General features: G+C 72.5%; 89 protein-coding genes, 2 tRNA genes and 2 pseudogenes (1 of these 93 running past the window's edge). 44 read left to right on the top strand and 49 right to left on the bottom strand.

From position 1 onward, the window contains the following. The 3 genes from ehuC to ACFVH0_RS18105 form a co-directional block, all read right to left on the bottom strand. Positions 1-481, bottom strand: the 5' portion of a protein-coding gene (gene ehuC / locus ACFVH0_RS18115; RefSeq protein ID WP_385821262.1) for an ectoine/hydroxyectoine ABC transporter permease subunit EhuC. The gene continues 260 nt to the left of window position 1, outside the view; the window shows 481 of its 741 coding nt (coding positions 1-481); the start codon lies at positions 479-481; its stop codon lies off the left edge, out of view. A gap of 19 nt (positions 482-500) precedes the next feature. Further along, a complete protein-coding gene (gene ehuB / locus ACFVH0_RS18110) occupies positions 501-1403 on the bottom strand; it encodes an ectoine/hydroxyectoine ABC transporter substrate-binding protein EhuB (RefSeq protein WP_385821260.1) in 903 nt (300 codons plus the stop codon). A 156-nt stretch (positions 1404-1559) separates the two neighbouring features. After that, the gene (locus tag ACFVH0_RS18105) at positions 1560-2519 is read right to left on the bottom strand and encodes a D-2-hydroxyacid dehydrogenase (RefSeq protein WP_385821259.1); all 960 of its coding nucleotides are present in this window, start codon (positions 2517-2519) and stop codon (positions 1560-1562) included. A gap of 296 nt (positions 2520-2815) precedes the next feature. Between ACFVH0_RS18105 and ACFVH0_RS18100 the strand changes: the two genes are divergently transcribed. Then, the gene (locus ACFVH0_RS18100) at positions 2816-3610 is read left to right on the top strand and encodes a decarboxylase (protein ID WP_385821258.1); all 795 of its coding nucleotides are present in this window, start codon (positions 2816-2818) and stop codon (positions 3608-3610) included. A 171-nt stretch (positions 3611-3781) separates the two neighbouring features. After that, positions 3782-4879, top strand: coding sequence for an LLM class flavin-dependent oxidoreductase (locus ACFVH0_RS18095; protein ID WP_385821256.1), 1098 nt, complete (start codon positions 3782-3784; stop codon positions 4877-4879). A gap of 39 nt (positions 4880-4918) precedes the next feature. Here ACFVH0_RS18095 and ACFVH0_RS18090 read toward each other — a convergent pair whose 3' ends face one another. Continuing rightward, a complete protein-coding gene (locus tag ACFVH0_RS18090) occupies positions 4919-6787 on the bottom strand; it encodes a putative bifunctional diguanylate cyclase/phosphodiesterase (protein WP_385821254.1) in 1869 nt (622 codons plus the stop codon). A 409-nt stretch (positions 6788-7196) separates the two neighbouring features. Here ACFVH0_RS18090 and ACFVH0_RS18085 point away from each other — a divergent pair, with 409 nt between their 5' ends. Further along, positions 7197-8411 carry a M6 family metalloprotease domain-containing protein gene (locus tag ACFVH0_RS18085; RefSeq protein ID WP_385821252.1) on the top strand — a complete coding sequence of 405 codons (1215 nt, stop codon included), beginning with the start codon at positions 7197-7199 and terminating at the stop codon, positions 8409-8411. A 59-nt stretch (positions 8412-8470) separates the two neighbouring features. Here the strand turns inward: ACFVH0_RS18085 and ACFVH0_RS18080 are convergent. From ACFVH0_RS18080 to ACFVH0_RS18050, 7 genes and pseudogenes are all read right to left on the bottom strand, one after another. Further along, a tRNA-Lys gene (locus ACFVH0_RS18080) sits at positions 8471-8544 on the bottom strand. Further along, positions 8535-9251 (bottom strand): hypothetical protein, encoded by a 717-nt coding sequence (locus ACFVH0_RS18075; protein WP_385821250.1) that lies wholly within the window; start codon positions 9249-9251, stop codon positions 8535-8537. The genes ACFVH0_RS18080 and ACFVH0_RS18075 overlap by 10 nt, the downstream gene beginning before the upstream one ends. A gap of 164 nt (positions 9252-9415) precedes the next feature. Further along, complete coding sequence (locus ACFVH0_RS18070; protein ID WP_385821248.1) at positions 9416-9757, bottom strand: hypothetical protein; 342 nt, start codon at positions 9755-9757, stop codon at positions 9416-9418. Between the two features lie 113 nt (positions 9758-9870). Next, the gene (locus tag ACFVH0_RS18065; RefSeq protein WP_385821246.1) at positions 9871-11205 is read right to left on the bottom strand and encodes an AAA domain-containing protein; all 1335 of its coding nucleotides are present in this window, start codon (positions 11203-11205) and stop codon (positions 9871-9873) included. After that, a complete protein-coding gene (locus tag ACFVH0_RS18060) occupies positions 11202-12812 on the bottom strand; it encodes a hypothetical protein (protein WP_385821244.1) in 1611 nt (536 codons plus the stop codon). Before ACFVH0_RS18060 ends, ACFVH0_RS18065 begins: the two co-directional genes overlap by 4 nt. Beyond that, entirely contained in the window at positions 12803-14035 is a 1233-nt protein-coding gene (locus tag ACFVH0_RS18055; RefSeq protein WP_385821242.1) for a hypothetical protein, read from the bottom strand. The genes ACFVH0_RS18060 and ACFVH0_RS18055 overlap by 10 nt, the downstream gene beginning before the upstream one ends. 181 nt (positions 14036-14216) lie before the next feature. After that, positions 14217-14867: pseudogene (locus ACFVH0_RS18050) on the bottom strand (phosphatase PAP2 family protein); the annotation flags it as partial. A 268-nt stretch (positions 14868-15135) separates the two neighbouring features. Between ACFVH0_RS18050 and ACFVH0_RS18045 the strand changes: the two are divergent. Next, on the top strand, positions 15136-15732 hold the full coding sequence (locus tag ACFVH0_RS18045; RefSeq protein ID WP_385821240.1) for a histidine phosphatase family protein: 597 nt from the start codon (positions 15136-15138) through the stop codon (positions 15730-15732). Positions 15733-15743: 11 nt separating this feature from the next. Here ACFVH0_RS18045 and ACFVH0_RS18040 read toward each other — a convergent pair whose 3' ends face one another. Next, positions 15744-17093 (bottom strand): tetratricopeptide repeat protein, encoded by a 1350-nt coding sequence (locus tag ACFVH0_RS18040; RefSeq protein ID WP_385821238.1) that lies wholly within the window; start codon positions 17091-17093, stop codon positions 15744-15746. Positions 17094-17337: 244 nt separating this feature from the next. Between ACFVH0_RS18040 and ACFVH0_RS18035 the strand changes: the two genes are divergently transcribed. From ACFVH0_RS18035 to ACFVH0_RS18020, 4 genes are all read left to right on the top strand, one after another. Further along, entirely contained in the window at positions 17338-17781 is a 444-nt protein-coding gene (locus ACFVH0_RS18035) for a hypothetical protein (RefSeq protein WP_385821236.1), read from the top strand. Positions 17782-17891: 110 nt separating this feature from the next. Beyond that, complete coding sequence (locus ACFVH0_RS18030) at positions 17892-18827, top strand: spermidine synthase (protein ID WP_385821234.1); 936 nt, start codon at positions 17892-17894, stop codon at positions 18825-18827. A gap of 117 nt (positions 18828-18944) precedes the next feature. Beyond that, the gene (locus ACFVH0_RS18025; RefSeq protein WP_385821232.1) at positions 18945-19649 is read left to right on the top strand and encodes a response regulator transcription factor; all 705 of its coding nucleotides are present in this window, start codon (positions 18945-18947) and stop codon (positions 19647-19649) included. Continuing rightward, complete coding sequence (locus ACFVH0_RS18020) at positions 19646-21094, top strand: sensor histidine kinase (RefSeq protein ID WP_385821230.1); 1449 nt, start codon at positions 19646-19648, stop codon at positions 21092-21094. The genes ACFVH0_RS18025 and ACFVH0_RS18020 overlap by 4 nt, the downstream gene beginning before the upstream one ends. 499 nt (positions 21095-21593) lie before the next feature. Here ACFVH0_RS18020 and leuA read toward each other — a convergent pair whose 3' ends face one another. After that, positions 21594-23360 (bottom strand): 2-isopropylmalate synthase, encoded by a 1767-nt coding sequence (leuA, locus tag ACFVH0_RS18015; RefSeq protein ID WP_385821228.1) that lies wholly within the window; start codon positions 23358-23360, stop codon positions 21594-21596. 165 nt (positions 23361-23525) lie between these two features. Between leuA and ACFVH0_RS18010 the strand changes: the two genes are divergently transcribed. From ACFVH0_RS18010 to ACFVH0_RS17985, 6 genes are all read left to right on the top strand, one after another. Next, entirely contained in the window at positions 23526-24227 is a 702-nt protein-coding gene (locus tag ACFVH0_RS18010) for a FadR/GntR family transcriptional regulator (RefSeq protein ID WP_385821226.1), read from the top strand. A gap of 524 nt (positions 24228-24751) precedes the next feature. Next, on the top strand, positions 24752-26080 hold the full coding sequence (locus tag ACFVH0_RS18005) for an extracellular solute-binding protein (protein ID WP_385821224.1): 1329 nt from the start codon (positions 24752-24754) through the stop codon (positions 26078-26080). Between the two features lie 171 nt (positions 26081-26251). Continuing rightward, entirely contained in the window at positions 26252-27250 is a 999-nt protein-coding gene (locus tag ACFVH0_RS18000) for a carbohydrate ABC transporter permease (protein WP_385821223.1), read from the top strand. Positions 27251-27265: 15 nt separating this feature from the next. Then, positions 27266-28189: a carbohydrate ABC transporter permease gene (locus ACFVH0_RS17995; RefSeq protein WP_385821221.1), complete on the top strand. Its 924-nt coding sequence runs from the start codon at positions 27266-27268 to the stop codon at positions 28187-28189. Positions 28190-28320: 131 nt separating this feature from the next. After that, positions 28321-29784: a GH1 family beta-glucosidase gene (locus ACFVH0_RS17990; RefSeq protein WP_385821219.1), complete on the top strand. Its 1464-nt coding sequence runs from the start codon at positions 28321-28323 to the stop codon at positions 29782-29784. A gap of 104 nt (positions 29785-29888) precedes the next feature. Beyond that, on the top strand, positions 29889-30920 hold the full coding sequence (locus ACFVH0_RS17985) for a LacI family DNA-binding transcriptional regulator (RefSeq protein ID WP_385821217.1): 1032 nt from the start codon (positions 29889-29891) through the stop codon (positions 30918-30920). Between the two features lie 35 nt (positions 30921-30955). Here ACFVH0_RS17985 and ACFVH0_RS17980 read toward each other — a convergent pair whose 3' ends face one another. From ACFVH0_RS17980 to ACFVH0_RS17960, 5 genes are all read right to left on the bottom strand, one after another. Further along, entirely contained in the window at positions 30956-31330 is a 375-nt protein-coding gene (locus tag ACFVH0_RS17980; protein WP_385821215.1) for a hypothetical protein, read from the bottom strand. Between the two features lie 112 nt (positions 31331-31442). Further along, complete coding sequence (locus tag ACFVH0_RS17975) at positions 31443-32162, bottom strand: hypothetical protein (RefSeq protein WP_385821213.1); 720 nt, start codon at positions 32160-32162, stop codon at positions 31443-31445. 643 nt (positions 32163-32805) lie between these two features. Then, positions 32806-32878, bottom strand: a tRNA-His gene (locus ACFVH0_RS17970). Between the two features lie 126 nt (positions 32879-33004). Beyond that, the gene (gene orn / locus ACFVH0_RS17965) at positions 33005-33607 is read right to left on the bottom strand and encodes an oligoribonuclease (protein ID WP_124717565.1); all 603 of its coding nucleotides are present in this window, start codon (positions 33605-33607) and stop codon (positions 33005-33007) included. A gap of 9 nt (positions 33608-33616) precedes the next feature. Next, positions 33617-34852, bottom strand: a complete 1236-nt coding sequence (locus ACFVH0_RS17960; protein WP_385821211.1) for a helix-turn-helix domain-containing protein — start codon at positions 34850-34852, stop codon at positions 33617-33619. 951 nt (positions 34853-35803) lie between these two features. Here ACFVH0_RS17960 and ACFVH0_RS17955 point away from each other — a divergent pair. Further along, positions 35804-36325, top strand: a complete 522-nt coding sequence (locus ACFVH0_RS17955; protein ID WP_189547056.1) for a universal stress protein — start codon at positions 35804-35806, stop codon at positions 36323-36325. Positions 36326-36704: 379 nt separating this feature from the next. Here the strand turns inward: ACFVH0_RS17955 and glmS are convergent, their stop codons facing one another. The 3 genes from glmS to ACFVH0_RS17940 all read right to left on the bottom strand — a co-directional run bounded on the left by glmS (position 36705) and on the right by ACFVH0_RS17940 (position 39941). Further along, positions 36705-38534, bottom strand: coding sequence for a glutamine--fructose-6-phosphate transaminase (isomerizing) (gene glmS / locus ACFVH0_RS17950; protein ID WP_385821209.1), 1830 nt, complete (start codon positions 38532-38534; stop codon positions 36705-36707). Positions 38535-38592: 58 nt separating this feature from the next. Next, positions 38593-38868 carry a hypothetical protein gene (locus ACFVH0_RS17945; RefSeq protein WP_072489218.1) on the bottom strand — a complete coding sequence of 92 codons (276 nt, stop codon included), beginning with the start codon at positions 38866-38868 and terminating at the stop codon, positions 38593-38595. A gap of 110 nt (positions 38869-38978) precedes the next feature. Further along, a complete protein-coding gene (locus ACFVH0_RS17940; RefSeq protein ID WP_385821207.1) occupies positions 38979-39941 on the bottom strand; it encodes a DUF4429 domain-containing protein in 963 nt (320 codons plus the stop codon). Between the two features lie 135 nt (positions 39942-40076). Here ACFVH0_RS17940 and ACFVH0_RS17935 point away from each other — a divergent pair, with 135 nt between their 5' ends. Beyond that, entirely contained in the window at positions 40077-41705 is a 1629-nt protein-coding gene (locus ACFVH0_RS17935) for a beta-N-acetylhexosaminidase (RefSeq protein WP_385821205.1), read from the top strand. Between the two features lie 62 nt (positions 41706-41767). On the opposite strand, the gene ACFVH0_RS17930 is transcribed toward ACFVH0_RS17935, so the two are convergent. Continuing rightward, the gene (locus ACFVH0_RS17930; protein ID WP_385821203.1) at positions 41768-42127 is read right to left on the bottom strand and encodes a hypothetical protein; all 360 of its coding nucleotides are present in this window, start codon (positions 42125-42127) and stop codon (positions 41768-41770) included. Positions 42128-42205: 78 nt separating this feature from the next. Further along, positions 42206-42661, bottom strand: a complete 456-nt coding sequence (locus ACFVH0_RS17925; protein WP_385821201.1) for a MarR family winged helix-turn-helix transcriptional regulator — start codon at positions 42659-42661, stop codon at positions 42206-42208. Positions 42662-42819: 158 nt separating this feature from the next. Here ACFVH0_RS17925 and ACFVH0_RS17920 point away from each other — a divergent pair, with 158 nt between their 5' ends. Next, on the top strand, positions 42820-44268 hold the full coding sequence (locus ACFVH0_RS17920) for an MFS transporter (protein ID WP_385821199.1): 1449 nt from the start codon (positions 42820-42822) through the stop codon (positions 44266-44268). 146 nt (positions 44269-44414) lie between these two features. After that, the gene (locus ACFVH0_RS17915; protein WP_385821197.1) at positions 44415-45194 is read left to right on the top strand and encodes a hypothetical protein; all 780 of its coding nucleotides are present in this window, start codon (positions 44415-44417) and stop codon (positions 45192-45194) included. A gap of 10 nt (positions 45195-45204) precedes the next feature. On the opposite strand, the pseudogene ACFVH0_RS17910 reads toward ACFVH0_RS17915, so the two are convergent. From ACFVH0_RS17910 to ACFVH0_RS17890, 5 genes and pseudogenes are all read right to left on the bottom strand, one after another. Next, positions 45205-45537, bottom strand: a pseudogene (locus ACFVH0_RS17910) (YdcF family protein); the annotation flags it as partial. Positions 45538-45652: 115 nt separating this feature from the next. Continuing rightward, the gene (locus ACFVH0_RS17905; protein ID WP_385821195.1) at positions 45653-46822 is read right to left on the bottom strand and encodes an acyl-CoA dehydrogenase family protein; all 1170 of its coding nucleotides are present in this window, start codon (positions 46820-46822) and stop codon (positions 45653-45655) included. Between the two features lie 31 nt (positions 46823-46853). Further along, positions 46854-47771 (bottom strand): hydroxymethylglutaryl-CoA lyase, encoded by a 918-nt coding sequence (locus ACFVH0_RS17900; protein ID WP_385821324.1) that lies wholly within the window; start codon positions 47769-47771, stop codon positions 46854-46856. 20 nt (positions 47772-47791) lie between these two features. Continuing rightward, the gene (locus tag ACFVH0_RS17895) at positions 47792-49867 is read right to left on the bottom strand and encodes an acetyl-CoA carboxylase biotin carboxylase subunit (protein WP_385821193.1); all 2076 of its coding nucleotides are present in this window, start codon (positions 49865-49867) and stop codon (positions 47792-47794) included. Positions 49868-49880: 13 nt separating this feature from the next. After that, positions 49881-51488: a carboxyl transferase domain-containing protein gene (locus tag ACFVH0_RS17890; RefSeq protein WP_385821191.1), complete on the bottom strand. Its 1608-nt coding sequence runs from the start codon at positions 51486-51488 to the stop codon at positions 49881-49883. A 174-nt stretch (positions 51489-51662) separates the two neighbouring features. Between ACFVH0_RS17890 and ACFVH0_RS17885 the strand changes: the two genes are divergently transcribed. The 6 genes from ACFVH0_RS17885 (at position 51663) to ACFVH0_RS17860 (ending at position 59402) form a co-directional block, all read left to right on the top strand. Continuing rightward, a complete protein-coding gene (locus ACFVH0_RS17885; RefSeq protein ID WP_385821189.1) occupies positions 51663-52883 on the top strand; it encodes a DUF418 domain-containing protein in 1221 nt (406 codons plus the stop codon). A gap of 33 nt (positions 52884-52916) precedes the next feature. Further along, positions 52917-53522, top strand: a complete 606-nt coding sequence (locus ACFVH0_RS17880; RefSeq protein WP_385821187.1) for a TetR/AcrR family transcriptional regulator — start codon at positions 52917-52919, stop codon at positions 53520-53522. A gap of 194 nt (positions 53523-53716) precedes the next feature. After that, positions 53717-55186 carry a glycosyltransferase gene (locus tag ACFVH0_RS17875; RefSeq protein WP_385821185.1) on the top strand — a complete coding sequence of 490 codons (1470 nt, stop codon included), beginning with the start codon at positions 53717-53719 and terminating at the stop codon, positions 55184-55186. 68 nt (positions 55187-55254) lie between these two features. After that, positions 55255-56772, top strand: coding sequence for a DUF6056 family protein (locus tag ACFVH0_RS17870; protein ID WP_385821183.1), 1518 nt, complete (start codon positions 55255-55257; stop codon positions 56770-56772). A 75-nt stretch (positions 56773-56847) separates the two neighbouring features. Then, on the top strand, positions 56848-57633 hold the full coding sequence (locus tag ACFVH0_RS17865; protein ID WP_259935167.1) for a phosphatase: 786 nt from the start codon (positions 56848-56850) through the stop codon (positions 57631-57633). Between the two features lie 140 nt (positions 57634-57773). Further along, positions 57774-59402: an NACHT domain-containing protein gene (locus tag ACFVH0_RS17860; protein WP_385821181.1), complete on the top strand. Its 1629-nt coding sequence runs from the start codon at positions 57774-57776 to the stop codon at positions 59400-59402. A gap of 6 nt (positions 59403-59408) precedes the next feature. Here the strand turns inward: ACFVH0_RS17860 and ACFVH0_RS17855 are convergent, their stop codons facing one another. The 4 genes from ACFVH0_RS17855 to ACFVH0_RS17840 form a co-directional block, all read right to left on the bottom strand. After that, positions 59409-60404 (bottom strand): cation diffusion facilitator family transporter, encoded by a 996-nt coding sequence (locus ACFVH0_RS17855; RefSeq protein ID WP_385821179.1) that lies wholly within the window; start codon positions 60402-60404, stop codon positions 59409-59411. Between the two features lie 131 nt (positions 60405-60535). Continuing rightward, positions 60536-61411, bottom strand: a complete 876-nt coding sequence (locus tag ACFVH0_RS17850; RefSeq protein WP_259935169.1) for an acyl-CoA thioesterase II — start codon at positions 61409-61411, stop codon at positions 60536-60538. 19 nt (positions 61412-61430) lie between these two features. Beyond that, entirely contained in the window at positions 61431-62588 is a 1158-nt protein-coding gene (locus tag ACFVH0_RS17845) for an acyl-CoA dehydrogenase family protein (protein WP_342281486.1), read from the bottom strand. A gap of 223 nt (positions 62589-62811) precedes the next feature. After that, positions 62812-63201, bottom strand: a complete 390-nt coding sequence (locus ACFVH0_RS17840; RefSeq protein WP_385821176.1) for a peptidase inhibitor family I36 protein — start codon at positions 63199-63201, stop codon at positions 62812-62814. A gap of 599 nt (positions 63202-63800) precedes the next feature. Here ACFVH0_RS17840 and ACFVH0_RS17835 point away from each other — a divergent pair. The 4 genes from ACFVH0_RS17835 (at position 63801) to ACFVH0_RS17820 (ending at position 69054) form a co-directional block, all read left to right on the top strand. After that, positions 63801-64649 carry a thiopeptide-type bacteriocin biosynthesis protein gene (locus ACFVH0_RS17835; protein WP_385821175.1) on the top strand — a complete coding sequence of 283 codons (849 nt, stop codon included), beginning with the start codon at positions 63801-63803 and terminating at the stop codon, positions 64647-64649. A gap of 1 nt (position 64650) precedes the next feature. After that, positions 64651-67602: a lantibiotic dehydratase gene (locus ACFVH0_RS17830; RefSeq protein WP_385821173.1), complete on the top strand. Its 2952-nt coding sequence runs from the start codon at positions 64651-64653 to the stop codon at positions 67600-67602. A 19-nt stretch (positions 67603-67621) separates the two neighbouring features. Next, positions 67622-67765, top strand: coding sequence for a hypothetical protein (locus tag ACFVH0_RS17825; protein WP_385821171.1), 144 nt, complete (start codon positions 67622-67624; stop codon positions 67763-67765). A gap of 101 nt (positions 67766-67866) precedes the next feature. Further along, entirely contained in the window at positions 67867-69054 is a 1188-nt protein-coding gene (locus ACFVH0_RS17820) for a lanthionine synthetase LanC family protein (protein WP_385821169.1), read from the top strand. A gap of 45 nt (positions 69055-69099) precedes the next feature. Here the strand turns inward: ACFVH0_RS17820 and ACFVH0_RS17815 are convergent, their stop codons facing one another. Continuing rightward, positions 69100-70587: a PucR family transcriptional regulator ligand-binding domain-containing protein gene (locus ACFVH0_RS17815; protein WP_385821167.1), complete on the bottom strand. Its 1488-nt coding sequence runs from the start codon at positions 70585-70587 to the stop codon at positions 69100-69102. Positions 70588-70695: 108 nt separating this feature from the next. Between ACFVH0_RS17815 and ACFVH0_RS17810 the strand changes: the two genes are divergently transcribed. The 5 genes from ACFVH0_RS17810 to ACFVH0_RS17790 all read left to right on the top strand — a co-directional run bounded on the left by ACFVH0_RS17810 (position 70696) and on the right by ACFVH0_RS17790 (position 80113). After that, the gene (locus tag ACFVH0_RS17810) at positions 70696-72174 is read left to right on the top strand and encodes a sodium:solute symporter (RefSeq protein ID WP_385821165.1); all 1479 of its coding nucleotides are present in this window, start codon (positions 70696-70698) and stop codon (positions 72172-72174) included. 65 nt (positions 72175-72239) lie between these two features. Then, positions 72240-73208, top strand: coding sequence for an agmatinase (gene speB, locus ACFVH0_RS17805; protein WP_124717598.1), 969 nt, complete (start codon positions 72240-72242; stop codon positions 73206-73208). Then, entirely contained in the window at positions 73205-74890 is a 1686-nt protein-coding gene (locus ACFVH0_RS17800; RefSeq protein ID WP_385821162.1) for a thiamine pyrophosphate-binding protein, read from the top strand. Before speB ends, ACFVH0_RS17800 begins: the two co-directional genes overlap by 4 nt. 264 nt (positions 74891-75154) lie before the next feature. Beyond that, a complete protein-coding gene (locus ACFVH0_RS17795) occupies positions 75155-76117 on the top strand; it encodes a serine hydrolase (RefSeq protein ID WP_385821160.1) in 963 nt (320 codons plus the stop codon). A gap of 192 nt (positions 76118-76309) precedes the next feature. After that, the gene (locus ACFVH0_RS17790; protein WP_385821158.1) at positions 76310-80113 is read left to right on the top strand and encodes an ABC transporter ATP-binding protein; all 3804 of its coding nucleotides are present in this window, start codon (positions 76310-76312) and stop codon (positions 80111-80113) included. Positions 80114-80146: 33 nt separating this feature from the next. On the opposite strand, the gene ACFVH0_RS17785 is transcribed toward ACFVH0_RS17790, so the two are convergent. Further along, on the bottom strand, positions 80147-80644 hold the full coding sequence (locus tag ACFVH0_RS17785) for a hypothetical protein (protein ID WP_385821156.1): 498 nt from the start codon (positions 80642-80644) through the stop codon (positions 80147-80149). Positions 80645-80908: 264 nt separating this feature from the next. Between ACFVH0_RS17785 and ACFVH0_RS17780 the strand changes: the two genes are divergently transcribed. Then, entirely contained in the window at positions 80909-81280 is a 372-nt protein-coding gene (locus ACFVH0_RS17780; RefSeq protein ID WP_385821154.1) for a hypothetical protein, read from the top strand. 101 nt (positions 81281-81381) lie between these two features. Beyond that, complete coding sequence (locus ACFVH0_RS17775) at positions 81382-82851, top strand: S28 family serine protease (protein ID WP_385821152.1); 1470 nt, start codon at positions 81382-81384, stop codon at positions 82849-82851. 62 nt (positions 82852-82913) lie between these two features. Here ACFVH0_RS17775 and ACFVH0_RS17770 read toward each other — a convergent pair whose 3' ends face one another. Next, positions 82914-84767, bottom strand: a complete 1854-nt coding sequence (locus tag ACFVH0_RS17770; protein WP_385821150.1) for a glycoside hydrolase family 3 protein — start codon at positions 84765-84767, stop codon at positions 82914-82916. A 170-nt stretch (positions 84768-84937) separates the two neighbouring features. Further along, positions 84938-85846 (bottom strand): LysR family transcriptional regulator, encoded by a 909-nt coding sequence (locus ACFVH0_RS17765; protein ID WP_385821322.1) that lies wholly within the window; start codon positions 85844-85846, stop codon positions 84938-84940. Positions 85847-85982: 136 nt separating this feature from the next. On the opposite strand from ACFVH0_RS17765, the gene ACFVH0_RS17760 reads away from it, so the two are divergent. Then, positions 85983-86948 carry an EamA family transporter gene (locus ACFVH0_RS17760; RefSeq protein WP_385821148.1) on the top strand — a complete coding sequence of 322 codons (966 nt, stop codon included), beginning with the start codon at positions 85983-85985 and terminating at the stop codon, positions 86946-86948. A 64-nt stretch (positions 86949-87012) separates the two neighbouring features. Beyond that, positions 87013-87486: a nuclear transport factor 2 family protein gene (locus ACFVH0_RS17755; protein ID WP_385821146.1), complete on the top strand. Its 474-nt coding sequence runs from the start codon at positions 87013-87015 to the stop codon at positions 87484-87486. A 62-nt stretch (positions 87487-87548) separates the two neighbouring features. Here ACFVH0_RS17755 and ACFVH0_RS17750 read toward each other — a convergent pair whose 3' ends face one another. The 7 genes from ACFVH0_RS17750 to ACFVH0_RS17720 all read right to left on the bottom strand — a co-directional run bounded on the left by ACFVH0_RS17750 (position 87549) and on the right by ACFVH0_RS17720 (position 95284). Then, positions 87549-88337 carry a sugar phosphate isomerase/epimerase family protein gene (locus ACFVH0_RS17750; RefSeq protein ID WP_385821144.1) on the bottom strand — a complete coding sequence of 263 codons (789 nt, stop codon included), beginning with the start codon at positions 88335-88337 and terminating at the stop codon, positions 87549-87551. Positions 88338-88383: 46 nt separating this feature from the next. Continuing rightward, positions 88384-88989: a GAF domain-containing protein gene (locus ACFVH0_RS17745; protein ID WP_385821142.1), complete on the bottom strand. Its 606-nt coding sequence runs from the start codon at positions 88987-88989 to the stop codon at positions 88384-88386. Then, positions 88973-89851, bottom strand: a complete 879-nt coding sequence (locus tag ACFVH0_RS17740; protein WP_385821140.1) for a S8 family serine peptidase — start codon at positions 89849-89851, stop codon at positions 88973-88975. Before ACFVH0_RS17740 ends, ACFVH0_RS17745 begins: the two co-directional genes overlap by 17 nt. Before the next feature lie 3 nt (positions 89852-89854). Further along, positions 89855-93103 carry an adenylate/guanylate cyclase domain-containing protein gene (locus ACFVH0_RS17735; RefSeq protein WP_385821138.1) on the bottom strand — a complete coding sequence of 1083 codons (3249 nt, stop codon included), beginning with the start codon at positions 93101-93103 and terminating at the stop codon, positions 89855-89857. Between the two features lie 116 nt (positions 93104-93219). Next, positions 93220-93420 carry an aroma-sacti cluster domain-containing protein gene (locus tag ACFVH0_RS17730; protein ID WP_148836333.1) on the bottom strand — a complete coding sequence of 67 codons (201 nt, stop codon included), beginning with the start codon at positions 93418-93420 and terminating at the stop codon, positions 93220-93222. After that, positions 93417-94181, bottom strand: coding sequence for an iron-containing redox enzyme family protein (locus ACFVH0_RS17725; protein ID WP_385821136.1), 765 nt, complete (start codon positions 94179-94181; stop codon positions 93417-93419). The genes ACFVH0_RS17730 and ACFVH0_RS17725 overlap by 4 nt, the downstream gene beginning before the upstream one ends. Beyond that, entirely contained in the window at positions 94178-95284 is a 1107-nt protein-coding gene (locus tag ACFVH0_RS17720) for a radical SAM protein (protein WP_385821134.1), read from the bottom strand. Before ACFVH0_RS17720 ends, ACFVH0_RS17725 begins: the two co-directional genes overlap by 4 nt. Positions 95285-95633: 349 nt before the next feature. Between ACFVH0_RS17720 and ACFVH0_RS17715 the strand changes: the two genes are divergently transcribed. The 3 genes from ACFVH0_RS17715 (at position 95634) to lanKC (ending at position 100045) form a co-directional block, all read left to right on the top strand. Further along, entirely contained in the window at positions 95634-95789 is a 156-nt protein-coding gene (locus ACFVH0_RS17715; protein ID WP_376629848.1) for a hypothetical protein, read from the top strand. Positions 95790-96008: 219 nt separating this feature from the next. Then, positions 96009-97454: an MFS transporter gene (locus ACFVH0_RS17710; protein ID WP_385821132.1), complete on the top strand. Its 1446-nt coding sequence runs from the start codon at positions 96009-96011 to the stop codon at positions 97452-97454. A 23-nt stretch (positions 97455-97477) separates the two neighbouring features. Next, positions 97478-100045, top strand: a complete 2568-nt coding sequence (gene lanKC, locus ACFVH0_RS17705; protein ID WP_385821130.1) for a class III lanthionine synthetase LanKC — start codon at positions 97478-97480, stop codon at positions 100043-100045. A gap of 62 nt (positions 100046-100107) precedes the next feature. Here the strand turns inward: lanKC and ACFVH0_RS17700 are convergent, their stop codons facing one another. The 5 genes from ACFVH0_RS17700 to ACFVH0_RS17680 form a co-directional block, all read right to left on the bottom strand. Further along, positions 100108-101982, bottom strand: coding sequence for a BTAD domain-containing putative transcriptional regulator (locus ACFVH0_RS17700; protein ID WP_385821127.1), 1875 nt, complete (start codon positions 101980-101982; stop codon positions 100108-100110). A 431-nt stretch (positions 101983-102413) separates the two neighbouring features. After that, positions 102414-105332, bottom strand: coding sequence for an ATP-binding protein (locus ACFVH0_RS17695; RefSeq protein WP_385821125.1), 2919 nt, complete (start codon positions 105330-105332; stop codon positions 102414-102416). A 70-nt stretch (positions 105333-105402) separates the two neighbouring features. Further along, on the bottom strand, positions 105403-105609 hold the full coding sequence (locus ACFVH0_RS17690; protein ID WP_385821124.1) for a hypothetical protein: 207 nt from the start codon (positions 105607-105609) through the stop codon (positions 105403-105405). Positions 105610-105904: 295 nt separating this feature from the next. Beyond that, the gene (locus ACFVH0_RS17685) at positions 105905-108940 is read right to left on the bottom strand and encodes a type 2 lanthipeptide synthetase LanM family protein (RefSeq protein ID WP_385821122.1); all 3036 of its coding nucleotides are present in this window, start codon (positions 108938-108940) and stop codon (positions 105905-105907) included. A 339-nt stretch (positions 108941-109279) separates the two neighbouring features. Beyond that, positions 109280-110386 (bottom strand): LacI family DNA-binding transcriptional regulator, encoded by a 1107-nt coding sequence (locus ACFVH0_RS17680; RefSeq protein WP_385821120.1) that lies wholly within the window; start codon positions 110384-110386, stop codon positions 109280-109282. Positions 110387-110496: 110 nt separating this feature from the next. Between ACFVH0_RS17680 and ACFVH0_RS17675 the strand changes: the two genes are divergently transcribed. From ACFVH0_RS17675 to ACFVH0_RS17665, 3 genes are read left to right on the top strand one after another with little or no spacing between them, the layout of a single operon-like run. Further along, positions 110497-111648, top strand: coding sequence for a Gfo/Idh/MocA family protein (locus ACFVH0_RS17675; RefSeq protein ID WP_385821118.1), 1152 nt, complete (start codon positions 110497-110499; stop codon positions 111646-111648). Positions 111649-111686: 38 nt separating this feature from the next. Beyond that, positions 111687-112829, top strand: coding sequence for a dihydrodipicolinate synthase family protein (locus ACFVH0_RS17670; RefSeq protein WP_385821116.1), 1143 nt, complete (start codon positions 111687-111689; stop codon positions 112827-112829). Then, positions 112826-113653 (top strand): sugar phosphate isomerase/epimerase family protein, encoded by an 828-nt coding sequence (locus tag ACFVH0_RS17665; RefSeq protein ID WP_385821114.1) that lies wholly within the window; start codon positions 112826-112828, stop codon positions 113651-113653. Before ACFVH0_RS17670 ends, ACFVH0_RS17665 begins: the two co-directional genes overlap by 4 nt. A 295-nt stretch (positions 113654-113948) precedes the next feature. Here the strand turns inward: ACFVH0_RS17665 and ACFVH0_RS17660 are convergent, their stop codons facing one another. Then, positions 113949-114323 (bottom strand): winged helix-turn-helix transcriptional regulator, encoded by a 375-nt coding sequence (locus ACFVH0_RS17660; protein WP_385821320.1) that lies wholly within the window; start codon positions 114321-114323, stop codon positions 113949-113951. A gap of 127 nt (positions 114324-114450) precedes the next feature. On the opposite strand from ACFVH0_RS17660, the gene ACFVH0_RS17655 reads away from it, so the two are divergent. Beyond that, a complete protein-coding gene (locus ACFVH0_RS17655) occupies positions 114451-115107 on the top strand; it encodes an NAD(P)-dependent oxidoreductase (protein WP_385821112.1) in 657 nt (218 codons plus the stop codon). Positions 115108-115343: the final 236 nt, after the last annotated feature.

Below are 115343 nucleotides of genomic sequence, written 5' to 3'. Positions count from 1 at the left end.
TGCACTTCAGCAGCTGGATCAGCAGATTGGTGAAGGACGGGATCATCTGCACCCAGGCCTGCGGAAGGATCACCTTCCGCATCCGGTGCAGCGGCGACATGTTCAGCGCGACGGCCGCCTCGTACTGGCCGCGCGGCACGGAGCCGATCGCCCCACGCACCACCTCGGCGCCGTACGCGCCGTAGTTGAGCCCGAAGGCGACGACACCGCAGAGCAGCGGGTCCAGTTGATAGCCCGTCAGCGTCGGCATGGCGTAGTAGAGCCAGAACAGCTGGATGTAGAGCGAGGTGCCGCGGAAGAACTCCACGACCACCCGCGAGGTGCCGCGCACCACCAGCAGCCGGCTGATCGACATCAGGCCGAGGACGAACGACAGCAGCAGCGCGGCCAGCGCGCCGAGCACGGTGGCTTCGAGGGTCACCCACAACCCCGAGCGCACCTGCGGCAGTTCGTCGAGAAAGGCGGAGAAGAAATCACTCATGCGGTGCGGTCCGTCCCCGTCAGCCCTTGCACAGATCGGCCGTCTTCAGCGTGGCCGGCGGGAGCTCGGTGGCGGAGAAGCCGTACTCCTGGAGGAGCGACACATAGCGCGAGCGGTCCGAGACGATCTTCTTCAGCTCGCGGTTGAAGGCGTCCCGCAGATCCTCGTTGCCCTTGCGGAAGACGGCACCGCCGGGGCTGTACTGCTTGGTGCCGTCCAGCTCCGGCACGAACGGCTCGGTGACCTCGGTCTCCGGGTTGGTCTTCGCCAGCCAGCGCAGCGAGATGCCGGTGAGCAGGAACGCGTCGATCCGGCCGCCCTTGACGGCGTCGGCGCCGTCCTGCGGCTTCTGCAGCGTCTTGACCTTGTCGCCGGCTATGCCGGCGCCCTCGGCGTACTTGCCCTCGACGGCGCCCGACATGACGCCGACGGTGATCCCGGCGGCCTTCGCGGACGCCAGGTCGGTGACCTTCCTCGGGTTGCCCTTCTTCACCATCAGCGCGGTCGGCGAGATGAACTCGGGCTCGGAGAACAGGGCGTTGGCGCAGCGCTCGGGTGTGATCGCCATTCCGGCGCTGACCACGTCGTACTTGCCCGCCTGGAGTCCGGGGATCAGACCGTCCCACTCGGAGAGGGTGGGCTTGAGCTCGTCGACGCCGAGCGCCTTGAAGATCTCCCGGTGCAGCGTGGGTGCCTCGCCCTTGAGCTGCTTGCCCTCCAGATAGCCGTACGGGGCCTCGTTGGCGTACGCGACCCGGACGAAGCCCTGCTTGCGGAGCTTTTCGAGCGCACCCGCACCGTCCGCGGAGCCCGCGGCGGTCTTGCTGCACGCGGAGAGCAGGCCGGGGACGACGAGCAGGCCGCCCACGGCCGCCGATCGGTTCAGAAAGCCCCGGCGGGACAGGTTCGGGAAGTCAGCCATGGTTCGCAATCTCCTGGAGGGATCGAACAGTCCGGACAGGTCAGGCGCCTGCCCGATCCCGGACGTCTATGCAGGAAGCGAGAGCATGTAACCGAAAGGTGGCCGGAATGTGACCTTCCCGAGTCCGGTCCGGCCGGAGCGGACGGGCCCGGCCGCCTACTCGCCCGGCTCCCGCACGGGGACGTAACCGCGCTGCTTGTCCACCACATTGGGCAGGGGCTCCCCGGCCGCCCAGTGTTCGTACATCGCCACGAACTGCTCGCTCAGCCGGTCCCGCCAGCCCGCCGTGTCGCCGCTCATGTGCGGCGACACGATCAGATCCGGTACGTCCCACAGCGGGCTCTCCGGCCCCAGGGGCTCCTGCTCGAACACATCGAGCGCCGCGCCCGCGATCCAGCGCCTGCGCAGCGCTTCGGCCAGATCGTCCTCGACGACCAGCGGCCCGCGCCCCACATTGATGAAGCGGGCCGACGGCTGCATCAGCCCGAAGAACCGGGCGTCGAACATGGCGCGGGTCGACCCGGTCAGCGGGGCCGCGCAGATCACCCAGTCGGCCAGGGCGGCCAGCCGGTCCAGGTCCTCGGTGCCGTGGATGGTGCGCCGCGCCGTGCGCCCCACGAGCGCCACCTGGACCCCCAGCGCGATCAGCAGCCTGGTGATCTCCCGCCCGATCGGGCCCGCGCCGACCACCACCGCGCGGCTGCCCGCGAGCCGGACGCTCTCGCGGTGGCGCCACTGCCGTCGCCGCTGGAGCTCCAGCGTGCCGGGGAGGTCCTTCGCGAACGCCAGCACCAGGCCGGTCACATACTCGGCGATGGGCCGCTCGAAGATGCCGCGGGCGTTGGTCAGCACCGTGTCGGAGGCCGTGAGCTCCGGGCACAGCAGCCGGTCCACGCCCGCGCTCGCGGTGTGCACCCAGGCCGGGCGCGGCCCCTCGCCGGGCCATGCCTCCCGTACCGCGTCGGAGGCGAAGTCCCACACCAGCAGCACATCGGCCTCAGGGAGCCGGGCGGCGAGTCCGGCCTCGTCCGTGTAGCGGATCCGGGCCCGGCCGGTCAGCCGGCCGAGGCGCGGCGACGGGCCGGTGTCCAGGACGAGCAGGGTGGGCTCTGACATGAGGGACGGTCGCTCCGCTGCGTCTGGGGGTGCTCGTGCGTACGGGGAGGTGCGCGTGCGCCCGGGAGGCGGGTGCGACCACGCTCGCACCCGCCTCCGCCCCCGTCAACAGGCCACAGCAGAGGTCACGACATATGGGGGAATACTTGGATGGGGCGGGGTGAAAGGTCGCGGCCGTCGGCCGGACAGGAACGGGAGGACCGGACAGGAAGGCCGCAACCGGGACAGGAAGCCCGGACAGGAACGGGAGGGCCGGGCAGCGGCGGGAAGGCCGGACAGCAACAGGAAGGGCGGACATGACGACCGTCGGATTTCTCTACCCGGGCCACTTCGCGGAGGACGACTTCCCGCGGATGGAGATCCTGCTCGACGCCGTCCGGCTGGTGGTGAACCGCACCGAAGTCGACGACGACGCCTACCGGATCGACGCGCTGCTCCGGACCGGCTCGCCCGAGCACCTGGCCGCCGGGGTGGCGGAGCTGCAACGCGCCGGGGTCGAGGCCGTCGTCTGGGCGAGCGGCGCCGGCAGCTTCCTGTACGGCTGGGAGGGCGCCCATGAACAGACCGCCGCCCTGGCCCGCGCCGCCGGTGTGCCCGCCTCCAGCACCTCGTTCGGCTTCGCCCACGCGGTACGGGAGCTGGGCGCCGACCGGATCGCCGTCGCCTCCACCTACCCGGAGCGGATCACCGACCTGTTCGCCGAGTTCCTGCACGCCGCGGGCCTCGATGTGGCCGTCACCCGTGCCACCGCGCTCGGATCGGCCGCCGAGGCCGCCGCCTGGGATCTGGACCGGGTGAAGGAGCTGGCCGTTGCCGCCGACCGGCCGGAGGCGGACGCGGTGCTGCTGCCCGACACCGCACTGCACACCGCCGGGCACGAGGCGGAGCTGGAGGAACTCCTCGGCAAACCGGTCCTCACCGGCAACCAGGTCACGGTCCGCGAGGGCCTCCGCCTGGCCGGCCGCCGCGCGTGGTCCCCGAGGCTGGGCCGGATCTTCGCGGCCCGGGAGGCGCCCCCGGCCCCGGTGGTCGCCTGGGGCGAGGGCCGGGAACGCGCACACGGCGGGAAACGGGGATGGCCCGCAAGGTAAACGCCCCGCCGTGGCCCGTCCCCGCGGTCCGTTCCAGGATCCGTCCTCGCGATCCGTTCCTGCCCGGAGGCGGACGGGGAATAAGCGGAGACAACCTCCTGTTACGCGCTTGAGGACGGACGGGTCGGATGTACGGGCCCGACGCAGGCGCATCACCGGAGAGGCCAGGACGTGGACGAGATTCGAGGCGACGAGATCCGTGGCAAGGCGGAGGGAACGGCCACCGTTCCGCTCTCCGTGCTGGACCTGGTGACCGTGGGACAGGGCCGCACCGCCACCCAGGCGCTGCGCACCTCCGTGGACATCGCGCAGCTCGCCGAGCGCCGCGGATTCCACCGCTACTGGGTCGCCGAACACCACTCCATGCCCGGCGTCGCCTCCTCCTCGCCCGCCGTGATCCTGGCCCACCTCGCCGCGCACACCGAGCGCATCAGGCTCGGCTCCGGCGGCGTGATGCTGCCCAACCACGCACCGCTCGTCATCGCGGAACAGTTCGGCACCCTGGAGGCCATGGCTCCCGGCCGCATCGACCTCGGCCTCGGCCGCGCCCCAGGCACCGATGGCGCGACGGCCGCCGCCCTGCGCCGCACCGACCGGCTGAACGAGGGCGCCGACGACTTCCCGCAGCAGCTCGCCGAGCTGACCCGGTTCCTGGACGACGACTTCCCCGACGGCCACCCCTACGCCCGTATCCACGCGGTCCCCGGCCCGGTCCAGGCCACGGCCGAGGGCGGCGTTCAGTCGCCGGCCCGCCCGCCGGTCTGGCTGCTCGGCTCCTCCGGCTTCAGCGCCCGGCTGGCCGGTGTGCTCGGGCTGCCCTTCGCCTTCGCCCACCACTTCTCGGCCCAGAACACGGTGCCGGCGCTCGACCTGTACCGGGAGTCGTTCCGGCCGTCCGCGGTGCTCGACGCCCCGTACGCCCTGATCGGCGTCTCGGCCCTGGCCGCCGACGACGAGCGCGAGGCCCGCCGCCAGGTGCTCACCGGCGCCCTGTCCATGGTCCGGCTGCGCACCGGCCGCCCCGGCCTGGTCCCGACGCCCGAGGAGGCGGAGGCGTACTCCTTCAGCCCGATGGAGCGCGAGTTCGTCGACAGCTGGCTCACCAACATCGTCCACGGCACGGCGGACGAGGTCCGTACCGGCCTCGACGGCCTGGCCAAGCGCACCGGCGCCGACGAACTCATGATCACCGCCAACGCCCACGGCGGCGAGGCGAGGCTGCGCAGCTACGAACTGATCGCGGACGCGTACGGGCTGCCCACGGCCTGACCCGGCCCGGGGCCGAGGAGCGCGCCGGCTCCGGTGGTGTCAGTGCTTCATCGGGCGGGCGCCGATCAGCTCGGCGATCCGCTCCGGGGCGACCGCGCGCGAGTACAGCCAGCCCTGCCCGGTGTCGCAGCCGATCCTGCGCAGCCGTTCCGCCTGGCCGGCCGTCTCCACGCACTCCGCGGTGACGGTCAGGCCCAGCCGGTGCGCCAGCTGCACCATCGCCTCGACGATCGTCTCGTCGGCCGGGGAGGGGTGGGCGCCGTCGTCGTAGCGGAAGCCGCGCACGAACGAACCGTCCAGCTTCAGCACCGAGACCGGCAGCCGGCTCAGATAGGCGAGGTTGGAGTAGCCGGTGCCGAAGTCGTCGATGGCGATCCGCACTCCCATCTCGCTGAGCGACTGGAGGGCCTGGATCGGCCGGCCCGCCGAGCCCATCACCGCCGACTCGGTCAGCTCCAGCTGGAGCAGCGAGGGATCGAGGCCGGTCTCGGCGAGGATCTCCGCGACATCGGTGACCAGGTCGGAGTCCCAGACCTGGCGCACGGCGACATTGACGCTGATGAACAGCGGCGGATCGGCGGGGTGTTCCAGCTGCCAGCGCCGGGCCTGGCGGCAGGCGGACTGGAGCACCCACCGGCCGAGCTGGACGATCGAGCCGTCCTCCTCGGCGATCGCGACGAACCGATTCGGCGACAGCATGCCGAACTGCGGATGGTTCCAGCGGACCAGGGCCTCCACCCCGCGCACGACCCCGTCGGCCATGCCGACCAGCGGCTGGTACTCGATGGTGAACTCGCCGCGCTCCACGGCGGGGCGCAGCGTGGACGAGAGCGTCTGCCGGGTCATCCGGTGGGCGTTTCGCTCCGGGTCGAAGACCGTCCAGCGGGCCTTGCCGTCCGCCTTCGCCCAGTACAGCGTGGTGTCGGCGGCCTGCATCAGGCCGGTGGCCGAGGTGCCGGTCACGGCCCGCTCCACCACCCCGATCGAGGCGGAGACGGAGAGCCGGTGCCCGGCCAGGTCGAAGGGCTGCTGGAGCGCGGCGAGGACCGTGCGGGCCAGGTCGGTGAGCTGCTGAGTGCCGGTCGAGTCCTCGACCAGGATCGCGAACTCGTCGCCGCCGAGGCGCGCCACGAGATGGGCGCCGTCACGGTGCGGGCCGCCCTGGGCCGCGCAGTCGGTGAGCCGGGCGGCGACGGCGGCGAGCAGCCGGTCGCCGATCCGGTGGCCCATGGTGTCGTTGACCGCCTTGAAGCCGTCCAGATCCAGGTAGCAGAGCCCGACCCGGCCGTGGCCGGAGGTGCCGTCGTCGTACGGCGAGGTCTCCAGGACGGCCGAGAGCCGTTCGAAGAACAGCGTCCGGTTGGGCAGCCGGGTCACCGGGTCGTGCATCTGAAGATGACGCAGCCGTTTCTGCAGCTCGCGCCGGTCGCTGATGTCCGAGACGGAGAGCAGCATCCGGCGGGGCCCGGCACCGTCGGATGCACCGGCCTCCTGCTCCGGCATCGGTACGACGGTGACCTCGGCCCACAGCGCCCGCCCGTCGGGGTGCTTGAGCCGGTGGGTGCGGCGGAACCGTGAGCGCCGCCCGTGCAGCACCTCGCGGTACGCGTGCCAGGTGCGGCCGTCCGCCGCGAGGTCGAGCAGATCCGCCGCGGACTGGCTGGTCAGCGCCGCGGCGGAGCTGCCGAGCAGGACGCCGAGGGCCTCGTTGGCGGTGACGACCAGGCCCTCGTGATCGACGACGGCCATCGGCAGGGTGGCGGCCAGGAACGCGGCCCGGTAGCCGTGCGGCTCGGTTCCACCGGCCCCGGCGGGCGACCACGGAGTGTGACGTTCCGTGGTCGCCGGTCCTGCGGAATGCCTGGGTGTGCCCGCCGTGGGCCCGGGCCCTTCGGAGGTTCCGCTCACCGTTCGCTCCCGCCGTGCAGTTCTGTCCTGAACAGGTGTGGCCGGACTGGCCCGCCGCGTGGAACGCCTGGGTCGGAGGCGGAAACCACGCGGGAAAGCCTGGTGAAGCATAGAGGCTGGTGCGTCGGCCGTTCCAGCGCCCGACCCTTCCACGCCCCGCGTGCGCCCCGCATGGGTCATTCACGCGTGGTTCCGATTTGCCCGTAACCGATCATTTCCGAGTGATTGTGTTCCCCTGCGGTACCTCGATGATCGATTGTGACTTTCCGTGAGGGTGAGGGCCCCGGTCGGCCGCTTACTCGACTGGGGCAGCTCAACAGGACGAAAGCCTCGAACCACCACAGGGTGAGTGGGTGACCGCAGTTCGCTCCCGGAGGTGGATGTGCCGCGCCAGCGCAGGACCGGGGGAGTGGAGAGACCGAGCCTGCGCGGTGTGGCCGCCGCCGCGACCTCCCTCCTGGCGCTCGTCGCCACCTCCCTCGTCGCCGGGCCCGCCGTGGCCGCCACCGGAGAGGCGGGCCCCTGCGCCCTGCCCCGGACCGAGGCGCACCACTCGCTCGGCGTCAGCGACTGGAACGGCGCCTACCCCCGGCCCGACCACCCCCTCGACGCGGTCATGGTCTTCCTCTCCTTCCCGGACCACCGTCCCGCCGCCGACCCCGCCCAGCTCACCGCCGACTACTTCCCCGCCACCGGCCAGTTCTTCCGGCGCGCCTCGTACGGCAAGTTCGACCTTCGCCCGCACCCGATGCGGCAGTGGCTCCAGATGCCGAAGACGTCCGACCAGTACGCCATACGGCGTGACTGGGACAACGAGCGCCGCAGCAGCTATCTGCGCGACGCCGTCGCCACCGCCGATCCGAAGGTCGACTTCTCCCGGTACGACATCGTCTATCTGGTCGCCGACCCGGACGCCCCGGGCGTCGACTCCGACGCCACCAAGGTCGTCAACTTCGACCAGCCGCTGCGCGCCGACGGCACGGACATCCGCCGCGTCGTCACCGTCTTCGAACAGCACCCGCCGGACCGCAATGTGCTGGCCCACGAGACCGGGCACGTCTTCGACCTGCCGGACCTCTACCACCGGCCGTCCGACGGCAAGGGCGACTGGGACACCTACGTCGGCGACTGGGACGTGATGGGCAGCCAGTTCGGACTCGCGCCGGACTTCTTCGGCTGGCACAAGTGGAAGCTCGGCTGGCTGGACCGCAGACAGGTGATCTGCGTCCAGAGCAACCGGGACATCACCCTGGAGCCCATGGCCGCCGCGCCCGAACCCGGCGCCTCCATCGGCACCCGGCTCGCGGTGATCAGGACCGGCGAGGACAGCGCCGTGGCCATCGAGGCCCGCAGCGCCACCGGCAACGACAGCACGACCTGCACCGAGGGGGTCCTGCTCTACCGGGTGCGCAACGAAACCCCGTCCGGCGGCGGCCCGGTCGAGGTCCTCGACACCCACCCCCACACCGACGCCTGCTGGGACCGCTCGGTCTACGCGCCGCTCGCGGACGCCCCGCTGCGGGTCGGTGAGACGTACAGCATCCCCGGCGGGCACACAAAGGTCGAGGTCGCCGACCGGACGCCGTCGGGCGCCTGGACCGTCCGGATCACCACCGGAACATAGGGCCCCGCCCCGGGAACGAAGAAGCCCCCTCGCTCTCGCGAGGGGGCTTCTCCCGTCTGTGCGCCGCCAGGGACTCGAACCCCGGACCCGCTGATTAAGAGTCAGCTGCTCTAACCAACTGAGCTAGCGGCGCCTGCTGACGTCGTAGACATTAGCATCCGGATCGGCGGTAGGAAAAATCGAATTCCTGGCCGCCGACGAGGGCGCCGACCTGGTCACCCGCACACAGGCCCAGAGCAGCACATCGGGCCCCGGCAGCCAGGGGCTGCGGGTGTCGGGGGCGACCAGCCAGCGGGGGCCGGGCGTGGTGGAGGTGCAGGTCAGAGGCGGGACGGTCACCGCGTCGCCGGTGCCGTGACAGAGCAGCGGCGGCACCTTGCTGTCCCCGTCGCCCTCGTCGTCGTGCCCGCGCGGGCCCATGGCGGCCCGGGGCTCGGGGCCGCCGCCCCACTCCTCCCAGTCGAGCAGCGAGGGGAGCCGCTGGGCGGTGCCGGGCGAGGCGAACAGCAGCATCCGGCCGCGGTGCGTGGCCACCGGTCCGGAGCCGGGGCCGTCGGACCACAGGTGCTCCAGCATCCGGCGCCCGAACAGGGTGGGCACGTTCACCACGTCGAAGGCCGACCCGCACGGCAGCACCCCGGGCGAGGAGGGATGCGCCTCCCACTGGGCCAGGGTGGAGCGGGGGTACGCGGCGGCGCCGGCCAGCCAGGCGGCACCGGCCGCCGTGACGTGAGCCGTCTGGTTGGTGGCCTGGTTCCGCAGAACGGCGAAGACATCGGCGCCGTGGTGGGAGGCGTCGCCGTGGTGCAGGGTCGAGTTGTCGGGCAGCCATGCGGTCATACGGGCATGTCTACCTGGAGTGATCGAGCGGATTCCGAGAGTTGCCGGAAACCGGGACAGGCCGGGGTGGAGAGGAGTATCTTGCGCTCGGGCATATGCCACTGGTTCTACCCGGAGTCAGGACCGGGCGGGCCGGGCGGCCCGGCCCCGGGTCCGTGCGACCGTCAGGGCGCGGAACCGCCCAGCAGGCTCCGGCCGAATTCGACCATCTTCTTCGCGTAGTCCTCGGTCCACTCCGCGCGCCGCGCGATGTCCGCGGTCGTGAGCCGGTCGAACCGGCGCGGATCGGCGAGCTGGGCGGCGGCGATCGCCTGGAACTCGACCGCGCGGTCGGTCGCGGCCCGGAACGCCAGGGACAGCTCGGTGGCGCGGGACAGCAACTCCTTCGGATCGTCCATCGACTCCAGATCGAAGAAGTGCTCGGGATCGGCGACGGCCGCCGACGGCTCGAAGAGCAGGGGCGCGGGGCGCAGCCGCTGCCGCTCGTTCCGCTCGGGTTGTGGCATGTGGTGTTTCCTCCTTGGGTGGGCCCGATGGCCACCCTCCATTGTCCAACGTCCCGCAAGAGGGCCCGGAGGGGCGGTCACGGGCACCGGCGGTCCATGAGCCGGCGCGGCGGTCACGGGCGCCAGGCCACCCGGTGCTCCGCCAGGTGCGCGAGCACCGCGTGGTTCGCCTCCCAGCCGTCCGGGAACTTCACCGTGACGCCCAGCTGGACCGGCTCCGTGGACGGGTGTTCGTCCAGCAGCTCGGTGACGCCCGCCCGGCACACCACGATGCAGGCGTGCCGGTGGCGCGAGGCCAGCACACAGAGCCGGCCCGTCTCCAGGTGGAAGGCGGTGGCGTCCGGGCGGCCGGAGAGCGGGTGCAGGACCACCGTCACATCGAACTCGCGGCCCTGGAGCCGGTTGGCGGTGTCCACCGCGACGCCCGTCACACCCAGCTCCGCGAGCGCCGCCCGTACCGCCGCGGCCTGGTCGCGGTGGGCGGTGCCGACCGCGACCCGGTCCGCCGTCACCGGAACCGGGTCGGGGGAACGCTCGCTCGTCGCCGCGCCGCCCCGGTCCAGCAGCCGGCGCACCACCAGGGCCAGCGCGCGTACCGCCTCCGGGTCGGTGCGCGGGGTGTGCCTGGCCGGGAGCTCCAGCAGGCCCCAGCCGGACTCCGCGGCCTCGTCCAGCACCCGGTCGGGGGCCGAGCCGTCGGAAGCGACCCCGAACGACAGCCGCCGGTCACCGTGGTCCGTACCGCTGCGGAACGGGGTGTACGGGTAGAACGCGTCCGAGACCAGCGGCGCGGCGGACGCGGGCAGCCGCCACGACACCGGCAGCCGGTGCTGCGGCAGTTGGGGATTGTGCGCGAGCAGCGTGGAGACCGCACTCGCGGACGGGTCGTACGAGAGCCCCGCCCACTGGTCCGCGCCGACGATCGAGAACGGGTCCAGCTGGCCCGGGTCGCCCACGAACAGCGCCCGCTCGAAGAGCCCCGCGACGGCCAGCAGCGCGTCCGAACGCATCTGGTACGCCTCGTCCACGATCGCGTGGCCCCACGGCTCGACGTTCTTCACATGCGCCCACTTCGCGGCGGTCGAGATGACCACGTCGAGCCCGGCGAGATCGCCGGCCTTCGCCGACTTCCGTACGTTGGCCAGGCCGTCCAGCACCTTGTCGTACGGGTCCGTGTCGTTGCTGTGCAGCCGGCCCACCGGCAGCCCCGGGTCCTTCTCGGCCAGCCGGACCACCAGGTCGTCGACCTGGGCGTTGGTCTGCGCGACCACCATCAACGGATGCCCGGCCGAAGCGAGTTCGAGCGCGGCGCGCACCACGAGCGTGGACTTGCCCGCGCCCGGCGGGGAGTCCACCACGATCCCGCGCGACGTACCGCGCAGGGTGTCGGCGAGGATCGCGTCGGTCGCCCGCGCGGCCTGGGCGCCCGGGTCGAATACGGCCGTCACAGAAGGTCCTCCGCGGTCATGGGATCGGGGCTCTCGGCATGCCCGGCGGCGGCGCCCGGCGGGCCGCCGTGCGTCCAGGGCGTCTCCTCCGGGTCCGGCAGCTTCGGGCCGCCGCGCTGATCGTGCTCGAAGAGCGTCCAGGCGATCCGGTCACCCGGCTCGGGCACCGAACCCGGGGCCGGCTCCTTGCTCCGGCCCATCCGGTCGGTGATCCGCAGCACCAGCCGGGGCGCGCCCCCGTCCGCCGGCTCGGCGTACTCCACGAACTCGGCGGTCTGCGGCTTGCCGTCCAGCGAGCGGTACACCTTGGTGCGCTCGCCGAGGTGCGGGCGCTCGTCCGTACGGACCGTGACCAGCGGGCGCGGTGAGGGGCGCTTCGACTCGCTGTACGCCATCACCACCTCCGTCACCTCCGCGACGAACGCCTCACCGGCCAGCCGCCGCCCGGCCAGCACCAGCGGATCGTCCAGCGCCTCCTGGGCCTCCAGCTGGGCCTGGGCCGTCTCCCGCGAGGCCAGTTTCTGCGCCGCCGTCACCGCGTCGTCCCGGCGCGGCTGCGGCGGCTCCCCGGAACGCACCCGGTCCCGGTGACCGGTGAACGACCAGCGGTCCCTGGTCCAGCGGTCCTCGGACCTGGACCCCTCGGGGAGCTCCCTCAGCAGGTCGAGCCCCCGCCACACCGCGTCCCACGTCGGCCGCATCACGCCGGCCAGCAGCGCCCGGATCTCCCGCTCGGCGGCGGTCAGCTCACCGAGCCGGGCATCGGCCGCCAGCCCGTCCTCGGCGGCCGCGAGCGAGGTGCGCGCCCGGTCGTACTTCTCGATGGCGGGCGCCAGCAGCCGGTTGTCGAACGCCGGGTCGGTGGCCGGACCGGCCGGCGGGCACAGCAGCTGCCCGCCGCCGTCCCGGTCGAGCTCCGCACGGAGCGCCGCCGAAGCCCCCGACTCGCCCGCCGGGGCGTCGATCCAGGCCAGCAGCGCGCCCAGATGCTGATCCTCCAGGCTGCTCTGCCCGGTCGCCCAGTGCCGGTTCAGCAGATCGGTCGCGGCGAGCAGCAGCGAGGAGCCGGGCACCCGGGCCCGCTCCCCGTAGTGCGTCAGCCAGCGGCCCAGCAGCGGAACCCGGGCCGGGGCGGGATACGGGGTGTCCGGATCGTCCTCGGCCGTACGCCGGAACCGCATCGAGCGGCCCAGCAGCCGTACGAACTCGATGCCCGCCCGGCTCGGCACGATCAGCTGCGGCGCGTCCGCGCACAGCTCGACCTCGACCTTGGCCTTCTTCCCGGTCTCCGGATCGGTCTCGTTGCGCTCGGCAGGCTCGACGACATCCTCGTACGCCTCGATGTGCGGCAGCACCGCCTCGGCCAGCTCGGCGAGGAACGCGAACCGCAGATCCCGGTCGCGCGGCTGGGAGACCGCCAGCAGCCTGGGCGCCTCCCGGTCCGTCCCGACCAGCGCGCCCAGCGGGGCGCCCGCCTCACCGGCCGTGGTCAGCGGGACCAGGACCAGCGGCCGGTCGGTGAGATGGCGGTGCCGGACCGTCGCCATCGGCTGCGCCCGGCCGCTCTCCACGGCCTCCAGCCGGGCCAGGGTGCTGATCAGCGACATGCCGGACCGCCCTCCAGCGCCTCGGCGCGCAGGGCCGCCGCGCGCCGCAGGGCCGCGACCGTCGGGTCCGCCGGGTCGCCCTCCTTGCCCGCGGCCGCCGCCAGCACCTCGCCCACCGTGGTCAGCCCGCCGAGCTCACCGCGCACACTCCGCCCCAGCGCCTCCACCGCACCGGCCGCGCGGGCCTTCGCCCGGCAGTGGAAGGCCAGCTCGCAGGCGGCCAGGCACTCCGGGGCGTACGCCGCGCCGACCGCCTCCACCGCGGCGTCGAGCTGCGGCCGGGGGCACTCCGGGTCGAAGGTGGTGCCCTCGGGCAGGGCCGCCGCGATGTCCTCGATCCGGGTCAGCCTGGTCAGCTGGCGGCGGGTGACCGCGCGCTGCTTGCGCACGTCGACGACCGAGGCGGTGGGCAGGTTGGAGAAGTCCTTCGGGCAGACCAGCAGCACCCGGTGGCCGACCTCGGCGCCCTCGGTCAGCTCCGCGATCCGCTCCAGCGCCAGCACGTAGACGGCGGACTGCCGGGCCGCCGCGCCGACCTTCGCCGCGTCGGCCGAGCCGTCGACCATGGGGAAGGACTTGATCTCGACGACCGTCCATGTGCCGTCGGGGTGCACCGCCACCGCGTCCGGCTCCAGATAGGCGGGGGAGCCCGCTACCTCCAGGGCCAGCATCGGGTGGTCCAGCAGCGCCCAGCCGCCCGCCGCGGTCGCCTCCCGCAGCGCCAGCGCCGTACGCGCGGCGCGGCCCTCCGGGCCCGCCGCGGTCAGATCCGGCACCGAGACCTCGTCCGGTGCCGGGCCACCGCCGCCGAGGCGCTCGTACAGCAGCCGCATCAGCTCCGTACCGCCGTCGGCCTTGACCCTGGCCTCGAAGGCGTTGCCCCGGACGAAGGCGAACTGCGACTGCCCGAAGGGGGCCGGCGAACCGAGCGCCGCGGCCAGCGCGCCCTTGTCCACCCCGGCGCCGTCCAGCAGGGCGCGGCGCCGGCAGCCCGGGTTGGCGGCGAGGGCGGCCAGCGCGCGGGCGTCCAGCGGACGCGGTGGGACGGCCGGTCCCCGCAGCTCAGCGAGCCGCTGCCGGAGCGTCGTCGCCGGCCGCTCCCGCTCGTGCGCGGGCGCCGGGATCGGTCCGGGGTGCGCGACCGGCCGAGGCGTCTGCGTCGGCCGATGCCGCGGCGTCGGTGGAGTCTGCGGAGGTGGTCCGCTGGCCAGGGATTCGCTCACCCGCGGAAGTCTTGCATCCGGCACTGACAATCGGGGACTTCGCGTCCGGGGCGATCCGCGGGAAGCGGGCTCCGACCCGGTCCCTGATCCGGTCCGCGAGACGCATCACGGGCCGGGCCAGCAGGGCTCCGACGCCCATCACGGCGGCGCCCGCGACCGCGTCGAGGAGGTAGTGGTTGGCCGTGCCCATCACCACGAACGTGGTCATCAGGGGGTAGGCGATGCCCGCGGCCCGGACGTACGGGTTCTTGCTGTGGCGCCAGAGCAGGATGCCGCACCAGAGCGCCCAGCCGACGTGCAGGCTCGGCATCGCCGCGTACTGGTTGGTCATTCCGCCCATGCCGCGCGGGGCGCTGGCCTCCGTGCCCCACCAGCCGTACGAGCTGTACTGGGCCATCGTGTCGACGAAGCCGTACCGGGCCTCCAGCAGCCGGGGCGGGCAGGTCGGCAGCAGCGTGAAGCCGATCAGGCCGAGCAGTGTGGAGGTCATCAGCCAGGTGCGGGCCCGGCGGTACACCTCCTGGCGGCGGCGGAAGAGCCAGATCAGGACGGCCGGGGTGACGAGGTAGTGCAGCGACGCGTACGCGAAGTCGGAGGGTATGCCTATCGAGGGGTGCGCGGTGAGCAGCCGGTTGAGCGGATGTTCGAGGTTGATGTGGAGCGTCTTCTCCAGGCTCAGGATGCTCAGGCCGTGGTCGATGGCGGTGGACACGTCACCGCGCGCCACCAGCCGGCCCGCCGAGTAGGCCCCGTACACCAGGGCCAGCAGTGGCAGCTCGGTCCACCAACGGGGCCTCGGGCGCGGCACGGGTGCGGTGCTGGCATGCTGCATCCGGAAGCTCTCCATCATGTGTTCATGCGACCGACGGCGGGCGTTCAACCGTACGGTGTGGATCGGTCGGGGTTCCCCGGGGGTCCTTTCCGGAGCCCCCGTGTGCGTGGGACCGACCGGCAGTCGGTCCAAAGATTTCTCCGCGCAGAGTGGGACGCCCGTCGGGCCCCGGAGGTTGCCTCGCGATCATGTGCGAGATGATGGGAAAACCGGATGATCCGCCTCGTCCCGATCTCCGGTCTCAGATCTCAGTTCAGGGAGAGCCGTCATGGCACCGCGTATCCTGCTCGCCCGCCACGGCCAGACGGAATGGTCCGTCAAGGGCAATCACACCGGCAGGACGGACATCCCACTGCTCGACACCGGCCGTGCGGGCGCGAAGCTCCTCGGCGAACGGCTGCGGCGCGGGCCGTGGGCGCAGCTGCCGGGCCTCGAAGTGCGCACCAGCCCGCTGCTGCGGGCCAGGGAGACCTGCGAGATCGCGGGATTCGGGGACCGTGCCGAACCGTGGGACGCGCTCATGGAGTGGGACTACGGGGCGTACGAGGGGATGACCCCGGCCGAGATCAAGGCGATCCGTCCGGACTGGTTCATCTGGCGCGACGGGGTGCCGGAGGGCGAGACCCTGGCCGAGCTGTCCGCCCGCGCCGACGAGATCGTGGCATGGGCCCGCTCGGCCGACCGCGATGTGCTGGTCTTCGCCCACGGCCACATCCTGCGGGCGCTGGGCGCGCGGTGGCTCGGCGAGGACGTGTCGTTCGCGGCGCGCGTCCGGCTCGATCCCACGTCGCTGTCGGTGCTGGGATGGGCCTACGGCGCGCCCGCGATCGAGCGCTGGAACGACACCGGCCACCTGGACCGGTAGACCGGACGCCCCTACGTGGCGGCCCCGGTCAGCTCCGCGTACCGCTCCAGGAAGCCCCGCACCTCCGCCACGCCCCGCTGCGGCATCAGCACCCCCGTCGCCTCCGCCAGCATTGACCGGATGCGGGTCGACCGGACGCGGTCCAGCAGGTCCAGCACCTGATGGCCCGCCGCGGCCGCCTCCGCGGCCCGGCCCGCGCGGGCGAGGTCCCAGGTCAGCTCGGTCCGGTACAGCGCCAGATTCCGGGTGAAGTGCGGGTCCTGGAGCCGGGTGGCCCGCAGCGCGTGCCGGGCCGCCCGTTTCCAGTCGCCCAGCGCCGACCAGCACTGCGCCTCCAGCATCTCCAGCTCCGCCTCCCGGAAGAAGCTCATCCACTCCGGATCGGCGTCGCGAGGGCCACGCCCGAACGCGGTGTGCGCCCGGCCGATCGCCCGTTCGCAGCCGGTACGGTCCCCGAGCCCGGCCCGGCCCCCCGCCTCGCGCAGCGCGAGCAGTGCCAGCAGCCGGGGCGAGCCCAGCGGCTGGGCCACCCGCTGCCCGGCCTCCGCCGCGCGCACGGACTCACGGGGCCGCCCGGTGTCCCGGGCCAGGAACGAGGTGTTGCAGAACGCGTGCGCCTCCAGCGCCGCGTCGCCGGCCACCCGGGCCGTCGCGAGCGCCTCCGCGTAGTGCGAGCGGGCGTCCTCGAACCGGCCCGAGTCATGGGCCAGCCAGCCCACCGAGATGGCCAGTTCGCCCGCTCCGGCATGCAGCCGGTCGACCGTGGAGCGCCTGGTGGCCGTCCCGGAGTCGAGCAGCGCGTACGCCGCCCGCAGCGGCCCGGACGCCCTGCGGTACAGGCCGTCGCCGCCGTGCCGGTCGTCGAGCAGCCGGATCTGCCGCACCGCCTTCTCGACGGCGCCGACCTCTCGCTCGCCGACCCGGCGCGGGTCGGGCGGGGCGGCGGCCGCGGCGGATGTGCCGCCCGGGCCCAGGGTCGCGGTCGCCATCGCGGTGGTGCCGCTCGTCATGAATACGCGACGCAGCACGTCGCTCTCCTCGTCGGTGTCGCTGTGGAGCGTAGGGGGCGGTGGGGTTTCGGCGGTGGCCCGCGCCGCCCGGCCGCGCACGGTTTCGCGCGGCGAGAAGCCCAGGTCCGCCAGGGTCGTCCCGGGGAACATGTGCAGGAAGACCCGCTCGTACGCGTAGTTGGGGCAGCGGATCTCCCCGGACTCCACGCGTCCGATGTACCGGGCGTCGCACGCGACCTGCTCACCGATCTCGCGGGCGGATCTGCGTACCGCGGCAGCGAACTCCCCGGCGGAGCGCTGTCCGCGCAGCCGCCGGAAGGCGAGGTTGGGAACTGCCCCTGTCGACACCATGGACCGGAACCTCTCTTCCGCAGCCGGGGTTCCTGCTTCCGGGTGTCCCGGCGGAGCAAGAACGTACCTGCTGTGACGGGTCACACACGGAGCGATTTCCGTCAAATCAGTGCATCTCGCCCACGATCCGCCATGAACTGCCACCCTTTGCGGCGGCGTGGCACCGTAGCCCTTGACGCAGTCGGCGCGTTGGTCCATGCGGAGACGGAAACCGGCTCCGCCCGGCGATGAGAGGAGAGGTCCCTTGTTGCATCCCGGCACGGAGACCGACGCACGGACGACTGCGACGACCCCGGCCGCGACGGGTGCCACGGCACCCGCATTCACGGAAGGCCACGGGGCCGAGCCCTGCGACCTGGTGACCGTCCCGGCCCGCCAGGGCCTGGAGGCCGTGGACATCCTGCGCCGGGACACCGAGCAGGGCATCGGCCCGGTCCTGCACGACGGCACCTGCGACACCCTCGGCTTCCTCGTCCCGCCGGGGACCGCCGAGGCATGGGACGTACCGGGCAGCGCCTGCACCCGTACCGCCGGCCGCGGGCTGCGCATCCCCGCCGAGCCGCCGGTCACCGGCAGCGGCTGGCTGCTGCCGCCCGAGGACGACGCCCCGGTCACCGACCCGGCCGTGCTGCGGGCCGCCCTCGACCAGGCGGCCCGGCTGATCGAGGCGGCCGACAGCTGCCGCTGAACGCCGGCTGCCCGGCCACGCGCCCATAATGGGCAGGTGGGCGGGTTTCCCCGGCACGGCCGGTTCCATGCCGGCCCGGAGCGAAGAGCAGTGAGCAGGCACGAGCAGCGGTGGCACGTCGAGGAGGGTCGGGCGGGGGCGCGGGCGCCCGTAAGCGGTCCGACCGCAAGGCCGAGAACAGGACCGAACGCGGTGCCGGGCGCGCCGGACGCAGGACGGAACCCCTCGCCGAACCGGTGGACGGCTCCCTCGCCGAGCTGGTGCCGGACCGGGAGCGGCCGCGCGCCTGGACGCTGACGCTGGACGGCGCCCCGCAGTCCCATGTGGACCTGGACGACCCCACGTTCCTGTCCTTCGAATACCAGCGCCGGATCGGCCACATCGCCGATCTCGTCGCACCTCCCGGACAGCCCCTGCACGTGGTGCATCTGGGCGGCGGCGCCTTCACGCTCGCCCGCTACATCGCCGCGACCCGGCCCCGCTCCACCCAGCAGGTCATCGAGGTGGACGCCGCACTCGTCGAACTCGTACGCCGCGAACTGCCGTTGGACCCGCAGGCCAGGATCCGGGTCAGGGCCACCGACGCCCGCGCCGGGCTCGGGAAGCTCCAGGACGGCTGGGCGGATCTCGTCATCGCCGACGTCTTCAGCGGGGCCCGTACCCCCGCGCACCTCACCAGCACCGAATTCCTCGCCGAGGTCCGCCGGGTCCTGAAACCCGGCGGGAGTTACGTCGCCAACCTCGCGGACGGGCCGCCGCTGACCCATCTGCGCGGCCAGATCGCCACCGCGGCCACGGTCTTCCCGGAACTGGCGCTCGCCGCCGACCCGACCGTGTGGCGCGGCCGGCGCTTCGGCAATGCCGTGCTGCTCGCCTCGGACCTGCCGCTGAAGGTCGCGGAACTGACCCGCCGGGTGGCGACCGATCCGCATCCCGGACGCGTCGAACACGGGCGGGCGCTGGCCGACTTCACCGGCGGCGCGGCCCCGGTGGGCGACGCGGACGCCAGGCCGTCCCCGGCGCCGCCCCCCTCGGCCTTCGGCTGAGCGGCAGACGTACGCGTTCTCGTCGCAACCGGCACATCCTGCACCATCGGGCCGCCCGCTGTCGCGTCACCCCCGCGGGCGATACCGCCGGCCCCCGGATGGCGTACGGTGCCGCCCATGGCAAGTGTGCTCGTGGTCGAGGACGACCAGTTCGTACGTTCCGCCCTCATCCGGCACCTGACCGAGGCGTCCCATACGGTGCGGAGCGTGGGCACCGCGCTCGAAGCCCTGCGCGAGGTCGCCCACTTCCGCTTCGACGTGGTCATCCTCGACCTCGGGCTGCCCGACCTCGACGGCGCCGAGGCGCTGAAGATGCTCCGGGGCATCACCGACGTACCGGTGATCATCGCGACCGCGCGGGACGACGAGAGCGAGATCGTCCGGCTGCTCAACGACGGCGCCGACGACTACCTCACCAAGCCGTTCTCGGTGGAGCACCTGTCCGCGCGGATGGCCGCCGTGCTGCGCCGCTCGCGCGCCGCCGGGAGCGAGGCGCCCCCGCCGAGCGTCATCCGGGTCGGCGGGCTCGCCATCGATCCGCTGCGCCGCCAGGCCGAACTGGACGGCGCCGCACTCGACCTGACCCGCCGGGAGTTCGACCTGCTCGCCTTCCTCGCCGGCCGGCCCGGGGTCGTCGTGTCCCGCAAGGAACTCCTGGCCCAGGTCTGGCAGCAGTCCTACGGCGACGACCAGACCATCGACGTCCATCTCTCCTGGCTGCGCCGGAAGCTGGGGGAGACGGCCGCCCGGCCGCGCTATCTGCACACCCTGCGCGGCGTCGGCGTGAAGCTGCAACCACCCGTCCAGGAGCAGCCTGCATGAGATGGGCGCTGGTCAAGGTCTGTCTCGCCGTCACCGCGATGGTCGTGGTCGCCTTCGCCGTGCCCCTCGGTCTCGTCGTCAAGGAGATGGCCCGGGACCGTGCCTTCTCGGACGCCGAACGGCAGGCCGCCACCATGGGCCCGACGCTCTCCATCACCACCGACCGCAATGAACTCGAAACCGCCGTCCTGACCACCGAACCGGGCGGCGCGGGCCGGATGGCCGTGCACATCCCCGCCGCCGACGAGGCGGACAGCCGGCCGCTGGAGATCGGCACCGGGCGCGCCACCCGCGAGGACCTGGAGACCGTACGGCGAACGGGGCGCGCCTCGATCACCGAGGTGCCGGGCGGCTCCGCGCTGCTCCAGCCGACCGCGCTCGGCTCCAGGGACAACGCCGTCGTCGAGGTGTTCGTGCCCGAGGACGAGGTCTCCAACGGCGTCGCCACCGCCTGGCTGGTCCTGGCCGGCGTCGGCGCCGCGCTGATCGTCGGCTCCGTCGCGGTCGCCGACCGGCTCGGCGTACGGATGGTGGAGCCCGCCCAGCGGCTCGCGGGCGCCGCCCACGACCTGGGGGAGGGCCGGCTGGGCACCAGGGTCGCGGAGGAGGGCCCGGCCGAACTGCGGTCGGCCGCCGCCGCGTTCAACTCCATGGCCGACCAGGTCATCCAGCTCCTCGCCAACGAACGGGAGCTGGCCGCCGACCTCTCGCACCGGCTGCGCACCCCGCTCACCGTGCTCCGGCTCAACGCCGCCTCGCTCGGTGAGGGACCGGCCGCCGAACAGACCCGGGCCGCGGTCCAGCAGTTGGAGCACGAGGTCGACATCATCATCAGGACCGCCCGCGAACAGCGCCCGCAGAGCCAGATACCGAGCGGCGCGGCCGGGGCGGGCTGCGACGTCTCCGAGGTGATCCGGGACCGGATGGCGTTCTGGTCGGCGCTCGCCGAGGACGAGGGCCGCGAGGTGCGCCTGGCCGGGGTGGAGCGGACGGTACGCATCCCGGTCGCCAGGTCCGAACTGGCCGCCGCCCTCGACGCGTTGCTCGGCAACGTCTTCCGGCACACCCGGGAGGGAACCGCCTTCGCCATCGATGTGCACCACAGCGGTGACGCGGTGATCGTGCTGGTCTCGGACGCGGGCGGCGGGATCGCCGACCCGGCGGCGGCCCTGGCCCGGGGCGGCAGCGGCAGCGGCAGGGGCGGGGCGCGGGGCGCGGTGGGGTCGACCGGGCTCGGCCTCGACATCGTCCGTCGGGTCGCGGAGTCCACCGGCGGCGATGTGCGGATCGGGCGCTCGGTGCTCGGCGGCACGGAGGTGCGGGTCTGGATCGGCCTGGACGGGCGGCGGCCCGAACGGGACCGGCGCGGGCACCGGGTGGGGCGGCGGCGACGCGGAGCGACGCGCCGGAACGTGGCGCTCCGGTTCCGCTCCGGGAAAGCCTGACCCCCGGCCGGCGGGCCCTACCCGGCCTCTGCCCCGGCCTCACCCGGCCTCTGACAGGGGTCACCCGGCCCTTCCCGGCCTCACCCGGCCTCTTACAGGGGTCACCCGGCCCTTCCCGGTCTCACCCGGCCTCTGACAGGGCTCACCCGGCCCTTCCCGGCCTCACCCGGCCTCACCCGGCCTCTGACCGGGTCTTTAAAGGCCGCCGATGCGCTCCTTAAGGCGTCCATAAAAAGTCCGGCCGAGGCCCGGAGAGCGGCATTTGCCGGTTCCGCCGCGGCTAGCGTTCTTCTGGAGTCCCCGACCACCGAATCACTGACCACGCGTACGAGCAGGCCCCCGCCCCAGGGCCGCGACTGTCCTTCGCACTCCACCCCCAGCCCGCGCGCCCCGGCCGGCCCACTCCCCCCGACCGGCCGGGGACGCGCGCCCCTTCCACCCCCGGCGACGCGCCGTCACGGACTGCGTGGGACAGTCCTCGGCCCGCCCCGGCCAGCCCTCAGCCCGCCCGGTTCACCGCCGACAGCACCGCCAGGATCGAGGCCGTGAGGACGGAGGTGTCCTGACCCGCCCCCCAGCGCAGCTCCCCGCCCACCCGGCACTCCACGTACGCCATCGCCGGGCTTCCCTGCCCCGAACCCGTCGCCTGCTCGGCGAAGTCGAGGATGTCCACCTCGATGCCCGCGGCGGCCAGCGCACGGGTGAACGCCGACACCGGGCCGTTGCCCGTGCCCTCGTAGTCGCCCTCCCGGTCGTCCACCCGCAGCGTGCAGATGAAGCGGTGCTCACCGGCCGGATTCCGGTCCGTGGACCAGGAGGTCAGGGCCACGTTCCCGGCCCGCCCGGGGGCCAGGTACGCCGCGTCGAACAGCTCCCACAGATCCTTCGGGGCGGCCTCCAGACCGCTGTCGTCGGTCGCGGCCTGCACCGTACGGGAGAAGTCCGCGCGCAGCCGGGCCGGCAGGTCCACCCCGTAGTTGCTCCGCAGCAGATGGGCGATGCCGCCCTTCCCGGACTGGCTGTTGACCCGGATGACCGCCTCGTACGTACGCCCCACATCCGCCGGGTCGATCGGCAGGTACGGCACCGACCACAGCTCGGAGCCGCTGCTCGCGTGATGGGCGAAGCCCTTGCTGATGGCGTCCTGGTGGGTGCCGGAGAACGCCGTGTACACGAGATCGCCGCCGTAGGGGTGGCGGGGCGGGACCGGCAGCCGGTTGCAGTGCTCGACGGTGTGACGGATCTCGTCGATGTCGGAGAAGTCGATCATCGGGTCGACGCCCTGGGCGTGCAGATTGAGGGCCAGGTTGACCAGGTCGACGTTGCCGGTGCGCTCCCCGTTGCCGAACAGGCAGCCCTCCACCCGCTGCGCGCCCGCCAGGACGGCCAGTTCGGCGCACGCGGTGCCGGTGCCGCGGTCGTTGTGCGGATGGACGGAGAGGATCACCGAGTCCCGCCGGTCCAGATGACGGTGCATGTACTCGATCTGGTCCGCGTACACATTGGGTGTCGCGATCTCCACCGTGGCGGGCAGGTTGTGGATGACCGGCCGGTCGGGCGAGGCGTCCCACAGCTCGGTGAGGCTGTTGCAGATCTCCAGGATGAAATCCGGCTCGGTGAGGATGAACACCTCGGGGGAGAACTCGAACCGGATGTCCGCCCCGGGCCGCGCCCGCGCCAGCCGTTCCATCTGCCGCGCGGACTCCAGTACGGTGCCGTGCACCTCGGCCCTGCTGCGGCCGAGCACCACGTCGCGCCAGACGGGCGCGGTCGGGATGTACAGGTGGACGACCGCGCGGTCCATCCCCTCGATGGACTCGAAGGTCCGCTCGATCAGGTCCGGCCTGGCCGGGGTGAAGACGACCACGGTGACGTCGTCCGGCACCGCGTCGCTCCCGGCCAGATGCCGGACGAAGTCGAAGTCGGTGCGGCTCGCGGAGGGATAGCCGATCTCGATCTCCTTGAACCCCATGGCGACGAGCAGATCGAACATCCGGCGCTTGCGCGGTGTGTCCATGGGCTCGGCCAGCGCCTGGTTGCCGTCGCGCAGGTCGACGGGCACCCAGAGCGGGGCACGTTCGATACGGGCCTGCGGCCAGGTGCGGCCGGTCAGGGGGACCTCGACGCGGTCGAACGCCGAGCGGTAGCGGTGCGAGGGCATGGAACTCGCCCGCTGCGGATTCCAGCGGGGCGCGTCGGCGGGCACGGGCCCGCGCGGGGTGCAGATGGTGGGGAAGCCGTGCATCGGTGACAGACGGTCGGACATGAAGAGGGCTCTTCTCGGATCGCCGGGTGCGACCGGCGCAGCACGGCATCCCGCGGAGGGGTGCCGGTCGCTTCAGGCCCCGCCGCGGCAGCCGAGAAGAAGGAGACCGCTGTGCGTCATGGCCGGTAGACTAGCCAGAAAGCAAGTCCTCAGACAACCTGACAGGTGAATCCGGTGTCCTCGCTCGGTCCGCTCCGCCCCAGCCCCCTGGTCGAACAGGCCACGAACCATCTGCGCGAGCAGATCACCGGGGGCCACTGGCCGGTCGGCATGCGGATTCCCGGCGAGACGACCCTGGCCAGGACGCTCGGCGTGGGCCGCTCCACGGTCCGTGAGGCGGTCCGGACCCTGGCCACGCTCGGGCTGCTCCGGTCCCGGCAGGGTGCGGGCGTCTTCGTCATCGCCGACCGGGTGACGGAGGACTGGCCGACCAGGCTGCGCCGGGCCGCGATCACCGATGTGTACGAGGTGCGCATGCTGATCGAGGTCCAGGCCGCCCGGCTGGCCGCCCGGCGCCGCACCGACGAGGACCTGACCGTGCTGGACGCGGCGCTCGCCGCGCGGCGGGCGGCCGGGGCCGGGGGAGACGCGGAGTTCGTCGACGCGGACATCGCGCTGCACCGGGCCGTGGTGGTCGCCGCGCACAACCCCGTACTCACCGATCTCTTCGGCGAGTTCGCGCCCGCGCTGCGGCAGGGGCTCATCGACCTCGTGGAGCTCTTCGGCCTGCGCCGCGAGGATCCGGACCACGGCGACGCCACCCATGACGCGCTGGTGCGGGCCGTGGTGGCCGGGGACGCGGACTCGGCGGGCCGGGCCGCGCAGGCGGAACTCGAAGCCACGCTGGCCCGGTTGCGGGCGGCGTAGGGCGGCCGATTCCAAGGGGCTCCGGCGCCCGGCTTCGGGGAGAGAAGGCGGGCGCGGGCCCGATCGCCGTGCCGCGCGATGCCCCGTTCACCTTCCGGCGGGCCGGCCGGGGTGAACCACGCACGACGAGAACCGCTCCCGGCTGCGGGCGCGGCTGCGCGGTCCGGGGCGACCGATGGGGTGCGCCCTGCCCGTTGCGCCGCCGACCTGCGCTTTCTCCGGGCTGCGTGAAATCCCGGGCAGCGTATGCGGGTTGTGGCAAGGTCTCGGCGGGACACGGTCCCGTGACTTGCCGGACACGCTCGGGCAACGGAAGCGTCTTCAACTCTTGACACTCACCCCTTCAAGGCAGGAACCTTCCGACATCGACGCATGGGAGCGCTCCCACATCGGGTGGGCCCGCCCATCCGAACGGCACCACGCGTGCCCTCCCCCCACCGGAACGCCCCGGAAAGCCCAGCCCCGGAACCTCACACCCGGTACGTCACCCCGGAACGCCCCACCCCGGAACAAGGAGTAGTGGAATGCGCATCACCCGCACCGTCGCCGGCCGGAGCCGCAGAGCCGCGGTTCTGGCCACCACGGGCCTGACGGCCTCGGCCCTGTTGCTGACCGGCTGCAGCGGCGACTCCGACTCGTCGGGCAGCACGGGCCCCGACGCGAACGGGAACATCACGCTGACCGTCGCCGACTTCGGGCAGTTCGGTTACAAGGAAGCCGGACTCTTCGCCAAGTACCACGAGCTGCACCCGAACATCACGGTCAAGGAGAACGTCACGGCCGACGAGCAGGTCTACTACCCGAAGTTCCTCCAGCAGCTCAACACGGGCAGCGGGCTGGCCGACATCCAGGGCATCGAGGTCGGCCGTGTGAAGGAACTCGTCGACACCAGGGCGGACGCCTTCGTCGACCTGGCCGGGGCGGTCGACACCGGCCAGTGGGTCAACTGGAAGGCGCTGCAGGCCACCACCGACGAGGGCAAGGTCATCGGTGCGGGCACCGACATAGGCCCGATGTCGCTCTGCTACCGCCGCGACCTGTTCGAGCAGGCCGGGCTGCCGGTCGACCGTGAGGAGGTCGCCGCCAAGGTCGCCGGAGGCTGGGAGGACTACCTCAAGCTCGGCGAGGAGTACAAGAAGAAGTCCCCCAAGGGCACCTTCTACATGGATTCCGCCAGTGCCATGTACAACGGCGTGGTCAGCTCGAACGAGGAGCAGTACTACGCCAAGGACGGCAAGGCGATCTACAAGGACAGCGCCGGCATCAAGGCGGGCTGGAACCTCGCCGCCGAGGCCGCCGCGAAGGATCTGACCGCCGGCCTGGCCCAGTTCCAGGACCCGTGGAAGGCCGCACTGCGCAAGGGCACGGTTGCCACGGTCGCCTGCCCCGCCTGGATGGCCGCGCAGATCGCCACGTACGCCGGTGACGAGTTCAAGGGCAAGTGGGACATCGCCCGCACTCCGGGCCGGACCGCGGCCAACTGGGGCGGTTCCTTCCTCGCGGTGCCCGCCAAGGGCAGGAACGTCGAGGAGGCGCAGAAGCTCGTCAAGTGGCTGACCGCCCCCGAACAGCAGGCCGCCGTGTTCAAGGCCGTCGGTGTCTTCCCGTCGAACAAGGGCGCCTACGAGCTCCCCGAGGTGAAGAGCGCCAAGCTCGCGTACTTCAACAACGCCCCCATCGGCGAGATCTACGCCGAGGAGGCCCAGGTCATCCCCGCCGCCGTGCTGGGACCGAAGGACGGCATCATCAAGGACAGCATCTCCACCCAGATCAACAACATGGAGCAGCGGGGCACCGAGCCGGACGACGCCTGGAAGGCCGCCACGGAGGCCATCGACAAGGTGATCGGCTGATCCTCACCGATGCGGGCGGCCGGGACCTCACCCGCGCGTCCCGGTCCACCCGCAGTGGGGCCGGCCTCCGTCATCGGCCCCGCGCACGGATTCCGACACCATCGCCGGACCTGACCCGAACTCCGGCCTGCCCCTGCGGTGTCGGCACACCCCAGGGAAGGACTCCCACCTGTGGCAACCTCGATCCCCACCCGGGACGCACACGATTCGAAGCCGAGCCGCCGCGCCCCGAAGGCCATGCCCCCCGGCCGCCAGGCATGGCGCAGCCGGCTGTGGCGATTCGACGACAAGGCGTCTCCCTACGCCTACATCGCACCCTTCTTCCTCGTCTTCGGGGCCTTCGGGCTCTACCCCCTCCTCTACACCGGCTGGATAGCCCTGCACCGGGTGGAGATGATCAGCCTCGACCGGATGGAATGGGCCGGCTGGGAGAACTTCGGCAGGATCCTCCAGGACTCGGAGTTCTGGACAGCCGTCAGCAACACCTTCCTCATCGGTGTGATCTCCACCGTCCCGCAGTTGCTGGTGGCGCTGGGCCTGGCCCACCTGCTGAATTACAAGCTGCGTGCCAGCACCTTCTGGCGGACGGTGATCCTCACGCCGTACGCCACCTCCGTGGCCTCAGCCGCCCTTGTCTTCGCCCTTGTCTTCCGCGCCGATGGCGGCCTGCTGAACTGGGCCCTGGACTTCATCGGCCTCGGCGACATCAATTGGGCCAATGGCCACTGGTCGTCCAAGATCGCCATCTCGGTCATCGTGATCTGGCGCTGGACCGGCTACAACACCCTGATCTACCTGGCCGCGATGCAGGCCGTCCCGTCCGACCTCTACGAGGCGGCCGCACTCGACGGTGCTTCGCGCCGGCAGCAGTTCCTCAACGTGACGATCCCGGCGCTGCGGCCCACGATCCTCTTCACGATCGTCATCTCGACCATCGGGTCGATGCAGCTGTTCGGCGAGCCGCTGCTCCTTGAGGGCGGCACGGTCGGAGCGCAGGGGGGCAATGAGCATCAGTACGAGACGCTCAGCGTCTACCTGTACAACTACGGCTGGAAGCTCGGACATCTCGGTCCGGCCGCCGCAGTCGCCTGGGCCATGCTCGCCCTGCTGTTGCTCATTGCCGCGATCAACTGGCTCGTCGGGCGCTCCGTGCGCAAGACCTCGGCCTGACCGGGAGCGATATCCATGACCACGACCAGTCCCATCACCGCCCCGGACCAGCGCCACGTGCCCAGGGCCGCAGCCCCCGGCGCTCCTCCGCGGCGCAGCAGGTTCAAGCCGGGAGCGGGCCGCCAGCACCACGCCGGCCCCTTCGCCTACTTCGCCCTTGCCGTCGTCGGCATCGGCTCCCTCTTCCCGCTGTACTGGACACTCGTCGCCGCGTCCCGTACCCAGGACGAGGTGCTGGACACCACCCCGCCGCTCCTCCCCGGCGGCAACCTGTTCAACAACCTCGAAGCGGCCTGGGAACAGGCCCACCTCGGCAAGGCCATCTGGAACACGCTCATCGTGTCCGCCTGCATCACCGCGGCGACGCTCTTCTTCTGCACGCTGGCCGGCTACGCCTTCGCCAAGATGCGCTTCAGGGGCCGCGGCGCACTGATGTCCGCGGTCGTCGCCACACTCACGATCCCGCCGCAACTCAGCGTCGTACCGCTGTTCATGATGATGTCCGACATCGGATGGGGCGGTCAGCTGGAGTCGGTGATCTTCCCGACGCTCGTGAGCGCGTTCGGGGTGTTCTTCATGCGGCAGTACCTGAGCGAGGCGCTGCCCTACGAACTCATCGAGGCGGGCAAGGTGGACGGCGCGAACAACCTCCGTGTCGTGTGGAGCATCGTGCTCCCCGTGGCCCGCCCGGCCATGATGGTGCTGGGCATGCTCACCTTCGTACAGGCGTGGAACGATTTCTTCTGGCCGTACCTCGCCCTGAACCAGGAAAACCCGACGCTCCAGGTGGCCCTCGGCCAGCTGAGCGCGTCCTACGTCCCCGACCAGAGCATCGTGATGGCGGGCGCGCTGATCAGCACACTGCCTCTGCTCGTGGTTTTCGTGGTCTTCGGCAAGCGGATCGTCGGAGGGATCATGTCCGGCGCCGTCAAGGGATGACACCGCGTCACCCGCATTCCCGTCTCTCCCCGGACCGCCCGTGGGGCCCGTTCCCCGGCCACCGCCCGTACGGGCCCCGAAAGTCCCACCCTCACCTGCCCCTGCCCGTCCACCCCTGGGAGCGCTCCCGCATGACTGTCCTACGAACCGACACCGCCCCGAAGGCCGCCCCCGGGGCGGCGGAATTCCCGACCGGCTTCGTCTGGGGGGCGGCCACGGCCGCGTACCAGGTCGAGGGCGCCGCCGCCGAGGACGGCCGGACCCCCTCCATCTGGGACACCTTCAGCCACACCCCGGGCAAGGTCCGCAACGGGGACACCGGAGACATCGCCGCCGACCACTACCACCGCTACCGCGACGACGTGGCGCTGATGAAGCGGCTCGGCCTGACGGCCTACCGCTTCTCCGTCTCCTGGCCCCGGGTGCAGCCCACCGGCCGCGGCCCCGCCGTCGAACGCGGCCTGGACTTCTACCGCAGGCTCGTCGACGAACTCCTCGAAGCGGGCATCACACCCGTCGCCACCCTCTACCACTGGGACCTGCCCCAGGATCTGGAGGACGCGGGCGGCTGGCCCCAGCGGGTGACCGCCGAACGCTTCGCCGACTACGCCGACATCATGGCCGGGGCCCTCGGCGACCGGGTCGGCACCTGGACCACCCTCAACGAACCATGGTGCTCGGCCTTCCTCGGCTACGGCTCCGGCGTGCACGCCCCCGGCCGCACCGAGCCCGCCGCCGCGCTGCGCGCCGCCCACCACCTCAACCTCGCCCACGGCCGGGCGACCGAGGTCCTGCGCGACCGCCTCCCCGCCACCGCGCAGATCTCGGTCACCCTCAACCTCCACCATGTCCGCCCGCTGACCGGCAGCGCCGCCGACGCGGACGCCGCCCGCCGGATCGACGCGGTGGGCAACCGGATCTTCACCGGCCCGATGCTGCACGGCGCGTACCCCGAGGACCTGATCGCCGACACCGAGCGCCTGGTCGACTGGCCGGAGCTGGTCCACGACGGCGACCCGGCGGTCATCTCCCGGCCGGTCGACGTCCTGGGCGTCAACTACTACACACCGACGCTGGTCTCCACGCCCGCCGACGGCGCCGGCGACACGCGCGACGACGGTCACGGCAACAGTGATCACTCCCCGTGGCCCGGCTCCGAACACGTGGCCTTCCACCTCGCCGAGGGCCGTGAGCGCACCGCCATGAACTGGGCGATCGACCCCGACGGGCTGTACGACCTCCTCATGGACGTGGCCCGGGACAACCCCGGCCTGCCGCTGATGGTCACCGAGAACGGCGCCGCCTTCGACGACTACGTCTCGCCCGAGGGCCGGGTGGAGGACCCCGAGCGGATCGAGTACCTGCGCGGCCACCTCGACGCGGTGCGGCGGGCCATTGCCGCCGGGGCGGACGTACGCGGCTACTTCCTCTGGTCCCTGATGGACAACTTCGAGTGGGGCTACGGGTACTCCAAGCGCTTCGGCGCCGTCTACGTCGACTACGCCACCCAGCGCCGCATCCCCAAGGCGAGCGCCCACTGGTACGCCGACGTCATCCGTCGCCAGCGTAGGATGGGAGCGCTCCCAGAGGGGTGATGCGGAGCGGCAGCCCGTCCCCGCACGGGCTGCCGGAGGAGCCGAACACAGGACTTGGCCCGGCCACCCGGCTGTGAGAAATTGACCGCAAACGGGAGGCAGCCATGACGGCAGCGCGAGTACGGAGCGGTGGCCGGCCCACGCTCGAAGAAGTCGCGGCGCGGGCAGGGGTGGGGCGCGGCACGGCCTCGCGGGTCATCAACGGCTCACCGCGGGTCAGCGCACAGACCCGCGAGGCGGTGGAGGCGGCCGTCGCCGAGCTGGGTTACGTACCCAATCGCGCGGCCCGCGCCCTCGCCGGGAACCGCACGGACGCCATCGCCCTGGTGGTGCCCGAATCGGAGACCCGCTTCTTCGCCGAGCCGTACTTCTCCGACATCGTCCGCGGTGTCGGAGCGGCGCTCGCCGACACCGAGATGCAGCTGCTGCTCACCCTGGTCGGCAACGACCGCGAGCGCCGCCGGCTGGCCCAGTACCTGACCGCGCACCGCGTCGACGGGGTGCTGATGGTCTCCGTCCACGCCGACGACCCACTGCCGGAGCTGCTGGAACAGCTCGGCATGCCGGCCGTGATGGGCGGCCGCAGATCGGCCTCCGAGACGCTCGCCGCGGTCGACTCAGACAACTTCGGGGGCGCCCGCGCCGCGGTCGGCCACCTGGTGACCCGGGGGCGGCGCGCCATCGCCACGATCACCGGGCCCGGGGACGTCTACGGTGCGCAGCGCCGCCTGGACGGCTACCGCGCCGCGGTCCACGAGGCCGGTCTCGAACCGGACGAGCGGCTGATCGGCGCCGCCGACTTCTCCGAGGAGGGCGGTGCCCGCGCCATGCGCGAACTGCTGGCCCGCCGACCCGACGTCGACGCGGTCTTCGCCGCCTCCGACGTGATGGCCGCGGGCGCCCGCCAGGTCCTGCGCGAGGCCGGCCGCCGCATCCCGGACGACGTGGCCCTCATCGGCTTCGACGACTCGGCGGTGGCCCGCCACATGGACCCGGCCCTCACCAGCGTCCGCCAGCCGATCGAGGAGATGGGCCGCACCATGGCCCGAGTCCTGCTCAAGGAGATCGCGAGCGAGACCCAGGAACGCCCCCAGATCGTGCTCCCCACCGAACTGGTCGTCCGCGACTCCTCGTGACGGGCGATTCGTGCGTCGCACCACAGGGGAGGCGGTCAGACAATGCTATTCATGGCGAAGTTGGTCCCTGCCTGTCCATAGATGGTGATCCGATAGCGATTCTGAGGGCCCGGGATGTGCTCGCCCATGGCGAACAACATCAGATTGTTGTTGTCCAAATAATAAAAGAGGGTGACGCTCGTCTGGAAATTTCCGGCACTGGCGTGCAGGACCGGAAATCCATTGAAGAGATACGGATGGGTTTGCAATCCTCCTGCGTTGAACGCCTGATTGAGGGCCTGTTTGAGATGGGCGAGCCTGTTGAGCATTCCATGCTGGGCGAGGACGTTGGTCAGGTAATTCTGGGCTCTGGGCTGATCCAATACTCCGGTCCGGCCGTTGCCGTTCGCCCTGAGGATGATCATGGGCATGAAATCATTCCTTTCCATTGCTGTCGGAGGCGGACTGCTGCCCGGGCCCGCCGCCAGGCCACGCCCTTCGTCGGACGAGCGCGGCCTGGCGCGCCGATCGTGATGTACCGGATCACGCGGAGGTCGGCAGCGACCTGTCCTGCTGGATCAGCAGGGGCGTGAGCAGGGTCAGGGAGTCGACGGGCGTCGTCCAGTTGGGCATGGTCGGGCCCCAGCCGTGGTCGACGTCGTAGGTGACGTCCCGCTGCTCCACGCCGGTCAGATCGACCAGGAGGCCGGGTCCGAAGGCCTGCTCGACGACGGTCGACGTCTCGATGACCGCCGTGGCGAACATCAGGAGGACCTTCTCCACCGGGGTGAAGAAGTCCAGATTCCTGCCGTGCAGCGGGAATGCGGCCAGCGGCGTCGCCTTTGCCGACTGTCCCGCCTCCACGTGGTTCAGCTGCGCGATGCCGGATGTGAAGGGCCGGGTCGTTTCGTTGTCGACGGTGATGCGGCGCGAGGAGCCCGGACTGCCCCCCACCGTGCCGGTGCCGGAGACGTTGTCGACCGTCAGGGTCTGGCCGAGGGCGATGTCGTAGCTGTTGATCCCGCTGATCGTGCCTTGCGGGATGATTTCTCTGCGCGAGGTGTAGGCCTGGTATTCGTCGTGCCAGGTGATGTTCGTCGACGTCGCGTAGTCGTCGGTGACGAACCAGACCAGCGGCTTGCCACCACCGGTCGAGGAATTCACCGCCTTGAACCCGTAGAGGTAGAAACCCTCATCCACCAACCTGTTGGTGGTTTCATCACTCATGGTGATCGTGATCTCGAACGAGGAGCTGACGGGCATGGGACTTCCTCTCTCTGCCGTGCGCCGCCCCGGAACCGTTCCTGGACGGGGTTCTGCGGTGCCGGCCCCGGGTTCTGTCCCCTGGGCCGGGGGAGCGGGCACGCCGGATCGCCGGCATGCCGATTCATGGGAGAAGGCTGGTTGAAAGCCCGGCTCGGGCAGCTTGCGAAGGCCTGCTGCCCGATGGCGTGGGGATGCGGTGTCCCCTCGTTCTGCTGCGAGCGGGAGAACGGACCGTTTCGCGAGATCAGTGCCTTTGGGGAGACATCCGCTGATGCTCAGGTTTACCGCTGGCCGGAAGAGGAAGGTCCTCTTCCTCCTTTTGCGCTCGATGACACGCTGACAAACGAGAACGACGGGTATGGACTGGCGGCGCCCGAGTCACGTACAGGAGCACGGGTCCGTTGCATTTCCCCGGCAGTGATTCCTCGCGCGCCGGAGCCGCTGACGCTGTGAGGGAGAGCACAGCCCCGCTCGATGGTCTGACGAGCCCTCACCCGAGTCGGGCGAAACCGGGGCTCGGCCCGGTCGGCGCGGAAGAGGGCCGGCGCGGGCCGGCGCCGAGGCGCCGGGGCGAGGGCCCAAGGTCCTGGACATGAAGAAGGCCTGACCTGTTTTCACAGGTCAGGCCTTGATCATTCAGGGTGAGTAACGGGACTCGAACCCGCGACATCCTGGACCACAACCAGGTGCTCTACCATCTGAGCTATACCCACCATGCCCGGTCTTTTTCTGACCGGCCGAGAAAAAGTGTACAGGGTCCGAGAGGGTGCTCGCGCCCCTGTTGTTCAGCCGCCGGTCTCAACCCCCGAAAGGGCTATGACCAGCGGCTTCGCAAGGTCCTACGGCGCGGGCGGTGCGACGCGGGCCGCGATGGCCTTCGCCCGCTCCGAGTCCGGGCCGGGCTGCGGTACGAAGACCGCCTCGCGGTAGTAACGCAGCTCCGTGATGGAGTCACGGATGTCCGCGAGCGCCCGGTGGTTGCCGTTCTTGGCCGGGCTGTTGAAGTACGCCCTCGGGTACCAGCGGCGCGCCAGCTCCTTGATCGAGGAGACATCGACGATCCGGTAGTGCAGGTAGCTCTCCAGAGCCGCCATGTCCCGCGCCAGGAATCCGCGGTCGGTGGAGACGGAGTTCCCGCAGAGCGGGGCCTTGCCGGGCTCCTTCACGTGCTCGCGCACGTAGTTCAGCACCTGGGCCTCGGCGTCGGCCAGGGTGGTGCCCCCGGCCAGCTCGTCGAGGAGGCCCGAGGCGGTGTGCATCTGCCGCACCACCTCGGGCATGGTCTCCAGGGCCGCGTCCGGCGGGCGGATCACGATGTCCACCCCTTCACCGAGCACGTTCAGCTCCGAGTCGGTGACCAGTGCGGCCACCTCGATGAGTGCGTCTTCCGTCAACGAGAGCCCGGTCATCTCGCAGTCGATCCACACCATGCGGTCGTTCATGGCCCCACCCTACGGGGCACTCCGTTGACCCGGCAGGGTCGGGCGCCCGGTCGTGTACGCGTCGGGGCCGGGTTTCCCCTGCTCCGACTGGGCCGGGCCGGCCGTCGGCGACGTGATGACATGCGGGCCCGACGGGCCCGCCGTGGCCGTGGCACGCCGGATCGGCGCACCGCCCTGGGCGGGCACGACCGGCTCGATCACCGGGGCCACCGGCTCCGCGCCACCGCCCTGCGGACGGCGGGCCCGGTAGGCGGCCCGGTACGCGGCGGGGGAGGAACCCAGCTGACGCCGGAAGTGTCCGCGCAGTGCGACCGGCGAGCGGAAGCCGCAACGGCCCGCCACCTCGTCGACCGAGTACTCGGACGTCTCCAGCAGCCGCTGCGCCTGCAGCACCCGCTGGGTGATCAGCCACTGGAGCGGTGCGCTGCCGGTGAGCGAACGGAACCTGCGGTCGAAGGTCCGCCTGCTCATGTAGGCGCGCGCGGCCAGCGTCTCCACGTCGAACTGCTCGTGCAGATGCTCCAGTGCCCAGGCCACGACCTCTGCGAGCGGGTCGGAGCCGATCTCCTCAGGTAAAGACCTGTCGAGATAGCGCTCCTGACCGCCACTGCGCCGCGGCGGCACGACGAGCCGGCGGGCCAGTGCCCCGGCGGCCTCCGTGCCGTGGTCCGTGCGGACTATGTGCAGACAGAGATCGATCCCGGCGGCTGTGCCGGCGGAGGTGAGCACATCGCCGTCGTCGACGAAGAGCTCACGCGGATCGACGTGGACCGACGGATAGCGCTTGGCCAGCGTCGGTGCGTACATCCAGTGTGTGGTCGCCGGACGGCCGTCCAGCAGACCCGCGGCGGCGAGCACGAAAGCACCCGTGCACAGCCCGACGATGCGGGCGCCCTCCTCATGGGCGCGGCGCAGCGCCTCCAGCGCCTCGGCGGGCGGCGGCGAGGTGATCGAACGCCAGGCGGGCACCACGACGGTGCCGGCCCTGCTGATCGCCTCCAGCCCGTAGGGCGCGGTGAGTTCGAGTCCCCCGGTGGTCCGCAGCGGCCCTTCTTCCCCGCCGCAGACGAGGAGTCGGTAGCGCGGAACTCCCGCGTCCTGGCGGTCGATTCCGAACACGGAGAGCGGGATCGAACTCTCGAAGATGGGGCCGCCGCTGAACAGCAGCACGGCGACGACTTCTCGTCGTCGACGGCCACTGAGCTTCCGTACAGCCTCCGTTGCGGCGGCGGAGTCCTGGCTCATGACGCTAAGCCCCCCTCGGTGTTCGCGTCTCCCTGGTCCTTACGGGCCTGTCGCTCCTGCACTTTTCCCCTCGGTCCTGCACGAGTTCCCCAGACTTCGATACCCAAGATCGAATCTACTGCGTCCCATGGTGCCGTCGTGACAAGTTCACCAACCGGCGTTATGTCGACAAGGCAACTTGGCGGGAAGCATTCGATCACGAAGCGTTTCATCCGGTGGACGCTCAGGGAAGTGCGCCTGGCGTTCATGGCCCGTCCCCGTTGGGTGGAAGCGTACCGCGCGGTCTCTTCCTGCCTGGTGACAAGGGGGTTGATCGGCCAATTCAGCAAGGTGTCGGTAGGGGTGTGAAGTTGGCTGAAAATAGATGGTTGTGCATGTGTGATTCAGTCATTGAACCGGCGCACAACCCGGGTGATCAACCGCTTCTTTGCGCCCCCTGGGCAGGTCGGACGGCTGATCGTACGGAACGGACCGGTGGCAACCGAAGGCGATCGGATTCCGCCGGGCGGGCCGGTGTCCGTCGCCGGCCCGGCGGCTCGCCGGGAACGGGGCGGACGGTCCGGAACGGGCGCGGTGTGACGCCCGGGGTCGGGTCGTCGGCCCCGGGGTCGGCGCCGGGGCGGTGATCGGTCCGGCGTCCGCGCGGGGGAGCGGAGATCGTCCGGCGCCCCGTACGGGTGACGGATACGGCCCCGTCCGGTCACGGAGGGCGGCCGTCCGGGCCCGGCGGCGTCCGTGTACAGCGCAAGCGGCATTGCCATCCGGGGCCGCCTCGGGCATGCTCCGTGAAACGTCGCGCGCGCTTTGCGCGGGTCTGGGCAGTGGAGGAATGGCGCCGTACCCTTGGGGGTAAGGGGTTGGGAAGATGATTCCCGGACACCGCAACACCGCTCGCTGACGCACCTTCCCCAAGTCGCTCTCCTCACGAGGACTCTCTTCGCCGAGACACCGATGGCCGGTCACGAAATCCCCGAACCCGCCGACCGCAAGCAGGTGGCCGACCCCATGTCGGACCCGCAGACGGTCGAAGAAACACGTCATTCATGCGACCCCGCGTTCCGCCATGGGGTCGTCGTCGGCTTCGACGGCTCGACCTCCAGCGAGCGCGCCCTCGCCTATGCGATCGGGATGGCCCGAAGATCGGGCTCCGGCCTGATCATCGTCCATGTCGCCAATCGGCTGCCGACCACGGTCTGGGCAGGCTGCGAGCCGCCCGTCTTCGTGGATGTGCCCGACCACCGCACCGAGGTGCTCGGCCTGGAGCTCGCCTGCGCGGACTACCTCTCCGAGGTCCCCTGGGTCCTCGTCGAGCGCGGCGGGGACATCTGTCACGAGCTGGAGGAGGTCGGCCGGGAGTACTCGGCCGACGCCATCGTCGTCGGCTCCACGCACGGCATCGTCGGCCGGATCTTCGGCTCGGTGGCGGGCCGCCTCGCACGGCGCGCGCAGCGCCCGGTCGTCGTCATCCCCTGAGTGCCCGGCACCCCGGCAGCCCCTTCCGTCACTCCGGTGGTCCGTTGTGACGTCCCTCGTTCAACGTGGCGTCAAATCGCCTGCGTAAACCGGCATTTGATGTCCGACAGAGGTGGATTGCGCGCTTGTGAAGGGTATATGACGGTCACTCGGAGAGCGCTCGGCGACGATCGCACCGGGGTGGTGTGTGCTGCCGGCCGGGGCGTGACGGCCACGGCCGAGGCAGCGACCGGACCGGTGCGCCGGGGCAGGCGCCGGCCCGGCACGGGAGCGGCCCCGTACCCGCGGTGGCGGCGGGTACGGGGCCGCTCTGCGGGTACGGGGCCCGCCCCGGCAAGGGCGTACACGGGCCCTGCCCGGCAGCGGCCGTACGCGGGGGCTACTCGACGGTGACGGACTTCGCCAGGTTGCGCGGCTTGTCGATGTCACGGCCCATGGCCAGCGCCGTGTGGTACGCGAAGAGCTGGAGCGGGATGCCCATCAGGATCGGGTCCAGCTCGTTCTCGTTCTTCGGCACGACGATGGTGTGGTCGGCCTTCTCCTGCACCTGGTGGGCGACGGCGAGGATGCGGCCGCTGCGGGCCTTGATCTCCTCCATCGCGGCGCGGTTCTTCTCCAGCAGATCGTCGTCCGGCACGATCGCGACCGTCGGCATCGCGGGCTCGATCAGCGCCAGCGGCCCGTGCTTCAGCTCGGAGGCCGGGTACGCCTCGGCGTGGATGTACGAGACCTCCTTGAGCTTCAGCGAGGCCTCGCGGGCGACGGGGTAGCCGCGCACCCGGCCGATGAACATCATCGACTTGGCGTCCGCGTACTCGGCCGCCATCTTCTTGATCTCGTCCTCGTTCGCCAGGATCTCGCTGATCTGGGCGGGCAGCCTGCGCAGCCCGTCGATGATCCGCTTGCCGTCGGCGACCGACAGGTCCCGGATCCGGCCCAGGTGCAGGGCGAGCAGCGCGAACGCGACGACCGTGTTGGTGAAGCACTTGGTGGAGACGACACAGACCTCCGGGCCGGCGTGGACGTACGTACCGCCGTCGGCCTCCCGGGCGATCGCCGAACCCACCACGTTGACGACCCCGAGCACCCGGGCGCCCTTGCGCTTGAGCTCCTGGACGGCGGCCAGCACGTCGTACGTCTCACCGGACTGCGAGACCGCGACGTACAGGGTGTCCGGGTCGACGACCGGGTTGCGGTAGCGGAACTCGGAGGCGGGCTCGGCGTCCGCGGGGATACGGGCCAGCTCCTCGATCAGCTGCGCGCCGATCTGGCCCGCGTGGTACGAGGTGCCGCAGCCGAGGATCTTGATCCGGCGCACCCCGCGCGCCTCGCGGGCGTCCAGGTTGAGGCCGCCCAGGTGCACGGTGGCGAAGCGGTCGTCGATCCGGCCGCGCAGCACCCGGTCGACGGCGTCGGCCTGCTCGGAGATCTCCTTGTGCATGTACGTGTCGTGGCCGCCCATGTCGTACGACTCGGCCTCCCACTCCACGGTGGTCGGCGTGGCCGTCGTGGACGAGCCCTCCGTGGTGTACGTGCGGAAGTCGTCGGCCTTGAGGGTGGCCATCTCGCCGTCGTCCAGGGTGACGACCTGGCGGGTGTGGGCGACCAGCGCGGCGACGTCCGAGGCGACGAACATCTCCTTCTCGCCGATGCCGAGCACCACCGGGGAGCCGTTGCGGGCGACCACGATGCGGTCGTTGAAGTCGGCGTGCATGACGGCGATGCCGTATGTGCCCTCGACCGAGCGCAGCGCCTCGCGGACCTTCTCCTCCAGGCTGTCCGCCTGGGCGCGGGCGATCAGGTGGACCAGCACCTCGGTGTCGGTCTCGGAGAGGAAGACGACACCGTCGGCGACGAGCTTCGCACGGAGCTCGGAGGCGTTGTCGATGATGCCGTTGTGGACGACGGCGACCTTGTTGTCCGCGTCCAGGTGCGGGTGCGCGTTCGCGTCGCTCGGGGCGCCGTGGGTGGCCCAGCGGGTGTGGGCGATACCGGTGGTGCCGGTGAAACGCTTGGGGACGCGGGCCTCCAGCTCGCGGACCCGGCCCTTCGCCTTGACCATCCGCAGGGCGGCGGGCTTGCCGGCCGACGCCTTGCCGGTGATGACGATGCCCGCGGAGTCGTAACCCCGGTACTCCAGCCGCTGCAGCCCTTCCAGCAGCAGCGGAGCCACATCACGCTTCCCGATATATCCGACGATTCCGCACATGGATTCTCTGCCCCTCCATCGACGTACCTGTGGTGCCCGTCGCTCAGCCGTGGGTTCTTCAGCCGTAGACGATGCGGCGCAGCTGGCGGAGCGAGAGCTCCGGCGGCGCGACCGCCCGGTGCGGCAGCTCGGCCGCGATCCGTTCGAAGATCTCCGCGTTGACCAGGCCCCCGGACTGCAGTTCGCGGTGGCGGCGGCGGACGAAGTCGTCGGTCGTCTCGTCGAAGTACGCCAGCACGTCGAGGATCACCCGGGCGGCTTCACCGCGCTGGAGCGCGGTGCTGCGCACCAGGTGATCGATGAGGTCGTCATGCGACGGGCGGCGTTCGAGCACTCGTCGATATTGCGATGGGCAGGGCACTTACGCAACAATTCTGCCCGATATCGGGCAGAGGTGGGTGTGATTGCCGTCTCGGAGGGCCCGGAACGGGGCGGGGTGCCCGCTCAGAGGCGCTTGAGGACGGCCTGCTTGGCGGCGGTGAACTCGTCGTCGGTGAGAACCCCGGACCGGTGCAGCTCACCGAGCTCGCGCAGCCGTCGCAGCAGCACGTCGTGATCGTCGCCGGCCGGTGCGGGTGCGGCCGGGGCCGTGGTCCCGGGGGCCGCGACCTCCGCGGGGGCGGCCGGTACGGCGATCCCGGGGGCCGCGACCTCCGCGGGCCCGGCTTTCACGGGGGTGCCGCCGGGCCCGGCCGCCCTCCCCGCCGCCCCGGGCAGCCGCACCAGTACCGCCGCCGCGACCAGCACCGCCGTGTACTCCTTCTTGGACAGTCCCCACAGATCCAGCGAGTACGGGTCGTACTCGGCCGCCTGGGCCGGCGCCGTCTCCCCGCCCCGTACGAAGCGCAGGTGCCCGTTCTCCAGGCCGATGGCGGGCACCCAGTGCACGCCGGTCACCTCCGACACCGGGAACGAGACCGGGCCGCCGGAGGTCTTGGCCTCCTTGGCCTTCCAGTTCCAGGTGAGGCGGACGGTCTCCCCGTCGAACGAGGCCGTGCCGTCCCCGCCGCCACCGGCGACCGGCACCGCGGGCCCCGGCAGCAGGAAGCCGTCCACCGCGTCGGCCGGCACCTGCTCGACCAGCAGGGCGTTGCGCACCTCGTCGACGAAGAACTCCGCCACCCCGTTCCGGTCCTTCTCCACCGCCAGCTGGTAGGGGTCCGCGGTGTCCTTGAGCCTGCCGTCGGCCGCGCGCAGGACCGGGCACGCGCCCTCGCGCAGCCGAAGTCGCAGCCGGCCGCCCTTGCGGTCCGGCTCAAGGGAGATGCCCGCCAACGCCCGCAGCGGGACGACGCATTCGCCCAGACCCTCCCGGAGCGGGTGGATGCCCTTGCCCCGGCCCGGCACGATCCGCACCGATTCGCCGTCGAAGGTCCAGGTTCCGTCGCGCTGGATTATTTCCGCCATGCGGCAGATTCTGCCAGTCCCACCAACGGGGAAGTGGTCTACACCTTGACCATGCGTGAGGCAGGCGATACGCATGGTGAAGGTTCGGTTGCTCAGGAGACCCACAGGTGTGAACCCGTCGAAAGGGACCGGCTCGTGAGACTGCACAGGACACAGCGCACCGCCCTTCCCCGCCTCCTCGGCTCGCTGCTGCTCGTCACGGCGGCCGGGATCTCCAGTGTCGGCGCGGCGCCGGAGAGACCGGCGGTGAACAGCGCCCCGGCCGCCGCCTCGCCCCGTCCGCTCGGTCAGATCGTGCCCGCCCCCGCCGAGGCGAAGCCCGGCGGCGCTCCGTACACCATCACCGCGGACACCCGGATCCGCGTCGACGGCTCCGACGAGGCCCGGAAGGTCGGCGACTACCTGGCGGGCGTGCTGCGCCCGTCCACCGGATACCCGCTGCCGGTCACCGGCGGCGGCGGCAACGGCATCCGGCTCCGCGTGGAACCCGGCAACGGCCGGCTGGGCGCCGAGGGCTACAGCCTGAAGTCCGCCCGGGGCTCGGTCACCATCACCGCGGGCGGCCCGGCGGGGCTCTTCCACGGCGTCCAGACGCTCCGTCAGCTGCTCCCGGCCGACGTGGAGAAGAAGAGCCCCCAGAAGGGCCCGTGGACGGTCGCGGGCGGCACGGTCACGGACACCCCGCGCTACGCGTACCGGAGCGCGATGCTCGATGTCTCCCGGCACTTCTTCTCCGTCGGTGAGGTCAAGCGCTACATCGACCAGCTCGCCCTCTACAAGATGAACAAGCTGCATCTGCACCTCTCCGACGACCAGGGCTGGCGGATCGCCATCGACTCCTGGCCGCGGCTCGCCACGTACGGCGGGCAGACGGAGGTCGGCGGCGGCCCCGGCGGCCACTACACGAAGGACGACTACAAGGAGATCGTCCGGTACGCGGCCTCCCGCTACCTGGAGGTCGTCCCGGAGATCGACCTGCCCGGCCACACCAACGCGGCACTCGCCTCGTACGCGGAGCTGAACTGCGACGGGGTCGCGCCGCCGCTGTACACCGGCACCGCGGTCGGCTTCAGCTCGCTCTGCGTGCCGAAGGCCGTCACATACGACTTCGTGGACGACGTGGTCCGCGAGCTCGCCGAGCTCACCCCCGGCAAGTACCTCCACATCGGCGGCGACGAGGCGCACTCCACCAGCCACGAGGACTATGTGGCCTTCATGGACAGGGCGCAGGCCATCGTCGGCAAGTACGGCAAGACCGTGGTCGGCTGGCACCAGCTGACCGGGGGGACGCCGGTGAAGGGCGCGGTCGCCCAGTACTGGGGTTACGACCGTACGGGCGAGGCCGAGCGCAAGCAGGTCGCGGACGCCGCCGTGAACGGCACGAAGCTGGTGCTGTCCCCGGCCGACCGCAGCTACCTCGACATGAAGTACGACAAGGACACCGAACTGGGCCTGGCCTGGGCCGGTTACGTCTCGGTGCAGCGCTCGTACGACTGGAACCCGGCGACGTACCTGGCCGGCGCCCCGGCGGATTCGGTCCTGGGCGTCGAGGCGCCGCTCTGGTCGGAGACCCTGACCGACAGCGACGAGGTCGAGCAGATGGCGTTCCCCCGGCTGCCCGGGGTCGCGGAACTCGGCTGGTCGCCCGAGGCCACGCACGACTGGGACGCGTACAAGGTGCGACTCGGGGCGCAGGGGCCGAGGTTCTCGGCGCTGGGCATCAACTACTACCGGGCGCCGCAGGTCCCCTGGGCGACGGAGTGAGGTGAGGGCGGGGCGGCCCGGCCGTCATCCGGGCCGTCCCGCCCGCGGCGGCGTGTTCACGTTCACCAGATCAGGACCCCGCCGCCCATCGCCCGTGCCCGCAGGGCGGCACGGGTGATGTTGGCGAGCCGGGCCGCCACGTAGTCCTCCCGGTAGCCGCTGTGCGCACCGAGCTCCGCCGTGTGCCCGCGCATCAGCTCGCACTCGGCGAGGAAGTCCTCGACGTCCTCCGGCTGTACGTACAGGTCGTCGGCGGCCAGCTCGGGGAAGAACCGGGCTCCGATCGCCCGCGCGAGCTCCGAACCCCAGAGCTTGGTCCGGCTGCTCTCGAAGCCGGCCATGTCGCTTCCGTCGTCGGGGTCGTCGAGCAGCCGCAGCTTCCCCGGCTCGTCGTACACGAAGGTGTGCACCAGCAGTGTCATGCCCCGAACTCCCCCCGGCAGCCGCCGACTTCCTCGGCGGAGACCTCGATTCTCCGGCACTCCTCCCGGTGCGCCGGGTCAGGGGCGCGGCCAGGGGCGGCCGGCCAGGCGCTCGATGTCGGTGTTGAAGCGCCTCAGGTAGGCGGCGAAGCCGGAGATGTCCTCGTCCGACCAGTTGGCCATGACCCGCTCCAGGGAGTCGATGATGCCCTCGCGTTCCGCGTCGAGCGTGCGGGCGCCCTCGTCGGTGATCCGGAACTTGCGGGCCATGCCGCCCGCGGGGTCCGGGATGCGCTCCACGAGTCCGGCGCGCATGGCCGCCGCGGTCTGCCGGTTGAGGGTGGAGGCGTCGAGCCCGAAGGCGTCGCTCAGCTCGCCGATCGACATCGGGCCCTGGACGCGGACACGGCTGAGCAGGATGTAGGCGCTGCGGTCCATCAGGCCGTCCTTGCGCTGCTTGCCCTTGCTCTGCAGGAGGCCGTGGCGGCTGAGGAGCATCTGCTCGTACTCGACCTCATGGGTGGGCCTGGTCATGCGCCTGCCGTCTCCCGTTGTCGTCTGGGCGTTCCGGCCTGTTCCGGACGCCGGCGGCCATCCTCCCACAGTGATATGTAGCTTACACATAACATGCACGATGCATGGAGTGTGTACGCTGCATATCCTTCTTCCGATCCACACCCGAGGAGTCCCGGATGGGCGCGCCCCAGCCATCAACCCGCACCGGCGGCGTCGTCGCCACGCTGGCCATCGCCGGTGTCACGGCGGCGATCATGCAGACCCTGGTCACTCCGCTCATCGCGGAGCTGCCGCAGATCCTGAACACCACCGCCTCGAACGCGGCGTGGGTGATCACCGTCACCCTGCTGGTGTCCGCCGTCTGTGTGCCCGTCTCCGGACGTCTGGGCGACATGGTCGGCAAGCGCCGGATGCTTCTCGTCTGCTCCGTGCCGCTGATCGTCGGCTCGGTGGTGTGCGCGCTCTCCTCGACCGTCGTCCCCATGATCGTCGGCCGCGGTCTGCAGGGCATGGGCATGGGCGTGCTGCCGCTCGGTATCGCCCTGCTGCGTGACGTGGTCCCGGCGGAGAAGCTCAGCTCCTCCATCGCGCTGGTCAGCGCCTCCATGGGCATCGGTGGTGCGCTCGGTCTGCCGATCGCCGCGGCGGTCGCCCAGTACACGGACTGGCGGGTGCTGTTCTGGGGCTCGGCCGGCCTGGCCACCGTGGTCGCGGCACTGATCTGGTTCCTGATCCCCGATGTACCGGCCGGCGCCAGGGGCCAGCGGTTCGACCTGCTCGGTGCGCTCGGTCTCGGGGCGGGCCTGGTCTGCCTGCTGCTCGCGGTCTCCAAGGGCGCCGACTGGGGCTGGGGTTCGGCCACCACGCTCGGACTGTTCGCCGCCGCCGTCGTGGTGCTGCTGGCCTGGGGCCTGTGGGAGCTGCGCACCCGCGACCCGCTGGTCGATCTGCGTACCACCGCGCGCCCCCGGGTGCTGATGACCAACCTCGCCTCCGTCTTCGTCGGCTTCGGCATGTACGCCAGCATGCTGATCGCGCCGCAGCTGCTTCAGCTCCCCTCCGCCACCGGCTACGGCCTGGGCCAGTCGATGCTCGCGGCGGGCCTGTGGCTGGCGCCCGGCGGGATCATGATGATGATCGTCTCCCCGCTCGGCGGAAAGCTCATCGACGCACGCGGGCCGAAGTTCACCCTGGTGTGCGGCATCCTGATCATCGCGGTCGGCTACGGCCTGGCGCTGGTGCTCATGGGCTCCGCGTGGGGCCTGATGGTGGTCGGCATGGTGACCAGCAGCGGTGTCGGCCTGGCGTACGGCGCGATGCCCGCGCTGATCATGGGCTCGGTCCCGCTGTCCGAGACCGCCGCCGCCAACGGCTTCAACACGCTCATGCGCTCCCTCGGCACCTCGATCGGCGCCGCGGTGATCGGCGTGGTCCTGTCCCAGATGAACGTCACCATGGGCGGCTACACCCTCACCTCCGAGAACGGCTTCCGCACCGGCCTCATGGTCGGCTGCGGCGTCGCCCTGGTCGCGGCGGTGATCGCCGCCGCCATCCCGGCCGCGCGCCGCGCCGAGCCCGGCACCGGCACCGACGCCACCGCGGAACAGGCCACGGCCAAGGCCTGACCCGCGATCCGCGTACCCGCGATCCGCGATCCGCGTACTGCCGCCGCCCGTTCTCCGCACCTGCGGGGGACGGGCGGCGGCGGTTCCGGTAGTGTCGCGCTCTTCGGGCGGCGTCAGCCCCCGGAGCCCTGGAGGCGATCACGCCCATGACCTCCTCACGCCCCTCCGCCGCGCCCCCCGCCCGCCGCCGCCTCGACGCCGCACTGGACGGCCTCGCGGCCACCTTCCGCGGCATGACCGCCCGCCCCGACGAGAACAACTGCGAGTGCCACTGGGGCAGTGCCGAGGATCTCGCCCAGCTCAAGGTCCCGGACGTCGAGCTGGACGACGATCTCCTGCAACGCACCTGGCGGGCTGCCGATTGGAGCGACCACGCGTCGGTGCTGCGCCGGATCCTCCCTCAGTTCGCCCGGTCCCTCGTCGCGGGCCGCGTCGAACCCTTCCTCGGCCCGGAGGAGATCGGCCGGTCGTTCGACCGGGGTCACTGGCAGCAGTGGCCGGCCGAACAGGGCGCGACGGTCCGGGAGTTCCTCCACGCCTGGTGGTCCCACACCCTCACCGACCCGGTCCCGGCCGTCCCGGCCCATGAACTCCTCGCCGTGGTCGTCGAGGCATCCGGCGCGCTCACCCCGTGGCTCGCCCACTGGGAGACGCAGACCGGCACCCCTGCCACCCAGCACCTCACCGAGGCCGCCGCCCACTGGGAGTACCACCTCCTCGGTGACGAACTCCCCTGGGACGCCTGGGACAGCGAGGACGACGGGGGTGAGAGGCGCGCCGAGCTGACGGCCTGGCTGCTGGGCCACGCCCGGCCCCGCCTCATCGCCCACGGCGCACCCGGCGAACTGCTCCACCGCATACGCCTGCTCGGCCTCACCGGCCCCGCCCGCTGGGAGGACCCGCACTGGCCCAGCCACCGCTACTGACCGACCGGCCTCAACGGTGGACGCCCGAGTCCCCCGTCACCAGCCGGCTCGTGAACCCCGCACGGCACAACCGCTCGTACGCCACTGTCTCCTCGCCGGGGACGGGGTCGGCGACCATGAAGCCCCGGGCCGGGTGGATCATCAGGCGTTGCAGCGCACCGACGAGCATGTCGGTCACCAGGCGCTCGTCCTGGATGGACGCCACGTACTCCTCGAAGGTCATCGGGCTCGACGCGCTCACGAACTCGACGCCCGACCACAGCTTGCGCGCCGTGGCGTTGGCGCGGCGTTCTTCGTACGGCTTGCTGACCAGGAGCACGGACGAGACGCCGACGCCCGCTTGGAAGCTTCGTTTCTTCGGCCTCCGGAGGGCGGGGCGTGAGGCCCGCGGCGGAGGGCGCGGGCATACGGATGGGGCGGGCCTCCGGGGAGGCCCGCCCCATTGTGCCGGCGCTGTGTCAGGACGACGGCAGGCCCAGCTCGCGGGCGATCAGCATCCGCTGTACCTCACTCGTGCCCTCGCCGATCTCCAGGATCTTGGAGTCGCGCCACATCCTGGCGACCGGGTACTCGTTCATGAAGCCGTAGCCGCCGTGGATCTGGGTCGCGTCGCGGGCGTTGTCCACCGCCACCGTCGAGGAGTACAGCTTCGCGATCGCGGCCTCCTTCTTGAAGGGTTCGCCCGCCACGAGGCGCGAGGCCGCGTCGCGCCAGCCGATCCGGGCCATGTGGGCGCGCATCTCCATGTCCGCGATCTTGAACTGGATGGCCTGGTTGGCGCCGATCGGCCTGCCGAAGGCGTGGCGCTCCTCGGCGTACTTCACCGACTCGTCCACGCAGCCCTGCGCCAGGCCCGTGGACAGGGCGGAGATGGCGACCCGGCCCTCGTCCAGGATGCGCAGGAACTGGGCGTAGCCGCGGCCCTCCTCGCCGAGCAGGTTGGCCAGCGGGACGCGGACGTCGGTGAAGGACAGTTCGCGGGTGTCCGAGGAGTTCCAGCCGACCTTGGAGTACGGGGCGGCGACCGTGAAGCCGGGGGTGCCGGACGGCACGATGATGGAGGAGATGCGCGGGGCGCCGTTCTCCTTGCGGCCGGTCACCGCCGTCACCGTGACCAGCTCCGTGATGTCCGTACCGGAGTTGGTGATGAAGCACTTGGAGCCGTTGATCACCCACTCGCCGGCCGCCTCGTCGCGCACCGCCGTCGTCCGGGTGCCGCCCGCGTCCGAACCGCCGTCCGGCTCGGTCAGGCCGAACGCGCCGAGCGCCTCGCCCGAGCAGAGCCTCGGCAGCCACCGCCGCTTCTGCTCCTCGGTGCCGAAGTGGTAGACGGGCATCGCGCCGAGCGAGACCCCGGCCTCCAGGGTGATCGCCACGGAGGAGTCGACCCGGGCCAGCTCCTCCAGGGCGATCCCGAGGGCGAGGTAGTCGCCGCCCATGCCGCCGTACTCCTCCGGGAACGGCAGCCCGAACAGGCCCATCCGCCCCATCTCCCGCACGATCTCGTACGGGAACTCGTGCCGCTCGTACAGGTCGCCGATCTTCGGCGCGACCACGTCGTGCGCGAACTCCTCGACGGTGCGCCGCAGTTCCTCGTGTTCGGCGGTCAGCCGGTGGTCCAGGGACATGGCAGGGGTCACTCCTTGTGGGAACGGGTGTCTATCGCACCGAGAGCGCGCGGACGGTACGGGACGGGCTGGGCCGGCCCAGTTGTTCGGCGAGCCACACGCTGGTGGCGGTGAGCGCGTCGAGATCGACCCCGGTTTCGATACCGAGGCCCTGGAGCATCCACACGAGGTCCTCGGTGGCGAGATTTCCGGTCGCGCTCTTCGCGTACGGGCAGCCGCCGAGGCCGCCGGCGGAGGCGTCCACCGTGGTCACCCCGTGCTGGAGCGCGGCGAGGGTGTTGGAGAGGGCCTGGCCGTAGGTGTCGTGGAAGTGCACGCCGATGGTGTCGGTGGGTACGCCCTCCTCGTTCAGCTCCGAGAGCAGGGTCTGTACGTGGCCGGGCGTGGCGACGCCGATGGTGTCGCCGAGGGAGAGCTCGTCGCAGCCGAGGTCCATCAGCGCCTTGGCGACCCGGACGACCTGGTGTACGGGGACGGGCCCCTCCCACGGGTCGCCGAAGCACATCGACAGATAGCCGCGGACATGCACCTTGTCGGCCTTGGCGCGGGCGACGACCGGCTCGAACATGGCGAGCGACTCGTCGACGGTGCGGTTGAGGTTGCGGGCGGCGAACGTCTCGGTCGCCGAGCCGAACACCGCGATCCGGCGGGCGCCGAGCGCCAGGGCCCGGTCCAGGCCGCGTTCGTTCGGGACCAGGACCGGCAGGGCGGCGCCGTCGATGTCGGCCAGCCGGGGGAACAGGTCCTCGGCGTCGGCCAGTTGGGGCACCCACTTGGGATGCACGAAACTGGTCGCCTCGATGGTGGTCAGGCCCGACGCGGCCAGCCGGTGGATGAACTCCGCCTTGACCTCCGTCGGTACGACGGCCTTCTCGTTCTGCAGCCCGTCGCGGGCACCGACCTCGTGGATACGGACCCGGGCGGGCAGATCCTGGGCCGGCACGGTCATGGGCAGTGTGCGGGTCGTCGTCACGCCTTCTCCTCGGGAGCCTCGGCGGGGGCCACCACGGCCAGGATCTGGTCCATGGCGACCGTGGCACCGGCAATGACGTCCAGCTCGGTCACGGTCCCGGCGTGCGGGGCGGAGATGACGTGCTCCATCTTCATCGCCTCCACCACCAGCAGGCTCTGCCCGGCCACGACCTCGTCCCCGACCGCCACCTTCACCACGGTGACCGTCCCGGGCATCGGTGCGGCGAGCGTGTCCGCCCCGGAACGGCCCGCGCCGGCCAGCGACGCCTCCACCGGGTCGTGATCCTGTACGTGCCAGCTGTCGCCGTTCCGGCCGAGCCACACGCCGTCCGGCGACGCGGCATGGGTGAACGCATGGGTGACACCGGCGAGTTCGAGAGCGATGCGGTGCCCGGAGACCTCGACCGTCCTGGCCGTCTCCCTGCCGCCGGGCAGCGGTGCCAGCGGGCCGCAGGCACCCGTCACGGGCTGCGGCGGCTCGGCGCCCTCGCCGACATGACCGAACGCCAGCTCCGTACCGGCCGGACAGGAGCGCAGCGAGACCTGCACCGGATCGCGGCCCGGCAGCCGGAAGTCGAGCACCGTACGGGCCGGGGTGCCGCCGAGCCGCCAGCCGTCGGCCACCGAGAAGGGATCGACCCAGCCGGAGGCGTCGGCGGGGGCCTTGGACTGCCGCAGGAGTGCCGCCGCCGCGTACACCTCCTCGGGGACGCCCTCCGGGACCAGGCCGGACACCTCGCGCTCCACGAGCCCCGTGTCCAGGTCACCCGCCACCACCGCCGGATGGGCGAGCAGGCGGCGCAGGAATCCGGCGTTGGTCGGGACGCCGAGGATCACCGTGTCCGCGAGCGCCGCGCGCAGCCGGCGCAGGGCGGTGGCCCGGTCGGGGCCGTACGCGATGACCTTCGACAGCATCGGGTCGTACAGGCTGCCGACCTCGCCGTCCGTGCCGAGGCCGGAGTCCGTCCGTACGCCGTTGCCCTGCGGCTCGTGCAGTGCGAGGACCGTGCCGCCGGAGGGCAGGAAGCCGCGGGCCGGGTCCTCCGCGCAGATCCGGGCCTCGATCGCATGGCCGGTGAGCGTGATGTCCTGCTGCCCGTACGGGAGTTGCTCGCCCGCCGCGACCCGCAGCTGCCACTCCACCAGGTCCAGGCCGGTGATCAGCTCGGTGACCGGGTGCTCGACCTGGAGGCGGGTGTTCATCTCCATGAAGTAGTAGGAGGCGGGGTCGTTGCCCGGGACGATGAACTCCACCGTGCCCGCGCCGACATAGCCGCAGGAGCGGGCCGCCTGGACGGCCGCCTCGCCCATCGCCGCCCGGGTCTCCTCGTCGAGCAGGACCGAGGGCGCCTCCTCGATGATCTTCTGGTGGCGGCGCTGGAGCGAGCACTCGCGCTCGCCGAGGTGGACCACGTTGCCGTGGGCGTCGGCCAGCACCTGGATCTCGATGTGCCGGGGCCGGTCGATCCAGCGCTCCACCAGCAGTGTGTCGTCGCCGAACGAGGACCGGGCCTCGCGCCGGGCGGCCGCGATCTCGTCCCCGAGCAGCGCCTCGTCGCGCACCAGTCGCATGCCCTTGCCGCCGCCGCCCGCCGAGGGCTTCAGCAGCACCGGCATCCCGATCGCGCGGGCCGCGTCGACCAGCTGGGCATCGGTGAGCCCGCTCCCGGACGAGCCGGGCACCACGGGAACCCCGGCCGCCGCGACCGTCTCCTTGGCCCGGATCTTGTCGCCCATCAGCGTGATCGCGGAGGCGGGCGGGCCGATGAAGACCAGTCCCGCCTCGGCGCACGCCCGCGCGAAGCCCGCGTTCTCGGCGAGGAATCCGTATCCCGGGTGGACGGCCTGCGCGCCGGTGCGGCGGGCCGCGTCCAGCAGCGCGGGCACGCTCAGGTAGCTCATCGCGGCGGGGGCGGGCCCGATCCGTACCGCCGTGTCGGCCTCCCTCACGTGCCGGGCGTCCGCGTCCGCGTCGCTGAAGACGGCGACCGAGCGGACGCCCAGCTCCCGCAGCGTGCGGATGACACGGACCGCGATCTCGCCGCGGTTGGCGACCAGAACGGTGTCGAACATCGTCATCTGTTCCTCACATCCGGAAGACGCCGAAGCCGGGTTCACCCAGCGGAGCGTTGGCGCACGCGGTCAGGGCCAGTCCCAGCACCTGCCGGGTCTCCAGCGGGTCGATCACACCGTCGTCCCAGAGCCGGGCCGTGGCGTAGTAGGCGTTGCCCTGGGTCTCGTACTGCTCACGGATCGGGGCCTTGAAGGCCTCCTCGTCGGCCGCGCTCCAGTCGTCGCCCAGCTGGTCGCGCTTGACCGTCGCGAGGACGGACGCGGCCTGCTCGCCGCCCATGACGGAGATCTTCGCGTTGGGCCACATCCACAGGAAGCGGGGGGAGTAGGCCCGGCCGCACATGGAGTAGTTGCCCGCCCCGTACGAACCGCCGACCACGACGGTCAGCTTCGGCACGCGGGTGCACGCCACCGCCGTGACCATCTTGGCGCCGTGCTTGGCGATGCCGCCGGCCTCGTAGTCCCGGCCCACCATGAAGCCGGAGATGTTCTGCAGGAAGACCAGAGGGATGCCGCGCTGGTCGCACAGCTCGATGAAGTGGGCGCCCTTCTGGGCGGACTCGGAGAACAGGATGCCGTTGTTGGCGATGATCCCGACCGGGTGGCCGTGGATCCGGGCGAAGCCGGTGATCAGCGTCGTCCCGTACTCGGCCTTGAACTCGGCGAACCGCGAGCCGTCGACGACCCGGGCGATCACCTCGCGCACGTCGTACGGGGTGCGGGAGTCGACCGGGACCGCGCCGTACAGGCCCGCGGGATCGACCTTCGGCTCCTCGACGGGCCGCACGGACCACGGCAGCGCGCCCCGGTCCGGCAGCGTGGCGACGATGTTCCGCACGATCCGCAGCGCGTGCGCGTCGTCCTCGGCGAGATGGTCGGTCACCCCGGACGTACGGGAGTGCACCTCGCCGCCGCCCAGCTCCTCGGCCGTCACGACCTCGCCGGTCGCGGCCTTCACAAGCGGGGGACCGCCCAGGAAGATCGTGCCCTGGTTGCGGACGATCACGGCCTCGTCGCTCATCGCGGGGACGTACGCCCCGCCCGCCGTGCACGAACCCAGCACGGCGGCGATCTGCGGGATGCCCGCCCCCGACATCCGCGCCTGGTTGTAGAAGATCCGCCCGAAGTGCTCGCGGTCCGGGAAGACCTCGTCCTGCATCGGCAGGAACGCGCCGCCCGAGTCGACCAGGTACAGGCAGGGGAGACGGTTCTCCAGCGCCACCTCCTGGGCGCGGAGGTGCTTCTTCACCGTCATCGGGTAGTACGTGCCGCCCTTGACGGTCGCGTCATTGGCGACGATCACGCACTCCCGGCCGCTGACCCGGCCGATCCCGGCGATCACGCCGGCCGCCGGGGCGGCGCCCCCGTACAGCCCCTCGGCCGCCAGCGGGGCCAGCTCCAGGAACGGGGAACCCGGGTCGAGCAGGGTGTCCACCCGGTCCCTGGGCAGCAACTTGCCGCGCGCCACATGCCGGGCGCGGGCCCTCTCACCCCCGCCGAGCCTGGCCGTGGCGAGCCGCTCCCGCAGCTCGTCGGCGAGCGCGTGATGCGCCGCCTCGTTGGCCTTCCAGGCCTCGGAGGCGGGATCGGCCGCGCTCGCCAGCACCGGTGCCTGCTGCATCGTGTCGAGCCCCCTTGCCCGTACCGCAGTAGTTAGTGACCGTTAACGTCCGACTTCAGGTTAACGAGCGCTAACAGCCTTGTCCAGGGCGGAATAATGGCCCGCGCCGCCCCCTGACCCGGGGCGGCGCCGGTCGCGGACCGGCGATGACCTTCGGGGTGGGGGAAAAGGCGGATGACGCAGCAGTCGCAGACGGTGCGGGGCGCGGGCGCGGGGGAGGGGCCTGCCATTGGGGTGACCGGGAAGTCGCGCATCCTGGAAGTGGACGCCCTGCGCGGGTTCGCACTCGCCGGGATCCTGGCCGTGAACCTCATGACGACCGCCGGGCCGCCGGGCGCCAGGGATCTCCTCGCCGAGGTGCACGCGGCGGACGGAGCCGTGCAGTGGCTCGTCGTGCTGCTCGCGCAGTCGAAGTTCTACCTGCTCTTCTCCTTCCTCTTCGGATACGCCTTCACCCTCCAGATGGACTCGGCCGCCCGCGCCGGCGCGCGCTTCGTGCCCCGGATGTCACGGCGGCTGGCCGCGCTCTTCGTGCTCGGGTTCGCCCACGCGGTGCTGCTGTACAGCGGCGACATCCTCATGGTGTACGCCCTGCTCGGACTGGTCCTGCTGGCCGCCCGGAACGCCGGACCCGCCAGGGCATGGCGGGCGGCGCTGTGGGTGTTCGGCGCCGCCGGTGGTTTTCTGCTGCTGATCGGTCTGGGGCTCGCGCTGTTCGACCCGGCCGGGGCGGGCGCGTCCGCCCCTGCGAACGCCGAGCTGACGGCCGCCTACCGGGGCGGCTTCGCCGAGGTCGTCGGCGCCAACATCCGGGCGCTGCCCGAGATCCTGGCGGCCGTTGTGCTGATGGGCGGATTCGTCGTCGCCGCCTTCCTCGTGGGGTTCGTCGCCGGACGACGGCACTGGCTCGGCGCGGCCGTCCTCGCGGACCGGGCGCGGCTGCGCCGCATCCTCCTGACGGGTCTCGCCGTCGGGATTCCCGGGGCGGCCTTCTCCGCCGCGGCGATCGTGGGGCCGCTGTCGGAGCGCTGGCTGCTGCTGGGCCTGGCGGTCGGCATGGCCGCGGCCCCGGCGCTCTCGGCCGCGTACGCCACCGGGCTGCTGCTGTGGTTCGCCACGCCGGGCGGCGCCGCGACGGCCCGGGTCCTCGCACCCGCCGGGCGCATGGCGCTGACCAACTACCTGACCCAGTCCCTCGTCATGGCCCTGGTCTTCTCCGGGTACGGGCTCGGGCTGTACGGCCGTACGGGTGCCGCGGCGGCGGTCGGCGGGGGGATCGTGCTGTACGCCGGCCAGCTCGCGCTGAGCGGGTGGCTGATGCGCCGGTACCGGCTGGGGCCGGTGGAGTGGCTGCTGCGCACGGTGACGCTGTGGGCGCGGCCCGGCGTCGGTTAACGTTCGCTAACCCGACTGTCTAGAATCGAATCCATGACCACGAGGACGGACGCCCCCACTCGCCGCGAGCAGATCCTCAAGGAGGCCGCCCGCCTCTTTGCCGAGCGCGGCTTCCACGGCGTCGGTGTCGACGAGATAGGTGCTGCCGTCGGCATCAGCGGACCCGGGCTCTACCGCCACTTTCCCGGCAAGGACGCGATGCTCGCCGAGCTGCTGGTCGGCATCAGTGAGCGGCTGCTGGCGGGCGGGCAGCTGCGGGTGTCGGAGGACGCGGCGTGCGAGGGCGGCTCCCCGCGGGCCCTGCTCGACGCGCTCATCGAGGGCCACATCGACTTCGCCCTCGACGACCGGCCACTGATCACCCTCCACGACCGCGAGCTGGACCGTCTCCGGGACGCCGACCGCAAGCGGGTCCGCCAGCTCCAGCGGCAGTACGTCGAGGTGTGGGTGGAGGTGGTCCGCGAGATGTACCCGGACCTGCCCGAGCACGAGGCCCGCGCCACCGTCCACGCCGTCTTCGGCCTGCTGAACTCGACCCCGCACCTGGGCCGGCCCGGCGCGCTGCCGGACCGCGCGGACACGGCGGCACTGCTGCACCGGCTGGCGCGCGGGGCGTTCGAGGCGGCGGCCCGCGCGTAGGGCGGGTGGGCGGGTGTCCGGCGGGTGTGTCCGCGGTTTTCGCCCGGCCTTGAATATATGAATTGACAGGAAAGGGCGAGGTGTCTTCTCGCATTCCCTTTCCTTTTCCCCGAAGCGCTCCGTCGGGCGCGGTTTCGCGAGGCCCTCAGGCTTATGGTTTGAGCTGTCCCGCCCACGCCTGATGGGGAATTTAAATGAAAACATGTCAGGTTTCGGTCGTTGTCCCCTGTTTCAACGAGGACGAGGTCATCGAGGTATTCCACCGTGCGTTGATCTCCGCCCTCGAACCGACTCGGTGGACCTTCGAGATCTGTTATGTCGACGACGGCAGCAGCGACCGGACCAGGCACCGGATCGGTTCGCTCGCCACTGCGGACCGACGGGTCCGCTACACCTCCTTCAGCCGTAATTTCGGCAAGGAGGCCGCCATGCTCGCGGGACTGCGCATGTCCCGCGGTGACGCCGTCGTCCTCATGGACGCCGACCTCCAGCACCCGCCCGAACTGCTGCCCCGCATGCTGGAGCTGCGGCAGCGCGGTTACGACCAGGTCGTCGCGCGGCGCGACCGCGCGGGAGAAGGCGTCCTGCGCACCTTTCTCAGCGCCCTCTACTACCGGGCCATGGGCCGGTGCATGGACATCGAGGTCGTCGACGGCGAGGGCGACTTCAGGCTGCTGTCACGCACCGCGGTGGACGCCGTGCTCGCCCTGCCCGAGACCAACAGGTTCTCCAAGGGGATCTTCTCCTGGATCGGCTTCGACACCGTCGGCTTCACCTACCGGAACATCCAGCGCGCGGCGGGGCGTTCGAAGTGGGGCGGCAGACGCCTGCTCAACTACGGGATCGACGGGCTGATCTCCTTCAACAGCCGTCCGCTGCGCCTGGCCATCCACGCCGGCCTCGCGCTCGCGCTGGCGGCACTGGGATACGCCGTGTGGACCATCGTCGGCGTCGTTCGCCACGGCGTCGTCGTACCCGGCTACACCACCCTGCTGACCGCCGTCGTGGCGCTCGGCGGAATCCAGCTCGCCACGCTCGGCGTCATCGGCGAATACGTGGGACGGATCTACTCCGAGTCGAAACGCCGCCCGCACTACCTGGTGCGGGAGACGAGCGAATCCCCGCACGTCCCCCCGGTCGACATCCCGGCCGGGGCGCGTTCGGGCCCGTCCGCCCCCGGGGGCGGGAGGCCGTCGGCGGGGCGCACCGGGGCGACCGCGCTCGGGGCGTCGAGGAGGCGCACCCTGCGCCAGTTCATCGAATTCGGGATGATCGGGATCATCAATACGGCGGTATATCTGGCGGTATACGCCTCACTGAATTCCTGGATTCCTTATCTGGCCGCACACGTCATCGGATACACGGTCGGCGTCGTGGGGTCATTCCTGCTCAACTCCTGCATCACCTGCCGCACGAAGCCGACCTGGCACGCCTTCGTCCGGTATCCCCTGTCGAGCGTCGTCAATCTCGTACTCACCGGAATTCTGCTCTACCTCGGCGTGAGCAGGCTGGGCATGGACAAGAACATCGCCGCCGTGGCCGCGGGGATTCTCGCCACCCCCTTCTCGTTCCTGCTCGCCCGCTGGGCCATCGACTCCGGCGCGGCTCTCGCCCGGCAGAGCGGCGGCCCGGCCGGGAGCAGTACCGGACACACCACACCCTGAACCCACCGCCTGAGCCTCCAGACCCTGTCGTCAAGGACGCGAGCAACGTACGAAGGGCACCAGTGCACATGACCACGGACACGTCGAAATCCGCCGGCACACAGGCCGAGGGCGAACAATCCACCCGGCCGCCGGAACCCGGTCGGCCCCCCGCGCGGCGGTGGGCGGCGATCGGGACGTCGGGCCTCGCCCTGCTGCCGCTCGCCCTGCTCGGCGCGGCCTTCTGGGCCGGCCGGCTGGTCCGCCCGGGAGGGGACGACTGGTGCTTCCTGCCGGTCGTACGGGACGGGGGCGCCTCCGGGATGATCGGGAAGTTCTTCCTCCACGACAACGGACGCATCGCCAACGCACTGCTCGTCATCGGGTACGGAGCCTTCGGCGTCCCGGGCCACCAGTGGTTCGCCCTGGTCAGCGGGGTGCTCATGCTGGGCATCCTCTGGGCGCTGATCGACTCCGCGCTCAAGAGGGCCGGGCTGACCGCGCCCCGCGGGCTCGCGCTGCTGGTGGGCGCGACGACGGCGGTGCTCTTCTTCTTCGCGACGCCCAACCCGTACAAGGCGTTCTACTGGCCCGCCTCCTCCGTCTCGCACACCGTCGCACCGGTGCTGGCCTGCGCCGCCGTGATCCCGCTGCTGCGCGCACGGACGCGGCGGGGACGCGACTTCGCGCTCGTCGTCGCGTACCTGGCGGGGATGTTCATCGGCACCCTGTCGGAGGAGACGGCGATCGTCGCGTTCGTCGTGCTCGCCACCGTCCTGCTGCTGAGCCGGTGGGCCCTGCCCGGGACCGGCCGGACCCGTACGCGCATCTGGTGCGTGGTCGCCTTCGCCGGGGTCGCCGCCGGGACGGCCATCCTGTACCTGTCGCCCGGCGCACGCACCCGGCGTGCACGGTTCGGCGCCGACAGCACCGCCATGTTCGGCCCGGAGGCGCTGACCGCGGCGCTGCGGGCGTTCGGACACGTCCTGGGGACGGTCTTCACGACCTGGCCGTACCTGGGAGCGGTCGCCGTCGGCGTGCTGCTGGGTCTGCTGGCGCGCGGGGGCGAGCGGGGAACGGACGAGCCGGACGGGCCGCTGCGCCGCAGGCCCCTCCTTGTGGTCCTCGCCGGATTCCTCGCCTTCCTGGTCTCCGGCTACCTCTGCCTCGTCATCGCCTACCCGGCCTTCGGAGCGAGCGTGGGGAACGCCTCGCGCGTCTGGGGCGACTTCCTCCTGTTGTACGTGCTGCTCCTGGTCGGCGTGGGCGCCCTGGCGGGGCGGCGGCTGCGGGCCCGCCGGTGGGGGATCCGCGCGGCGACGGCGGGCGTCGCCGCCGCCATGTGCGCCGCGACCTGCGTCGGCCTCGCCGTCCCGCTGCTCCGGCTGGAACGGCAGATGGAGGTGCGTGCCCAGCGCTGGGACCGGCAGGACCGGGCGCTGCGGGAGGGGGCGGCGCGCGGCGCCCGGGTGCTCCCGTACACGCCGGTGTCGGTCAGCGGGATGCTGGAGCCCTTCGGTGACCACGGCCGGCGGGCGTGGCCGGCCAAGTGCGTCGCCCAGTACTACCACCTGCAGAAGATCACGCACTCGACCCGGCTGCCCTGAGCGGCGGCCGGATCCGGTCCGCCCGTCGTGCAGGACACCCGGCACACTGCGCACACCTGACGGCACAATGGGTTCATGCCGATACCCAGCCGTGCCGCCCTCGTCGAACATCTCGTCCGTACGCGTATCGCCGGAGACGTCGCCACACCCCGCGACAACAACCTCTCCCACTACCGCAAGCTCGCCAACGGCGACCGCCACTACTGGCTGGGCCTGGAGCTCGGTGACCGGTGGCGCGACGAGCAGGACGTGCTGGCGGTGATGGCCGAGCGCTGCGGGGTCAGCGACGACCCGGAGCACCGGTTCGGGCAGGACACCATCGACCCGGAGCTGACCGTCGACGCTCTGGAGCGGATGGCGGCGCGGCTGCGGAAGGCGGCGGCGGGGTCGGAGCGGGTGCTGTTCGCGACCGGCCACCCGGGCGGGCTCCTCGACGTGCACCGGCAGACGGCGGACGCGCTGCGGGCCGCCGGCTGCGAGATCGTGCGGATTCCCTCGGGGCTGATCGCCGACGAGGGCATGGTGTTCCAGTTCGCGGACGTCGCGGTGCAGGAGCGCGGTGCGACCCTCTGGCACACCCACTCGCCCGCCCCGATGGCCGCCATCCTGGACGGCCTGGAGCGCGAGGGCCGCCCGCTGCCGGACCTGGTGGTCGCCGACCACGGCTGGGCCGGGTGCGCGGCGCAGCGCGGTCTGGACGCGGTGGGGTACGCGGACTGCAACGACCCGGCACTCTTCCTCGGCGAGGCGGAGGGGACGCTCCAGGTGGCCGTTCCGCTGGACGACCATGTACTGGACCCGCGGTTCTACGACCCGATGACGGAGTACCTGCTGGACGCGGCGGGGCTGACGCGGGGCTGACGCCGAGCCGATCCCGGTGGCGGGGCGGGGCGGGGGGCCGGTTCCGGTCCCCGGCCCGGAGCCGGGGCCGTAACTCCGCGTCCTGCCCGCACAGTTGCTACTCTGCGCCACGAACATCGGACGTGGGGTGTGGGGGGCGCATGTTTGCACCGGGGCAGCGGCCCCGCAGGAGCGGTTCGAGATCGGTTCTCACCGGGCTGCTCATCCTGCTCGCCCTCTTCATCCTCCAGGAGCTCGCCGCCGGGCTGCTGCCCGACATCTACAAGGGCTTCGCGGGCGACGACCGCCGGACGCTCGTCGTGGGCGCGACTGTCGCCTTCGTGCTGGTGGGCCTGCTCCTCTACATCGTGCATCTGCGCGGCCTGGTGCCACAGGACGCGGTACCCGAGCCGGGCGCCGGTGAACGGGCCTCGGCGCGCGCCGCCCTGCTGCACGCCGTGCGCCGGAGCTGGACGGACGGTGCCGACCGGACCTGGGAGCGGTCGGTACGGATCGAGCTGGGCCTGGCCGAGCAGCAGGCGGCCGTGCACGACCCCTGGGGCGCGCCCCGGCTCATCACCGGTGGGCAGGGGAGCGGGGTGCCGCTGCCCGCGGGCACCCGGATCGACGAGGTCTTCGACCGCCACCGCGGCCAGCTCCTCGTGCTGGGCGCCCCCGGCGCCGGCAAGACCTCGCGGATGCTCGAACTGACCGAGAAGCTGATCGAGACGGCCGAGCGGGACGGCACCGCGCCCGTACCGGCCTTCCTGCTGCTGACCGACTGGCACGGCGAACCGTTCGTACGATGGATCCTCGACGAACTGCACAGCCGGTACCGGGTGCCCCGGGCGACCGGCCTCGCACTGCTGCGGGACAACGGCATCGCCCTGGTCCTGGACGGGCTCGACGAGGTCGCCCCGGACCTGCGCGGCGACTGCGTCCGGGCGATCAACGGACTGCTCTCCGCCGAGCAGCACCCGCAGTGCCCGATCGCCGTCTCCTGCCGCTCGACCGACTACGACGAGCTGGCGCAACGGCTCACCGTCAACGGCGCGGTCTGCGTACAGCCCCTTGAGGTCGCCGCCGTGCACGCCCTGCTCAACAGCGCGGGCGGACGGCTGCGCGGCCTGGCGGCAGCGGCGGCCGCCGATCCGGTGCTGGCCCGGCTGCTGACCACACCGCTCATGCTGGGCGTCGCCGTCCTCGCCTACGAGGGCGTGGACGAGACCGAGGTCGCGGCCTCCGGCGACGCGGGGGAGCGCAGGGGGCGCATCTTCGACGCCTACATCGAGCGCATGATCCACCGCGACCGGAGCCTGCGCGGCCGGCCGATCACGCCGGGACGCCCCGCCGGCCAGGTGCAGGCCGATCTGCTGCGGCTCGCCCAGAGCCTGAGCCTGGTCCACGCGACGGTGTACTACCCGAACGATCCCTCGCACATCGTGCTCCAGGCACCGGACGACGTGGCCAGGCGGCTCCTGCCGTCGTGGATGTACTGGATGTTGCGGGGCATGCGGCGGATGAGCGGGTACGAGGCCGGGAACCCCGCCAGCAGGCCGAACCGGGTCTACCGGGGCATGGTCTTCGTCTACCGGGTGCCCCTGCCGCTCCTGGGGGCGCCGGTGATGAACCACCTCCAGCGGGGGTTCCTCGACTACGCGACCGACCGGGCGATCATGCGCCGCGCGGGGGACGGTTACGCCTTCCTGCACAAGACCGTCCAGGACCACCTCGCGGCCCGCGCCGGGAACATGTCCGTCCAGGAACTTCGGAACCTGGCCCGCTCTTAGGCCCGGTCAGGCACCGGCCCCGCCCGCCCGGCGCCGCCGCTGCCGCAGGCCCGGCGTCGGGTCCAGGTACACCCGGCGCACCGACGGATAGCGTTCCCGCAGCTGTTCCTCCGCCTCCTCGCACGCCCACTCGATCTGGTCGGCGGTCGAGGCGTCCCGGAAGTCGACCTTCGCGGCGATCAGGATCTCGGCCGGGCCCTGGATGAGCGTGGTGAGTTCCAGTACGTCGATGATGTGCGGGACGGAGAGCAGCTCCTCGCGGATGCCGGCCCGCATCGGCTTCGGCACCGGGCGGCCGATCAGCAGCTGGGCGTTGGACCGGCCCAGCACCCAGGCGACGTACACCAGCAGCAGACCGATCAGGATCGACGCGATGCCGTCCCAGACCCCGGAACCGGTCAGCCGGCCGCCGAGCAGGCCGCCCGCGGCGAGCAGCAGACCCGCCAGCGCCGCCGAGTCCTCCATCACCACGGCCTTGACCGCGGTGTCGGGAGTGTGGCGGAAGTAGTGCCCGACGGGCGCCCGCAGCCGCGCGGCCTCGCCGCGGACCTGCCGGACCCCGGTGCGCAGCGAGTAGCCCTCCAGCAGGAAGGCCACGCCGAGCACGATGTACGAGACGAGCGGGTCGCCGAGGTCCTCGCCCGCGGCGAGGGTGTGGACGCCGTCGTAGATGGAGAAGACCGCACCGCCGACGAATGTGGCCACGGAGGCGAGCATCGCCCAGATGTAGCGCTCGGGGCCGTAGCCCAGCGGGTGTTCCTCGTCGGCGGGCTTCTCGCTGCGCTTCAGCGCGGTGAGCAGCATCAGCTCGGTGACCGTGTCGGCGACCGAGTGCGCCGCCTCGGAGAGCATCGCGCTCGATCCGCTGATCAGCCCGGCGACGGCCTTCGCCACGGCGATGCCGAGGTTGGCGGCCGCCGCGACGACGACCGTGAAGGTGGACTCCCCGCCACCGGACTTCTCGGCGGGCACGGTCCCGTTGCTCGTGGTCTGGTCGCTCATGGTGGGGAGTATGTCCGAACCGGCGGTCCGGGGCCCGCCGACGCGGGGCGGGCCGGCGGGCCCCGGACCGGCGCGGAGGTGCGCCGTTGCCGGGGAGCGGCGACCCCGGTGTGCGTCGGTCCCGGTGGGCGTCAGTCCCGGGGGACGCGGACCACGCCCTCCTGGATGACGGTGATCGCCAGCCGGCCGTCCTGGGTGTAGATCCGGGCCTGACCCAGCCCGCGCCCGCCGGACGCGGACGGCGACTCCTGGTCGTACAGCAGCCACTCGTCGGCCCGGAACGGCCGGTGGAACCACATCGCGTGGTCGAGGCTCGCGCCGACCACGTCGCCGACCGCCCAGCCGCCGCGCCCGTGGGCGAGGAGCACCGAGTCGAGCAGCGTCATGTCGGAGACGTACGTCGCCATGCAGACATGGAGCAGCGGATCGTCCGCGAGCTTGCCGTTGGTGCGGAACCACACCTGGGAGCGGGGCTCACGCGGTTCGCCGACGGTGCCGAAGGGCGGCGCGTCCACGTACCGGAGGTCGACCGCGGCCCGTGCCTCGATCAGCCGGTCCACGACGCCCGGCCCGCTGAAACGGTCCGCGTACCGGGGCAGCATCTGCGCCGCCGTGGGCAGCGTCTCCGGGTCCGGGGCGGACGGCATGGCCGCCTGGTGCTCCAGGCCCTCCTCGTACGTCTGGAACGAGGCGGAGAGGTGGAAGATCGGCTGGCCGTGCTGGACTGCGACGACCCGGCGGGTGGTGAAGGAGCGGCCGTCGCGGATGCGGTCGACGCTGTAGACGATCGGTGCGCCCGGGTCGCCCATCCGGAGGAAGTAGGAGTGCAGGGAGTGGGCCGTGCGGTCGGCGGGGACGGTGCGGCCCGCGGCGACCAGGGCCTGGGCCGCGACCTGGCCGCCGAAGACACGGGGGACGACCGCCGAACGGCTCGTCCCCCGGAAGATGTCCCGCTCGATCTGCTCAAGGTCGAGCAGATCGAGCAGGGAGTCGAGTGCTGCGCTCATGAAAGGAACGTAGCCGCTCTCACAGGCCCATGGACTTGGCGATGATCGACTTCATGACCTCGTTGGTGCCGCCGTAGATGCGGTTGACCCGGTTGTCCGCGTAGAGGCGGGCGATCGGGTACTCGTTCATGTAGCCGTAGCCGCCGTGCAGCTGGAGGCAGCGGTCGATGACGCGGTGCGCGACCTCGGTGCAGAACAGCTTCGCGGATGCGGCCTCGGCGGCGGTCAGCTCACCGGCGTCGAGGGCCTCCAGGGCGCGGTCGGCGACGGCCTCGGCGGCGTCCACCTCGGCCTGGCAGGCGGCCAGCTCGAACTTGGTGTTCTGGAAGGACGCGACGGTCTTGCCGAAGACGGTGCGCTCCTGCACGTACTGCTGCGCGAACCGGACCGCGGCCCTGGCCTGCGCGTACGCGCCGTAGGCGATGCCCCAGCGCTCGGACGGCAGGTTCTGGCCGAGGTAGTAGAAGCCCTTGTTCTCCTCGCCGAGCAGGTCCGCGACGGGCACCTTCACGTCGGAGAAGGCCAGCTCGGCGGTGTCGGAGGTCCGCAGGCCGAGCTTGTCGAGCTTGCGGCCCAGGGAGTAGCCCTCGGACTTGGTGTCGACGGCGAACAGGGAGATGCCGAAGCGGCGGTCCTCGGCGGTCGGCGCCGAGGTACGGGCGCAGACGATGACGCGGTCGGCGTGGACACCACCGGTGATGAAGGTCTTCGAACCGTTGAGCACGTAGTGCGTGCCGTCGTCGGAGAGCTTGGCGGTGGTCTTCATGCCCGCGAGGTCGGAGCCGGTGCCCGGCTCCGTCATCGCGAGGGCCCACATCTCCTCGGCGGAGACGAACTTCGGCAGGTAGCGCTTCTTCTGCTCGTCGTTGGCGAGCATCTTGATGTACGGCAGGGCGAGCAGGACGTGCACGCCGGAACCGCCGAAGTTGACGCCCGCGCGGGCGGTCTCCTCGTACTGGATGGCCTCGAACTTGTGGGTCTCCAGGCCGGCGCCGCCGAACTCCTCGGGCACGTTGATGCCGAACAGGCCGAGGTCGGCGAGCTTGGTGTAGAGCTCGCGAGGCACGATGCCCTGCTGGAACCACTCGTCGTAGTGGGGGACGACCTCTGCCTCGATGAAGGCGCGTATGGTCTCCCGGAACGCCTCGTGGTCCTCGTTGAATACCGTACGGCGCACGGGGTGCCTCCTAGATCAGCTTCGGCCGGCCTGGCTAAGCGCTTGCTCAGATACATTCAAAAGTTACCCGGCAGTCATGGAAGCTGTCCAGGGTGATACTCGGCACGCCCGGCCACGGGTACGCGGACGGTCCTCCCCGGCCGCCGACCGGGAAGGACCGTCGCACTTCGGTGACTGTCGGCGCTGACCGCCGGTGCTGTCGGTGCTGGTGGGGCTGTTGAGGCTATTGGGGCTTGAAGGAACGGATCTGGTAGTTCCCCTGGAGGTTGCCACCGCTGCCGGCGGGGGTGGAGCCGACCCGGGAGTTGTAGTTGGTCTGCGTGTAGTACTGCACGCGGTGCCCGGTCGCGTTCCACACGGAGCGGACGTTCTGGCCCCGCTGGATGAACGAGCAGTCGTCGGCGGTATTCGCCCGCTGCTTGTCGGACCACTGGCAGCGGGTGCCACCCCCGTTCCAATCGCTGTAGATACAGAAGTAGCCGGGGCTGCAACTGAAGGAAGCCCTGCCGCTCCCGGGAGCGGCGTTCCCGGTGGCCGCGGTCGCGGCGGGGCCGGTGGCCGGCCCCAGGGCGAGGGCGAGAGCGGTGACGGCGAGCGCGCTGAAGCGGTTCATGAAGAGACCTCTTTCCGGACGGTGGCCAGGGTTCCGCCCCCTGGTCACCGTCAGCGTGGCACGGCCGTGACCTGCGCAGACAGGCGGTAACGGGGGCGCTCGAAGCCCACCGCGAAGACTGCGGCACGCCTCCACGCACCGGCGCCGACGCCTGCCCGGAGTGATCGCCCACCGGTGCCCGCGGGCCGATGCGCGACTACCGGCTCGGAGCCGAATCGTGGGTCGTGCGACGGCGTGGGTTTCCGCGCTCCCGGCTCATGCGCCACGCCAAGCGCACACCCGTCCATCATCTGACTTATTGCCATATCTCTTTCAGTCGGTGTTGACGCGGGAATTGACCTGTTGACGGACCTGACCGGTCCGGCGCAGACAGACAGGGTCTCCGGTTCCGGCCGGACGTGCCCGGGCGCATCCGGTCCGGCCGACATGCGGCCAGGGCGTTTCCGAGCGTCCCGTGAGTCCGCGAATCCGTAGATGACACAGCACCGAGCAGGGCTTCTCACGATTCCCGGGTGAGGCCGCGGCGCCCACTCCGCGAACGCGATCCGGCGATCCATGAGATGCACCGGCATGCCGAAAACACGACACACGGAGGTCCCATGCTGGGGGTGGAGCACCCGGAGGCGAGCTGGGTTCAGGTGAATCTGGCCCCGCAGCCGCGTTCATGGCCGCGCCTGTACGAATGGCTCGCCGGTATCGCGCACGACCTCATCGACGAACACACCGCGCGGGCCTTCTTCTTCATGCACAAGCCGCCCGGTCTGCGGGTGCGCTTCCAGGCGTCGAGAGAGGCCGGCACCGTTCTGTTGCAGGCCGAACTCCTCGGCCGGATCAAGGAGTTCGACGGGCTGTCCGGACCGCCGGTGTGTGCGGTGTACGAGCCGGAGTCCTACCTCTTCGGCGGGCCCGGCTCCATGCCGTGGGTGCACGACGTGTTCACGGCGGACTCCCTGGCCTGGCTCGACCACCACACCCGGCGGCCCGGTGACAGCGGCGGGCACGCCGCGGCCGACTGGCGGCTCTCGCTCGCCCTGCTCCGCGAGATGTTCGACGGCCTGGGCATAGTCGGCTGGGAACACCGGGGCGTCTGGGACGCGGTGCGCACGGACACCGGACGCCGCCTTCCCGAGGGGCTGCGGGACGCCGCGCTCCACCGGGCGGCCCAGGGCATCCGCACCTACTGGGAACAGCCTCGCGCACAGCTCCTCGCCGGACTGCCCGAGACCTGGCGCGCGGGCCAGGAGCGCCACTGCGAGGCGGTGCACCTGGCCGCGGCCCGCTGGCGCACCGGCTACTTCGAGTCCGGTTACGCCCAGCGCGGCCCCCGCCGCGCCGCCGCCCACGCCGTGATCTTCCACTGGAACCGGGCACGGCTCTCGTCCGCCCGCCAGAGCCTGATCGCCGAGGCCCTGTTCGACGACGGGGCGGACGACGGGGCGGTGGACTGACATGACCGGACTCCACGTGGCCTCGCCGGCCCCTGCCCGCCCCGGCCCGGCCGACGGCCGGCTCCTGGGCGCCACCGCCCTGGTGCGCGCTTCCGGCGTCCCCGCCTCGACGTGGACGGCCGCGGGCGGCTCCGGGCTGTTCGGCCGGGTCGTCGAGCACGCCGACACGGTCGAGCGGCAGACCGCGCAAGCCCGGCTCCTCGCCGAGGCGTTGAGCAGCGTCGTCCCCGACCAGCGCCTCACGGACAGCGAGCGCCGTGCCGTGCTGGCCCTGCGACGACGCCTGCACTCCGGCTCGGCACCTGGCCCGGCGGACTGCGGATTCCTGGAGACGCTGACCGCCGTACCCGAGTGGCTCGTACGGGAGACCGGAGCGCTCTGCCGCGCCGCCGCGTCGGCCCTCGCGACCCGGGCGGAACTGGAGCGCGCGCGCGGCGGCGGGCGCGCGCGGGGGGGGGCGCGGGGCGGGGGGGGGGTGTGCCCCCGCCCCGGGCGGCCGGGGTTAAAAGACGGAGCGAGTCCCGGGCTGGCAAAGGACGTTGCCGCACGCCTGGCCGGCGGCGAGACATGGAGCGGCAAGCGGCTGCGCAAACGTTCCGCGTATCTGTGGCGGGCCGTGGGCCGGGCGGCGGCGAAGACCACGCCACGAGGGTGGGTGGGTCAGGTCGCCCCGGTCCCGGTCGGCGGGGCGGGGCCGGACGGGGCGGGGGTCCGGCTGCTCACCCCCGGTGCCGAGCTGGCCGGGCTGGCCGCCGCCGCCGTGGAGAACGTCCACGTCGTACGCACCCTGGCCGGCGCGCAGGACCTGCGGGGCGCCGACCCGGCGACCGCGCTCGCGCCCGCCCCGCTGTCCCTCACCGACGGCGGCGGTGAGGACGGGGCGGGGGAGACGCTGCGCTGTTACGCGATCGACCCGGGCGATCCGGGGCGGCTGAGGCAGGTCGCGGTGCGGCGTACCGCGCTGCTGGACCTGTTGCTCACCCTGTTCGCCGAGGGACCGCGCACCCTCGCGGAGCTGGAGTGCGCGTTGCCGGTCGCCGACCCCGTCGTACTGCGCGGATTCCTCACCCACCTGATGGGGCTGGGCGTGCTCCAGCACTGCGCGGCCCCGCGCCGTCGCCACATCGCCTGGTCCCCGGCAGCCCGGGTGGCCGGATCCGGCCGGCTGCCCCGGCCGGGCGGCCGATCTGCTGATCCCGAGCCCGACAACCGATCTGCTGATCCCGAGTTGGGCGGCCGATCTGCTGATCCCGAGCTTGACAGCCGATCTGCTGACTCCGAGTTGGGTGGCCGATCTGCTGATCCCGAGCCTGACAGCCGATCTGCTGATCCCGAGCCCGACAACCGATCTGCTGATCCCGAGTTGGGCGGCCGATCTGCTGATCCCGAGCCCGACAACCGATCCGCAGACCCCGAGCCGGGCAGCCGATCCGCAGCCCCCGAGCCCGACAACCGATTCGCGGACCCCGAGCCGGACGGCTGGTTCCTCGACTCCTACCGCCGTCTGGACGCCCGGGTGCCCGACCCGGCCGCCGCCCGCGTCCAGCGCGCCCTGCGGACCGCCCACCGGGTGGCCGCGCTGCGCCGGGCCGACCGGGAAACGGCCTCCGGCGCACCGGCCCCCACGCCCGGTACCGAGCAGTTGGACGAGCGTCCGCGTCCCGTCGGCGAGATCCTGGCCGCGCTGCTGTCGTCGGGCGAGCGGCCGTCCCCCGGGCCGAACCCGCACCGCTACCGGGGATGGCATCCGGCCCACGGACCGGAATCCGGATACGCCCGGCTCCTCGACCGTCTCGCCGCCCACCGTGACGAGGCGCAGGTGGACATCGACGACGACCTCCTGGACGCGCTCGGAGCGCCGCCGGCCGAAGAGGCGGTGCCGCCCTGGCCGTTGGACTGTCTGCTGCGCCCGCTGCCCGGCCCGGGGCCCGTCGCGGTGCTGGAGACCGCCTCGCCCGCCGGAATCATCGACGCCCGGTTCGCCGAGGCGCTCCAGGACCTGTACGGCGGCTACGGCGCCGTCGACACCTACCGCGACTTCCTGGCCGCGGTGGAGCGGCGGGCCGGGGTGAGGTTCGTCGAACTGCTGGTACCGCCGGTGTCGGAGCGCGCGGCCAACGCCGTCCGACGCCCCGTCACCACCCGCTGGTGGACGGGCGACCCCAACCCGGCCGCGTACTTCGGCCCCGGCGGACCGGGCGGCCCCGGTCAGCCCGACGGCCCCGGCCCGCGCTACCTCCCCCTCGACCGCATCACCCTGCGCCGATCGGGCGGCCGGATCGTCGCCGAGGTGGACGGGGAGCGTGTGGTGCCCGTCCATCACGCCACCCGTAACCCGATGCCCCCGTACGACGTACTCGTCCGGCTGCTGCTGTCGGCCGGGCACCCGTGGGCGGCCACGATGCTCCGGCTCGACGGTCTCGCCGCGGCCTTCCCCACGCACCCGGACGTGACCCGCACGCCGAGGGTGACGATCGGTACCGATCTGGTCGTCTCCCCGGCCACCTGGCGGGTGCCCAGAGCCCGGCTGTGGCGGCCGGGCGACGGGGATCTCGACCGGGTACGGACACTGGCCACGCTCGTACGGTCCGCCGCGATGCCGCGGTTCGTCTTCGTACGGCCCGCCTTCGAGGCCAAGCCGGTACCGGCCGACCTCGAAGCGCTGACCGCGCTGAACGCCATCGAGCGGGCCTGCGCCGCGCTGCCCGGTGACGAGCTGGTCATCGAGGAGATGCTGCCCGGCCCGGTGGCCGGACCGCACGGGCCGACGCTGTCCGACGCACTGCACCGGGGCGCACCGGTCGCCGCCGAGCTGATGCTCAGGCTGCCCTTCGACCGGACCGCCGAGGAGCTGGCCGCGCCCGCAGCCGCAGCCCTCACCCAGGACGTCCCCGGCCCGCCCGCACCCGGTGCGGACGGATGCCGGGGCGGCAACCCATCAGGGAAACAGTAGGAAACAAGGAGGAAACACCATGTCCAACATGGAGATCACCGACCTCGACACCCTCATCGACGAGCTGGACGAGCGCATCACCGGCACCGAGCTGCCCGCGCTGACGGACAGCTACAGCGCCCTGTGCACCATCATCGTCTGCAACTCGGTCATCTGTGGCTGAGGCCGCCGGCTGACCACGTCCGACCGGACGCGACGCGTCCATCACTGAGTTGAACGGAGCCACCCGGACCGGTCCGGGTGGCTCCCCGACGAGGAGGCCCGATGCCACCGCACGGCCCCGGACCGCGTCCTTCGGCACTCGATCTCGCCCGGCAATTCCTGGACGGATACCCGGAGTCCGAGAAAACCACCTCCGACCCGGGCATCCCGGTACTGGCCTCGCTGGTCGCCCGGGCGGGCGACCCCGCAGCGGCGGCGAGCGCCCGGCGCGCGGTCGCCGCCTGGTCCCGGACCGTCGGCCGCGGCCTCTCCCACGGCGGGCTGCTCGACGGCGGCCTGGCCGGAACCTACGTCGGCCTGCGCCGGGCCGCCCGGATCCACCCCCCGCTGCACCACGCCGCCGACCGGCTGCGCGACCACCTGCTGAGCAGCGCCTCGGCGCGCCCCTGGCGGACGACGGACATCGGTCTGCCCGACTACGACCTCATCGGCGGACCGGCCGGCACCCTGCTCGCGCTCTGCGCCCAGGAACCACAGCCGTCCGTCCGCCAACTCCTGCCGTTCGCCACCCACTTGGCGGCGCTGTGCGACAGCGGTGACCTGCGCCGACTGCACATCGGCCAGTACGCCGGAGATCCCCGGCTGGGCTGGCTGCAGGGCCGGGTGAACACCGGAATGGGCCACGGCGTGGCGGGACTCGTCGCCGCGCTCACCGCGACGGTCCGCCGCACCGGGCCACGCCCCCGGCTGACGGATGCCCTGCGCCGGGCCACCCACTGGCTGGTGCGGCAGTCCTTCGAGGACGACCGGGGTATCCGGAGCTGGGACGGCGCCGGTCTCGACGGCCCGCCGCCCGCCGGGGCGCGGGCCCGGCAGGCCTGGTGCTACGGCGCCCCCGGCATCACCTGGGCGCTCTGGGACGCGGCCGATGTGCTGGGCGACCGGGCGACGGCCGACTGGGCTGCGGCCGCCTTCGCCACCCTCGCGGAGCGCTATGACGAGGACTTCCACCTCTTCGGCGACCCGTTGACGGACCGGCTCGCGCTGTGCCACGGCGCGGCGGGCGTGCTGGCCGTCGCGGACGCCTTCCACCGCTGGGCCCGGCTGTCGCCCGCCGCCGTGCTCGGCGCCCGGCTGGCCGAGCACCTGACCACCCGGCTGCCGGCGGCCCTCGCCGCCGGCCGGCCGCGGACCTCACTGCTCGCCGGAGCCCCGGGCGCACTCAGCGCCCTGCTCACCGCCACCGACGACACCTCGCGCGACTGGCTGCCCTGCCTCGGGCTGCGGTAGGCCGGTACCGGCGGTCCCGGTCGGCGGCGCACCGCCGAACACCGCTCACCGCACCCGCAGCGCGAACCACAGCTCCGTCCGTACGTCCATGTCGTCCAGGTCCGCGTCCAGCAGGGCCGCGCAGCGGGCGATGCGCTGGCGGACCGTGTTGCGGTGGATCCGCAGGGCCGTGGCCGTGCGGTCCCAGCTGCCGTGGAGGCTCAGCCAGCAGCGCAGGGTCTCGGTCAGCGGCTCGGTGAGCGGGGCGAGGAGGGCGCGGGCGTGCGCCTCCGCGCGGTCGGGCGGGATCAGCGCGGCCAGCCCCGCCCCGCCGCCGTTGTGGTGGTGGGCCAGCGGGGTGCGGGTGGCGAGGGCCCGGCCCAGGGCCCGGGTGGCCTGGTCGTCGGCGAGGTCGAGGGCGGTGATGGCGGCGGGGGCGGACGCGCCGAGGGTCCAGCCGGGCTGCGGGGTGATCCGGTCGCTGCCGGGGATCAGCACCCGTACGGCGTCGCCGCCCCGGCCCGCGTCGACCAGGGCCGAACCGAGGGCGGCGCCCAGCGCGCCGGTGGTGAGCGGGTCGACCGGGCCGTCGCCGCTGCGGCGCGCGTGCACCACCGTCCACTGCTCGGCGCCTCCGAGCAGCGGCGCGACGTCCTGCGGGTCCGCGCCCAGCAGCATCCGTACCAGTGCGGCCGAGCGGCCCGCGGCGTCGGCGCCCTGGTGCGGGGCGGCCAGCAGGGAGAGCAGGACCACCGCGATCCCGGCGATGGTGTGGTCGCCCGCCTCGCGCCGGTCCGTCGCCAACGCCAGGACGAGCCCCTGGCCGCCGCCCAGCGCGTACGCCGACAGATGGGTGCCCCGCAGGGTGTCGGTGGCCGACGCCGGGGCAGGGCGTGACCCGGCGCAGACCACCCGGGTGAGCCTGGCCAGCGCCGCCCCGATGTCGGGGGCCGGGCGGCGGCCCGACGCGTGCAGTTCCTCGCCGTCCGCGGCGAGCAGCGCCGCCCGGCCCTCCAGCTGGGCCGCCAGCTGGTGCAGCACCGCCGGGACCGGGTCGGGCCGGGCCGCCGCCGTGGCCAGGGCCTGCTGGGCGCGCGTCACCCGGCGCAGCTCGCGGTGGCGGGCCTCGGCCATCAGCCGCCACACCGTCCGGGCGATCGCCGTGAACGGGGTCTCGGGCGGCACCTCCAGCAGCGGCAGACCGTGCCGGTCGCACGCCTCGATCAACGCCTGCGGCACCGTGTCGAACACCGGCGTCACCCCGAAACCGAGCGCCGCCGCCCCCGCCTCCACCAGCCGGTCCACGTACGCGTCCGGGTCCTTCAGCAGCACCCCGGCACTCAGCAGCAGCTCACCGCCGAGCAGATAGGGGTACGGGTCGGCCATCTCCGAGGTGTGCACCCACAGCAGATCAGCCTGCGCCGGACCCGCGATCCGGCGCAGCCCGAGCTCCTCGTGGGCGAGCAGTTCGGCGAGCGGGATCGGTGGAGTGGGCGGGGGAGCGGGCGCCGGGGTCGGCCCGGCCGAGGCTTCCGGCATGGACGGTCCATCCATCAGAGACTTCGATTATGGATGAAACGTACTCTTCAGCGTCGCTTGCGGGCCACCTACCGTCTTCTTCACGTAAGACATGTGCACTTGTGAGCGAAATGGAGGAAGCCCATGGCCGTCGACTACGCGGTGATCATCATCTATCTGGCCGGCATGCTCGCCATGGGCTGGTGGGGCATGCGCCGCGCCAAGTCCAAGAGCGAATTCCTGGTGGCGGGCCGCAGGCTCGGCCCCGGGATGTACTCCGGCACGATGGCCGCCATCGTCCTCGGCGGTGCCTCCACCATCGGCGGCGTGGGGCTCGGTTACCAGTACGGCCTCTCCGGCGCCTGGATGGTCTTCACCATCGGCCTCGGACTGCTCGCCCTGTCCGTCTTCTTCTCCGCACGCATCGCTCGGCTGAAGGTCTACACCGTCTCCGAGATGCTCGACCTGCGCTACGGAGGCCGGGCCGGGATCATCTCCGGCGTCGTGATGTGGGCGTACACGCTGATGCTCGCGGTCACCTCGACCATCGCGTACGCCACCATCTTCGACGTCCTTTTCGACCTGAACCGGACCGTCTCGATCATCCTCGGCGGCGCCATCGTCGTCGCGTACTCCACGCTCGGCGGCATGTGGTCGATCACGCTCACCGACATGGTGCAGTTCGTCGTCAAGACCATCGGTGTGCTGCTGCTCCTGCTGCCCATCGCGGTGATCAAGGCGGGCGGCTTCAGCGAGATGAAGGCGAAGCTGCCCACCGAGTACTTCGACCCGCTCGGCATCGGCGGCGAGACGATCTTCACCTATGTGCTGATCTACACCTTCGGCATGCTGATCGGCCAGGACATCTGGCAGCGGGTGTTCACCGCCCGCAGCGACAAGGTCGCCCGCATCGGCGGCACCGTCGCCGGTACGTACTGCCTCGTCTACGCCATCGCCGGCGCCGTCATCGGCACCGCCGCGAAGGTCATGTACCCGACGCTGCCCAGCGCCGACTCCGCGTTCGCGACCATCGTCAAGGACGAGCTGCCCATCGGTGTGCGCGGCCTGGTGCTGGCCGCCGCGCTCGCCGCCGTGATGTCCACGTCCTCCGGCGCGCTGATCGCCTGTGCCACCGTCGCCAACAACGACATCTGGTCCCGGCTGCGGGGCGTGGTGTCCAGGGGCGGCGAGGCCGCCGAGGCCGAACACGACGAGGTGAAGGGCAACCGGGTCTTCATCCTCATCATGGGCGTCGCCGTCATCCTGATCGCCATCGCGCTCAACGACGTCGTCGAGGCTCTGACCGTCGCGTACAACCTGCTCGTCGGCGGCCTGCTGGTGCCGATCCTCGGCGGTCTGCTGTGGCGCCGCGGCACCGCGGCGGGCGCGCTGGCCGCGGTGGCGGTCGGCGGCCTCGCGGTGATCGGCCTGATGGCAACCTACGGAATCCTCGCCAACGAACCGGTCTACTACGGACTGCTGGCCTCGCTCGCGGTGTATGTGATCGTCTCCCTGGTGACGAAGCCGACCGACGCGGCCGTACTCACGGCCTGGCGCGAGCGGCTGGCGGGACGGGGCGCGGAGACCGAGGAGCCGGTGAGCGAGACGGTCACCACCGCTTAGGGCCTGCCCGGCTCCCTCCCCACCACACCGAACAACGCATGAAACCCGAAGGAAAGGCACTTCACATGAGCAGCAACGAAACGCCGCGCGGCCCCGTCGACTCCTCCCGCGTCCCGCGGTACGCCGGACCCGCGACGTTCGCCCGGCTGCCCCGCCTCGACGAGGTCGGTACCGCCGATGTCGCCGTCGTCGGCGTGCCCTTCGACACCGGTGTCTCCTACCGGCCCGGCGCCCGCTTCGGCGGCAACGCGATCCGTGAGGCCTCTCGCCTGCTGCGCCCGTACAACCCGGCGCAGGACGCCTCGCCGTTCGCGCTCGCGCAGGTCGCCGACGCCGGTGACATCGCCGCGAACCCGTTCAACATCAACGAGGCCGTCGAGACGATCGAGGCCGCGGCCGACGACCTGCTCGGCACCGGCGCCCGCATGATGACGCTCGGCGGCGACCACACCATCGCGCTGCCGCTGCTGCGTTCGGTCGCCAAGAAGCACGGCCCCGTCGCGCTGCTCCACTTCGACGCGCACCTCGACACCTGGGACACCTACTTCGGCGCCGAGTACACCCACGGCACCCCGTTCCGCCGCGCCGTCGAGGAGGGCATCCTCGACACCTCCGCGCTCTCCCACGTCGGCACCCGCGGCCCGCTCTACGGCAAGCAGGACCTGGACGACGACGCGAAGATGGGCTTCGGCATCGTCACCTCCGCCGACGTGATGCGGCGCGGCGTCGACGAGGTCGCCGACCAGCTGCGCCAGCGCATCGGCGACCGGCCGCTGTACATCTCCATCGACATCGACGTGCTGGACCCGGCGCACGCCCCCGGTACCGGCACCCCCGAGGCCGGCGGTCTGACCTCCCGCGAGCTCCTGGAGATCGTCCGCGGGCTGTCCTCCTGCAACCTGGTCTCCGCCGACCTGGTCGAGGTCGCCCCCGCGTACGACCACGCCGAGATCACCTCCGTCGCCGCCTCCCACACGGCGTACGAGCTGACCACGATCATGTCCCGCCAGATCGCAGAGGCCCGTACGAAGTGAGCCACGACCACCACGACGAGCGGCCGCGGCTCACCCCCGAGCAGATCGCGGCCGCGCTGAACCCCCCGGCCGGCCGCAACGGCGGCGACCTCGTCGTCGAGACCCTCCAGGGCCTCGGCGCGACCACCGTCTTCGGCCTGCCCGGCCAGCACGCGCTCGGCATGTTCGACGCGCTGCGCCGTTCCTCCCTGACGTACATCGGGCTGCGCGTCGAGAACAACGCGGGCTTCGCCGCCGACGCGTACGGCCGGATCACCGGCGAGGTCGCCCCGCTGCTGCTCTCCACCGGGCCGGGCGCCCTCACCTCCCTCGCCGCGCTCCAGGAGGCGGCGGCCGCCTCCGCCCCCGTGCTGGCGATCTCCAGCCAGATCCCGGTGGCGGGCCTGGGCGGCGGACGCCACGGCTACCTGCACGAACTGCGCGACCAGAAGGCGTCGTTCCGCGACGTCGTGAAGTCCGTCCACACCGTCCGCACCGCCTCCCAGATCCCGTCGGCGATCGCCGCCGCCTGGGAGTCCGCGCTGACCGCCCCGCACGGCCCGGTCTGGATCGAGATCCCGCAGGACGTGCTCCTCGCCGAGACCACCGTGCCGGTCGTCTCGGCGATGGACGCCACCCCGCGCGAGCTGCACGCCCGTCCCGAGCTGACCGCCGTGGCGGCCGACCTGCTGTCGAGGGCCGAGCGTCCGGTGATCATCGCGGGCGGCGGAGTCGTACGGTCCGACGCGTCCGGCAAGCTGCTGGCACTCGCGGAGAAGCTGAACGCACCCGTCGTCACCACCTTCGGCGGCAAGGGCGCCTTCCCGTGGGAGCACCCGCTCTCGCTCCAGTCCTGGCTGGAGGACCGGTACACGACGGACTTCCTGGAGTCCGCCGACGTGCTGCTGGTCGTCGGCTCCGGCCTCGGTGAACTCTCCTCGAACTACCACACGTTCGCCCCGCGCGGCCGGGTCATCCAGATCGAGGCGGACGCCGGGAAGCTGGAGTCCAACCACCCCGCGCTCGGCATCCACGCCGACGCCCGCGAGGCGCTGTCCGACCTCCTCGAAGCGGTCGACCACCGCGAGGACCCGTCGGCGCCGGACCGGGTCCGTACGGTCCTCGACGCGGTACGGGACAGGATCGCCGCCCAGGAACTCACCCTGGAGCAGCGGCTCATCGCCTCGGTCCGCGAGGCGCTGCCCGACACGTCCCCCAGCTTCTGGGACATGACGATCCTCGCCTACTGGGCCTGGTCCGCCTTCGACGCCCGCCGCCCGAACACGATGCACTCGGCCCAGGGCGCGGGCGGCCTCGGCTACGGCTTCCCGGCCGCCCTCGGCGCGGCGGCGGCCGACCGTACGCGGCCGGTCCTCGCGGTCTCCGGCGACGGCGGCGCGATGTACTCGATCGCGGAACTCGCCACGGCCCGCCAGTACGACCTCCCGGTCACCTGGCTGATCGTCGACGACGGCGGCTACGGCATCCTGCGCGAATACATGACGGGCGCCTTCGGCGAGGCCACGGCGACGGAGCTGACCCGCCCCGACTTCGTGGCCCTCGCCGAGTCCTTCGGCGTCCCGGCGATCCGCACCACCCCGGAATCGCTCACCGCCGACCTGGCCGCGTCCCTCGCGGCACCCGGCCCTTCGGTGGTCGTGCTCCCGGCCCTGCTGAGGATGTTCGAGCCGACGCATCTGTAGGAGAGCCGCTCCGCAGGAGAGCCGCGGGCGGAACCCGTGCCCGACGCCCCGTACGGCGTCGAGACCCCGTACGACCGGGGGAAAGCACGGTTTCCGCCCGGCTGAGCCGTGTGCGCCCCGGCGTCCCCCCGCGCCCCGGCGAGTGTCACGACATGGCTACAACGACCCGTGCCTCGTACAACTTTTCGGTCCAACGGCAGTCATCTCTGTCGGGCGTGCAGGGGGCGCGCCCGTACAGATGACTCAGGGGACGGGGAAAGCCTCATGACTGGATCCCACATATCCCGCCGTGCGCGCGGCGGGATGGCCGTGGCGCTCGCCGCGGGCGTGCTCGCACCCGTGGCGCTCGGCGTCGCGCCCGCCGCGGCGGCGACGCCGACGGTGAGCTGCACGTCCGGCAAGGCCGGGCTCGCCGCGAAGCTGTCGAAGGACATCACCGCCGCGCTCAAGGGCCGCAAGTCGACGACGGCCGTGGCGCTCTACGACCGCAGGACCAAGACCAGCTGCACCCTGCGGGCGACGACGAAGTACGACTCCGCCAGCGTGGTGAAGGCGACCGTGCTGGCGACGCTGCTCTGGGACAACAAGAAGCACAAACGCTATCTCACCCAGCGCGAGATCAACCTCGCCACCGCCATGATCACCAAGTCCGACAACAACGCGACCACCAGCCTGTGGAAGCAGCTCGGGGTGACCAAGGTCAAGGGATTCCTCAAGGCCGCCGGTATGACACACACCGTGCCCGGCTCCGGCGGCTACTGGGGACTGACCCAGATCACCGCCCAGGACGAGCTGCGGCTGCTGAACCTGCTGACCGCCAAGAACTCCGTGCTGAGCGACAACTCGCGCGCCTACGAGCTGGGCCTGATGCGCAAGGTCGTCTCCTCGCAGCGCTGGGGCACGCCCGCCGGGGCGCCGTCCGGGACGACCGTGCAGGTCAAGAACGGCTGGCTGCCGCGGGCCACCCACGGCTGGCGGGTGCACAGCATCGGCGCGTTCACCGGCAAGGGACACGACTACGCGATCACCGTGCTCACCCAGGACAACAAGACGATGAACGACGGCATCAACACCATCCAGGCCGTCGCCCGCGCCGTGCACAAGGACCTCAACCCGGCCACCACCGCGAAGACGACCGTCGCACCCCCCGCAGCCCCGCAGGAGGCGGTCCCCGCGGTACCGGAGGCCCCGGCCGTACGCATGCTCACCGCGACCCCGCAGCGGTAGCACCCGCCCGCCCGAAGCCGTCCCCGCCCACCGGACCCGGCAAGCCCGTCCGGCGGCGGGGCGGCCGGACGGCGTAGGACCGTCGGCGGACCCCCGCTACCGCGAAGGGCCCGGCTTTGTGACAGCGGGATGAAATCCGCTGCCCAGCGCGTTGGTGCCTTGCGGTAGGGCAGGTCGAACGGGGAGGCACCGGTGACGGACGCAGGGGACGTACAGGGCGCGGCGCGGGCCCCGGGGTGGGCCCGGCGGCTGTGCGGCTACGCATGGCGCTACCGGCGCAATGTGCTGCTGGCGCTCGGCTCGTCGCTCGCCGGCATGGCGGTGATGGCGCTCGTCCCGCTGATCACCAAGGTGATCATCGACGATGTCGTGGTCGGCCACACCCGGTCCCTCGCCGTCTGGACCGGGCTCCTCATAGCCGCCGCCGTGCTCGTATACATATCCACGTACATCCGCCGGTACTACGGCGGCCGGCTCGCCCTCGACGTGCAGCACGATCTCCGTACCGAGATGTACGGGACGATCACCCGGCTCGACGGGAAGCGGCAGGACGAGCTGTCCACCGGCCAGGTCGTCGGGCGCGCCACCAGCGACCTCCAGCTGATCCAGGGGCTGCTGTTCATGCTCCCGATGACCATCGGGAACGTACTGCTCTTCCTCATGTCCCTGGTGATCATGGCGTGGCTCTCGCCGTTGCTCACCCTGGTCGCGATCGCCGTCGCCCCCGCCCTCTGGTTCATCGCCCGCCGCTCCCGCACCCGGCTCTTCCCCGCCACCTGGTACGCCCAGGGGCAGGCCGCCGCCGTCGCCGGAGTCGTCGACGGGGCCGTCTCCGGGGTCCGGGTCGTCAAGGGGTTCGGGCAGGAGGAGCAGGAGACCGGCAAGCTGCGCGAGGTCGGGCGCAGGCTCTTCGCCGGACGGCTGCGCACGATCCGGCTGAATTCCCGCTACACCCCCGCCCTCCAGGCCGTCCCCGCGCTCGGCCAGGTCGCGATGCTGGCCCTCGGCGGCTGGCTCGCCACCCGGGGCGAGATCACCCTCGGTACGTTCGTGGCGTTCTCCACCTATCTCGCCCAGCTCGTCGGGCCCGTCCGGATGCTCGCCATGGTGCTCACCGTCGGCCAGCAGGCCCGGGCCGGCGTCGAACGCGTACTGGAGCTGATCGACACCGAGCCGACCATGAAGGACGGCACCAAGGACCTCCCGGCCGACGCCCCCGCGAGCGTCGAGTTCGACGACGTACGGTTCGGCTACGCTCCGTCGCGCTCCGCCTCCGCCGGTGACGAGGATCTTGGAGACGGAGCCCCGGAGCGCCCCGTCCTCGACGGGTTCTCGCTGACCATCGAGCCCGGCGAGACCGTCGCCGTCGTCGGCGCCTCCGGCAGCGGGAAGTCCACCGTCTCGCTGCTGCTGCCCCGCTTCTACGACGTGACGCACGGCGCCGTCCTGGTCGGCGGCCACGACGTCCGCGAACTGACCCACGCATCGCTGCGCGCCGCCATCGGCCTCGTACCGGAGGACAGCTTCCTGTTCTCCGACACCGTCCGCGCCAACATCGCCTACGGGTTCCCCGACGCCACCCAGGAACAGATCGAGAAGGCGGCCCGCGCCGCCCAGGCCGACCGCTTCATCGCGGAGCTGCCCGAGGGCTACGACACCAAGGTCGGCGAGCACGGGCTCACCCTCTCCGGCGGCCAGCGCCAGCGCGTCGCGCTCGCCCGCGCCATCCTCGCCGACCCCCGGCTGCTCCTCCTCGACGACGCCACCTCCGCCGTCGACGCCCGCGTCGAGCACGAGATCCACGAGGCGCTGCGCCAGGTGATGGCCGGCCGCACCACCCTGCTGATCGCCCACCGCCGCTCCACCCTCGGCCTCGCCGACCGGATCGCCGTCCTGGAGCACGGCCGGCTCGCCGACATCGGCACCCACGAGGAGCTGGAGCGCCGCTCCCCGCTCTACCGGCGGCTGCTCACCGACCCGGACGAGCTGGGCGGCACCTCGCCCGGACACCTCCCGACGGCCGCCCCGGCCGACACCACCCCCGAGGACGACCGCGCGCTCCAGGAGGAGCTGGACGCCGAGTTCGACGCCGAGCGCGGTATCAGCCCCCACCTGTGGGTCCGCAAGGAGGAGCCGCGCGACACCGACGCGGCCGGCATGCCCGCCACTCCCGAGCTGCTCGCCCAGGTCGATGCGCTGCCGCCCGCCACCGACACCCCCGACATAGACGAGGCGCGGGCCGTCCGCGCCGAGGACTCGTACGGGCTGCGCAGGCTGCTGCGCGGCTTCGGGCTGCCGCTGCTGGTGAGCCTGGCCCTGGTCGCGGTCGACGCGGGCGCCGGTCTGCTGCTGCCGGTGCTGATCCGGCACGGCATCGACCAGGGCGTCTCGCAGCTCGCGCTCGGCGCGGTCTGGGCGGCGTCCGCGCTGGGGCTGGTGGTCGTCCTCGTACAGTGGGCCGCCCAGATCGGCGAGACCCGGATGACCGGCCGCACCGGCGAGCGGGTGCTGTACTCACTGCGGCTGAAGATCTTCGCGCAGCTCCAGCGGCTCGGCCTGGACTACTACGAGCGCGAGCTGACCGGCCGCATCATGACCCGGATGACGACGGACGTGGACGCGCTGTCCACGTTCCTGCAGACCGGTCTGGTCACCGCCTTCGTCTCCGTCGTCACCTTCTTCGGCATCATGGTCGCGCTGCTGGTCCTCGATGTGCAGCTGGCCCTCGTGGTCTTCGCGACGCTGCCGGTGCTGGTCATCGGTACGTTCTTCTTCCGCCGCAAGAGCGTCAGGGCGTACGAGCTGGCCCGCGAGCGCATCAGCGCGGTCAACGCCGACCTCCAGGAGTCCGTCTCCGGGCTGCGGATCGTGCAGGCGTTCCGCCGCGAGCACGACGGCAGGCAGCGGTTCGCCGAGCGCAGCGACCACTACCGCGAGGCCCGTGTCCGGGGCCAGTGGCTGATCTCGGTCTACTTCCCGTTCGTGCAGCTGCTGTCCTCGGTGGCCGCGGCCGCCGTCCTGATCGTCGGCGCGGGCCGGGTCGACAACGGCACGCTCACCACCGGTGCGCTGGTCGCGTACCTGCTCTACATCGATCTGTTCTTCGCCCCGGTGCAGCAGCTCTCCCAGGTCTTCGACGGATATCAGCAGGCCACCGTCTCCCTCGGCCGCATCCAGGAGCTGCTGCGCGAACCGACCTCCACCGACGCCGCGGACGAACCGCTGGACGTGCTGTCGCTGCGCGGCGAGATCGCCTTCGAGGACGTGTCCTTCGCGTACGGCTCCGGCGACGACGCCGAGGAGGCGCTGGCCGGGGTCGACCTGCGGATACCGGCAGGGCAGACGGTCGCCTTCGTCGGCGAGACCGGCGCCGGCAAGTCCACCCTCGTCAAGCTCGTCGCCCGGTTCTACGACCCCACGGGCGGCCGGGTCACGGCGGACGGCACCGATCTGCGCCGCCTCGACCTCACCGCGTACCGGCACCGCCTCGGCGTCGTACCGCAGGAGGCGTACCTCTTCGAGGGCACGGTCCGGGACGCCATCGCCTACGGGCGGCCCGAGGCCACCGACGCCGAGGTGGAGTCGGCGGCGCGGGCGGTCGGCGCCCACGACATGATCGCCACCCTGGACGGCGGCTATCTGCACGAGGTCGCCGAACGGGGCCGCAACCTCTCGGCCGGACAGCGCCAGCTGATCGCGCTCGCCCGCGCCGAACTCGTCGACCCGGACGTCCTGCTGCTCGACGAGGCGACCGCGTCGCTGGACCTGGCCAGCGAGGCCCTGGTCAACCAGGCGACCGACCGGCTCACCGGCCGGCGCACCACCCTGGTCGTCGCCCACCGGCTGACCACGGCGGCCCGCGCCGACCGGGTCGTGGTGATGGACCACGGCCGGGTCGTCGAGGACGGCACGCACGATGAACTCCTGGCCGGGGAGGGCCACTACGCCGTGCTGTGGCGCACCTTCATCGGGGAGGACGAGCCCGCGCAGGTGTGAGAGCGGGCCCGTCCGCCCCGGGCCGTTTCCGGGTCAGTCGCCGATGCCGGAGATCTTTCCGGTCCGCAGGTCCGAGCGGACCGTCAGGTACGAGTACGTGGGGTGCTCGCCGCCGCTCCAGGTGAGCCGCACCGTCGACCAGGTGTGGCCGGCGGCGCTGTCGTCCGGGGTGACCCGGAAGGCGAGCGGGGTGTTCTGGGCGCGGAGCACACCGTCCGCGTGGTTGCGCTGCTCCCAGGTGTTCAGTTCGGAGCGCAGACGGGGGGTCAGATAGAAGGTGCGCAGGGCGGTGGCGAGCTGTCCGCCGTCCTCGGCGGAGACGGCGTCGATGTAGGCGCCGTAGAAGTGGGCGACCTGCTGGTAGGCGGGGGTGTTGAGGTCACTGCGTACCGATGCCGCGGCGGCCGGGGCCTGCGGGGTCGCCGCCGCTGCCGGGAGAGCGGCGACGGCGGTGAGGAGAGCGGAGGCGAGCAGCGTCCGGCCGATGAGGCGCCGGGCGCGGGGGCCCTGTGCGTTGCGGAGCTGAAGCATGACAGTTCCTGCCTTTCGTATGGCTCTGTCCTGTTGGAGTCATGCTGTGGCGATTCGGTTGCCCGAGGTGAGGAGCACGCCGTACGCAACCTCCGGATGGCCTCCTGCGTCGTACGCATGTATGCGCATGCGCCACTCAGGGGCGTAGGTGTTCGAATGGTGATGGAGTTGCTGGTGATCAGAGGGACGCGAAAGTCCGGAAAGGTCGATATTTCCGAAGAGGGTGGCGGCAGAGGAAGAGGCGGGAGCCGTCGTGTCCGCCGGATGCTGGTCCGTTCCGTCGTCCTGCCGCTGGTGGCCGCCCTCGGCCTGGTGCTCGGCGGTCCGTCGGCCGGCCGAGCCGATGCCGCGTCGGCCTGCGCCGGACGACTCGCGAAGACGGTCCCGTTCAAGACCGGCGAGCTGCGCGTCTACAAGAGCCGTTCCTATGCCTGCGCGATCGCGGTCGCCAAGAAGTCCGGCCCGCGCCGCGCCATGTCCGTGACGCTCCAGGCGCGCGGCGGCAGCCCCGTCGTCGACCGGGGCCGGTACACCAAGCAGGCCGGCCCGGTGACGGTCCATGCGCTGAACCGCTGCGTCAGAGCCTCGGCCACCATCTCGGGGAAGTCCGGCTCCACGGGCTGGATCCTCTGCTGACCGGCCCGGACCCCGAGGCCGCCGCGTGCCGACCGGGTCTGGCGGCACGGGTGTCGCCCCCGCTAGGTTCACGGCGACTGCTGTGACTCCTGGGAGGGCGTATGCGCAAGGCGTTCAGAGGGTTCCTGTCGCTCGCGGTGCTCATCGGCACGGTGGGCGCGACGGGCGCCTCGGCCGGGGCGGCCACCGCCGCGGAACCGGCCGCGATCAGGACCGGTCCCGCCGCGGACAACGGCACGGGCACGGACATCAAGGACCGGATCCTGGCCATCCCGGGGATGAGCCTCATCGAGGAGAAGCCCTACGCGGGCTACCGCTACTTCGTCCTCAACTACACCCAGCCGGTCGACCACCGGCACCCGTCCAGGGGTACCTTCCAGCAGCGCATCACCGTGCTGCACAAGGACACCTCCCGCCCGACGGTCTTCTCCACCAGCGGATACAACGTCTCCACGAGTCCCGGCCGCGCCGAGCCGACCCGGATCATCGACGGCAACCAGGTCTCCCTGGAGTACCGCTACTTCACCCCGTCCCGGCCGGCCCCCGCCGACTGGTCCAAGCTCGACATCTGGCAGGCCGCCAGTGACCAGCACCGCGTCTTCACCGCGCTGAAGCGGATCTACACCAAGAAGTGGCTGACCACCGGCGCCTCCAAGGGCGGCATGACGGCCACCTACTTCGAGCGCTTCTACCCACGGGACATGGACGGCGTCGTCGCGTACGTCGCGCCCAACGACGTGGTGGACAAGGAGGATTCGGCCTACGACCGGTTCTTCGAGAACGTCGGCACCAAGGAGTGCCGCGACCGGGTGAACGGTGTCCAGCGCGAGGCACTGGTCCGCCGCGAGCCGCTGGAGAAGAAGTACCGGGAGTACGCCGCCGCCAACGGCTACACCTTCGACACCACCGGCTCGCTCGACAAGGCGTACGAGGCCGTCGTCATGGACTACGTCTGGGCGTACTGGCAGTACAGCCTGCTGTCCGACTGCGACACCATCCCGGCCGACGCCCAGTCCGCCACCGACCAGACGATCTGGGACTCCATCGACTCGATCTCCGGCTTCTCCACCTACACCGACCAGGGCCTGGAGCGGTACACCCCGTACTACTACCAGGCGGGCACCCAGCTGGGATCGCCCGACATCCGCCAGCCGTGGGTCGGCGGTCTCAGCCGGTACGGGTACCAGCCGCCGCGCACCTTCGTGCCGCGTTCCATCCCGATGAAGTTCCAGCCGTCCGTGATGCGCGACGTCGACAACTGGGTGAAGCACCACGCCGACCGGATGCTGTACGTGTACGGGGAGAACGACCCGTGGGGCGCGGAGCGCTTCCGGGTCGGCGCGGGCTCCCGTGACAGCTACGTCATGACCGAGCCCGGCGGCAACCACGGCGCCAGCGTGGCCGGGCTCGCCGAGAACGACAGCGCGAAGGCCACCGCGGCGATCCTGCGCTGGGCGGGTGTCGCCCCGGCCGCCGTGCGGGACGACCCGTCGAAGGCGAAGCCGCTCGCGAAGTTCGACGCGCGGCTCGACAGGCAGGACCTGATGAACGAGCGCCGGCTGCGGCCGTAGGGCCCGGCCGTCACCCGTGACGGGGAGGGGCCGCGCACCGCGCACAGCCCCTCCCCGCTGCGTCAGTACCTCAGCCCGTAACCCACCGGGTGCAGCACCACGGCCGGGTCGTCCGCGCGCTGCACCGGGACCGGCAGGGTGCCCTCCGGTTCGGCGCGGCCCGCGATCACCCGGGCGGCGGCGCGCAGTTCGACATCGGTCCAGGAGTACGTGGCCAGGTTCGCCGCGAACCCGGTCCCGGCCAGCTGGGCGATGTCGTACGGATTGCGGATCGCCACCGTGATCACCGGGACGCCGGTCGCCGCCAGCGCGCTCACCAGGGTGCGCTGCGAGCCTGTCGCCGAGACGTTGTACGTCGCCACGACCACCGCGTCCTTGCCCTGTGCGGCGGCCACCGCCTCGGCGATCTTCGCCGCGGTGGGGGCGGTGCCGGTGGACAGCGCGGTCGCCGTGTACCCGAGTTCGCCGAAGGCCTTGGCCAGGGTGGTGGTCGGCGGCCCGGTGGTGCCGGACGGGGAGGCGGGATCGGCGCCGGCCACCAGCAGGTTGCGGTGCGAGCGGCGGGAGAGCGGCAGCACCGCGCCGTCGTTGGCGAGCAGCGTGGTGGTGCGCTCGGCGATCCGGTCGGCGGCGGCGAGGTGCGAGCGGGTGCCCACGGCGCGGTCCACCCCCGAGCGGCTGACGAACGGGTCGTCGAACAGACCGAGTTTCGCCTTCAGCCGCAGGATGCGCAGGATCGATTCATCAATCCGGGCCTCGCTGATCTCACCGCCCTTCACGGCCTCCAGCACGGCGTTCCAGGAGACGTCCAGGATCGGCGGGTTCAGCAGCTGGTCGACGCCGGCCCGGAGGGCGAGGACCGGCACCCGCTCGTCGCCGTACTTCGTCCGCACCCCCTCCATGCCGAGCGAGTCGGTCACCACGACACCGTCGTAGCCGAGTTCCTCGCGCAGGATGCCGGTGAGGATCGGGTGGGACAGCGTCGCCGGGTCCTCCGCCGGGTCCAGGGCCGGGACCACGATGTGCGCGGTCATGATCGAGTCGATGCCCGCGGCGATCGCGGCCCGGAACGGCGGCTCGTCCAGCTCTGCCCACTGCTCCCGGGTGTGGGTGATGACGGGCAGTCCGGTGTGGCTGTCGGTGCTGGTGTCGCCGTGGCCCGGGAAGTGCTTGGCCGTCGAGGCGATCCCGCTGCTCTGGTACCCCTTCACCTGCGCGGCGACCATGGCGGCCACGGACTGCGGGTCGGAGCCGAAGGAGCGTACGCCGATCACCGGGTTGGCCGGGTTGACGTTGACGTCCGCGTCCGGGGCGTAGTTCTGGTTGATGCCCATCGCGGCCAGTTCGGCGCCCGCGATCTGCCCGGCCCGGCGGGCGTCGGAGCGCGAACCGCCCGCGCCCAGCGCCATCGCGCCCGGCATCAGGGTGGCGGGCTCGCCGACCCGGCAGACGATGCCGTGCTCCTGGTCGGTGGAGACGAGGAGCGGCAGGGGAGTGGGGCCGGCCAGACCGGCGCGCTGGATGCCGTTGGAGAGTTCGGCGATCTGGTGCGGGTCGCGGGTGTTGTGCGCCCAGGTGAAGTAGATGATCCCGCCGACGTGGTACTTGGCGATCATCTCGGCGGCGGTACGGACCCCGATCTCGGCCATGTTGGCGTCGATGTCGGCCTGGTCGGGGTCGGTGGCGGAGTGCCCGTACACCCGCATCACGAAGAGCTGCCCGACCTTCTCCTCCAGGGTCATTCCGGAGATGATCCGCTTGAGGCGCTTGGTCGTGGCGGCTGAGCTGTGCCGTCCGCTGCTCGCGGACCGCTGGGCGGCGACCGCGCCGGGGGCGAGGCCCGCGCCCGTGGCGGCGGCGACCGCCGTCGCGGCGGTGGCGGTGAGGAGGGTGCGTCTGGAGGTGCGGTGGTGCACGTGAGCTCCTTCGGCCGTACTCGGGGACGAGAGGTGGAGAGAACTGGTGAAAGAAACTTCCAAGGAGCACGGATATCCAGAAAATAACTTCCGGTCAAGGGTCCGGACCGATTTGAGTCCGTGCGGCGTGGCAGCGGACGCGCTCCCCTCCCGGTGACCGGGGGCCGTACTCAGCTCAGCCCCACCGCGGCCCCGTGGGCCCGCAGCGCGGACACCGCCGCCGTGATCGCGGGCCGCCGGGCCGCCTCCGTACGCCACAGCGCGTACAGCCGTCGCACCGGCACGGGATCCAGCCGTACGGCCACCACTCCCGGCGGCAGCTGCCCCCGCCCCAGGCGCGGGATCATCGCGACCCCGAGGCCGGCCGCGAGCAGGGCCAGCTGGGTGTGGTTCTCCTCCGCCCGGTGCCGGATGTCCGGCTCGTAACCCGCCGTCCGCAACGTCCGTACGAGCCAGTCGTGGCAGACCGTCCCCGGCGGCTGGCAGATCCACCGCTCCTTCGCCAGCTCCTCGCGCCGCACCGCGTCCCGCCCGGCGAGGCGATGTCCCTCGGGCACCAGCAGATCGCAGCGGTCGTCGCCGATCACCGCCTGCGCCACGCCCTCGGGGGCGGGCAGCGGGGCGATGTCCCAGTCGTGCGCGACCGCCAGATCGATCACGCCCTTGGCCACCAGGTCGACCGAGAGATGCGGATCGACCTCGGTCATCCGGACCTCCAGCGCCGGGTGCTCCCGGTCCAGCCCGGCCAGCACCCCGGGCAGCAGTCCCCGTGCCGCGGACGCGAACGCGCCGATCGACAGCCGCCCGGTCGGCAGCCCCCTGCGCTCCTCCAGCGTGGTCTCGGCACGCTCCACGATCGCCAGCAACTGCTGGGCCGTCGCGGCCAGATGGAGCGCCTCCTCGGTCAGCGCGACACCGCGACCGCGACGCTCAAGCAGCGTGGTGCGGGTCTCCCGCTCCAGCTTGGTGATCTGCTGCGAGACCGCCGAGGGGGTGTAGCCGAGCGCGGCGGCGGCGCCCGCGACGGAGCCGTGGACGGAGACGGCGTGCAGGGCGCGCAGCCTGGCCAGATCGAGCACCACGGCCTCCCGGACCTCGGTGACGCGTGAACCGGTCATCGAGTCGGCCCATCGCGTGATTCATCAGCGATGCTCAATCCAACCATGAAGAATTCCGTGCTGGTGCTACATGGTCGGTGCGGGTGATCCTCGGTGCATGCGTCCCCTCCACATCGCCCTGGCCGCCCTGGTGGCGGCCGTCTGGGGTGTCAACTTCGTCGTCATCGAGGTCGGCCTCGGGCACTTCCCGCCGCTGCTCTTCTCGGCCCTGCGCTTCCTGGTCGCCGCGCTGCCCGCGGTCTTCTTCGTCGGCCGGCCCAAGGTCGCCTGGAAGTGGATCGTGGGTGTCGGGCTGGTCCTCGGGGTGGCGAAGTTCGGCCTGCTCTTCATCGGCATGGACCGGGGGATGCCCGCCGGTCTCTCCTCCCTCGTGCTCCAGGTCCAGGCGGTCTTCACCGCCCTGTTCGCCGCCGTCGCGCTCGGTGAACGGCCCGGCAGGACAAGGGTGCTGGGGATGGGGGTGGCGCTCGCGGGCATCGGGGTGGCCGCGGTCGACGAAGGGGCGGGCGGGCCCGTGCTCGCCTTCGTCCTGGTGATCGCGGCGGCGGCCTGCTGGGGCGTGTCCAACGTACTGACCCGCAAGGCCGCCCCGCCCGACTCGCTCAACTTCATGGTCTGGGTCTCGACCGTGCCGGTGCTCCCGCTGCTCGGCCTCTCGCTGCTCTTCGAGGGCTGGGACCGCGACGCGGAGGCGCTGGCCGGGCTCGACTGGAGCGGCGCCGGGATCATCGTCTACGTCGCCTGGATCACCACCGTCTTCGGCTTCGGCGCCTGGGGCTTCCTGCTGCGCCACCACCCGGCCTCCTCGGTGGCCCCGTTCACCCTGCTCGTCCCGGTCTTCGGGATGTCCTCGGCCGCGCTGCTGCTGGGTGAGTCGGTGAGCCCGCTGCGGTGGTGCGCGGCGGCGCTGCTGGTCGGCGGGGTGGCCCTCACGTCGCTCGCCGGGGCGCGGCGGATCCGGCCGGCGGTGGTGGCGGGCCCGGGGGCCGGGGCCGGGGCCGGGGTGGGTGCGCCGGGAGCGGGCGCCCCGGGAGCGGGCGCCGGTTCACTCTCCAGGCGTTGATCGAACTTCAGACCGACCCTGCGCCGAGTGGGTCAACAAGTGTTGAGCGAATAGAATTGCACCCGTGCCAAATCTGGATAAAACCGCTGTTCGCACCCCTCGGTCCGTGCTGACCTCCTACTACCGGGCCATGCTCGACAAGTCCGCGGACGACCTCGCCGATCTCTATGCCATGGACGCGGTGCACGAGTTCCCGTTCGCCTCGCCCGGTTTCCCCCCGCGCTACGAGGGGCGTGAGGCCGTGCGCGCCGGATACCGGGCGGCCTGGGGCGCCAGCCCCGCCCGGATGCTGGAGGTCAGGAGGATCGCGGCCCACGAGACCACCGATCCGGAAGTGATCATCGCCGAGCACGTCGTGGTGGGAAAGCTGGCGACGAAGGCCACCGAGTTCACCGTCCCCGGTCTCCTGGTGCTCCACGTCCGCGACGGACTGATCACGCGGGTCCGCGACTACATGGACGGCCTGGGAGTCGTCGCCGCCAGGGGTGAAGGCCCCACCGGTACAGCGGCGGCCCAGGACACCGCCGGACAACACTGACCGAAGGGCGCCACCGCCCCGCGCACACGGAGAGCGCGGGGCGGCGGTCGCCGGATGCGGGGCTACCGCCCGGCCGCGCCCAGCCGCAGCAGGTGCTCGCGCCCGGCGGCCAGCAGCCCCGGCAGCTCCGGCGCGTCCGGGTGCCAGCGCTTCTCGTACTCCCAGCAGACCCAGCTGTCCGGGTCCAGCGTGTCCAGGCAGGCCCCCAGCGGCAGCACCCCGGCGCCCAGCGCCAACGGCTCGGTGTCCTCGGCCGACGCGATGTCCTTCACCTGTACGTATCCCAGGTGCGGGGCCAGCACCGCATGGCTGGCGGCCGGGTCCTCGCCCGCCAGCCAGGTGTGCATGATGTCCCAGAGCGCGCCGATCTGCAGGTGCCCGACCGTCCCGACGACCCGGGCCACATCGGCGCCGGCCCGGTGCGAGTCATGGGTCTCCAGCAGGATGCGTACGCCCTTGTCGGCGGCGTGCGCAGCGGCGGCGGCCAGCCGCCGGGCGGCGATCGCATCGGCCACGGCGGGCTCCTGGCCGCCGCCGCCAGGGAAGACCCGGACGTTCCGCGCACCCAGGTCGTGCGCCAGGTCCACCAGCCCGGCCAGCTCGTCCAGCACCGGTGCGTCGTCGCCCTCGGCGGCGGCCCGGACGTAACCGGCGACGGTCAGGATCTCGACCCCGCCCTCCTTGAACTCCTGGACGACGGCGGCCCGTTCGGTCGCGGAGAGGCCCGGGTGCACCGGCTCCTCGGGATGGGCGCGCAGCTCCACCCCCTGATAGCCGTGCCCGGCGGCGAGCCGGACGACATCGGCGACCGGCATCCCCGGCACTCCGAGGGTCGAGAAAGCGAGCTTCACTTGCGTGGTCCTTCCATCGTCGTCCGGCCGCCCTGCCGGCCCGGCCTCAGCAGGGCTCCCGGAGCAGCTGCTCCAGACTATCCAGCAGCCTCAGCGCGTCCGCCCGTTGCCGGGGCCCCAGCCGCCCGCCCGGCTCCGGCGCACCGGCCGCGGCCGGTGCGTACGCCGCCATCCGCAACGCCGCGGCGGCCTGCCGGGCGAACATGGCGAGCAGATCCAGTTCCCGGATGTCCGTGCGGGCGCGGGGGGACGGGTCGAGCACCTCCAGCACACCCAGCACCCGGCCGTCGCTGATCAGCGGGGCCGCCATCAGGGCGCTGGGCACGAACTCGGTGGACTCGGCGAGCGAACGGTCGAACGAGGAGTCCGTGCTGAGGTCGTCCACCACCATCGGCTCGCCGGACGTCGCCACCCAGCCCGCGATCCCGCGCCCGGCCGGGAACCGGCGGCCCACCAGGAACTCCTCGCCCTGGCCCGAGACCGCCTGGAAGACCAGCTCGTCCGCCTCCTCGTCCAGCAGGAAGACCGAACTGGCCGCCGCGCCGAAGATCGCGCGGGCCACGTCGACGACGGACTGGAGGAGTTCACGCCGGTGCGGATCGGCCGACGGCACTCTGCCCGCGGCGGACGCTGATTCAGTTCTCGGAGTCATCACAAACCTCTCCTGCCGGGGTGGAAAGCCGCGGACCGAACCGCACGTTGGCCGCGGAGAGATAGAGGGCGTTCTTGAGCTGGAAGGCCGTCATCCTCGGATGGGCCGAGAGCAGCCGCGCGCACAGTCCGCTGATGTACGGGGTCGCGAAGCTGTTCCCAGTGGTACGGATCGAGGTGCCGCCCAGCCAGGGCACCGTCACGTTCTGGCCGGGGGCGAAGAACTCCACCGGCGGTTCGGGGTTGTAGAGATGCAGGTCCGGGTCCTCCTCCTGGTGGCTGCCCACGGAGATCACCGAGGCGAACCGCCACGGATAGCTCTCCACCGGGGAGTTGTGCGCCGAGGCGACGACGACCGTGCGGTTGAAGTAGGCGTGGTCGGCCAGCGCGTGCAGCTCCTCGGCGAACCGGGCACGGGTGGTGGACAACGACAGGTTCACCACGTCGAAGCCCTGCTCCACCGCCCAGCGCAGCCCGGCCAGCAACACGTCCCCGGTACCGGAGAACCGCTCGCCCAGCACCCGTACGCTGTGCAGTTCGCAGTCCGGGGCGGTCCGCCGGATGATGCCCGCGCAGGCGGTGCCGTGTCCGCAGGAGTCCCCGGTGTCGGTCGGCCGCACCTCGGTCCCGCCCGTCTCCGGGTCCTTGACCACCACCCAGGACCCCTCGACCGGGCCGACGCCCGGATGATCGCGCTCGACGCCCGAGTCCACCACGCAGACCCGTACGCCCCGCCCCGTGCCCGGTACGCCCCCGGCGTCGTGCCCGGGGCCGGCGTCCGCGAGTACCGCCACGTCGTCCGGGCCGCGCCCCCGCAGACTCCAGGTCAGTCCCGGCCCCGGTGCCGTGTCCGTGGTCGTCATCCCTCAGCTCTTCTCCGTCGTGGCCGCCGCCGCTCCGGCGGCGAGCCGTGCGGCCCACCGCCGGCCCGGCAGATGTCCCTTCTCCGCGAACCCCTCCCGGGCCTCCCGCGCCGCCGCCGCCGCGCCCGCCGCGTCGCCCAGCAGCGCCAGCGTCCGCGCCCGGTCCAGCGACGCGGTGGCCCGCACCAGCGGGGAGTCGGTCAGCAGGGAGTCCCGCACGGCACGGTCCGCGTGACGCAGGGCCGCCGCCCCGTCCCCGGCGCCCGCCGCCAGCCGGGCCCGCAGCCCCGCCAGGTCCACCCGGTCCGAGTGCGGCAGTGACCGCGGTGCCCCGACCCCTTCGAGCCACGCACCGGCATCGGCCGGCCGTTCGTCGTCGAGCAGCAGCCGCGCCGCCTCCAGCGCGATGGCCGGACGCATGGACCGGGCCCCGGCGCGCTCCGCCGCACGGTCCGCCCGGACGAGCAGGCCCAGGGCCGGTCCGGTGCGCCCGAGCAGCGTCTCGACCGTCGCCCGGAACACCGGCAGGAAGACCTCCGCCTCCGCGTAACCCAGCTCGTCGGCCAGCCGCTCCGCCTCGGCCAGGCACTCCCCGGCCCGGTCCGCCCGGCCGTGCAGGGCGTAGAGCACGGCCAGCGGACAGTTCAGCGTGGTCCGTACGGCGGGGCGGCCGGCGCCGTGCGCGGCGAGCAGGTCACGGCAGCGGTTCACCGCGACCGGTACCGGCTCCGGGCCGCGCCACAGCGAGATCCCGATGGCCCCGAGCGCGGCCGCCCGCTCCGGTTCGGCCTCCGCCCGCACCGCGTGGTCCAGGGCCAGGGTCAGATCGCGGTCGGCCTCCTCGTGGCGGCCGGCCAGCTGCAACCGCTGCGCGAGCCGCAGCCTGGCCCGGGCCTGCCCGACGGAGTCCCCGGCGGACTCGAAGAGCGGCAGCACCGACCGGGCGGTGGCCGACACATTCGCCGAGGCCGGGTCCAGCACCGCCAGCGCGAGCCGGGCGTGCGCGGCCTCCACCGGCGCGGTCCCGATGGCCAGCACCTGCCGCAGCAGCCGTTCCCCCTCCTCGGAACGGCCGAGCGCGAGACGCACCTCGCCCAGGCGCCGCAACGCCGGGGCCGCGGCCGGATCACCGGCCGGGTGCAGGTCCACGGCCCGCTCCAACAGGCCCTGGGCCCAGTGCAGATCGGAACGGGCCAGGGCCTGCGCACCGGCCGAGGCGAGCGCCGAGGCGGCCCGGACCCGCAGGGCGGCGGCCCGGTCGTCGGCCAGACCGAGCTCGGTGCGGTACCGGTACGCCCGCTCCAGGTGCCCGCCGACCGCCGCCTCGCCCGCCGCCGTCACACTGGGCAGCTCGGACGCCCAGGCGTGCCGCTCGGCCTTGGCCCGCTTCGACAGGGAGGCGTACGCCACCTCCTGGACCAGACCGCTGCTGAACCGGTGCCGGCCCGTGCCCGGTTCGCCGCCGGGCGCGGCCTCCACCAGCCGGCGTCCGCACAGCCGGGCCAGCGCGCGGGCGACCCGGCCGCGGTCGTCCTCCGGTGCGGACACGTCGGGGTGGGCGGCCGGGGCGGTACGGGCCGCGCCCTCCGTCTCGCGTGCCGCCCTGGCCAGCCGGACGAGTTCGGGTGCGGTGAAGTCCCGGCCGACGACCGCCGCCAGGTCCAGGGTGGTGCGTTCGGCACGCTCCAGCGCGCCGATCCGGGCACCGAGCAGCGCCTGGAGGGTCGGCGGCAGCGCCGCGCCCGGCACATTCCGCGCACCCTCCGGCGCCGGGCCCGCGGGGACGAGGAGCTGCTCCAGATAGAGCGGGTTGCCCTCGGCCCGGTCGTACAGCTCACGGTCGTACCCGCCGGGGGCGGCCGGAGCGGCTTCGTACGGGACGGTGTCGCCCGGCCCGGTTCCCGCGCCCGGCCCGGTCAGTTCGCGGGCCAGCAGAGCGGCCTCGTCGCGCGGCAGTCCGGTGAGCGGCAGGATCTGCGCCGGACGCGCGGCCGGGTCGGCGACGGCCGGGGGGCCGTCCGGGCGGCCCGGACACACGATGAGTCCGCCCGCCCGGCCGAGCGGCCCGGCCAGCCGGTTCACCGCCCGTACCAGCAGCGGTTCGGCCCAGTGCCAGTCGTCGAGGACCAGCAGGACCGGCCGCCGCGCCGCCGTCCGGGACAGCACGGTGACCAGCGCCGCGCACATGTCCTCGAACGGGGCGTTGGGCGTGTCGTCGTGCAGCAGACCGCCGCGCAGCAGCGCCCACGCGTCCGCCACGGACGCACCGGACCGCCCGGACGCCCCGTCCAGCGCCTCCCGGGCGACGGGCGAGCCGAGCACCTCCCGTACCGCGTCGGCCAGCGGCGCCAGGGTGCCGTGGTCGCCGTAGCTGCGACAGCGCCCGGTGCCGACGACCGGCCGCCCGGGCCCGCCGAGTCCGGTCAGCCACTCGCGCGCCAGCCGGGTCTTGCCGATCCCCGCGTCACCGACGAGGCGGACCAGACCCGGGCCCGCCCCGCGCACCGTACGGTCCAACGCCTCGTCCAGCGACGCCAGTTCCGCGGCGCGGCCGATGAACGGCACATCGAAACGGCGCAGCAGCTCCGGGTCGTCGGCGCCGAGCGCGATCAGCCGGTACGCGTGCACGCTGTCGGTCTTGCCCTTGAGCCGCAGCGGGCCCGTCTCCTGCACGACCACGGTCGGACCTGCCGCCTCCAGGGTCTGCGGGCCGATCAGGATCTCGCCGGCCGCCGCGTTCTGCTCCAGCCGGGCCGCCACGTTCACCGTCTCGCCCGAGATCAGCGCCTGCCGGGTGCTGGCGTCGGAACTCGCCACCACCTGACCGGTGTTGACGCCGATCCGGATGTCGAGCCGGATGCCCAGGGTGGCTTCGAGATCGGTGTTCAGCTCCGCCAGCGCCTCGCGCATGCCGAGCGCCGCGGCGAGCGCTCGCCGCGCGTCGTCCTCACGCATCACCGGCACCCCGAACACCGCCATCACGGCATCGCCGATGAACTTCTCCGGAGTGCCGCCGTGCGCCTCGATCCGCTCGCTCATCACCGCGAAGTAGCGCAGCGTCACGGTGCGCAGGGTCTCCGGATCCAGCAGCCCGGACAGCGCCGTGGAGCCCACCAGATCGCAGAAGACCGCGGTGACCAGCTTGCGTTCGTCCTCCGGCGCCGCGGCGACCGGGGACGGGCACGGGGTGCCGCAGGACGGGCAGAACCGTGCGGCGGCGGGCAGTTCGTGCCGGCACGAGGTGCAGTTCATCAGGGTTCCTCTCTGCTTGGTCCGGCCGGAGCGGCGGGCCGGGTCACGGGAACCGGCCCGCCGCGCGGTGACGGTCCTGACGGGGCAGGACCCGGACGGCCCCGGGCCGGCCGGCCTCAGAAGAGGGCGCCGCCCGCGATCTCGCCGTGCGCCTGCACCTCGGGCCCCACGGCGTCGAGCCGGCTCTTGATGTCGAGCAGCACGGTGAGTTCCTCCGGTGCCAGGTCGTTGAGCACCTGGCGCTGTTCGTCGGTGAGCAGATCGACGGCGAAGCCGGCGCCGTACAGCACGGCGAGCCGGTCCGGTGGTTCGGTCATGTCTGGCCTTCCCTCGGGACGGACCGCCCGGCTCCCCGCACCGGCGGTGCCGGTCCGGTGCGCCCGAGCCGGACGAACAACTGGGTGAGCGCGTCCGTGGTGTGCAGGGCGCTGACGGCGACGGCCGTCTCCTGGCCCCGCGACAGCGGCAACCGGTCGAGCAGCGCGAACAGTTCGCCGGCGTGGCCGTCGTCGAGCCGCGCGTGCTCGTGCACGGTGCGGAACGCCGGGGCGGGCAGCCCGGTCGAGCGGGCCAGCCGCGGTGCGAGGCCGGCCGCCGGGGCGTGCCCCTCCAGCACCGCGATGTAGCCGAGCAGCGCCACCGGGTGGTGGTGCTCGATCCAGTAGTACTGGGCCCCCGCCAGGGAGGCGACGAGCGGGGAGGGGACCGGGTCCAGCGCGGCCCGGGGCCCGCTGCCCGCCGCCGACAGATCCTCCAGCAGCCAGCTGTCGTGCTCCGCCTCCTCCCGGATGTGTCCGTCCAGGTAGGCGGCCAGCGGCGCCCCCAGCGGATCGCCGCGCCGGGCCAGCTGCCCGGCCCGTTCGGCGGCCCGCTCCATCAGCGGTACGGAGGCCCGGATGACCGTGTGCATCGCGCACAGGTACGCCCGATAGCGGGGCAGCAGCCCCTCGGACCGCCACAGCGCGGCCGACGAGGCACGCAACGCCGGTTCGGCGAAGGCGAGTTTGACCCGCAGCCGCTCGGAGGCCGGCAGTCCGCGCCCGCCGCAGCGCGCTCCCGGCGCCCCGGCGGGGTTCACGACCCGGTGCCTTCCGTCGCCGGACGCGGGTTCTGCCCGCCGCCCGGGGCCGCCACCAGACCCGCGTACGCGGCGCAGCCGTGGCGTCGTACCAGCGACACCGGACCCTGCTCGTGCTGCCGGCGGGCGGCGGTCAGATCGAGCAGCGCGCCGACGGCGCCCGAGGCCAGCGCGTCGGCCGCCGCGACCACCTCCGGCAGCCCGCTCAGCCGTCGGCAGTCCCCGCAGTAGGAACCGGCCGGTGTGCCGGGCGACCAGCGCTGCCGCAGATGGGCCGGGCCGACCGTACGGACCAGACGCAGCAGCGGCGAACCGAGCGTCCGCGACCGTACGGCCGGCCAGTCGTCCTGTGCGACATGGCCGAGCCGCAGATGGGGCGGTACGGGGCGGTGGTCCACGGCGTCCTGGTTGCAGCAGGCCAGGACCGTGCCGTCGAACGCGACCACCGGCCAGGCGGCCATCGCGCACGGCAGCGCCCCCTCGCCGTCCGGCACGGTCCGGGCCGGGCGGGCCCAGGACGCGGCCCGGCCGAACGGCCGCACCTCGTTGACCAGGGACGGCACCGTGCCGTCGAAGGCCCGGTCGATGTCCGCGGTGACGTCCGAGAGATAGCCGTCGTCCGCTCCGGTGCCGGTGAGATGGAAGCTGACCGCCACCCCCAGTTCGCGGATCTCGCGCACCGCGCGGAACACCGCGGCCCTGGGCACCTCCCGCTCGTGCGGCAGATCGAGGCTGGCGGAGAAGTGGTCGAGCGTGCGCACCGCCCGCCGCACCGGGTCCGGGAGTCCGCCGGACCGGGCGAAGAACATGCCGCTGAGCAGCGCGGTCCGGGTGCCGGCGGCCCGCGCGGAGCGGGCGAGCGAGGTCACCAGGCCGGGCCGGAGCAGGGGTTCACCGCCGGTCAGCATCATCACCTCGGGCCGGTCGGCGGCGGTGAACGAGGAGACGAACCGCTCCAGCGCGTCCGCCTCCGGTTCCTCCCGCACCTCCGGCCCGGAACCGGTGGAGCAGTGGGTGCAGCGCAGTGGACAGCGGCGGGTGAGGGTGACCAGCACTCCACCGGCCGGGACCGGCCGCAGTCCGATGAGTTCGGCGAGTTCCATCCGGCCGTCTCCTTCGGGCGTAGGGGCGCGGCGCGCGGCCGCCGTGCGCGGACACAGCGTCCCGCCGGACGGTTCGGCACCGGTCCGGATCCGGTTCGGGGCCGGTATGGCCGCAGGCCGGACGGTGTCCGCCGGCCCGCCACCGGCCCCGGCGGCCGCCCGCCCGCTCCCGTCCACCGCCGGTGAACTGCCGGGATACCGCCGCCATACCGGCGTCGAGCCGTTTGCCAGGCCGGGGCTCCTAGCTTTCTGGTCAGCGGCAGGCACCCGCCGGCCGCAACCGGAAGAACCGGGGCACGCCCCGGAACGACCGGAGACCGCTGAGTCATACGAGTGGACGGAGACCACCATGGCCGAGAACACCAAGCCCGCCGGCGACGACAACGAGACCCCCGAGGTCGAGGCGCACTCCGTTCTGGACCTGCAGGAGACCGCGGGTGTCCACGAGCGTGAGATCGACGGCAGCTGCGTCAGCACCGTGAGCCTCATCCTGTCGGAGCAGTAAGGGCTGATGACCGGGCCGCGGCGCCACTTCGGGGAGGAACCTTCCCCGGTGGCGCCCCGGCCGGCCGGAACGGGGCGGCTCCGTGACACGGAGACCGCCCCGCCTCGCTTTTCCGGGCCGGGCCCCGCGTTCACCGGGCCCCGACCCCGGTGCCGGGCCGTCGCCTTCGCCGGGCCACTGGCCGAGCCCTGTCCCCGAATCACCGACCGGGAGCCGACGATGGCCGCCTCGCTACGAAACAACCGGGACTTCCGACTGCTCTGGATGAGCGGTCTGTTCGCTGTTCTCGGCACTCAGATGACCGCACTGGCCCTGCCGCTCCTGGTGCTCCGCGAGACCGGATCGGCCGTGCAGGCCGGTGCGATCGGCACGGTGTCCGTCACCGCGGTCCTGATCACGATGCTTCCCGGCGGGGTGATGGCCGACCGGGTGGAGCGCCGCAGGCTGATGCGCCTGTGCGACCTGGGCAGTTTCTGTGTCGTCGGCGCCCTCGTCGTGGCGGTGTGGACCGGACACGTCCCGCTGGTCCTGGTGCTGCTGGTCGCGGGCGCGGGCGCCGTCATCGGCAGCCTCTACGGGCCCGCCGCGTTCGGACTGATGAGGAGCGTCGTGCCCCCCGAGGACATGGGGACCGCGACCGCCCGCCTCCAGGCCCGTACCGCCACCGCGCGCCTGGTGGGGCCGATGGTCGGGGGCGCCCTGTTCGGTCTGCACCCGGTCCTGCCGTTTCTCGCCGAGGCCATCGGGCTCCTGCTGTCCACGGTCTGCGTGGCTTTGGTGCGCACCCGGTCCAGGTCCGAGAGCGGGGCCGGATCGGCTTTCAGCAAGGCCGAGTTGACCGCCGGGCTCTCCTTCCTGTGGCGGTTGCCCTATCTGCGGACCGTGCTCCTCGTCTTCGGACTCGGCATGAACTTCGCCTTCGGTGCCCTGACGTTCACCGCGCTGACCGTCTTCTCGGGCGGCGGAAGGTCCGGGCTCGGCGGCGGCACCGTCGTCACCTTCATCTCGGTCGGGGCCCTCAGCGGCGCGCTCCTCGCCCCCCGGCTGCGTCCCGAACGTCACACCTGGGCGCTGATCGCCGCCACCTGCTGGTTCTGTGTGGCGAGCGCCCTCGCGATGGCCTGGGTCCGGGTTCCGTTGTTCGCCGGGCTGCTCTGCGCCGCCTGCATGTGCCTGTCCACCGTGGCCAGCATCGGCTTCCTCTCCACCCTGCTGGCCGTCACCCCCGGCGACCGGGTGGGCAGGGTGCAGAGCGCCGCCGGATTCCTCTCCTCGCTGGTCCAGCCGTTCGGGCCGCTGGCCGGGGGCGCGCTCCTCACCGCCTTCGGCAGCCGGACGACGTTCGGGGCGATCGCCGGGGTCCTCGCGGTGTCCGCCGCCGTCGTCACGTTCGCCCCGTCCGCCCGGCCGGGCTCGGCACCACCCGCACCGGACACCCCGTCCGACCCGGAGCCGGCGGAAGCGGCGGACGTACGGCCCGGAGCGGACGTACGGCCTGGACCGGATGCGCGGCCCGGACCGGACGCACGGCCCGGACCGGACGCACGGCCCGGACCGGACGCACGGCCCGGACCGGGCGTACCGCCCGGACCGGATGCACCGCCCGCACCGGCCACGGCCGAGACCCCCGCGGACCGTACCGGGGCCGGCAGCCCCCGCCCCTGACCACGAACCACAGGAGGTATGCCGTGCCCGGCATCCAGGAGACCCAGCTGTACTGCCTCGCCGACCGCCGCTACTACGAGACCCCGGACCGGCTGCCCGACGAGAACACCCGCTACCCGCTCGACCGTGCCCAACCGCCCGCCGGCTGGCGGCGCGGCACCGGCGGCCTGTGGACCGCGCTGCACCCCGAATCCGCCCGGCTCCCCGAACAGGGCTGGAAGATCCACGTCTCCACCGTCCCGGAGGAGGCCGAGCGAACCCTCGCCGACACCGCCCGGATCTGCCTGGAGCAGGGCGTTGCGTTCAAGTTCCTGCGCAGCGAGCGCGCCCTGCGGCTGATGTCGGCGAAGTACATGAACCGGTCCGGCGCGGGGAAGTTCATCACCCTCTACCCCGAGGACGAACCCGCACTCCTGAAGCTGCTCGATGCCCTGGGCGAGGCCCTGGACGGGCGCAGCGGACCGTACATACTCAGCGACCTGCGGATCGGGAACTCTCCCGTGCACGTCCGCTACGGCGCGTTCGTCGAACTCTGGTGCCGGGACGCCGACGGGGAACGGGTCCGCGCGATGCGCCACCCGTCCGGCCGGCTCGTCCCCGACACCCGGGGCGTGGTCTTCCGGATGCCCGAGTGGGTGACCGTCCCCGCCGAGCTGCGCCCCCACCTCGCCGCCCGTGCCGCCGCCCACGACGACGGCTTCCCGTACGTGGTCACCGAGGCGCTCCAGTTCTCCAACGCGGGCGGCATCTACCTGGCCGAACACCGCACCACCAAGCAGCGGGTGGTGCTGCGCGAGGCCCGGCCGCTCTGCGGACTCGACCCCGCCGGGGACGACGCCGTCACCCGGCTGCACCGCGAGCACCGGGCCCTGACCCGGCTCGCCGGACTCGACTGCGTGCCCGAGGTGCACGGCGTCCGCACGGTCTGGGAACACCACTTCCTCATCGAGGAGTACATCGAGGGCACCACCCTGTTCGACGAGATCGTCGAGCGTTTCCCGCTGGTACGCGGCGAACGCACCCGCGCCGAACTCGACGCCTACGCCCGCTGGGCCCGGTCCGTCACGACCCGGCTCGCCGACGCCCTGGACCGGATCCACGCCCGCGGACTGCGGTTCGGGGACGTGCACCCCGCCAACATCATCCTGCGCCCCGACGGCCGTCTGGTCCTGATCGACTTCGAGTACGCCACCGACCTCGACGACCAGGACACCCCGCTGGCGGGCGCCCCCGGCCTCCAGGCCCCGTACGGCACCGAGGGCGCCGAGGCGGACGACTACGCGCTCTGGGCGATCTGGCTGCACATCCTGATGCCCCTGATGGAGGTGACCGACCACGACCGGGGCAAGGCCCTCACCATCGAACGCTGGGCCCGAGCCCGGTACGGCCCGGCCGCCGCCGGCGGGCCGGCCCGCCCCGCCGCGCTCTCCCACGGACTGCCGGCGGACAGCGGTGAATCCACGGTGGACGCGCTGCTGCGCGGCCCGGAACCGGACTGGCCCGGCATCCGCGAACGGCTCGTGGCGGGCATCCACGCCGGGGCCACCCCGGACCGCGCCGACCGGCTCTTCCCCGGCGACCCGGCGGGCTTCACCACCGGCGGGATCTGCGCCGCGAACGGTGCCGCCGGGGTGCTGTACGCCCTGCACCGCGTCGGCGCCCCGGTCCCCGGCGAGTACGTCGACTGGCTGGCGCGCACGGCACCGCGCCGCGCTCCGGACACCCCCGGCGGGCTCTTCGACGGGCTGCCCGGCGTCGCACTGGTCCTGGCCCGGCTCGGCCGCCGCGAGGAGGGCCGCGAACTCCTCGACCGGGCCCTGCGGGCCCCCGCATCCACCTCCGCCGACCTGCGCACCGGTACGGCGGGAACGGCGCTGGCGGCCCTGCGGTTCGCCACGGACCGGACCGGCGAGCCCGACCGGGAACTCCTCGACCGGGCCCTGCGGACCGCCTGGGAACTCGACTCGCTGGTCCGAGACGGGGCCACCACCGACGGCCCGTCCGCCCCGCACTCGGCGGGTCTGCTGAGCGGGCTCTGCGGGGCCGCGCTGCTCCACCTCGAACTGCACGCGCACACCGGCGAGGACTGGCTGCTCCGCGCCGCCGGGGCGGCACTCGCCCGGGAGGCCGGGCACTGCGTGACCATGCCGGGCGGCAGCGTGCAGGTGAAGGACGGGAAACGCCATCTGCTCTACCTGGACCAGGGCAGCGGCGGCGTGGCCCTGGTCGCGCAGCGCTATCTGACCCACCGGGAGGACCCGGCGCTCGCCGCCCTGCTGCCCGGCATCGGGCAGGGATGCGTCCTGGAGTTCATCCGTGAACCGGGGCTCTTCAGGGGCCGCAGCGGACTGGTGGCCACCGCCCACCAACTCGCCGGCGGCGCGCCGGCGTCCGAGGTGCTGGACTCGGTACGGAACCTCTCCTGGCACCTGGTCGCCGAACAGGACCGCCTGCTGGTGCCGGGTTCCCGGCTGCGCCGGTTCTCCGCCGATCTCGCGACCGGCGCGGCGGGGGTACTGCTCGGCCTGCACACCGTGTTCGCGACACCGGACGAACGGCCCGACCTGCTGGACGTGCTGACGCTGGGGTGAGACGCGGCCACCGCCCGGTACGGTCGGAACCGGGCCGGGCGGTGGCCCAAGCGGTGGTGGGCCTACGCGTGCTGGGCCCCCGCCGGTTCCGCGGCCGGCTCCGGTACGGCGTTGCGTTCGCGGGCGTACAGGCCCGTCAGGCGAGGCAGTTCGTACAGCACGCAGTGTGCGGTGACCTCGCCGCTGGGGGAGGACACCACCCCGGCGTCGATCAGTGACTCCACCGCCCGCAGTGCCTGCCGTTCACCGCAGCCGAGTGCCGCCATCGCCTCCGGCAGGGTGAAAGGCCCCTCGCGGACCGCGGAGGCCAGCAGGGCCAGCGCCTGTCCGCTGCCGGGCGACAGGTCCTGCCAGCCGGAGGCCAGCCGGGCACGTACCGAGATGTCCCCGGCCACCAGCTCGTCCAGCGCCCCGGCCGGATCGGCCAGCCGTTCCGCGTACTCGGCCAGCGGCAGATGGCGCAGCACCGCCAGCCGCATCCCGCTCACCCGCACCGCCAGCGGAAGCAGCCCGCAGGCGTCGACCATGCGCAGCGCGGCGGCCCGGTCCAGACCCACCCGGCCCGGCCCGATCAGCCGGCCCAGCAGTGCCAGCGCCTCGGCCGGGGCCAGCGGCGGCAGCGCGATCCGGTGCACCGGCGCGAGCCCGGCCAGCTGACCGCGCGCGGTCAGGACGAACGAACTGCCCCCGGTTCCCGGCAGCAGGGCCCGTACCGCCGCCTCGTCCGGTACATCGTCGAGCACGACCAGCGCGCGGTGCGCGGCCAGCCAGTGCCGCCAGTGCTCCGCGTCCGTCATCGGCTCCGCCGGATGCGGACCGCCGGTCAGCCGGGTCAGTTCGCCGACGACCTCCGCGGCGGGGCGCACCGCCCCCTGTCCGTCGCGGACCCGGATGTGGATCCGGCCGTCCGGGTACCGGTCGGCCAGCAGATGGGCCGCCCGCACCGCGAGCGCCGTCTTCCCGGTCCCGGCGGCCCCGGTGACCGCGACCACCCGGCCGCCCTCCCCGCCCAGGACGTCCAGCAGTTCCCGCAGTTGCTCGCCCCGGCCGGTGAAATCGGGTATCCCGGCGGGCAGCACCGCCCGCAGCGCGGGTGCCCGACGAGCCGGAGCCGCGCTCCCCGGCCGGTCCGCGGTGTCCCGGCCGGTCAGCATCGCACGGTGCCGGGCGGCGATGGCCGCCCCCGGCTCCAGTCCCAACTCCCGTGCCAGCAACTGGCGGTAGTCGTCGTACACGGCGAGCGCCTCGGCCCGGCGGCCGGTCCGGTGCAGGGCGTCCATCCACGCCGCCCGGATGCGTTCGCGGGACGGATGCCGTTCGGCGAGGTCCCGGAGCCCGTCCACCACGGCGGGCGCCCGCCCCAGCGAGATCTCCGTCTCGGCCCAGTCCTCGTGCACGGTCAGACAGCGGGCCTCCAGCCGCTCCGCCGCCGCGGCCACCTCCGGCGAGTCGCGCAGGTCGTGCAGCGGCGGACCCTGCCACAGGTCCAGCGCCCGGCGCAGCAGACCGGCGGCGGCGCGCGGATCGCCGTCGTCGGCGGCCCTGCGGCCGGCCACGGCCAGCGACCGGAAGCGCAGGGCGTCCAGCTCGTCCTCGCCGACCCGCAGCAGATAGCCGCCGCAGGAGTGCACCAGCCGTTCCCCGCCACCGCCGTCCGGCCCGTCGGGACACCGTGCGCCCAGCAGCGTCCGGGTGGAACTGATGTACACCTGGAGGTTCTTGCGTGCCGTGCGGGGCGGCGCGTCCGGCCACACCGCGTCGGTGAGCACGTCCACCGGTACCGGACTGTTGGGCCGGCTGAGCAGCATGGCCAGGACCAGCCGCTGTTTGCGCGGCCCGAGAAGCAGCGGTCGCCCGTCCAGATGCCCGGAGAGCGGGCCGAGGACCGAGAGGCTCAGCGCACCGGACGACGGGGCGCGGGTGGGGAGTCGGGTCATGGACGGGCCTCCGAAGAACCGGGGGGACGGCGGTGGCGGGCTGCCGGTCGTACCCCTGGATGGTCCGCCGGCGGCAGCGGCCCCCACATCGGTGCCGGGCCCGCATGTTCCGTACCGGCACCCGACCAAACCCGGCCCGCGCCCCCATGTTGGGCCCGTGTACCCGTCATCCGTACGTGGGGGAGACACCGCGGGCCGCCCCCGAGCCCCCGTGTGCGGTCCCGGATCGCCGTGTGCGGTCCCGAGTTCCTGTGTCCGGTCCCGATCCGCCGTGTCCGGCCCGGATCCGCCGCACCCGGTCCCGAACCCCCGGTCCCGAACCCCCGGTCCCGAACCCCCGGTCCCGAACCCCCGGTCCCGAACCCCCGGTCCCGAACCCCCGTGCCCGGCCCCCCGTGCCCGGCCCCGCCCCCCCCGTGTCCGGCCCCCGGTCAGTCGCGTTCGGCCGCGCACTCGGCGGAGAACTCGCAGAGTGCCGCGCGGTCCGCGCGCCCCGTCTTGCTCAGCAGACTCGCCATGTGCTTCTCCACCGTGCGCGGCGATATGGAAAGTCGCCGGGCGATCTGCTGATTGCCCGGCCGCTCCGCCAGCAGCACGAAGACCTCGTACTCGCGCGGCGTCACCCCGCTCGTCCGCAGCTGGGCCGGGATGCGGTCCCAGCCGCCCCGGTGCTGTCCGACGCTGGCCCCCGCCTGCCGCAGCGCCGCCCGGCACGCGGCGGCGACCGGCTGGATGCCCGCCCCGTAGAAGTACTCCTCCGACGCCCGCAGCCAGCTCACCGGCTCGCCCCACTGCTCGGCGAGCGCCGCGCCGGCGACCAGCCGCAGCCCCAGGTGGCGGGCGAGCGGAAAGGCGGCGGCGTCGGTGACGGCCGCCCCGACCGACCGGGCGGCCCGGTCCGCGTCGCCCGCGCGGCCGTGCAGGACGCCATCGGCCAGTCGCAGGAACAGCTGGTTCCACGCCAGGTCCGCGCCGGGGCTCTCCAGGATCGCGTCGAGTTCCGCCCGGCCGTCCCGGCCGTCGAGTATCCGCAACAGCGGACGCAGACCGTAACGCCCGCTCAGGTAGAAGAAACTGGGGTGTTCGCGCTCCCAGGCCAGCGAGGCGTCCAGGTCGGCCAGCGCACTCTCGCGGTCCTCCTCCAGCAGCGCCGCGAAGGCGCGGCAGAGCCCCAGTTGCAGCGGGACGAGCAAGGAATCCTCGCCGCCCGCCCGGCGGAACCGGACCATGGCCCGGTCCAGGTCCCGTCTTCGGCCCCGGTGCGCGGCGAGCGTCGCCGAGGCCAGCAGCAGATAGCGGTGTGCCCCCAGATTGCGGACCCGCGCACTGGCGGCCACCGACCGCTCGATGATCTCGTGCGCCCCGTCCCACTCGCTCCGCATCACCGCGTTCATGGCGAGCAGCCCGTCCACGGTCTGCGTCGGCACCAGCGCGCCCAGCGACTGGGCGGCGGTCCGGGCCGTCTCCAGCCCGGCCGGGTCACCGGTGCGCATGAACGTGTTGGCGCCGAGCCGGACCAGCGCCTCCACCCGCCACACCGGCAGGGCGTGCTGTTCGGAGACCGCGAGCATCCGTTCCAGGCACGCGTCGGCCTCGTCGAAGCCGCGCTCCCGGGAGAGCAGCGCCAGTAACTGCCATGCCTGGCAGGCGACCACGGGGAGGTTCCGCTCCTCCGCGACGGAGGCGGCCCGGCGCGCTGCGTCCTGCGCGGACCCCTGCCGCCCGTGGCCCGCATGACCGGGCAGCAGCGCCAGATGACCGTCCACCACGTCGAGCGCCGCTTCCTGCTCGGGGCGGACCGCCGTACCGAGCACGCTCCGCGCGGTACGGATCTGCCCGGCGGCCTCGTCCACGCGCTCCGCCATCACGGCCGCCCAGGCGATCCGGATGTGGGTCTCGCCGCGCTGCTCGGAGGCGTCGGAGCGCGGCGGCACCGGGGGAAGCTCCGCGGTCAGCGCCAGAGCCGTGTCCAGCTCACCGGCCTCGGCGTGGGAGACGGCGAGCGACTCCGTGATGCTCCGCAGATCGCTCTCGTGGGCGAGCGAGCGGGCCCGTTCCAGCAGGATGACGGCCGAACCGGACGCGCCCGCGGCCAGCATCCGGCGGCCGACATCGGCGAACTGACGGGCCGCGCCGTGCCGGTCGCCCCCGGCCAGTTGCAGCGTGGCCATCAACTGCCGCTGCTCATCACCGAGTTGATGCTCGGCGGCGGCCAGGGAAAGCGCCGCTCGACGGGCCGTCGCGGCCCGCTCCGCCGGCGCCAGCGAGGCCACCAGCGCCTCGGCGGTCAGCGCGTGCCGGAAGGTGTAGCGGTCGGGGTCCGCCCCGTCGGGGGCGATGATGTTCGCCTCCACGGCGGAGCGCAGATGGCTGAAGAGCGTACGGTCGTCGAACCCGGTGACCGTCTGGAGCACGGTGACCGAGAACCGGCTGCCCAGCGTGGCCGCGCACAGCAGCAGCTCGCGCACCGGCTCGTCGAACCGGTCCAGCCGCCGCGACCAACTGCGCACCACCCCGGTGGGCACCGACGCGTCCGGGTTGACGTGCTCCTCCCACCGGCCGCCCGCCCGGCGCAGCTGGCCGGAGTCGAGCAGATCGGCGAGCAGCACCTCGACCAGGTACGGATTGCCGCCCGCCCGGCCGACCAGCCGTTCATGGGTGGCCTGCGGCACCTCGTCCGGGGCGGCCTCCAGGCACGAGGCGGTCATCTCCCGTACGTCCGCGTCCCCGAGCGGCACCAGCTCTCGCACCGTGGCGACCTGCCGCCGTTCCGCCGAGCGCACCAGGTCGAGTGCGACACCGGGCTCCGGGCGCAACGTCCCCAGCAGCAGCACCGGCAGGTCCGCCACATTGTCGATGACGTACTCCACCACCGCGATCGTCTCGGTGTCGGAGTCGTGCAGGTCCTCCAGCAGGATCACGCAGCCGTGCTCCTGGCCGAGCACCGACAGCAGCCGCAGCAGCGCCTCGGCCAGCTCGACCACCGTTTCCGGATAGCCGGGGGAGGAGCCCCGGCGCCACTCCGGCACCAGCCGGGCCAGCGCCGGACGGTACGGGTCCAGCTCCGGGTCGGTGGGTGTCCCGGCCGCCCGGAACCGCGAGGACAGCGCCTCGATCAGCGGGCGGAACGGCACCACGAGCCCGGTCGACGTGGCCCTGCCGCGCAGCACCGGCATGCCCCGCTCGTACGCCCGGTAGGCACACTCACCGGCCAGCCGGGATTTGCCGATGCCCGCGTCACCGACGAAGAAGACCGCACGCCCCGAACTCCGCGACGCGGTGTCCAGGGCATTGCTCAGCAGGCCGGTCTCAGCGACACGCCCGACAATCACTGACGAAGTGGCACGCATGGACGCAGGCTACTTGAGCCACTACCCACCGGTCAGTGCGTCAAATCGCTTGATCCCAAAAGGAATTGACTCAGACCCAGGTCATCGTGGTCCACGGCAGGTCCGAGGTGCAGTCGGCGCCGCCGTCCGCGGCACCGAGGATTCTGCTGCGCAACCCCAGTCTGCCGCCCGTACCCAGGGCGATCCTGCCGACGGGGTGCTCGTCGGCGAAGTCGGTGAACTCGTCGAACTCGTCGGCGCGGAAGGCGGAAGCTTCGAGGGTCTGCACGGTCTGCATGGTCTGCCTCTTCTCGTGGGAGGTTGTCGTTGCGTGAGCGGCGCGACGAGACGTGTACGACGCGGTGGTACGTGAGTGGTGAGGAAGTACGCGCTGAGGTAGGGGTGTTATAGGTGTTTCGGGTGCTACGTGCGAGACGCGGAGGTGTGAGGAGCAGGGCGGCGGTGGCGGGTGGGGTGTGAGCGGCGCGTGGACGCCGGCTCCGGGCCTTCGCCCGGCACTCGCCCGGACTCGTCCGGCCCTCGCCCCGGCCCAGGATCCGCTCCGATCCGCCCCGGTGCCGTCCCGTGACCGCTCAGCCGGGCGCCGCCGACACGGTGGGCCCGGCGAGCAGCAGCATCGACGGCACCCGGTCGGGGAATCCGGCCCGCAGCAGCCCGTGTCCGATCCCCGCGAGCCCGGTCAGCAGCCCCGGATGCGACACCTGGCCGGGCGTTCCGCAGCGCGGCTTCGCCCGGTCGGCCGCCGCGAGCAGCGCCCCGGCCCGCTCCACCCAGCGGGTGCGGGCAACGGACGGTTCGCCGCGGCGCAGCAGTTCGAGGACGCCGAGTTCGCCGTGGCACAGGCTGTCGTCCGGCGGCGGTTCGGCCCGTGCGATGTCCGCCGCCGCCCCGTGCGCCCAGGCGGACAGCAGTGGGTCGGCCTGCGCCGCCGGGCTGTCCAGCACCGCCAGCGCCACGCCCGTCCTGCCCCGGCACCAGGAGATGTCGCGGTCCACGGCACCGGTCGCGGCCCGCAGCGCGGCGAGCCCCGAGGCACGGTACGGCTCGCCGCCACCCGCCTCGGCGAAGCGCAGCAGCGCCCAGCCGATCCCGGCGGACCCGTCGGCGAATCCCGGTATGGCCGGCAGCGGCGCCTCGCGCAGCAGCACGGCGCAGCGCTCCGCCGTACGCCACACATCGGCCCGTCCGGTGACCCGGTACCCGGCGAGCAGACCGGCCAGCCCGCCGGCCGTACCCCCGCGCACCCCGTACTCGCCCTCGGCGACGGCCGCCGCACCGGTCAACCGCAGTGCGGGCAGCACCAGTCCGCCGAGGCGCGGGTCGTCCAGCGCGTCCGCGACCTGGGTCAGCGCGTACGCGATCCCGCCGATCCCGGCGAACGCGCCCGAACCCACCGGGCCCAGATCGTCCGGGCGCGAGTGCAGCACGTCCAGCAGCCCGGCGAGGGGCGCGAGCGCGTCCCGGGCAGCCGTGGCGTACCGGTCCGCCCCGGTGAGCGCGGCGAGCTGGGCGAGGAAGCACGCCGTACCGGTGTAGCCGCCCGCCAGATCGGCGGCCATCGGGCCCAGCCGCCAGTAGCGCTCGTCCAGCAGTTCCAGGCCGATCCAGTTCAGCCGGGTGGGCCCGGAGTAGGCCTGGGACACCAGCTCGTCGCCGACCGACCGGGCCGCCGCGAGCAGTTGGTCCGGATCCGGCGCGGTCGCGGCCGTGCGGACCCGGCGCGGGCCGGGCCGGGGCTCGTGGGCGGGCTCGCGCGAGGTGGTCACCATCGCGGCACGGATGATCCGTTCCTGGTCCTGGCGGTCCACCGCGCCCATGGCCGCCAGCTTCGCGCGGACCAGGGACAGCCCGGTCCGGGCGAGCGTGCCGGGCAGCAGCCGGCCGGTCCCGCTCCACAGGTCGGTACGTTCGGGCAGGGTGGTGAACAGGGGCACGTCGCCCGACCAGAGCTGGGCGATCTCCTCGTCCAGCAGACCGGGCAGCGCGGCTGATCCCAGGGTGTCGGTGCCCAGCAGCGCGAGCACCTCGTGCCGTTCGGCGGCGTCCTTCATCAGGTCCGGGTGCGTGGACTCGTCCAGGAGTGAGGCGTAGATCCAGGTGGGCCGCACCACCACCCGCACCTCGTCGTGCGCGAACCGGTCCAACAGGCCACCGGTGCGCAGGAGTTCGGTGCGGGCCTCCTTGATCGCGGTGTAACCGGCGCGGAATCCGGCACACAGCGCACGGGTGAAGGCGGACGGGTCGGCGGGCGTCCCGGTCAGCCGGGGCCGATTCGCCGAACCGCCGAACCGGGCCGTCCGGCGCACCAGCCGCATCCGGTCGGTCCCCGCGTCCGCCCAGTCCACGCTGCGCACCGGGGATTCGGCCGCCTGCCCACCGCCGATCCCGGACATGTCGAGCGCCGACTCGTCCCCGACGAGCAGCTGCGGCAGCAGCCCCACCCGGTGCACCGAGTCGTGCAGGGCGCGGGCCGCCGGATCGTCCGAACCCGCGGTGGACAGCGGCGGGTGGAACAGTGTCTCCACATCGACGAGTACCGGGTACTCCCCGTCCGCGATCAGGTTCTCGTGGTGCAGGTCGGTGCCGTCGAGCGCGTGCAGCAGGGCCAGCAGCGCGCCCTGGCGCCGGTAGAAGGTCTCGACCTGGCGGCCCGAGCGGCAGGGCCGTTCCGCGACGAACTCCACCCAGCCGTACGGACCCCGGTCCAGCAGGGCGAGCGTACGGAGCCCGGGAGTGCCGGGCAGCGCGTTGAACCACTGGACCAGTTCGTTGAAGTGCTGGTGCGCGGCGAGCGGGCGCGGCTTGTAGACCAGCCGGGCACCGTCCTCGAACCGGAGCAGCATCACGGTCCGCCCGCCCCGGTGGCCGTCCCCGGCACCGGGCTCGACCCCCACCAGCCGCCCGCCACCGGCCTCTTCGCCCCAGGACTCGTGGACGCCCGGCAGCACCGGCCGGTCCGCGGCGAACCGGACCAGCATCTCGGCCAGCGCGGCGGCGGCGTCGAGCGCGGTACGCGCCAGGATCCGGGCCAGTACGGGGTACGTGGCGCAGAGCGCGGCCAGTCCGGACCGGGCGCCGGTCAGCCGCAGGAAGTCGGTGAACCGGTCCTCGGGGCCGTCCCCGGCCAGCCGTCCGTCCCGCCGCGCCGTGTGCAGTTCCAGGACCAGCGTCCGGGCGGCGAGTCGTGCGAGCCGCCGGGACAGGTGACGCTCGAAGTCGCCGTGCACGGCGTCCAGATCGACGTACCGGATCAGCCGACGCGGCAGACCGTCCCGCATCCGCCGCGCGGCGCAGGCGGTGAACGGGGCGAGAACACGCTCGAATCCACGCAGTCCCGGCAGGTCCTCCCGGTCGCCGATCACCGCCCGCTCGGGCGCTGCGGCGATCGCGTCCCGGACGAACACCGCCCAGTCCGGGGTGCGTTCGGGCCTCGCGTCACCGGTCAACGCCGGCCGCCACCACGAACCAGCGGCCCAGGAGGCCCCGTCCGCCGCGGGCCGGTCGGCCTCCAGCAGGCCGACCGCATCGGCGGAGGTACCCGCTGCCGCAGCCGGACGTGACGCGGAAGTGACGCCCAGCCGTCGGTCGCCCGCATGGATCTCCGCCATCGCACCTCCTCGGTCCGGCGCCGGTACCACCGGTCCGCCACACCCCATACTTCCGCCGTTGCCCCCGGCGGGCATGGGGGCAACGCCCCCATCTTTCTGCCCACGCCCCGAACGGGAACCGGATCGGGGACCGGAACGGGCCCCGGCACGCCCCCCGTTCGGAGGGTGCGCCGGGGCCCGAAGCGGCCGTATCCGTACGAGCGGCCTTGCTGCCTCCGGGGCCCGAAGCGGCCGTATCCGTACGAGCGGCCCTATCTCCCCCGGCGTCCGAAGCGGCCGACCGTTCGCGAGGTCCTGTCGCCCCCGGCGTCCGAAGCGGCCACAACCGTACGAGAGGTCCTACTGCCCCCGGGGCGGGGCCGTCGAGCCGCGCACCATCAGTTCCGCCGCGATCGTCGCGATGCCCCCGGGCGGCGGGGTCTCCTTGCCCATCGCGAGCCGGCCCGCGCGGGCGCCCGCCTCGAAGAGCGGCAGCCGTACGGTCGTCAGGGCCGGGACCGCGTCCACCGAGAACGGCAGGTCGTCGAAGCCCGCCACCGAGATGTCCTCGGGGATGCGCAGCCCCCGGTCCCGGACCGCCGCGCACGCGCCCAGCGCCACCGTGTCGTTGGCGGCGACGATCGCCGTCACCTCCGGTTCACGGCGCAGGAGTTCGAGGGTGGCGTCGTAGCCGGAGCGGCGGTCGTAGGGGCCGTGGACGGTGAGGCGCTCCTCGTCGTACCCGTCTGTGGGACGCCCCGCCGTGCCCGTACCGCCACCGAGGAGCCCCGCCGCCCGCATCGCGTCGCGGTGGCCCTCCAGCCGGTGGCGGGTCGTCGTCCGCTCCAGCGGACCCGCGACATAGCCGATCCGCCGGTGGCCGAGCGAGAGCAGGTGCTCCGTGAGGCGACGGCCGCCGCCCCGGTTGTCGAAGGCCAGCGCGGCCACGACCGCCTCGCCGTCCGGCAGCGGGGGCCGCCCGCACAGCACCACCCGGGTGCCCGCGTCCGCGAGCTTGGCCAGCTTGGCGGACATCGCGGCCTGGTGCACCGGGTCCTCCACCGCGCCGCCGGTCAGGACGACGGCCGCGGCACGCTGGCGCTGGAGCAGGGTGAGGTAGGTCAGTTCGCGCTCGGGGGAGCCGCCGGTGTTGCAGACGACGGCCAGCTTCTCGCCGCCCGCCCGGCCGGAGCCGTCCCCGGGCCCGCCGATCTCGGTCTGTGCCGCGCCCGCCATGATCCCGAAGAACGGGTCCGCGATGTCGTTGACCAGGATGCCGACCAGGTCGGAGGTGGCCGCCGCGAGCGAACTGGCCGGCCCGTTGAGCACATAGTCCAGGTCGTCCACCGCGCGCAGGACCCGTTCGCGGGTGGACGCGGCCACCGGGTAGTTGCCGTTGAGCACGCGGGAGACGGTGGCCGGCGACACCCGGGCGCGGGCCGCCACATCCGCCAGGGTGACTGTCATCCGCTTTCCTCCGAGGGTTTCGGGCCGGGCCCTCTTGTCCGGGCCGCTGTCGGCAGGCTAGCGTCATACCGGATAGAAAGCGCTTGCTACGGCTGTATGGAGGAAGTTTCGTGACACGCAGGACAGTGCGCATCGCCATGAACGGCGTCACGGGTCGCATGGGATACCGGCAGCACCTGGTGCGCTCGATCCTCGCGATCCGCGAGCAGGGCGGCCTCGACCTCGGCGACGGGGACGTGCTGTGGCCCGAGCCGGTGCTGGTCGGCCGCCGCGCCCATGCGCTGGAGGAGCTCGCCGCGCAGCACGGCCTGACCGAGTGGTCGACCGACCTCGACGCGGTCCTCGCCGACGACACCATCGACATCTACTTCGACGCCCAGGTCACCTCGGCCCGGGTGGACGCGATCAAGAAGGCGATCGCGGCGGGCAAGCACATCTACACCGAGAAGCCCACCGCCACCGACGTCGAGGGCGCCCTGGAGCTGGCCCGGCTGGCCCGCGAGGCCGGGATCAAGCACGGCGTCGTCCAGGACAAGATCTTCCTGCCGGGCCTGCTGAAGCTGAAGCGCCTCATCGACGGCGGCTTCTTCGGCGAGATCCTCTCCGTGCGCGGCGAGTTCGGCTACTGGGTCTTCGAGGGCGACTGGCAGGAGGCCCAGCGCCCGTCCTGGAACTACCGCGCGGAGGACGGCGGCGGCATCGTCGTCGACATGTTCCCGCACTGGGAGTACGTGCTCCACGAGCTGTTCGGCCGGGTCTCCACCGTCCAGGCGCACGTCCAGACGCACATCCCGCAGCGCTGGGACGAGCAGGGCAAGCCGTACGCCGCGACCGCCGACGACGCCGCGTACGGCATCTTCCAGCTGGAGAGCGGCGCAGTCGCGCAGATCAACTCCTCCTGGACGGTCCGCGTCAATCGCGACGAGCTGGTCGAGTTCCAGGTCGACGGAACGCACGGCTCCGCCGTCGCCGGCCTGCGCAACTGCCGGGTCCAGCACCGCTCGGCCACCCCCAAGCCGGTCTGGAACCCCGACCTCCCGGTCACCGAGTCCTTCCGCGACCAGTGGCAGGAGGTCCCCGACAACGCGGTCTTCGACAACGGCTTCAAGGCCCAGTGGGAGCTCTTCCTGCGCCACATCGTCCTCGACGAGCCGTACACCTGGGACCTGATGGCCGGCGCCCGCGGCGTGCAGCTCGCCGAGCTGGGCCTGAAGTCCCACGCCGAGGGCCGCCGTCTCGACGTGCCGGAGCTGTCGCTGTGACGAGCCACCCCACGCACGGCGCATCGGAGCTGATCTGAGTGACCATCCACCTCCCGCAGGGCCCGTACGAACCCCGCACCACCCCGCTCGACCTGGCCCCCGGCGGCAGCCCGCTCGCCTCGCGCACGGTCTTCTCCGCCGCCCATGTCGTCGCCGACCCGTACGCCGACATCAGCCCCGACTCGCCCGCCGCCGTCGACTGGGACGCCACCCTCGCCTTCCGCCGCCACCTCTGGTCGCACGGCCTGGGCGTCGCCGAGGCGATGGACACCGCCCAGCGCGGCATGGGCCTGGACTGGGCCGGCGCCGCCGAGCTGATCCGCCGCTCCGCCGCCGAGGCGAAGTCGGTCGGCGGCCGCATCGCCTGCGGCGTCGGCACCGACCAGCTCACCGGCCCCGCCACCCTCGCCGAGGTCCGCGCCGCGTACGAGGAGCAGCTCGGGCTCGTCGAGGAGAGCAGCGCCCAGGCCATCCTGATGGCCTCCCGCGCGCTCGCCGCGGCGGCGAAGGGGCCCGAGGACTACCTGGAGACGTACGCGCACCTGCTGCGCCAGGCGTCGGAGCCGGTCGTGCTGCACTGGCTGGGCCCGATGTTCGACCCGGCGCTGGACGGCTACTGGGGCTCCTCGGACCTCGACACCGCCACCGACACGTTCCTGAAGGTCATCGCGGAACACCCGGACAAGGTCGACGGCATCAAGATCTCCCTCCTCGACGCGGAGCGCGAGATCGACGTCCGCCGCCGTCTGCCGAGCGGGGTGCGCTGCTACACCGGCGACGACTTCAACTACCCCGAGCTGATCGCGGGCGACGACCGGGGCTTCAGCCATGCCCTGCTCGGCATCTTCGACCCGCTGGGCCCGCTGGCCGCGCACGCGGTGCGGGTCCTCGACACGGGTGACACCCAGGGCTTCCGCGACCTCCTCGACCCCACGGTCGAGCTGTCCCGGCACCTCTTCCAGGCGCCCACCCGGTTCTACAAGACGGGCGTGGTCCTCCTCGCCTGGCTGGCCGGCCACCAGGACCACTTCACGATGGTCGGCGGTCTCCAGTCCGCCCGCTCGCTGCCGCATCTGGCGAAGGCGTACGAACTCGCGGACCGGCTGGGCCTGTTCCCCGACCCGGAGCTGGCCGAATCCCGGATGCGCGCCCTGCTCGCCGTCAATGGAGGCACCCGATGAGCGACGGCCGTCTCTCCATCAACCAGGAGACCATCAAGCAGTGGTCGCTGCCGGAACTGGCCGAGGGCTGCGCCAAGGCGGGCATCGACAAGGTCGGCCTGTGGCGGGCCCCCGTCCAGTCGTACGGCGTCGAGCGCACCGCCCGGCTGCTCGCCGATTCCGGGCTCTCCGTCACCAGCCTCTGCCGCGGCGGCTTCTTCACCGCCCTGGACCCGGCGGAACGGGCCCGTGCCCTGGACGACAACCGCGCCGCACTCGACGAGGCGGCGGCCCTGTCCACCGACACCCTGGTCCTGGTCTCCGGCGGCCTGCCCGAGGGCAGCAAGGACCTGCACGGTGCCCGTGAGCGGATCGCGGACGCGCTGGGCGAGCTGGCTCCGTACGCGGCCGAACGCGGCGTACGCCTCGCCATCGAACCACTGCACCCGATGTTCGCCTCGGACCGCTGCGTCGTCTCCACGCTCTCCCAGGCGCTGGACATCGCGGAGCGCTTCCCGGCCGATCAGGTGGGCGTGGTCGTCGACACGTACCACATCTGGTGGGACGACCAGGCGCCCGCGCAGATCGCCCGCGCCGGTGCGGGCGGCCGGATCCACTCCTTCCAGCTGGCCGACTGGATCACCCCGCTCCCGGCGGGCGTCCTGCTCGGCCGGGGCCAACTCGGCGACGGAGCGGTGGACTTCCGTTCCTTCCGCTCCCTGGTCGAGGCCACCGGCTTCGACGGCCCGATCGAGGTGGAGATCTTCAACGAGGCCCTCTGGGCCCGGAACGGCGCCGAGGTCCTGGCCGAGGTCGCCGCCCGGTACGCCGAGCACGCCTGCTGAACAGGGTCTTTGCCACCAAGGCAAAGAGATCGTCAAGACGTGCAACCGTTTGGCGCCCGACCGAGTCGTATCTGGCGTCGGGTGCTTCCGGGGAGGGATCTGGGGGGATCAGGAAGTCTCGACGTTGGGGGAAAGCGAGGGGGGTCCGGTCTCGCGACCGGGCCCCGTTTCGTGTGTCCGGGCGCGGGCGGGCGTGACACATGTCGATCTGTCCGCCCCCCAGCCGGCAGACCTCGTTCCGGCTGACCACGGCCGTGCCGGACGCCGAGGGGCCGTGAGAGGAGGCTGTCGGCGGTTACGAATGGGCCAGGGGCGGTTCGGCGGGCGTCGGGGCGGGGCTCCCGTGCGCCTCCCTCGCGTCCCTCAGTTCCGGCAGATGCGCCGCGGCCCACGCGCAGCAGGCGGCCATCGGGGCGAGCAAGGTGCGGCCCAGTGCGCTCAGTTCGTAGTCCACCCGTGGGGGAATCCCGCCATGGACGGTACGGGTGACGAGGCCGTCCCGCTCCATCGACCGAAGCGTCTCGGTCAGCACCTTCGGCGTGATGCCGCGCAGCGGGACCTCCAGCTCACTGAAGCGCCGCGGGCCGCCCTCCAGGCACCTGATGATCTTCGGGGTCCATTTGCCGCCGATCCGGAACGGTGAGGTGTCATGGGAGCAGCCGGTGAACATTTCGGGATCAAGTGGTTGGCTCACCCCGGCGAGCGTACGTAACTATCGTTGCGGAAACCATGGGGTGCGGGGCTAGCGTCCGCCTCACCGGCCCGCGAATCCGCGGGCCTCGGCGAGGGGAACCCCCATGAGCAGCAGGATCGTCGTCTTCGGAGCCGGCGGGCGGGCCGGACGGCGCGCGGTCGCCGAGGCGGTGGCCCGCGGGCACCGGGTCACCGCGGTCGTGCGGGACACGGGCAAGCACCGGGATCTGGCCGGTGAGGGCGTGAGCGTCGTCGCCGGTGATGTAACCCGGGCGGACAGCGTCGCGGAGGCCGCGGCGGGACACGATGCGGCGATCAGCGCGGCCGGCCGGCTCGACATGCCGTCGGCGGAGTTCTACAGCGGCGCGGCCCGCGCACTGCTGGACGGTTTGGCCACGGCCGGGGTCGGCCGGCTGGTCCTCGTCGGGATCGGATCCACGCTGGAGACCGCACCGGGGGTGGTGGTCCATGACGCCCCCGGCTTCCCCGAGGAGGCACGGGCCTTCTCGCTGGGCCACACTGCGGAACTCGACGTGCTGCGCGCCGCGCAGACCGGCATCGACTGGCTCGTCATCGCCCCGCCGCCCGTCATGCTGGACGACGAGGCCCCGCGGACCGGCCGGTACCGGACGGGGGACAACCGGGTGCTGCCGGTCGTCGACGGCGCGGCCTCCTTCTCCTACGCGGACTTGGCGGTGGCGCTGATCGACGAGATCGAGAGCCCGAGGCACCATCGCTCGCTGACCGCGGTGGCGGCCTGACCGCATCCGGCACGGGCCGTCGTACCCACCCGGTACATACCGGCACGGATGCGTCCACCATGCCGAACGCGGCTGTCCTCGAAGGTGTGCTGGAGCGCATCACATACGCCGATCCCGGAAAGGGGCAAGGCCGGTCTTCAGTACGCGCTGTCGCGGGGGGGGGGGCGCGGGGGGCCCCCGCCGGCCCCGGGGGGGCGGGGCCCCCCCGGAGGGGGCCCGGCACGAACCGACCCGCG

Origin of the sequence: Streptomyces sp. NPDC127117, assembly GCF_042677325.1 — a bacterium.
GTDB lineage: Bacteria > Actinomycetota > Actinomycetes > Streptomycetales > Streptomycetaceae > Streptomyces.
Note: the sequence above shows the minus strand (reverse complement) of the source record. Positions and strands in the feature narration are given on the sequence as shown.

What these genes read in the sequence shown, in the direction of transcription:
- ehuB (WP_385821260.1), bottom strand. Translation starts at nt 1,403, where the DNA reads ATGGCTGACTTCCCGAACCTGTCCCGCCGGGGCTTTCTGAACCGATCG.
- ACFVH0_RS18105 (WP_385821259.1), bottom strand. Translation starts at nt 2,519, where the DNA reads ATGTCAGAGCCCACCCTGCTCGTCCTGGACACCGGCCCGTCGCCGCGC.
- ACFVH0_RS18100 (WP_385821258.1), top strand. Translation starts at nt 2,816, where the DNA reads ATGACGACCGTCGGATTTCTCTACCCGGGCCACTTCGCGGAGGACGAC.
- ACFVH0_RS18075 (WP_385821250.1), bottom strand. Translation starts at nt 9,251, where the DNA reads ATGACCGCATGGCTGCCCGACAACTCGACCCTGCACCACGGCGACGCC.
- ACFVH0_RS18070 (WP_385821248.1), bottom strand. Translation starts at nt 9,757, where the DNA reads ATGCCACAACCCGAGCGGAACGAGCGGCAGCGGCTGCGCCCCGCGCCC.
- ACFVH0_RS18060 (WP_385821244.1), bottom strand. Translation starts at nt 12,812, where the DNA reads ATGTCGCTGATCAGCACCCTGGCCCGGCTGGAGGCCGTGGAGAGCGGC.
- ACFVH0_RS18045 (WP_385821240.1), top strand. Translation starts at nt 15,136, where the DNA reads ATGGCACCGCGTATCCTGCTCGCCCGCCACGGCCAGACGGAATGGTCC.
- ACFVH0_RS18040 (WP_385821238.1), bottom strand. Translation starts at nt 17,093, where the DNA reads ATGGTGTCGACAGGGGCAGTTCCCAACCTCGCCTTCCGGCGGCTGCGC.
- ACFVH0_RS18025 (WP_385821232.1), top strand. Translation starts at nt 18,945, where the DNA reads ATGGCAAGTGTGCTCGTGGTCGAGGACGACCAGTTCGTACGTTCCGCC.
- ACFVH0_RS18020 (WP_385821230.1), top strand. Translation starts at nt 19,646, where the DNA reads ATGAGATGGGCGCTGGTCAAGGTCTGTCTCGCCGTCACCGCGATGGTC.
- leuA (WP_385821228.1), bottom strand. Translation starts at nt 23,360, where the DNA reads ATGTCCGACCGTCTGTCACCGATGCACGGCTTCCCCACCATCTGCACC.
- ACFVH0_RS18005 (WP_385821224.1), top strand. Translation starts at nt 24,752, where the DNA reads ATGCGCATCACCCGCACCGTCGCCGGCCGGAGCCGCAGAGCCGCGGTT.
- ACFVH0_RS17995 (WP_385821221.1), top strand. Translation starts at nt 27,266, where the DNA reads ATGACCACGACCAGTCCCATCACCGCCCCGGACCAGCGCCACGTGCCC.
- ACFVH0_RS17990 (WP_385821219.1), top strand. Translation starts at nt 28,321, where the DNA reads ATGACTGTCCTACGAACCGACACCGCCCCGAAGGCCGCCCCCGGGGCG.
- ACFVH0_RS17985 (WP_385821217.1), top strand. Translation starts at nt 29,889, where the DNA reads ATGACGGCAGCGCGAGTACGGAGCGGTGGCCGGCCCACGCTCGAAGAA.
- ACFVH0_RS17980 (WP_385821215.1), bottom strand. Translation starts at nt 31,330, where the DNA reads ATGCCCATGATCATCCTCAGGGCGAACGGCAACGGCCGGACCGGAGTA.
- ACFVH0_RS17975 (WP_385821213.1), bottom strand. Translation starts at nt 32,162, where the DNA reads ATGCCCGTCAGCTCCTCGTTCGAGATCACGATCACCATGAGTGATGAA.
- orn (WP_124717565.1), bottom strand. Translation starts at nt 33,607, where the DNA reads ATGAACGACCGCATGGTGTGGATCGACTGCGAGATGACCGGGCTCTCG.
- ACFVH0_RS17960 (WP_385821211.1), bottom strand. Translation starts at nt 34,852, where the DNA reads ATGAGCCAGGACTCCGCCGCCGCAACGGAGGCTGTACGGAAGCTCAGT.
- ACFVH0_RS17955 (WP_189547056.1), top strand. Translation starts at nt 35,804, where the DNA reads ATGGCCGGTCACGAAATCCCCGAACCCGCCGACCGCAAGCAGGTGGCC.
- glmS (WP_385821209.1), bottom strand. Translation starts at nt 38,534, where the DNA reads ATGTGCGGAATCGTCGGATATATCGGGAAGCGTGATGTGGCTCCGCTG.
- ACFVH0_RS17940 (WP_385821207.1), bottom strand. Translation starts at nt 39,941, where the DNA reads ATGGCGGAAATAATCCAGCGCGACGGAACCTGGACCTTCGACGGCGAA.
- ACFVH0_RS17930 (WP_385821203.1), bottom strand. Translation starts at nt 42,127, where the DNA reads ATGACACTGCTGGTGCACACCTTCGTGTACGACGAGCCGGGGAAGCTG.
- ACFVH0_RS17925 (WP_385821201.1), bottom strand. Translation starts at nt 42,661, where the DNA reads ATGACCAGGCCCACCCATGAGGTCGAGTACGAGCAGATGCTCCTCAGC.
- ACFVH0_RS17920 (WP_385821199.1), top strand. Translation starts at nt 42,820, where the DNA reads ATGGGCGCGCCCCAGCCATCAACCCGCACCGGCGGCGTCGTCGCCACG.
- ACFVH0_RS17915 (WP_385821197.1), top strand. Translation starts at nt 44,415, where the DNA reads ATGACCTCCTCACGCCCCTCCGCCGCGCCCCCCGCCCGCCGCCGCCTC.
- ACFVH0_RS17905 (WP_385821195.1), bottom strand. Translation starts at nt 46,822, where the DNA reads ATGTCCCTGGACCACCGGCTGACCGCCGAACACGAGGAACTGCGGCGC.
- ACFVH0_RS17900 (WP_385821324.1), bottom strand. Translation starts at nt 47,771, where the DNA reads ATGACCGTGCCGGCCCAGGATCTGCCCGCCCGGGTCCGTATCCACGAG.
- ACFVH0_RS17895 (WP_385821193.1), bottom strand. Translation starts at nt 49,867, where the DNA reads ATGTTCGACACCGTTCTGGTCGCCAACCGCGGCGAGATCGCGGTCCGT.
- ACFVH0_RS17890 (WP_385821191.1), bottom strand. Translation starts at nt 51,488, where the DNA reads ATGCAGCAGGCACCGGTGCTGGCGAGCGCGGCCGATCCCGCCTCCGAG.
- ACFVH0_RS17885 (WP_385821189.1), top strand. Translation starts at nt 51,663, where the DNA reads ATGACGCAGCAGTCGCAGACGGTGCGGGGCGCGGGCGCGGGGGAGGGG.
- ACFVH0_RS17880 (WP_385821187.1), top strand. Translation starts at nt 52,917, where the DNA reads ATGACCACGAGGACGGACGCCCCCACTCGCCGCGAGCAGATCCTCAAG.
- ACFVH0_RS17875 (WP_385821185.1), top strand. Translation starts at nt 53,717, where the DNA reads ATGAAAACATGTCAGGTTTCGGTCGTTGTCCCCTGTTTCAACGAGGAC.
- ACFVH0_RS17870 (WP_385821183.1), top strand. Translation starts at nt 55,255, where the DNA reads ATGACCACGGACACGTCGAAATCCGCCGGCACACAGGCCGAGGGCGAA.
- ACFVH0_RS17865 (WP_259935167.1), top strand. Translation starts at nt 56,848, where the DNA reads ATGCCGATACCCAGCCGTGCCGCCCTCGTCGAACATCTCGTCCGTACG.
- ACFVH0_RS17860 (WP_385821181.1), top strand. Translation starts at nt 57,774, where the DNA reads ATGTTTGCACCGGGGCAGCGGCCCCGCAGGAGCGGTTCGAGATCGGTT.
- ACFVH0_RS17855 (WP_385821179.1), bottom strand. Translation starts at nt 60,404, where the DNA reads ATGAGCGACCAGACCACGAGCAACGGGACCGTGCCCGCCGAGAAGTCC.
- ACFVH0_RS17850 (WP_259935169.1), bottom strand. Translation starts at nt 61,411, where the DNA reads ATGAGCGCAGCACTCGACTCCCTGCTCGATCTGCTCGACCTTGAGCAG.
- ACFVH0_RS17840 (WP_385821176.1), bottom strand. Translation starts at nt 63,201, where the DNA reads ATGAACCGCTTCAGCGCGCTCGCCGTCACCGCTCTCGCCCTCGCCCTG.
- ACFVH0_RS17835 (WP_385821175.1), top strand. Translation starts at nt 63,801, where the DNA reads ATGCTGGGGGTGGAGCACCCGGAGGCGAGCTGGGTTCAGGTGAATCTG.
- ACFVH0_RS17830 (WP_385821173.1), top strand. Translation starts at nt 64,651, where the DNA reads ATGACCGGACTCCACGTGGCCTCGCCGGCCCCTGCCCGCCCCGGCCCG.
- ACFVH0_RS17825 (WP_385821171.1), top strand. Translation starts at nt 67,622, where the DNA reads ATGTCCAACATGGAGATCACCGACCTCGACACCCTCATCGACGAGCTG.
- ACFVH0_RS17820 (WP_385821169.1), top strand. Translation starts at nt 67,867, where the DNA reads ATGCCACCGCACGGCCCCGGACCGCGTCCTTCGGCACTCGATCTCGCC.
- ACFVH0_RS17815 (WP_385821167.1), bottom strand. Translation starts at nt 70,587, where the DNA reads ATGGATGGACCGTCCATGCCGGAAGCCTCGGCCGGGCCGACCCCGGCG.
- ACFVH0_RS17810 (WP_385821165.1), top strand. Translation starts at nt 70,696, where the DNA reads ATGGCCGTCGACTACGCGGTGATCATCATCTATCTGGCCGGCATGCTC.
- speB (WP_124717598.1), top strand. Translation starts at nt 72,240, where the DNA reads ATGAGCAGCAACGAAACGCCGCGCGGCCCCGTCGACTCCTCCCGCGTC.
- ACFVH0_RS17795 (WP_385821160.1), top strand. Translation starts at nt 75,155, where the DNA reads ATGACTGGATCCCACATATCCCGCCGTGCGCGCGGCGGGATGGCCGTG.
- ACFVH0_RS17785 (WP_385821156.1), bottom strand. Translation starts at nt 80,644, where the DNA reads ATGCTTCAGCTCCGCAACGCACAGGGCCCCCGCGCCCGGCGCCTCATC.
- ACFVH0_RS17780 (WP_385821154.1), top strand. Translation starts at nt 80,909, where the DNA reads ATGCTGGTCCGTTCCGTCGTCCTGCCGCTGGTGGCCGCCCTCGGCCTG.
- ACFVH0_RS17775 (WP_385821152.1), top strand. Translation starts at nt 81,382, where the DNA reads ATGCGCAAGGCGTTCAGAGGGTTCCTGTCGCTCGCGGTGCTCATCGGC.
- ACFVH0_RS17760 (WP_385821148.1), top strand. Translation starts at nt 85,983, where the DNA reads ATGCGTCCCCTCCACATCGCCCTGGCCGCCCTGGTGGCGGCCGTCTGG.
- ACFVH0_RS17745 (WP_385821142.1), bottom strand. Translation starts at nt 88,989, where the DNA reads ATGACTCCGAGAACTGAATCAGCGTCCGCCGCGGGCAGAGTGCCGTCG.
- ACFVH0_RS17740 (WP_385821140.1), bottom strand. Translation starts at nt 89,851, where the DNA reads ATGACGACCACGGACACGGCACCGGGGCCGGGACTGACCTGGAGTCTG.
- ACFVH0_RS17735 (WP_385821138.1), bottom strand. Translation starts at nt 93,103, where the DNA reads ATGAACTGCACCTCGTGCCGGCACGAACTGCCCGCCGCCGCACGGTTC.
- ACFVH0_RS17730 (WP_148836333.1), bottom strand. Translation starts at nt 93,420, where the DNA reads ATGACCGAACCACCGGACCGGCTCGCCGTGCTGTACGGCGCCGGCTTC.
- ACFVH0_RS17720 (WP_385821134.1), bottom strand. Translation starts at nt 95,284, where the DNA reads ATGGAACTCGCCGAACTCATCGGACTGCGGCCGGTCCCGGCCGGTGGA.
- ACFVH0_RS17715 (WP_376629848.1), top strand. Translation starts at nt 95,634, where the DNA reads ATGGCCGAGAACACCAAGCCCGCCGGCGACGACAACGAGACCCCCGAG.
- ACFVH0_RS17710 (WP_385821132.1), top strand. Translation starts at nt 96,009, where the DNA reads ATGGCCGCCTCGCTACGAAACAACCGGGACTTCCGACTGCTCTGGATG.
- ACFVH0_RS17700 (WP_385821127.1), bottom strand. Translation starts at nt 101,982, where the DNA reads ATGACCCGACTCCCCACCCGCGCCCCGTCGTCCGGTGCGCTGAGCCTC.
- ACFVH0_RS17695 (WP_385821125.1), bottom strand. Translation starts at nt 105,332, where the DNA reads ATGCGTGCCACTTCGTCAGTGATTGTCGGGCGTGTCGCTGAGACCGGC.
- ACFVH0_RS17690 (WP_385821124.1), bottom strand. Translation starts at nt 105,609, where the DNA reads ATGCAGACCGTGCAGACCCTCGAAGCTTCCGCCTTCCGCGCCGACGAG.
- ACFVH0_RS17685 (WP_385821122.1), bottom strand. Translation starts at nt 108,940, where the DNA reads ATGGCGGAGATCCATGCGGGCGACCGACGGCTGGGCGTCACTTCCGCG.
- ACFVH0_RS17680 (WP_385821120.1), bottom strand. Translation starts at nt 110,386, where the DNA reads ATGACAGTCACCCTGGCGGATGTGGCGGCCCGCGCCCGGGTGTCGCCG.
- ACFVH0_RS17665 (WP_385821114.1), top strand. Translation starts at nt 112,826, where the DNA reads ATGAGCGACGGCCGTCTCTCCATCAACCAGGAGACCATCAAGCAGTGG.
- ACFVH0_RS17660 (WP_385821320.1), bottom strand. Translation starts at nt 114,323, where the DNA reads ATGTTCACCGGCTGCTCCCATGACACCTCACCGTTCCGGATCGGCGGC.
- ACFVH0_RS17655 (WP_385821112.1), top strand. Translation starts at nt 114,451, where the DNA reads ATGAGCAGCAGGATCGTCGTCTTCGGAGCCGGCGGGCGGGCCGGACGG.